Origin of the sequence: Mesorhizobium sp. M8A.F.Ca.ET.208.01.1.1 (assembly GCF_004791315.1) — a bacterium.
GTDB lineage: Bacteria > Pseudomonadota > Alphaproteobacteria > Rhizobiales > Rhizobiaceae > Mesorhizobium.
Genome location: NZ_SRUT01000001.1, coordinates 799462 through 913239, shown reverse-complemented (window position 1 = coordinate 913239; position 113778 = coordinate 799462). Strand labels below are relative to the sequence as shown.

Here is a 113778-nt window from a genome sequence, read left to right as displayed (position 1 = left end):
CCTCGACCGTGATCACGTCGTTGTCACCCTCGACGCTCAACAGCCTGTTGTCGTTGCCGTAATGGTCGGTAAATCGCACTTCCTCGCGCGCGCCTTCGACCTTCAGCGCCCAGGACAGCACTGTCTGTGTCGGCCCGCTCATGGGAAGCAGCCGCAGCCGCTGAAGTAGATATTGCACCGGCGCGTCATAGCGATATTCGGTCCGGTGAGTGATTTTCAGCCGCATGGCTTCCTCAATAAAACCTGTAGTCCTGCGCGATCTCGTCGCCGAGCCTGGTGTTGTCGCGAATGAACCCGGCCAGGAACTCGTGCAGGCCCGCGTCGAATATGTCCTTGATCGATCCCGCGCGCAGCATCGTCTGGGTCTTCTCCGCGGTCGCGTGGCAGGCATGACGCTCGCCATAGTCGTCGCCGAGGAACTTCAGATGCTCGGCCAGGAAGCGATAGCAGAAGGTCAGCGACCTCGGCATGCGCACATTGAGGATCAGGTAGTCGGCGATGTTGGTGGGCTTGTAGTCGGCATCGTAGACCCAGCGATAGGAGCGATGCGCCGACACCGAACGCAGGATCGATTCCCACTGGTAGTTGTCCAGGCTCGATCCGACCCATGAAATCGACGGCAACAGCACGTAGTATTTCACGTCGAGAATGCGCGCGGTGTTGTCGGCGCGCTCGACATAGGTGCCGAGCTGCGAGAAGTCGAAAATCTCGTTGCGCAGCATGGTGCCGTAGAACGAGCCACGGATCAGCGCTGTCTCGCGCTTGATCGCATCGAGCACATTGGGCAGGTCGCGCTCGTCGATCGGCCTCGCCAGCATCCGTTTCAGCGCCATCCAGGCTTCGTTGATGCTCTCCCAGGTCTCGCGCGTCAGCGCGGTGCGCACCATGCGCGCATTGTTGCGGGCGGTCTCGATCGACGACATCGTGCTTGAAGGGTTCGACGTGTCGCGCAGCAGGAAATCAGCGACATTCGCCGCCGAATAGTCCGAATACTTCTGCGTGAAGGCAGCGTCGGAGCCGGCGCTGAGCAGCACGGAGTTCCACTCCTCCGAGGCGCTTTGAGTGCGGGTCAGCGCCATGCGCAGGCCGGCATCGACCAACCGCGCCATGTTTTCGGCCCGCTCGATATAGCGGTTCATCCAGTAGAGCCCGTTGGCGGTGCGGCCGAGAAGCATGGAATGGCCCTTCGGGCTAGTGAGCAGGGAATAGCGAGTAGGGAATGGCAAGCGACTGAATCTCAACGGAATATGGCATTTCCCTGTCCCCTCTGCTTCCACTATTCACGACTGACTATCCCCTACTCACCCATCTCAATCATCCAGCACCCAGGTGTCCTTGGTGCCGCCGCCTTGCGAGGAATTCACCACCAGCGAGCCTTCCTTCAGCGCAACGCGCGTCAGCCCACCAGGCACGATCTGGATGCGATCGGAAACCAGCACATAAGGCCGCAAGTCGACGTGGCGCGGCGCCAGGCCCTTGTCAGTCAGGATCGGACAGGTCGAGAGCGCTAGCGTCGGTTGGGCGATGTAATTAGACGGCTTGGCCTGCAGCTTCTTGGCAAAATCCTGGCATTCCTTCTTGGTTGCAGCCGGGCCGACCAGCATGCCGTAGCCGCCGGAACCGTGCACTTCCTTGATGACGAGCTCATCAATGTGTTCGAGCACATATTTCAGGCTGTCCGGTTCCGAACAGCGCCAGGTCGGGATGTTGCCGAGGATCGCCTTGCGGCCGGTGTAGAATTCGACGATCTCCGGCATGTAGGAATAGATCGCCTTGTCGTCGGCAATGCCGGTTCCCGGCGCATTGGCGATGGTGATGTTCCCGGCGCGGTAGACATCCATGATGCCGGGTATGCCAAGAGCTGAATCCGGCCTGAAGGTCAGCGGGTCCAGGAAAGAATCATCCACGCGGCGGTAGAGAACGTCGATCTGCTTGTAGCCTTCGGTCGTACGCATCGCGACATGGCCGTCGACGACGCGCAGATCCTGTCCCTCCACAAGCTGCACCCCCATCTGGTCGGCAAGGAAGGCGTGTTCGAAATAGGCAGAATTGAAACTGCCGGGCGTCAGCACCGCGATGGTCGGGGCGCCCTTGGTGCCTTGCGGCCGCACCGCCGCCAGCGACTGGCGCAGCAGCTGCGGGTAGTTCTCCACCGGCCGCACCTTGATCTTCTGGAACAGCTCGGGGAACAGTTGCATCATCGTTTCGCGGTTCTCCAACATGTAGGAGACACCGGACGGCGTGCGTGCATTGTCTTCCAGCACGTAGAACTCGTCCTCGCTGATGCGCACGATGTCGACGCCGATAATGTGGGTGTAGACGCCGGCCGGCGGCCGCACACCGATCATTTCTGGCAGGAAAGCCTCGTTTTTGGCAATCAAGTCCCTTGGGACCCGGCCGGCGCGAAGGATTTCCTGACGATGGTAGATGTCGTCGAGGAAGGCGTTCAGCGCCTGTACGCGCTGCTCGATGCCTTGCGTCAGGCGGCGCCACTCATTGCCTGAAATGATGCGGGGAACGATGTCGAACGGGATCAATCGCTCGGATGCTTCCTGCTCGCCGTAGACGGCAAAAGTGATGCCGGTCTTGCGAAAAACGCGTTCGGCGTCCTGCATCTTTTCGGTAAGTCTGGCTGGATCTTGCTCCTTCAGCCAGCGATCGTAAGCCGAATACGGTCTTCTAAGTCCGGAGACCTCCGGAAGCATTTCATCGAACGCTGCCAATCGCATACTCCCCTGTGACGCCATTTCACTGGCGTCGCCGGAGAAAATCAAGCGCAATCGGCGATTTGGGAGAACCTGACGATGAGTATGTCGCGGCTGCCTAAAATTGAGGCAGCCGAAATATGCGCTTGATCAGGCTTTGCCTCGTGCCCGGGCAAATCCGCTTCGCGACTAGAAGGCGCGGAAGGTGACGACGGTGAAGGTGTCCTTGATGCCGGGAAGAATCTGCACCTTCTCGTTGACGAAATGGCCGACGTCTTCCTCATCATCGACATAGAATTTGGCGAGCAGATCGTAATTGCCGGCGGTGGAGTAGATTTCCGAAGCGATCTCGGCGTCGGCAAGCGCGCTGGCAACCTCGTAGGATTTGCCCAGCTCGCATTTGATCTGCACGAAAAACGCCTTCATGGCTTCGTCCCGCTAAACGTCCACGTTCAAGCGGCCCTTCTGGCAGACTGGAGGCGGGCTTTCAAGCGCTGGAATGCGCACTTAGCCGGCGCGGGCCTTGGCCACGGCCTCGCGCATCTTCGCAACCGGCATGCCGCGCTCGAGGAATCCGCCTAGCCGGGACGAATATTGGCGGCCGCTGAAACCGTGAAGCGCCGTCACCCGTATGTTAGGATGCCTCCGCAACAGCTTTTCTGGAGGCGGCTTTTCGAGGGACGGTGGAGACAGGCCATGCGCCGCGGCTTTTTCGCATTCGCGTTCGTTTCGCTCATGCTGGCTTCCCAGGCGTTTGCCGGCGATGCCGAGATCAAGGCTGGCCAAGCCGTCATCGACGGTCAATTGAAGGCCCTCATCGCCGATGACGGCGCCAAGGCCTACAGCTTCGCCGCTCCGAACGTGAAGCAGGTATTCCCGACCGTCGATGCTTTCATGAACATGGTGACCAACGGCTACCCGCCTGTGCGCAAGCCACGGTCCTACTCTTTCGGCAAGGTCGAGCAGACGGGCCCGGGTTCGATCGTCCAGCAGGTGCTGATCATTGGCCCCGACGGCAAGGACTATGAGGCGGTCTACACGCTTCAGCAGCAGCCCGACGGCACATTTCAGATCACCGGCTGCAGCCTGCGCGCCTCGAATTCGCTGAGCACCTGAACCAGTTCGCTCACTTCAATCCTGGCGCTGATAGAGCGTCCAGCCCTGCCCCGACAGTCCCCAACTCGTCGAGGCATCGACGCGATCATAGGTCAACAGGCAGCCGGACGGGGCCGCGACATGCTCCGGCTGCTGGTCCACGGCGCCCTCGAGGATCAGCCAGGACGGACGCTCGTCACATATCTTGTCGGCCGCGACGAGCAATGACTGGCGTCCCAGCCGTTTGGCAAAATAGTTGACAATCACGGCGATCCGAAAATCTTGATTGCTGGCGTAGCTCGTTGCGCCATTGCGTGTCATCTCCTCAACGATGACGGCATAGGATCCGCGTTCCTTTTCGTAGAATGGCAACAGAAACGTCATCGTGCCGGCTAGGATTGCCACCAGCCCCCCGACGGCAACAAGCCGATATATGCCAGCGGCGGCGAACCCGAGCGCAAGCAACTCGCCCGCGCAAAGCAACAGCAATGTTGCACTGACCAGAAAGTAGCGCGGGAAATCGAGGGTCGGCAGCTGTGCTGCCGCCATCAGAATAGGCAGTCCGATAATCCCGATGACATAGAGACTGGCCCGCCGATCGCGCCGAGTACCGGCAAATACGCAGACAAGGCCGCAGGCCAAGGCAATACAGGCCAAGTTGCTGATCCAAGGCGGCAAGCCGAACAGACAGCGGATCATTCCGCCGTACCCTTGGACGAAGGCCTGGAGCGTGAACGGCGAAACGCCACCAACCTTGAAGCCAAACATCTGGCTGCCGATCATTACGCAGGCGGCTAGCGGCAACAAAGCCAGGAAGGCCGGCGTGAAAATCTGCCCCAGTTCGACGTTGACGCGACCGAGACTGCCGGTGCGCCGCCAGATGAGCCAGGCGCTCCAGGCCACCAGAACCACCACCGTCTCTACCATCGTGAGGTGGGACAAAAACCCGAGGAGGACGATGGCCGCGAACGCGATGCCTGAACGGCCTGTGTCGAACCGGCGTTCCAGGAACACGACGGAGAGGAGCGTGAACAGCACCAGCCCCGCATAGCCTCTCGCCTCGGAGCCGTAATGGACCATCGGATAGCTCACCGCAAACAGCATGCTTGTGGTGACACCAGCCCATCGGCCTTGCGCAGCCACGGCTGCGGCAATGATTGTGCCGACGCCGAGGGCAATCGACAGGCCGCGCTGAAGCAATGGCGAGGTATAAGGACCGATCAGGTACAGGTAGATCGAATTGAGGAAATGATTGTTGTCGTGGTTTACGCGCCAGAATATCTGATCGATCGAGGTAAGCTGCTCGAGCAGCAAGAAACTCCAGATCTCGTCCAGCCAGAGATCGCCGCGCCCACCCAGCAGTCGCAAGACAAGGCCGATTGCCACGATCGCGGCAATCGCCAGGCCGAAACCACGATGCTTGCGCGTTGCCAAACGCAGCAGACTAGCATGCGAATTAGGCAGCGCTAATTTAGAATTGTCGACAGATGGGTCTGCTGTTGCGAACAGTTTCTTGCCCCTTGCCTGAATATAGCTCGGAACAATTACTCTTGGTTCTGTTTAGAAAGAGTGTCCTCGGATCCCAATTCAAAGTACGGGCAGGTCGCCTTTGGCCCAACCCTCGGATATCTCGCCCGAGCGCAGTTCGAAGGTGCCGCTCTCGATCGCGGCCCGGATGTCCTGCATCAGCTTCTGGTAGTAGGAAAGATTGTTCCAGGTCAGCAGCATCGCCCCGAGCGCCTCCTGCGAACGCACCAGATGGTGCAGATAAGCGCGCGAATAGTCGCGCGCAGCGGGGCAATCACTCTCTTCGTCGAGCGGGCGCGGATCGTCAGCGTGACGGGCGTTGCGCAGATTGACCTTGCCGCGCCTGGTATAGGCAAGACCATGCCGGCCGGCTCGCGTCGGCATCACGCAGTCGAACATGTCGATGCCGCGCGCCACCGATTTCAGGATATCGTCCGGCGTGCCCACGCCCATCAGATAGCGCGGCTTGTTGTCAGGCAGTTCCGGGCACGTGATGTCGAGCATGTCGAGCATCACCGCTTGCGGCTCGCCGACAGCCAGGCCGCCGACGGCATAACCCTTCAGGTTCATCGCGCTCAGCGCGTGCGCCGAGCGCATCCTGAGCGCGGCGTTGTCGCCACCTTGCACGATGCCGAACATCGCCTTGCCAGGCTGGTCGCCGAACGCTGTCTTGCAGCGCTCCGCCCAGCGCAGCGACAGTTCCATGGCGCGCTCGATCTCTTTCAACTCGGCCGGCAGCGCCGTGCATTCGTCGAGCTGCATCTGGATGTCGGAATCGAGCAGTCCCTGAATCTCGATCGAGCGCTCCGGCGACATCTCGTAGGGCGCACCGTCGATGTGGGAGCGGAAGGTGACGCCTTTCTCTGTCAGCTTCCTCAGCTTCGACAGCGACATCACCTGAAAACCGCCGCTGTCGGTCAGGATCGGGTGCGGCCAGCGGGCGAATTCGTGCAAGCCGCCAAGCCGCGCGACACGCTCGGCGCCGGGGCGAAGCATCAGGTGATAGGTGTTGCCCAGGATGATGTCGGCACCGACGCCGCGCACTTGGTCCATGTACATGGCCTTGACGGTGCCACCGGTGCCGACCGGCATGAAAGCCGGCGTGCGGATTTCGCCGCGCGGCATGTCGATCAGGCCGCGCCGCGCCTTGCCATCGGTCGCCAGCACCTTGAAGGTGAACGTCTCAGCCATTGAATTCCTTGTCGTGGACCGGCGCATCCGGCGCCTGCCTGTCGAGCGACTGGCGGTAATGGATGCAGCCGCGCATGAATTTGGGCCAGGGTGGCACGGCGATCGCCGGCTCGGTCTTTTCAGGCAGCAGATCCCACAGATCGGGGTGATGCCAGCACAGATCATGGCCTGATGTATCGCGGTGCGCGCGAATACCGGCGCGCAGCTTTTTCACTTCCGCGATCAGGTTTTCGCGATCGAAGGTTTGCAGATCATCGTCCATCGCTCATCTCCGCTCGGTAAAGCAGGCTTGCGTCGCCATAAGAGTAGAACCTGTAGCGGTTCGCGATGGCATGCGCATAGGCGGCACGCATCGTGTCGAGACCGCTGAAGGCCGAAACCAGCATGAACAGTGTCGAGCGCGGCAGATGGAAATTGGTCATCAGCATGTCGGCGGTGCGAAAGCGGTAGCCGGGCGTGATGAAGATGTCGGTCGGGCCGGACCATGGCGCCACCGTACCGTCTTCACGCGCCGCGCTCTCCAGCAGACGCAGCGAGGTCGTACCGACGGCAATGATGCGCCCACCCCTCACTTTTGCTGCGTTGAGCGCATCGACGGTCGCCGCACCGACCGAGCCGATCTCGGCATGCATCTTGTGGTCGGCGGTGTCGTCCGCCTTCACCGGCAGGAACGTACCTGCGCCGACATGCAGCGTGACGAAGCGGCGCTCGATCCCCTTGGCGTCCAGCGCCGCGAAAAGCTCCGGCGTGAAATGCAGGCCTGCGGTCGGCGCCGCCACCGCACCTTCTTCCCGGGCATAGATGGTCTGGTAATCGGCGCGGTCGCGCTCGTCGTCATCGCGCTTCGAGGCGATGTAGGGCGGCAACGGAATGTGGCCGACCGCGTGCAGCGCCTCGTCGAGGAAGGGTCCGGATAGATCAAAGCCGAGCAGCGCTTCGCCGCCCTCGCCCTTTTCGATCACCGTGGCATCGAGTTGGCCAAGGAAACAGGAATTGCCGTCATGACCGAAATGGATACGGTCGCCGGCGGCGATGCGCTTTCCCGGCCGCATGAACGCCAGCCAGCGGTCTGGAGCCATGCGCATGTGCAGCGTGGCCTCGACCTGCGCGGCCGCTTCACCGCGCCGCCTGATGCCTTTCAGTTGCGCTGGAATGACCTTGGTGTCGTTGAAGACCAGCACGTCGCCGGCGCGGAGCAACGACGGCAGATCGCCAACCGTCCGGGCCTCCAGCCGCTTGCCTGGCTCGACGACGAGCATTTTGGCGCTGTCGCGCGGCTCTGCCGGGCGAAGCGCGATGCGCTCTTCCGGCAGGTCGAAATCAAAGAGGTCGACGCGCATCGGGAATCAAAACAGCCGAACGAGCAGCGCTCCGGCCAGCAGAAGCACGGCGCCGGCCACGCGGCCGACTGATATTTCACGCACCGCGACACCGAGGAAGCCGACGCGGTCGATGAGCATGCCGGCCAGCAACTGACCGGCCACCAGGAACGCCATCAGCGCGGCGACGCCGATGCGTGGCGTCAGGATGGTGGAGAGCGTAACATAGAAGCCGCCGAGCATGCCCCCGGCGACGAACAGCCACGGCGCCGGCGCCTTCCAGTCGAGCGAAATGCCTTGCAGCTTCACCACCGTTACCGAGATGATGCCGAGCACGACCGCGCCCGACAGGAACGAAAACGCGGCCGCCGCGACCGGGAGACCCAGGCCGCGCGCCAGCTGCGAATTGATCGGCGCCTGAATCGCAATGAAGGCGCCGGACAGGATGCCGAGAAGCGACCAGACGACGCCCATCATTGTCGTTTCGCCTTACTTGACGTCTGCCGCGACCTTCAGCGACACGATCTTGTCGGGATCCTGCACCGGCTCGCCGCGCTTGATCTTGTCGACATTCTCCATGCCTTCGATGACCTGGCCCCAGACCGTGTACTGGCGGTTGAGGAACGCGGCATCGTCGAAACAGATGAAGAACTGCGAATTGGCCGAGTTCGGGTTCTGCGAACGGGCCATCGAGCAGGTGCCGCGACCGTGGTTCGCGTTGGAGAACTCTGCCTTCAGGTCAGGCTTTTCCGAGCCGCCCATGCCCGCGCGGGAAGGCGCGAACGAGGGCTTGCTCGAGTTGCCGAACTTGACGTCGCCGGTCTGCGCCATGAAGCCTTCGATGACGCGGTGGAAGACGACGCCATCATAGGCGCCTTCGCGCGCCAGTTCCTTGATGCGGGCGACATGGCCGGGGGCCAAATCGGGAAACAGTTCGATGACGACCTCGCCCTTGGTCGTTTCCATGATGAGCGCGTTCTCGCGGTCCTTGATCTCAGCCATGTCAGATATCCTTTTGTAAAATGGAACTATTTGTCGGCGGCAATGCGCACTTTGATCATCCGGTCGGGATCGGCAACCGTGCCATTGTCCGCCTCGTCGCCCTTCTTGATCTTGTCCACCAGCTCCATGCCGCTGACGACATTGCCGACGATGGTATATTGGCCATCGAGCGGCGGTGCCGGTGCGAACATGATGAAGAACTGCGAATTGGCGGAGTTCGGATCCTGCGAGCGGGCCATGCCGACCACGCCACGCTTGTAGTGCTCGGTCTGAGAGAATTCGGCCGGCAGGTCGGGCAGGTCCGAGCCGCCGGTGCCGACGGCCTGGGCGTTAAATCCCTTTTCCATGTTGCCGAACTTGACGTCGCCGGTCTGCGCCATGAAGCCGTCGATGACGCGATGGAAAGCCACATTGTCATAGGCATGATCGCGCACCAGCTTCTTGATCTGCGCGACATGCTTGGGTGCCAGATCGGGGCGCAACGCTATGGTGACGTCGCCCCCCTTCAGCGTGATGATCATGGTGTTTTCCGGGTCTGCAGCATAGGCGGAAACGGACGCGGTCAAGAGACCGGCGAGCACAACAAGGAATGAGGCGAGCCTTTTGAGCTGCATGAGGATTTTCTCCGAGCTTATTTCGCGAATTTTGCGGTGAGCGCACCGGCCACGGCCGCCGGCACGAAGGGGCGGATGTCGCCGCCCATCGAGGCTATCTGGCGCACAAGTGTGGCGGTAATGGTTCGCACCGACGGGCTGGCGGGCAGGAAAACCGTCTGCAACTCCGGCGCCATGGTTTCGTTCATGCCCGCCATCTGCATTTCGTAGTCGAGGTCGGTGCCATCGCGCAGACCGCGGATCATGATCGAGGCGCCTTCCCTTCTGGCGGCATCGATCACCAGCCCATCGAAAGCGACCACTTTGATGCGGGCGCCATCGCGGCCGAATTCGGCTTTCGTGGCGGCTTCAATCAACCGCACCCGCTCGTCGAAGGAGAACAGCGGCTTCTTGCCCGGATGAATGCCAATCGCCGCATAGACAGTGTCGGCAACCGCCAGTGACGCTTTCAGCACATCGAGATGGCCGTTGGTCAGCGGGTCGAAGGAGCCGGCGTAAAGGGCGATGCGTTCGGTCATGCCGGAGCTTCTAGCGAGCCTCTCTCACAAAGGCAAATCCGATCGGCAGGCGGCCCGTGAACCTTTTCCGGCACATGAACGACAGATGAATACGCTGATCACGAAGCCTTCACGCAGCGTTCACTAGGTTGCACCCTTAATAAGATGAAACCAAAGCCCCATATATCCGTTGTAAGGCGCAGGAGAACACGCACATGCTGATCTACATGCTCGCCACCGCAATGACCGTCGCCATGCTGATCGCCACAGTATTCGGGCTGCATCAGGAGGCGCAGCGCATTCGCGTCAAGGCAACCACCAAACGCTTCGAAGGCTTCGGCCTGCGCAAGCCGTATCGCCATTACTAAGCTATTGTCGACTTGCTGCCGCGCCGGCCACAGGCCGGCGTTACTATGCTAACCAACGACTATTCGCTGTTATCCGGACTGCCGTCAGGCGTCGAACCGGGCTCCGCGCCACCCTCGACCTCTTCCGCTTCCTCGTCCGCTTGTGGCTCCGAAATCCGTTCGACCGAAACCACCTTTTCACCTTCAGCCGTGTTGAAGATGGTCACGCCCTTGGTGGCGCGGCTAGCGAAACGGATGCCATTGACGGGCACACGAATGACGGTGCCGCCGTCCGACACCAGCATGATCTGATCGTCATTGCCGACCGGGAAAGTTGCCACCAGACGGCCGATTTCGGCCGTCTTCGACACGTCTGTGGCGCGGATGCCCTTGCCGCCGCGTCCAGTCAGGCGGAAATCATAGGACGAAGAGCGCTTACCGTAACCGTATTCGGTGACCGTCAGCACGTACTGCTCATGCGCCTTGAGGAACTCGTAGCGCTCGTCGGAAAGCTCCGTCTCCTCGCCGACCTCTTCATTGGTCAGCGCGATCTCTTCCTCTTCACCGGCGGCGATGCCCGCGGCAAGCCGCCGTTCGGCCGCGGCACGCTTAAGGTAGGCGGCGCGTTCAGCCGGCGGCGCATCGACATTCTCGATCACCGACATTGAGATGATGCGGTCGGTGTCAGCCATGGTGATGCCGCGCACGCCGACCGAGTTTCGGCTCTGGAAGACGCGCACGTCACCGACCGAGAAGCGGATGCACTGTCCCGAGCTGGCGGTCAAAAGCACGTCGTCATTGTCGGTGCAGGTCTCGACGCCGAGGATCTCGTCGCCCTCCTCCTCCAGCTTCATGGCGATCTTGCCGTTGCGGTTGACCTGGACGAAGTCGGAAAGCTTGTTGCGGCGCACGGTGCCCCGCGTGGTGGCGAACATCACATCGAGTTCGCCCCAGCTCGTCTCGTCCTCGGGCAGCGGCATGATCGTGGTGATGCGCTCGCCCTGCTCCAGCGGCAGCATATTGATCAGTGCCTTGCCGCGTGACTGCGGGTTGCCGATCGGCAGGCGCCAGACCTTTTCCTTGTAGACGATGCCGCGCGAGGAGAAGAACAGCACCGGCGTGTGCGTGTTGGCGACGAACAGCCGGGTGACGAAATCCTCTTCCTTGGTCGACATGCCGGAGCGACCCTTGCCGCCGCGGCGCTGCGCCCGGTAGAGCGAAAGCGGCACGCGCTTGATGTAGCCGGAATGGCTCACCGTCACGACCATGTCCTCGCGCTGGATCAGGTCCTCGTCTTCCATGTCCGCGCCACCGTCGGTGAGCTCGGTGCGGCGTGGCGTGCCGAACTCGTCGCGCACGGCGGCGAGTTCGTCCTTGACGATCTGCTGAATACGCGCGCGAGACGACAGGATGTCGAGGTAGTCCTTGATCTCGTCGCCGATCGTGTTCAACTCATCGGCGATTTCGTCGCGGCCCAGCGCTGTCAGGCGCTGCAGGCGCAGTTCGAGGATGGCGCGCGCCTGTTCCTCGGACAGATTGTAGGTGCCGTCCTCGTTGATGCGATGGCGTGGATCGTCGATCAGCAGGATCAGCGATTCAACGTCACCCGCAGGCCAGCGCCGCTCCATCAACTGCTCGCGCGCCGACTGCGGATCCGGCGCGGTGCGGATAAGCTTGATCACTTCGTCGATGTTGGCGACGGCGATGGCTAGACCAACCAGCACATGGGCGCGGTCGCGCGCCTTGCGGAGCAGGAACTTAGTCCGCCGGCTGATCACCTCCTCGCGGAAGGTGACGAATGCCGTCAGCATGTCGGTCAGGTTCAGCAGTTCCGGCTTGCCGCCGTTCAGAGCCACCATATTGGCGCCGAAAGACGTCTGCAGCGGCGTGAACCGGTAGAGCTGGTTGAGGACGACGTCGGCAACGGCGTCACGTTTGAGTTCGATGACGACGCGATAACCCTGACGGTCGCTTTCGTCACGAATGTCGGAAATGCCCTCGATGCGCTTGTCGCGCACCAGTTCGGCCATCTTCTCGATCATCGAGGCCTTGTTCACCTGATAGGGAACCTCGGTGATGATGATCGATTCACGGTCATTGCCGCGCTGTTCGATGTTGACCTTGCCGCGCATGACGATTGAGCCGCGGCCTGTGGAATAGGCGCTGTAGATGCCGGAGCGGCCAAGCACGATGCCGCCGGTCGGGAAATCAGGGCCCGGAATGATCTCCATCAGCGCCGGCAGGTCGATCGCCGGATTGTCGATGACGGCAATGGCGGCGTTGCAGACCTCACCGAGATTGTGCGGCGGGATGTTGGTCGCCATGCCGACGGCAATGCCGCCCGAGCCGTTGACCAGCAGATTGGGAAAGCGCGCCGGCAGAACCTTTGGCTCGGTGTCCGATGCATCATAAGTGTCCTGGAAATCGACGGTGTCCTTGTCGATATCCTCCAGAAGCTCATGCGCGACCTTGGTCAGGCGCGATTCGGTATAGCGCATCGCCGCCGGCGGATCGCCGTCGATCGAGCCGAAATTGCCTTGCCCGTCGATCAAGGGCACACGCAGCGACCAGTCCTGCGCCATGCGCACCAAGGCGTCATAGATCGAGGCATCGCCATGCGGATGGTATTTACCCATCACGTCGGCGACAGGACGCGCCGACTTCACGTATTTGCGGCTCCAGTGGTAGCCGCTCTCATGCGCCGCGTAGAGAATGCGGCGGTGCACGGGCTTCAGGCCATCGCGCACATCTGGCAACGCACGGCTGACGATCACGCTCATGGCGTAAGAGAGATAGGAACTCTGCATCTCCTCGATGATGGAGATGGGTTCGATGCCGGTGGGGCCGCCGTCGGCGCCGCGCGGTGTCTTTTGGTCGGTCAAATCGGATCACAATCTAATCAGGAATCACTGACCGCTTATATAGGAAGCACGGCCGAAACTCCAATGTTCACGGCACTTTTCCAGTGTCATTTTTAGTGGTAATTTCAAAAGGATACCGCTAATTGCGACGATATGGCCGTTACGCTTTTCGCCGCCACCAAGGCAAAAGCCTGTAATGGACCAACTCCCCAAGCAAAAGCCGCGATCACCATGAATTGGAGCTCATGGCTACCTTTGCGGGCGCTGCACGGTTGGACGCCCCGGGATTTCAATGGCGATCTGATCGCGGGCGTCACACTGGCCGCGATCGCCATTCCCGAGCAGATGGCGACAGCCAGGCTCGGCGGCTTTGCGCCCGAGGTCGGATTTTTCGCCTTTGTCGCCGGTTCGGTGGCGTTTGCGCTGTTCGGCGCCAATCGCCACCTTTCGACCGGCGCGGATTCGACCATCACGCCTTTGTTTGCCGGCAGCCTGGCGCTGCTCGCATCATCAGGCTCACCGCATTATCTGGCGCTGGCCGCCACGCTGGCGCTGATGGTCGGGCTGATCGTGATGCTGAGCGGCGTCTTTCGCCTCGGCTGGATTGCCGACCTGCTCTCGGTGCCGGTCACGACTGGCTTTCTGGCAGGCATCGCCGTCCATATCATCGTTTCACAATTGCCTGGACTGCTCGGCCTGCCGGCGGAAAGCGGCGAAACCGTGCAGCGCATCGGCGAAATCGCCAGCAGCCTCCATCTCACCAACCCCTGGAGCCTGACGCTCGGCCTTGGGGTATTCGCAATCGTGTTGTTTTCCGAGCTTATCAGCGCCCGCATCCCCGGCGCGCTGATCGGCATGGTGCTTGCCACGACAGCGGTCGCCATTTTCGGCCTCAAGGATCATGGCGTCGAGGTGCTTGGTGCCTTGCCGAATGGCTTGCCGCGGGCAGGGTTGCCACTGGCCGGTCTCGACGACGTGCAGGCGCTCGTTCCGCTGGCATTGCTGATCGCCATCGTCGTCATGGTGCAGACGGCCGCCACGTCCCGTTCCTTCGCTCCGCAGGGCGACGCGCCCGACGTCAATCGCGATTTCGTTGGTGTCGGCGCCGGCAGCATCGCGTCGAGCCTGTTCGGCGCCTTCGCCGTCAACGCCAGCCCACCACGCACGGCAATCGTCTCCCAGTCGGGCGGCCGCTCGCAACTCTCGAGCCTCATTGCCGCGGCGCTCGTTGTGGCGCTGGGCGCCTTTGGCGGCGGCCTGCTCGCCGATGTTCCGCAGGCCGCCCTCGCCGGGGTCCTGATGTTCGTCGCCCAGCACATTCTGCGCTGGAAGGTTTTCGCCAGTGTCTACCGGCAAGCGCCGGTCGAATTCGCATTGATCCTGATCACCATGGCGGCCATCGTCGTGCTGCCTATCGAGACCGGCGTGGCGGTCGGCATCGGCCTGTCGCTGCTGCACGGAATCTGGAGCGCGACCCAGACGCTGCCGATCGAACTGGAACAGGTGCCGGGAACTTCGGTCTGGTGGCCGCCGGTCAAGCCGAGCGCTGGCGAACAACTCCCCGGCGTGCTGGTCGCGGCGTTCCAGGCGCCATTGTCCTTCGTCAATGCCGACGGTTTCAAACGCGGCTTTTGTGATCTGGTCGACGCCCGCAAGGGCGATGTGAAACTCGTCGTGCTGGAGGCCAGTAACATTGTCGAGATCGACTACACCGCCGCCCAGGCATTGATCGAAACCATCACCCATTGCCGCAATGCGGGCGCAATATTCGCCATTGCTCGGATGGAATCGGTGCGTGCCCAGGCAGCCCTTGCGCGATTCGGCATCATCGATCTCGTCGGCCCGCAGCGGATCTTCCAAAGCGTCGATGCCGCCGTCAGGGCTCTGCATTCCGGGCCGCCGGAAAACCAGGAGAGTACACCATGATCGTCCTGAGAGAGCCGCTGGTGACCCCGGTCCCCGTCAAGGAACTGCGGCCAACGCAAATTACGGTCGGGATGCGCGAGGTGGATCTCAAGCGCCAGCTGATCCGCTCGCAGAGCGCCCCGAACACAGGCGCCTTTCTGGGCAAGCACATGATCCCGGTCGTGTTGGGCCCGAAAAACCGCAACTACGTCACCGATCACCATCATCTCGCCCGCGCCCTGATCGAGGAAGGCGTCAAGGATGTGCTCGTGACGGTGATCAGCGACCTGTCGGCACTGGACAAGGACGCGTTCCTTTTCATGCTCGACAACCGCGGCTGGATGCATCCATTCGATGAAAACGGCCAGCGCCGGGCTTATGCCGCCCTGCCGAAGACCATCGGCGAACTGGTCGACGACCCTTACCGGAGCATGGCTGGCGAACTGCGCCGACTGGGTGGCTACGCCAAGGACACCACGCCGTTCAGCGAATTCCTGTGGGCGGATTTCCTGCGCCGGCGCATCGACAAAGGCGCGGTGGCGAAAAATTTCGACAAGGCGATGAAGGATGCGCTCGTGCTGGCCAAGGGCAAGGACGCCGACTATCTGCCCGGCTGGTGCGGGCCGACCATGGACTGATGCCACGGGTGGTGACGCAACTTTTCAGCCGCTGCCCGCGCGCATGGCGCGATAGCGGCCCGGGGTCTCGCCCATGACCCGCCGAAACCGGCGGTTGAAGGTCGACAGATCGTTGAAGCCGGTCTCGAAAGCAATTGCCGAGATGGCATCTTTCGACGTGTGCAATCGCACTGCCGCGCGATGCAACCGGGTCCTGAGCAGGTACTGATAGGGCGTCATGCCGGCGACCTGCCGGAAGGTGCGCAGGAAATGATAGGGGCTGGTCGCGGTCTCATCCGCCAACGCCGGAAGCGAGATCGGTCCGTCGGCACCCAGTTCGATCCGCCGCACCGCCTCGGCAACCCTTTTCTGATCGCGGCGGCTTGGGCCGCACCCGGCATGCGTGGCGCCGGAGATTGTAGCCACGGCGGCACCCGCGATGCGCAAGGCGAGTTCCTCGAAGGCGTCCGCGTCGGCCAGGTCGCGTGTGGCTTCCGCCTCGGCCAGCAACGGCGCCAGGGCCGGTAACGGCGGCAGGCGTGGCGCCGCGAAGGTGAGCGTCCTGGCGCCCGGCACATCAGCCACGATCCGGTCCATATAGGCCGGCCCGAAATGGAAGGAGAGGCAACGGTCACCGCTGCCATGCTCGTGCCCGCATTCGTAGCAGGTGCCGGAATTGCCGAGCAGGAGACTGCCTGGCGCGAGCATTGCCGTGCCTTGCTGCGCGCGGTAGCGGAACGAGCCGCCGGTGACTGCCGCGACGCAAAAATCCCGATGTGCTTCCTCGAACGGCCGATCGCCGGCGCTGGCCGTGCAGATGACATCCGCCACATGCCAGTCAGGTCCGGATGCAAGGGTATTCGCGGTCGCCGTCATGACCGAAATATAGCAACTTTTCCCAAGCCCAGAACCCTGCCAGCGCCTATTCCTCGCGGTCTCCTGACAAGAAGAGGCCGCAGCCATGGTCGACCAATCCTCATTTGCCGAAGCCTTGCACAGTCCCGGACCGATCGAAGGGCTCGCTGAAAAACTGGCCCTCTACGGCCGCTTCGTCGGTGCCTGGACATTTGACGCCTCACGCCATCTCGAGGACGGCACGGTGCTGACCGGCCGCGGCGAGGTGCATTTCGGCTGGGTGCTGGAAGGCCGGGCGATCCAGGATGTCTGGATCCTGCCCGCGCGCGACGCCGGCCCCTCGCCTTCGCTCGGCAAATGGACTTTTTACGGCACGACATTGCGGGTCTATGACCCAAGCGCCGATGCCTGGCACATTTTCTGGAGCGACCCGCGCAACCAGTATTACAGCCGCCAGCTTGGCCGCGCCGAGGGCGACACCATCGTACAAGTGGGCGCCGACGGCACCGGGTCATCGGTGCGCTGGAGCTTTTCGCGGATCACCGAGAATTCCTTCCGCTGGCTCGGCGAGCGCTCGCACGATGGCGCGGACTGGCACCTCGAGGTCGAATTCCTGGCGCGGCGAGTAACTACAAGCTGAAGCAGCACATCATTGTAAGAATGGAGAAAAACATGTTCGATCATGTCTCGATCGGCATCCGCGACGCCCAATGTGCCGGATGCGAAACGGCCTCGTGACAATGGCCATTTCTTCGTTTCTCACTGCTCTCGTATCCGAGGCTCCCCCAGCCGACCGAGCGAAAGACATGGACCTCTATGGATGGTTGATCGGAAGCTGGGAAATGGACACGGTCCACCACTTTGACGACGGCACGATCCAGAAATGGACCGGAGAATGCCATTTCGGCTGGGTACTCGAAGGCCGCGCGATTCAGGACATCTGGATCAGGCCCAGGCGCCCTGCGCGGTCCACCATGTATGGCACGACTTTGCGCATCTTCGATCCTGGGATCGGTGGCTGGCACATCATCTGGAATGATCCGCTCAACCAAGATTACTCGCGCCAGATCGGGCGGGCCGAGGGTAAGGACATTGTCCAGATCGGCGATGACTCGCGCGGTCTGCAAACTCGATGGCGTTTCACCGAGATCACTGCCAACAGCTTCCATTGGATCGGCGAGGAAAGACCTTCCGAGAGCCACCCCTGGCAAATCACCTATGAACATTTAGCCCACCGGACAAAGCGCGTCGCCTGAATCCGTTTCGCCGCGACGCGCCCTACCGCATCGAAGTCTCCGGCCCCTCCGACAGTTCCCATCGACCGGGCTTTGCTCTACCAATATCGGAGTGCGGGCTCGGCCCGGCGGGAGGGGTCAGCGATGCCGAGTTTCGACAGCCTGTTCAATGCCTTCGTCACCATTCTCGTGACCATCGATCCGCCCGGGCTGGCACCGCTGTTCCTCGCCGTGACACGCGGCATGAATCGCGACGAGCGCCAGCAGGTCTCCGTACGCGCCTCGATCATCGGCTTCCTGGTGATGGCGCTGTTCGCGATCGCAGGTGCCTCGATCCTGTCGGTGTTCGGCATCACGCTGCCGGCCTTCCGCGTAGCAGGCGGTTTTCTGCTGTTCTTCATCGCCTTCGAAATGGTGTTCGAGCGCCGCCAGGACCGCAAGGAGAAGATCGGCGACGTCGCCATCACCAAGGACATGATCCACAACATCGCCGCCTTCCCGCTGGCGATCCCGCTGATCGCCGGTCCCGGTGCGATTTCGGCGACTGTGCTGCTCTCCGGCTCGTTTCAGGGCTTTGCGGCACAGGCGGCGCTGGTCGGCATCATCTTCGTCTGCCTCGCCATCACCTATCTGGTGTTCGTTCTGTCGGAGCGCATCGACCGCATCCTCGGCCAGACCGGCCGCTCGATCCTGACCCGCCTGCTCGGCGTTATTCTGGCGGCGCTGGCGGTGCAGTTCGTCGCCGACGGCATCAAGGCGCTGATGGCTAGTTGAACGGTATCCCTGCGGCCCTACTGCGCCGTCGTATCGACGATCTCGAAGTCATGCGTAAGCGTGGCCGTCTTGGCCATCATGGCGGAAGCCGAGCAATATTTGTCGATCGACAGATCGATCGCCCGCTTGACCTTGTCGCGCGACAGCGCGCGGCCCTTGACGATGAAATGCATGTGGATGCGGGTGAACACCTTCGGGTCGGTCTCGGCCCGGTCGGCGTCGAGTTCTACGACACAGTCCTCGATCGCCTCGCGTCCCTTTTCAAGGATGTGGACGACATCATAGGCCGAACAGCCGCCGGTGCCGATCAGCACCAGTTCCATCGGGCTCGGCCCCGGGGTCTTGCCGTCCGGGCTGGACGCGGTTCCCAATACGACCTTGTGGCCGCTGCCGGATTCGCCGACGAAGGTGCGCTCCTCGACCCATTTTACCCGTGCCTTCATCGCCCTGTCCTTTCAGTCTGTCGATCGCGCCGGCGTCAGCTCAAATCAACAATGCAAAACCCCGAAAGTCCATGCAGGACCCTCGGGGCATATCAAGCACAAGCATTCGCCGTTTGGTGCGGCTCCCGATCAGAACGGAATTTCGTCGTCCAGTTCGCGCGACGAACCGCCGCCACCGCCGCCCCTGGGAGCATTGCCGCCACCGCGGTTGAACCCTTCATTCGGGCTCGACTGGCCAAAATCCGACCCGCGGCTGCTGCCGCCACCGCTGTAGCCGCCGACCTGGCCGCCCTCACCCTGGCCGCGCGCGTCAAGCATCTGCAGCTCGCCACGGAATTTCTGCAGCACGACTTCGGTCGTGTATTTGTCGGCGCCGGTCTGGTCCTGCCATTTGCGGGTCTGCAACTGGCCCTCGACATAGACCTTCATGCCCTTCTTCAGATATTGCTCCGCCACCTTGGCGATGCCCTCATTGAAGATGACGACGTTATGCCACTCGGTCTTTTCCTTGCGCTCGCCGGAATTCTTGTCGCGCCAGCTTTCCGAGGTGGCGATGCGGATGTTGACGACCGGCTCGCCCGAATTCAGGCGGCGGATTTCAGGGTCCGCGCCGAGATTGCCGACCAGAATGACCTTATTGACGCTACCCGCCATGATATTTCTCCGCGCTCATCCGAAACAAATTTTTGTCGCAGCACCTTACAGGCTACGGACGTCAGCCGCCTGCCAAGGCTGGCTTTTCCCACAAGGTTTTTGTTCCCTTTTCGTTCCTATATGCATCGCCGCTGATTGTCAAGGAATGGCAGCAATGGCCAAGGCCTTCATATGGGTTGCAAAACAGCGCTTGCCAAATCAATAAGTATCGACTTATGCTTTTGCCATGATCGAAGCAGAGATTTTCCGCGCCCTGGCCGACCCGACACGCCGTGCCGTCTTCGAGCGGCTCGCGACAAGCGAGATGAGCGTGTCGGAACTGCGCTGCGGCCTGACTGTGTCGCAGCCGGCCGTGTCCCAGCACTTGGCGGTGCTGCGCGGTGCCGGTCTCGTGGTCGAGCGGCGGGCCGGCCGCAACGCCTATTACCGCGCCGATCCGCAGGGGCTTGCCCCGCTGCTCTCCTGGATTGAACGCTACCGGACGTTCTGGCCGGAGCGCATCGAAAGGCTGAAGACGGTTTTGAAGGACATGGATCAATGAAGAGCCAACGCGAAGTCGCACCGGATGCGATCGAATTCGAATATGACCTAGCCGAGCCGCCGGAAAAGGTGTGGCGGGCGCTGACCGTGCCGGAACTGCTCGCCGCCTGGATGATGCCGAATGATATCAGGCCACAGACCGGCAGCCGCTTTGCCTTCGCCGGGCCCGACGCGGCGATCGAGTGCGAGATCCTCGACGCCGAGCCTGAGCGTCTGCTGCGCTATTCCTGGCGGGAACAGTCGGACGATGCGGCGCGACAGCACCCGCTCGACAGCACCGTCACCTTCACACTCGCCCGCACCGTTTCGGGCGGCACGCATCTGCGCATCGTCCATGACGGCTTTGCTCGCAAGGCGGCCGTTACCATGACGAGCGCCGGCTGCCGGCTTTCGCTGCGCGGAGCCGGAAAGCTCATCGCCGCGAGCAACACGCCGCATCTTCTGCTGCGCGCGGCCTGAACACGGAAATTGGAGAAGAAAAATGAGCGGTGTTGCCAGTCTTGTGCCGATGGTGATCGAGCAATCGAGCCGCGGCGAACGTGCATTTGACATTTTTTCGCGGCTGCTGCGCGAGCGCATCGTCTTCATCAACGGCGAGATCAACGACGACGTCTCAGCGCTAGTCTGCGCGCAGCTTTTGTCGCTGGAGTCGGACAATCCCGAGAAGGAGATTTCGCTCTACATCAACTCGCCGGGTGGCATGGTGACCAGCGGCTTCGCCATTTACGACACGATGCAATATATCAGTTGCCCGGTGTCGACCGTGTGCATGGGCTTTGCCGCGTCGATGGGATCGTTCCTGCTGATGGCGGGCACGGCCGGGCGCCGGATCGCGCTGCCCAATGCCACCATCCTGCTGCATCAGCCGCTCGGCGGCTTCCAGGGCCAAGCTTCCGACATCCAGCGGCATGCCGAACGCATCGGCCAGACCAAGCGCCACATGACCGAACTCTACGCCCAGCATTGCGGCCGCAGCTATGAAGAGGTCGAACGCACGCTCGACCGCGACCATTTCATGACGGCCCGCGAGGCCCAGGCATGGGGCCTTGTCGACCATGTCTTCGACACCCGCAAAAAGGCGGCATGAGCCGGAGCCCAGTTCCCCCCATCTGTCGAAGATTTGACGATAACGGTCTGGTTCCGGTGGCGGCACGTCCCTATAACGGGGGAATGACCGACACTCATCGATCCAGACTATCGCACCGTGTCACAGCCGCCATGGTGCTTGCCATCGTCGGCCTTGCGTCCAGCCCGGCACTTGCCGACGACGCCTCGCCGACGGCGCGGAACGGCGCCCTGCCCGGCGTGAAAGGCGACTATCGCATCGCCAAGCCGGCCCCGGTGGCCGAGCCCGACGACGCGTTCCCCAGCAGCGGCAACGGGCAGTTCAAGATCGGCGATACCGATGTCAGGATTTCCGGCACCATCACCGTCGATGTCGGCGTGGGTGGGGTCAAGCCGCCCAGATAGGCAAGCTCGGGCCGGCACCTCAAGCCCTTGCCCAAAAAAACAGCCCCGCCGTGCCTGGGGCAAACGGACGGGGCTTTTCTGGATCTCAAATCCATTTTTTGCCGGGAGTGTACTGCCGGCGTTGGATTTCGGATGCATCGCGGCATTCAGCCGACGATCCGACTAACAGTCTCTGATTTTGGGGGATATGGCAGGTCACGGTTTGTCTGGTGGCGCTAACGCTATACCCTGGCACTTATGCCTGCCTCGGCTCCAACGAGACGTGGAGCCCTGGGGGACTGTCCGGTGGCGTCATGCTCCGCTCCTTTTGTCCGTTGCGACATTGCCATCGCGAAGCGCAAATCGCAAATGCCTGCGGCGTCTCGCAGGCCGCCTTGGGGCGGCGAGGCCATCGAAAGACGGCCGGCTTCGCTGACCTCTGGAGACTGCCCCCGTGAGCCGGTCGCGTCAACCATCAATAGCCGGTTACGGAAAAATGTGATCGCCGGGAGGTTACGTCAGGGTCAGTTTCCGCACCGCTTTGTCAGGAGCGTGTTCGGTCTTTGTTCTTTCCGCTTGCCCCTTCGCGCGAAAGACGGTTAAACGACTTCTGTCGGGAGTTGTGGCGTCTCTCGACGTGGCGGCAAAAAAACCTATATAGGGGATGGCCGGGAAAAACCCGCCAATCCCACGAATTCCAGATCTGAGGCGGCGACCGGCGATGGCCGACCATAAATTCCTTTCCATTCGCGGGGCGCGCGAACACAATCTGAAGAATGTCGATCTCGACCTGCCGCGTGACAGCCTGATCGTCATGACCGGCCTGTCGGGCTCCGGCAAATCATCGCTCGCCTTCGACACCATCTATGCCGAGGGCCAGCGCCGCTATGTCGAGAGCCTCTCGGCCTATGCACGGCAATTCCTCGAAATGATGCAGAAGCCCGACGTCGACCAGATCGACGGCCTTTCGCCGGCCATCTCCATCGAGCAGAAGACCACCTCGAAGAACCCGCGTTCGACGGTCGGCACCGTCACCGAGATCTACGACTATATGCGGCTTCTGTTTGCCCGTGTCGGCGTGCCCTATTCGCCGGCCACCGGCCTGCCGATCGAGAGCCAGACGGTCAGCCAAATGGTCGACCGGGTACTGGCGGTCGAGGAAGGCACGCGCCTGTTCCTGCTGGCGCCCATCGTGCGCGGCCGCAAGGGCGAATACCGCAAGGAACTGCTGGAGTTGCAGAAGAAGGGGTTCCAGCGCGTCAAGGTCGACGGCGTCTTCTATGAAATCGCCGACGTGCCGGCGCTGGACAAGAAATACAAGCACGACATCGACGTCGTCGTCGACCGCATCGTCGTGCGCGGCGACCTTGCCACGCGTCTCGCCGACTCCATCGAGACGGCATTGAAGCTGGCCGAGGGGCTGGCGGTGGCCGAGTTCGCCGACAAGCCGCTCGACGCCAGCCAGACCGGCGAGGATTCGGTCAACAAATCCAAGAACGAGACGCATGAGCGCATCCTGTTCTCGGAAAAATTTGCCTGTCCGGTGTCCGGCTTCACCATTCCGGAGATCGAACCCAGGCTGTTCTCCTTCAACAACCCGTTCGGCGCCTGCCCGACCTGCGACGGTCTCGGCAGCCAGCGCGCCATCGATCCCAACCTCGTCGTGCCCGACGAGAACGTGTCGCTGCGCGACGGCGCCGTCAGCCCGTGGGCGAAGTCGACCTCGCCCTATTACTCGCAGACGCTCGAGGCATTGGGCAAGGCCTACAACTTCAAGCTCGGCGACAAGTTCAAGGATCTTTCCGCCGAGGCCCAGGAGGCGATCCTGCGCGGCACCGGCGAGCGCGAAATCACCTTCCAATATGATGACGGCCTGCGCTCCTACAAGACGACCAAGACCTTCGAAGGCGTCATCCCCAATCTCGAGCGACGCTGGAAGGAAACCGAATCCGCCTGGATGCGCGAGGAGATCGAGCGCTTCATGTCGGCAACGCCCTGCCCGGCCTGCAAGGGCTATCGGCTGAAGCCTGAAGCGCTGGCGGTGAAGATCGGCGGCAAGCATATCGGCGAAGTGACGGAACAGTCGATCCGCAATGCCGATCGCTGGTTTACCGACCTGCCGGCGCAGCTCAACGACAAGCAGAATGAGATCGCTGTCCGCGTCTTGAAGGAAATCCGCGAGCGCCTGCGCTTCCTCAACGATGTCGGTCTCGACTATCTCACTTTGTCGCGCAATTCCGGCACGCTGTCGGGCGGCGAAAGCCAGCGCATCCGGCTGGCCTCGCAGATCGGCTCGGGCCTCACCGGCGTGCTCTACGTTCTGGACGAGCCGTCGATCGGCCTGCACCAGCGCGACAACACGCGTCTGCTCGACACGCTCAAGCATTTGCGCGACATCGGCAACACGGTGATCGTCGTCGAGCATGACGAGGACGCCATCCTGCATGCCGACTATGTCGTCGACATGGGTCCGGCCGCCGGCATCCATGGCGGCGAGATCATCGCCCAGGGCACGCCGCAGCAGGTGATGGCCAACCCCAATTCGATCACCGGCAAATATTTGTCGGGTGCGCTCGAAGTAGCGACGCCCGGCGTGCGTCGCGAGGCGAAGAAGAACCGGCGCCTGAAGGTTGTCGGCGCGCGCGGCAACAATCTGAAGAACGTCACCGCCGAAATCCCGCTCGGCACCTTCACCGCCGTCACCGGCGTGTCGGGCGGCGGCAAGTCGACCTTCCTGATCGAGACGCTGTTCAAGGCGGCCTCGCGCCGCATCATGGGTTCGCGCGAGCATCCGGCCGAACACGACCGCATCGAGGGGCTGGAATTCCTCGACAAGGTCATCGACATCGACCAGTCGCCCATCGGGCGGACGCCGCGTTCGAACCCCGCTACCTATACCGGCGCCTTCACGCCGATCCGCGACTGGTTCGCCGGCCTGCCGGAAGCCAAGGCGCGCGGCTACCAGCCGGGACGTTTCTCGTTCAACGTCAAGGGCGGCCGCTGCGAGGCCTGCCAGGGCGACGGCGTCATCAAGATCGAGATGCACTTCTTGCCCGACGTCTACGTCACCTGCGATGTCTGCCACGGCAAGCGCTACAATAGGGAGACGCTCGACGTCCTGTTCAAGGGCAAGTCGATCGCCGACGTGCTCGACATGACCGTCGAGGAAGGCGTCGATTTCTTCGCCGCCGTGCCTGGCGTGCGCGACAAGCTCGACACGCTGAAGCAGGTCGGCCTCGGCTACATCCATATCGGCCAGCAGGCGACGACGCTGTCGGGCGGCGAGGCGCAACGCATCAAGCTGGCCAAGGAACTGTCGCGCAAGGCGACGGGCAAGACGCTCTACATCCTCGACGAGCCGACCACTGGCCTGCATTTCCACGACGTCGCCAAGCTGTTGGAAGTGCTGCACGAATTGGTCGACCAGGGCAACACGGTGGTGGTCATCGAGCACAATCTCGAAGTGATCAAGACCGCCGACTGGGTGCTCGACCTCGGTCCCGAAGGCGGTGATGGCGGCGGCGAGCTGGTCGCGTCTGGAACGCCGGAAGCAATCGTGCGGGAGAAGCGCAGCTACACCGGCCAGTTCCTCAAGGAGCTTCTGGAACGGCGCCCGGGGGGCAAGCGCGAAGCGGCGGAGTGATGGGTAGGGATGGTCGCATCACGGTCCAGAGCAGCTTTGGCGTGAGGCTTGCCCGCCCAGAAGATCTCGCCGCGATCGTCGCGCTGACTCAAGCGGCCTATGCCCCCTACAACGCGATACTCGACGCGCCACCGATCCCGGTTACCGAGGACTACGCACCGCGCGTCGCCCAGGGCGAGGTCTGGCTGCTGGAGAGGGACGCCACGCTTGCCGGGCTAATCACGCTGGAGCGCCATCCCGACCACGTCATGATCTTCTCCGTCGCGGTCGCCCCCGGCTCCCAAGGCAAGGGATTTGGCATCGCGTTACTCAATCACGCGTATGAACAGGCAAGTCTGTGGGGCCTGCCGGAGGTGCGGCTCTACACCAACGCCAAGATGGAACGGAACATCGCGCTCTATCTCGCCTATGGTTTTCACGAAACGGGTCGCCGACCCAATCCCTATCGGCCAGGGTGGGTACTGGTCGACATGGCCAAACCCGTCGACAGGCCCACCGCGGCTTGATCGCTTTTGAAATCTGGGAGGACGACGATGAGCAAATCGGGAACAATCCGCGCCGGCATGGGCGGCTGGACCTTCGAGCCTTGGGACACGTCCTTCTATCCGGACAAGTTGTCGAAGGCCAAGCAACTGAACTACGCCAGCCGGCAAGTGCCGAGCATCGAGGTCAACGGCACCTATTATTCGAGCTTCAAGGAGCCGACCTTCGTCAAATGGGCCAACGAGGCGCCAGACGGTTTCGTCTATTCGCTGAAAGGCAACCGCTTCGTCACCAATCGGCGTGTGCTGGGCGAAGCCGGCGAGTCGATGATGCGTTTCCTCGGTTCCGGCGTGGCCGCGCTCGGTGAAAAGCTCGGACCGATCCTGTGGCAGTTCGCGCCGACCAAGAAATTCGACCCTGACGATTTCGAGGCGTTTCTGAAACTGCTGCCGGAAAAGCAGGACGGCGTCGCGCTGCGCCACGCGCTCGAAGTGCGCAACGACAGCTTCATCGTGCCGGAGTTCGCCGCACTCGCGCGCAAATACAAGGCGGCGATCGTCTATGCCGACCATGCCAAATATCCTGACATCGCCGATATCACCGGCGATTTCGTCTATGCGCGGTTGCAGACCGGCAGCGACGACAATCCCGACTGCTACACGCCAAAGGGCATCGACGAATGGGCGGCGCGCGCAAAAATCTGGGCGGAAGGCAAGCAGCCGGCCGATCTGCGGCGCGCCGACCCCGCTACCGACGCCCCGGTCCAGCCGCGCGACGTCTTCGTCTACTTCATTACCGAGGGCAAGGTGCGCGCGCCGTTCGGGGCAATGGCGCTGATGAAGCGCGTAACCGACTGAAAAAGAATCAGTCGGTTTCCAGCACCCGCTATAAGTGCGTCGCCTATGCGTTTTGGGCGTAGCAAAGCGCCTATTCCTGGGCATCTTCGCCGTGATCGTAACCTTATCGACACTTCCTTGCCGCATGAATACTCCGACGCCAAGCTGCAGAGCTGGAGCCGTCGCCGGCAGGGAAAGAGGGGCATGTCGCTCGACTACACTTCACTTCTGCTCGCTGTCGGTTTCTCCGCCGCTTGCCTCAGCCTGACGCTGTTCGGCATGTGGCTGACCGCCCGCTCGGAAAAGTTCCTGCTGACATGGGCGATCAGCCTGGTGTTCGTGGTTGGCGATATTTTCATCTATGACGCCTATATCGACATGCCCGGGCGCCTGCTCGGCATCGCCACCTCGGCGTTCCTGCTGATCGGCTTTTCGGCCATGCTGGGTGCCGCCTATCAGTTCCGCACCGGCGGCTCGCCGCTGCCGCGGGCGCTGTGGGGTTGCGTTTCCCTGGCGATAGCGCTGCCTCCCATGGCTTTGGGCTATGACGGCCTCGGCTTCATGTTCGAGAACATGTTCGCCGCCTTGCTCCTGTTCGCCACGGCGTTCGAATATTGGAGAGGCCGCGATGAGGCGCCCGCCTTGACGATCGGCATCACCACGCTCTATTCGGCCACGGCCACGTCCTTCTCGCTCTGCGCCATGGTTCTCGCCTGGGACGGAAAACTAGTGCTCGGCCACGCGCCAAGCAATTGGGCGGAAGAGCTCAGCCTGATCGTGGTGATCGCCAGCATGACGGGTATTGGGGCACTTTCGCTTGCCCTCAACCAGGGGCGTCTGGCGCGGCACCACCACCGCAACGCCCTGACGGATCCCCTGACCGGCCTGCTCAACCGGCGCGCCCTGTTCGACATGCATGGCCATATTCCGGTCGGCGCCTTTACCGCCGTGGTCGTCTTCGACCTCGACAATTTCAAAGCCATCAACGACGAATTCGGCCACGCGGCGGGCGACGAGGTGCTGAAGGTGTTCGCCAGAGAGTTGGCAGCCAACCTTCGATCGGCCGACGTCGCCGCGCGCATGGGCGGCGAGGAATTCGCACTGGTGCTGAGGCGCACTCTGCCGGAGACGGTCGAGGAATCAGCTGAGCGCATCCGGGCGGCTTTCGCGATGCGGTTGATAGAAACCGAAACCGGCTCGCTCACCTGCACGGTCAGCGCCGGATTTGCGTTTGGCAGCAAGGAGGGCCTCAGCTTGGACAAGGTGCTCAGCGCCGCCGACAAGGCGCTCTACGACGCCAAGCGCGGAGGCCGCAACCGCGTCATCGCCTCGCCATTCCGGCGCGCGAGCTAATCACTCGCATCATGGCGAGTCTGTGATCGAAGACTGCCCCTAGGCGGCCATGACGATTTCATTGAAGGCATCGAGGTCGACGTAGAAGACCTTGGTGATCTCCTCGATCAGATCATCGTAGTCGCAGCCCTGTGACCTCAAGATATTGATGGCGGCAATGATGTCGACACGTTCGGTAAGCCGCCGCTTCTGGTAGTCCTCGACGTAACGTTCCATGGCTGTCCCTTAGCCTGTGTGCCCAAACGCGTTTGAACGACAGAGATCGGGAAGCTAGGAAGCCTTGCTTGCGTGGAACTTGCAGAACCTTCGCCGCGCCTCGATCTGCGATAACCAGACTGATACGGAAGCGGCCGACTCACAAAGCCTGGAAAAGACTAGCATGCGACATCGCGTGTGCCAGAGACGCGGATGATGGATGGAAGAAATATTGGACTTGCCAAGAACTTCAAATCTTCAACTGAAGTCCAGTGCCGATTCTAGACCGTGAGGAATTTGCGAACATCAGCCCGGTCTAAATCTTGCGCCGGGCCGGTGTGGACGATCTGGCCGCGATCCATGATGTTGACCTCGTCGGCAAGCTCTCGGCAGAAGTCGAGATACTGTTCGACCAGCAACACAGCGATGCCGGCCTGGTCGCGCAGATAACGTATGGCGCGGCCGATGTCCTTGATAACGGAGGGCTGGATGCCTTCGGTCGGCTCGTCGAGCACCAGCAGCTTCGGCCGCATTACCAGCGCCCTGCCGATGGCCAACTGCTGCTGTTGACCGCCGGAAAGATCGCCGCCACGGCGGCCAAGCATCTGCCTCAGCACCGGAAACAGCTCGAAGACGTGCGCCGGCACGTCGCGGTCGGCGCGCCTCAAGGGCGCGAAGCCGGATTCGAGGTTTTCGCGCACGCTGAGCAGCGGAAAGATCTCCCTGCCCTGCGGCACGAATGCGATGCCCGACCGGGCGCGGTCATACGCCGCGCTCCGGTCGAGCGCCTTCCCCTCGAAGGCAACGCTTCCGCTCGTCAGCCGGTGATGGCCGACGATCGATCTCATCAAACTTGTCTTGCCGACGCCGTTGCGGCCGAGCACGCAGGTGATCTGGCCGGCAGCCGCCTTCAGCGACACGCCACGCAGCGCCTGGGCGGCGCCGTAATGGAGCGTGGCATTGGAAACTTCGAGCATGTCAGCGCCTTCTCCAGAACCGAAGAAACGACATGTCGAAGTGATGGAATTGCACCCGCCAGACCATGCTCATCTCCCCAGATAGACTTCGACGACGCGCTCGTCGGCCGATACGAAATCGAGCGTCCCTTCGGAGAGCACCGAGCCCTCATGCAGGCAGGTGACCTTGACGCCGAGTTCGCGCACGAAATGCATGTCGTGCTCGACGACGATGACCGAATGGTCACGGGCGATGTCCCTGAGCAGCCGCGCGGTTTCCTCGGTCTCGGCATCGGTCATGCCGGCGACCGGCTCGTCGACCAGAAGCAACTTCGGATCCTGGGCCAAGAGCATGCCGATCTCAAGCCACTGCTTCTGGCCGTGGCTAAGATTGGCCGCCAGGTCATGACGCTTGTCGCCCAACCGGATGATGCCAAGAATCTCGTCGATCCGTCGCGTCTCGGCGGGCGATTGGCGGTGGAACAGCGCCGGGAAGATCGAGCGCGGCCCCTTCAGCGCCAGCATCAGGTTTTCCTCGATCGTGTGGCTTTCGAAGACGGTCGGCTTCTGGAATTTGCGGCCGATGCCCATCATGGCGATCTCGGCTTCGTCATGCCTGGTGAGGTCCACCTGGCCGTCGAAGAACACTTCGCCTTCGTCGGGTCGCGTCTTGCCGGTGACGATGTCCATCATCGTCGTCTTGCCGGCGCCGTTGGGGCCGATAATGGCGCGCATCTCGCCTTTGTCGAGCACCAGCGACAGATTGTTGATGGCGCGAAAGCCGTCGAAGGATACCGAGACGCCGTCGAGATAGAGGATTGTGTTGGACTTGCTCATGGCCGCTTACTCCGCAGCCTGCGGTTCGGGATCAGACCAGGACCATTCGCCTGGATTTCTCGCCGGCGATCGAGCAGGCTTCGAGGTGGCGGATGCGACTCTCACCTCGGTGCCGGCTTCGTCAGCGAGGGAAGCTACGCGCAATGCCCTGGCATTGCCGCGCCAACTGTCCCACATGCCGATTATGCCCTTCGGCAGGAGCAAGGTGACGGCGACGAACAGGCCGCCCAGCGCGAACAGCCAGAATTCCGGCAGCACACCGGTGAACCAGGATTTGCCGGCATTGACGAGCAGCGCGCCGATGATCGGCCCGACGATGGTGCCGCGTCCGCCCACCGCCGCCCAGATCACCACCTCGATCGAATTGGACGGTTCGAATTCGCCGGGATTGATGATGCCGACCTGCGGCACGTAGAGCGCGCCGGCAATGCCTGCCATGACGGCCGAAACGGTGAAGGCGAACAGTTTCACGTTCTCCGCCCGCCAGCCGAGGAACCGCGTGCGGCTCTCCGCGTCGCGCACGGCCATCAGCAGCTTGCCGTATTTGGAGCCGACGATCGCCCAGGTGATGAAAACGGCGAGCGCGAGCATTACCGCGCTGGCCGCGAACAGCGCCGAACGGGTCGCGTCGGCCTGCACGTTAAAGCCCAGAATATCCTTGAAATCGGTGAGCCCGTTGTTGCCGCCGAAGCCCATGTCATTGCGGAAGAAGGCGAGCAGCAGCGCATAGGTCATCGCCTGGGTGATGATCGAGAGATAGACGCCGGTGACGCGGCTGCGGAAGGCGAACCAGCCGAAGACGAAGGCAAGCAGGCCGGGCACCGCCAGCACCATGATTGCCGCGAACCAGAAATGGTCGAACCCGGTCCAGAACCACGGCAATTGCTTGTAGTTCAGGAACACCATGAAATCAGGCAGGATCGGATTGCCATAGACGCCGCGCGAACCGATCTGGCGCATCAGATACATGCCCATCGCATAGCCGCCGAGCGCGAAGAAGGCGCCGTGGCCAAGCGAAAGGATGCCGCAATAGCCCCAGACCAGATCGAGCGACAGCGCCAGCAGCGCGTAGCAGAGATACTTGCCGGTCAGCGCGACTATGTAGGACGGCACGTAGAAGGCGCTGGTTGGCGAAACAGCCAGGTTGAGCAGCGGCACGATGACGGCCACCGCCAGCAGGGCGAAAATGGTGATGGCGATGCGGCGGTTGGCACCCGCGGCGAAGAAGCGTCCTGACATCATGCTTCCACCGCCCTGCCCTTGAGCGCGAACAGGCCGCGCGGGCGCTTCTGGATGAAAAGGATGATCAGCACCAGCACGACGATCTTGCCGAGCACGGCGCCGGCATAGGGTTCGAGAACCTTGTTGACAATGCCGAGCGAGAAGGCGCCGACCAGCGTGCCCCAGAGATTGCCGACACCGCCGAAGACGACGACCATGAAACTGTCGATGATGTAGCCGCGGCCGAGATTGGGCGAAACATTGTCGATCTGGCTGAGCGCGACGCCTGCAATACCGGCAATGCCGGACCCCAGCGCGAAAGTCAGCGCGTCGACCCACGGCGTCCTGATGCCCATCGAGGCGGCCATGCGCCGATTGGCGGTGACTGCGCGCATCTGCAGGCCCCAGGGCGTGCGCTTCATCACGTAGAGCAACATGCCGAACACCGTGAGCGCGAACACCAGTATCCACAGCCGGTTCCAGGTGATGGCCAGTTGTCCGACGTCGAATGAGCCGGACATCCAGGACGGATTGCCGACCTCCTGGTTGGTCGGTCCGAAGATCGAGCGCACCGCCTGCTGCAGGATCAGCGATACGCCCCAGGTCGCCAGCAGCGTCTCCAGCGGCCGGCCGTAAAGAAAGCGGATGACGCCGCGCTCGATGATGAGACCGACGAATGCCGCAACCAGGAAGGCAAGCGGCAGCGCGATCACCAGCGACCAGTCAAAGAGGCCGGGAAAGGACGTGCGGATCACCTGCTGGACGACGAAAGTCGTGTAGGCGCCGAGCATCACCATCTCGCCATGTGCCATGTTGATGACGCCCATGACGCCGAACGTGATCGCAAGCCCGATCGCTGCCAGCAGCAGCACCGAACCCAGCGATATCCCATACCAGATGTTCTGGCCGGCATCCCACAAGGCCAGCGTCGAATTGATGTTTGCGATCGCAGCCGTCGCCGCGTCCTTGACCGCTCCAGAGGCGTTGGCCTCGACCGAGGTGAGCAGCGAAACAGCATCGCGGTCGCCGCGCGCACCGATCAGGGCGATTGCGGCGAGCTTGTCTGCGTCGGGCTTGTCTGAAACCAGAATGGAAGCGGCACGCGCCTGTTCCAGCAAAGCCTTGACGCTTGCCACGCTTTCACTGGCGATGGCTGCGTCGAGCGGGCCGATATTGGCGGCGTCCGGTGTCTTGAACATGGTGTCCGCGGCGGCGATGCGGACCGTCGGATCCTTGGAACCAAGCGTCAACGTGCCCAATGCATCGCGGATCGTGCGGCGCAACGTGTTGTTGACGCTGATCTTGGTTATGTCGTCCTCGGAGGCCTCGCCTGCTGGCTCGCCGCTCAGCGGGTCGAAAAGCTGGACGTTTTCGTCGCCTTCCTTGCCGACAAACACCATCGAGTCGGCCGTACGAACGTAAAGATTGCCGTCCGCCAATGCAGCAAGCGGCCGTTCGACAGCCGGATCGCCTGTGGCCGTCAACTCTTGAACGACAGCTCCTGTTTCGGAAAAGTCCGTTACTGTCGCGAATTTGGCGATGATGGCACGCAGATCGGCTTCCGCAGCGCCCGAAGACGACAGCGTCGTCAGCAGGAACAGAAGCGTCAGGCCAATCGCGTGGAGAATCTTCATCGGCTTTCGGTGACCATTGAAGGTTGAAGTTGGCGTCCGGACAGTGGAGGAACTGTCCGGACGCGCGCGGTCTTGGGCGTGGACCCGAAGGTCCAGCCCGGGGAGGATCAGTTCGTGCCCTTGCCGCCGCACTTGCCGGTTTTGACGTTGAAGTTGCCGCAGCTGAGCGGCGCGCGCCAATCGGAAATCAGGTCCTTGGAGTCGGGCAGGTAGTCGGACCATTCGTCGCCCATCACCAGGCCCGGTGTCTTCGAAACCGTTTCGAATTGGCCATTGGCCTGGATTTCACCGATCAGCACCGGCTTGGTGATGTGATGGTTCGGCATCATCGTCGAATAGCCGCCGGTCAGGTTCGGCACCGAAACGCCGACCATGGCATCGATGACCTTGTCCGGATCGGTGGTGCCGGCCTTTTGAACCGCCTTCACCCACATGTTGAAGCCGATATAGTGGGCTTCCATCGGGTCGTTGGTGGTGCGCTTGTTGTTCTTGATGAACTTGTGCCAGTCGGCAATGAACTTCTTGTTCTCGGGCGTGCTGACGCTCTCGAAATAATTCCAGGCCGCAAGATGGCCGACCAGCGGCTTGGTGTCGAGACCGGCAAGTTCTTCCTCACCCACCGAGAAGGCCATGACCGGGATGTCTTCGGCCTTGATGCCCTGGTTGCCGAGTTCCTTGTAGAACGGAACATTGGCGTCGCCATTGACGGTCGAGACGACGGCGGTCTTCTTGCCGGCCGAACCGAACTTCTTGATCGCCGAAACTTCGGTCTGCCAGTCGGAAAAACCGAACGGCGTGTAGTTGGTCATGATGTCTTCGGCCGCGACGCCCTTGGACTTCAGATAGGCTTCGAGGATCTTGTTGGTGGTACGCGGATAGACGTAGTCGGTGCCTTCCAGCACCCAGCGCTTCACCGAGCCGCCGTCCTTGCTCATCAGATAGTCGACGGCCGGAATGGCCTGCTGGTTTGGAGCCGCACCGGTGTAGAACACGTTGCGCTCGCTTTCCTCGCCCTCATACTGGACGGGATAGAACAGGATGTTGTCGAGCTCGGAGAACACCGGCAACACCGATTTGCGCGACACCGAGGTCCAGCAGCCGAACACCGCCGCGACCTTGTCCTTGGAGATCAGTTCGCGCGCCTTTTCGGCGAACAGCGGCCAGTTGGAAGCCGGATCGACGACGACGGCTTCAAGCTTCTTGCCGAGCAGGCCGCCCTTGGCGTTCTGCTCGTCGATGAGCATCAGCATGGCGTCCTTCAGCGTCGTCTCCGAAATCGCCATTGTGCCCGACAGCGAATGGAGAATGCCGACCTTGATCGTGTCGTCGGCAGCCCTGGCCGGAGCGGATATCATCAAACCGGCGGCGACCACGCCCGCCGAGACCATTTTTGTTATTGTCGAGAAATTACCCCTCATACCGAAGACTCCCAAGCTGGTTGATTGCACCGCAACACTACGATGCAACCCCCGTGCCAACCGCTGCCGGCTTGCTGAAAATAGCAAACTAACCGAACGTTATCAGTTAGTTGATACATTAGAATGAACAGAGATAAGAGAGCCGGTTAAAAAATGATTGAGGGAAATTTGCGCAGCGCACGAGGCGTATGCCTAATTTTAGCTCATTTTTGACACGTGCCTATATTTTGACCTTGGCGCACGTGTCGCGGACGACAAATGTTGCGGCGCGGCACGAAAATAGGGCAAGCTTGTCGTTCAAACGGACGACGTCATGACATCAGGCATTTCACGCATATTCATCGGCATTTTGTCTGTGGCGGCGGCAACCGGAGCGGCACGAGCCGATTTCAGCGATGGCAAGATGCCCGATGGCACTTATCACTGCGAAGTCTATCTGCTCGGCCTGTTCCTCAACCTCGGCGACATCACCATCAAGGGAAACGCCTACACAGGCCCCGTCACCTTCGGTACCGCCCAACAGGCTTACAACTATCAGATGGATGCAAACGGTGTGATTTCGTGGCTGGGCCCGCTCGGCGGCTATACCGCCGGCGGCAACGCGCTCTCGATGACCCAGGCAACCCTGGACGGCCAGAACCCGCCCTCCTTCGACATCATCATGAAGCAACCCGACGGGGCCTTCACCGCCTCGACCTGCACCAAGGGAGGCAATCAGTAGGCCTTCGCCTCCCATCGGGGCTGCCTTGGGAGTCTGCACGTCTGCCGTGTCATCTGGATGTTGCCGAAACTGGATAGGCAGCGGTGCGCCGTCACATCCACCTCGAGAGGCAGACACCATGGCCAATTCCCCGTCTTCATCCTCCCCCTTCATTCGCGACGCTTCAACTCGGGAAAGCCGAGTGTCGAAAGAGCGGCGACCGCATGTGTTTCGCCGGCAAACAACGAGCCGACAAAGCTGCCGCCGGCGATCAATGCGCTGGATGCAAGGCTGCCTTTCAGGAGCGTGCGGCGCGAAACGCGCTCGGCGATGACGCGTCTACGACAAGACCCACGCCGCCGCCGATGGCTATGAAACAACGATCGTTGCGCGACGCCGCCTAGCGCGCTTCCGTGGCAATTTCGAGCGCCAGGCGGCTCATGTCGGTGAAAAGCTCCTGGCGTTCGGAATAGTCGGTCTGTTCGCCGGTGAGCAGATTGTCGACCACGGTCAGCAGCGATAATGCCCTCGCGCCGAAATGCGCCGAGATGCGATAGAGAGCGCTGGTTTCCATGTCTACGGCCAGCGCTCCGAGCGCCCTGGCGTCGGCATAGCGGGCACGTGGGTCGGGATGGTAGAATATGTCGGTGCAGGCTGTCAGGCCGGCGTGGTGGTCGATGCCGAGTTCGGTTGCCTTGGCCAATGCGCAAGCGAGCAGTGCCGGATCCGGGCCGACGTCAGCCTCGTAAAGGCCAAAGACCCGGCCGTTCTCAGTGTCTTCAGGCCGTGCCGATTGCGAGATCACAAGGCTGCGCAGCTTTGCCTCGGCGCTCAGGCCACCGCAGGTACCGGTGCGGATCAGTGTCCGGGCGCCATAATAATCAAGCAATTCATGCGCATAGATCAGGAACGATGAAACACCGATACCCGTCGCCTGAATGCTGATGGGCCTGCCTCGAAACGAGCCGGTAAAGCCAAGCGCACCGCGACGACGATTGACACAACGCGGCGTGTCGAGAAACGTGCCGGCCATCCACTCCGCGCGCTGCGGGTCGCCCGGCAACAAAATCGTGTCGGCGTAGTCGCCCTTGCTTGCCTCGATGTGTGGCGTCAACAGCTGCTCCCCCAAGCCCGCCTGCTATATTGCCAATAATCATGGCGTTGTTACCGCGTTATGCAAGGGGCGCGGCATTGGAAATACCTAAGATTCAAGCACATCCTTGACGATCGTAGCCAGTTGCTTGAGCGAGAACGGTTTTGGCAGGAAGCCGAAATGCGCCTCCGCCGGCAGGTTTCTGGCGAATGCGTCCTCGGCATAGCCGGAGACGAAGACGAACTTGATGTCCGGCTGGCGTTTGCGCAATTCACCGAGCAGCGTCGGCCCGTCCATTTCCGGCATCACTACGTCGGAAACGACGATGTCGACCTTGCCGCCGAGCGCTTCGAACACTTCCAGCGCCTCGACGCCGGAGGACGCCTCGTGGACGGTGTAACCGCGCGAGGTCAGTGCCCGCATGCCGCCCATGCGCACGGCGTCCTCATCCTCGACCAGCAGTACCGTCGCCGACCCGGACAGGTCCTTGGTGCTATCGGCCAATTTGACTGCCGCGGCGGCCGGTGCTTCACCGGGTTCGGCCGCCTTTTTCGCTTCCGCGATGTGACGTGGCAGGAAAATGCGGAAAGTCGATCCCTTGCCGACTTCGGAATCGCAGAAAATGAAACCGCCGGTCTGCTTGATGATGCCGTAGACCATGGACAGACCGAGGCCCGTGCCCTTGCCGACCTCCTTGGTGGTGAAGAACGGCTCGAAGATCTTCTTCAGCACGTCGGGCGCGATGCCTGAGCCGGTGTCCTCGACCTCGACCACCACATAGTCGGCGGCCGCGAGTTCGCGATACGGGAAGGTCTTGGACTCCTCGGCGGTCACGTTGCGTGTGCGCACGGTGAGATCGCCTCCCGCCGGCATCGCGTCGCGCGCGTTGACCGCCAGGTTGACCACCACCTGCTCGAACTGGCCGATATCGACCTTGACCGGCCACAGGTCGCGGCCGTGGTCGACCTTGAGCTTGATGTCGTTGCCGACCAGCCGGGCAAGCAGCATCCTGAGATCGGCGAGCACGTCGGTGAGGTTCAGCACTTCCGGCCGCAGCGTCTGCTTGCGCGAGAAGGCCAGCAACTGCCTGACCAGCGAGGCGGCTCGGTTGGCGTTCTGCTTGATGTTCATGATGTCGGGGAAGGACGGATCCGACGGCCGGTGATTGGTCAAAAGCAGGTCCGACGCCATGATGATGGCGGTCAGCACATTGTTGAAGTCGTGCGCGATGCCACCGGCGAGCTGGCCGACGGCCTGCATCTTCTGGCTTTGCGCCATCTGCCCTTCGAGCGCCTTTTGCTCGGTCGTCTCGACGGCGTAGACGATGGCCGATTCCTCGGCCCCTTCGCCGCCGGTACCGTCGGCGACGGCATTGACGTAGAAGCGGATGTGCCGTTCTTCGTTGCCGGGCAGCACGGTGTCGATCGGTTCGATATCGGCCTGCCGCTGCCGGGCTTTCTCGAACGCTGCGGCAAAGGCCGGCCGGTCGCGGTCATGGATCACCGTGTCGAGCCGTACGCGGCGATCCACGGCATCGCGGTCGACGACCGAGGAAAACAGCGACAGAAAAGGTGCGTTGGTGCGCAGGATGCGTCCGCTGGCATCGACACCGGCGATCGCCATCGGCGTCGAATTGAAGAAGCGGGTGAAGCGCACTTCCGAAGCGCGCAGATCGGCCGAGGCATCCTCGCCTTGCGTACGGTTGAGCACGATGGTGCGCGTCGGGCCGCCGACGCCCTCGCGGCTTGCCGAAACGCGGTGCATGAAGCGCACTGGCAGCGCCTCGCCGGTCATCGTCGTCAAGTCGAGATCGATGACCGCATTGCGCGTCGTGCCGGGATCCGCCTTGACGGAGCGCACCAGCGCCATGCCGTCGCCGGCAACGATATCGGGCAAGGTGACGGCGCCGGGCGTGAAGCTGGCAAGGTCGATGCCCAGCCATCCGGCGAGCGTGGCGTTGATGTAGGTGACGCGGCCGTCCTGATCGGCCGAAAAGAAACCGGCCGGCGCGTGGTCGAGGTGATCGATGGCCTTCTGCAGATCGAGGAAGAAACGCTCCTGCTCGGCCCGCTCCTGCGAAATATCGGCGAGCTGCCAGGCCAGCATCGGCAACCGCTGGCCCGGAACGCTGAACGCGCGGGCGCGCGCCCGGTACCAGCGGGCGCCCGGTTCAGCGCCGGGCCGGATCGATTGCGCGAGCCTGAACTCGCCATCGCCCGGCTGCCCGTCACGCAAGCCGGACGCCAGCCGGTAAATGGTCACCGAGGCCTCGGGGACATCCGAGAGCAATCCTTCGACGGTCTTCAGATCGGCGGCCGAGGTGGCCCCGGTCATATCGGCATAAGCCCGGTTGGCGTAGACGACGCGACCCTTGGTGTCCGTGACCAGCAGGCCTTGGCTCATCGAATCGACGAAAGCCTTGGACAGTTCGTCGCCCGTCGAGCGCGGTGTGATCTGCACGAAGCCGATCGCGGTCGCGAACAGGAAGCCGACACCGATCATCGCCAGCACGCCGAGCATGCCGAGCAGGAAGGGATCGCCGAGGCGCTCGCGGAAAAGGCCGAAGACGATGGCCGCGCCCGTCAGAACGACGATGAAGATGATAAGCCGGGTGACCGCGCCCGGTCGCGTATTCTGGTCGACGATCGGTACCGGATAGAAATCGCCGCGCGCTTCCTTGGCCATATGCCCCCTGCTCGTGAAATCCGAGGTTCCGACACCCGCCCCTAATGCATGTCGCCCAAAAGTGACTTCGGTTTTGGGAAAACGTCACGCATGAAAAACAAGGACCTGAAACGCGTCGCATGAATCCGTTTCAGCGCGACGCGCTTTAGCCGGTTGAATCATATTCTCCTAGTCCGGAAAAGGCCCGGGCGGCAAATGTCAGATAAAAATGATGTCGACCGGCCTTCCCTGTGTTTCAAGTTGTTCACGATGCGTGAAAGGCAACTTGCGGTGGCCAGTCGCAACGGTCTAGTGTCGCGTCACTTTCCAAAACCGATCAGGGGAAACCAATGCAGTGGCTGGATAGCGTGGCGGGTCCCGGTTATGCGGCGGCACTCCTGTGGACCTTCGCGGCGCTGATCCTGCTGGTCATCGTTCTCATCATCGTCAGGCTCGTGCGCAACCTGACCTTCGGGACGTTTGTCGCCGGCGGCCGCAACCGCAAGACGCGGCTCGCCGTCATGGACGCCACCGCCGTCGACAGCCATCGCCGACTGGTGCTGGTGCGACGCGACGACATCGAACATCTGCTCCTGATCGGCGGTCCGACCGACGTCGTTGTCGAACGCGACATCCGCCTCGCCGCGCCGCGCCGTCCGGCCTTGACCGGGGATGGCGGCCCGCAGCCTGTCCCGGCGGCCGGGACCCCGGTCGCGAAGCCGCGGCCGCCGCAGCCCGCTCCCGCGCCTCCCAGACAAGCACCCGCTCCGCAGCCGGTGGCAGGGCCCGCCCGCCAGCGCCCGGCGGCACCGCCACCGGCTCCCGCAGCGAAACCGGCGGCGCAAATCTATCAGTCGACCAATGTCACGCCGCTGCCCGCCTACGGCTCCGCCAATGCCAATGCCGTCAGGCACGCGCCACCGCCGCCGCAGGACAGCATCGACGACACGCTGATGAAGGAACTCGAGGTTTCGCTCGACCAACCACGGTCCGGCGGCCCGGCGGCCAAACCGGCACCCAAGGCGCCGCCGTCGCTCGATGATGAAATGACGAGGCTTTTGGGCGAACTCTCAAGCCAGAAGAGATGATTTGCGCCCCGGGTGGCCTGCCGGTGAATTGAACCGGTCGACGGTCAAGCGCGCCTTGGCATGCAAAAATGGCCGGAAACCGGCCATTTGGAAATCAATGCAGCGCTATCTGTCAGTCGTCGCGATAGACTTTTTCACGGCGCTCATGGCGCTCCTGCGCTTCGATCGACAAGGTAGCGATCGGGCGGGCGTCGAGCCGCTTCAACGCGATCGGCTCACCGGTCTCCTCGCAATAGCCATAAGTGCCTTCGTCGATGCGCTGTAGTGCCGAATCGATCTTCGAGATGAGCTTCCGCTGACGGTCGCGGGCCCTGAGCTCGATGGCGCGGTCGGTTTCCGAAGAGGCGCGGTCGGCGAGGTCGGGATGGTTGGCGTTTTCCTGCTGCAGGATTTCGAGGGTTTCGCGCGCTTCGCGCAAAATGTCATTTTTCCAGGTGACGAGCTTTAGGCGGAAGTAGGATTTCTGCCGTTCGTTCATGAACGGCTCGTCTTCGGAGGGTACGTAATCGGCGGTAACGATGTCGTTCATTCGACTCACCCAAACAGCCCCAAATTTGGCGCCTATATATTCGCCGCCAGACGCCTGCACAAGCGCAATCAGCCACCGGCTCACGCAATTGTTAAAGTGCGCCCGCAGCCTTCCCCGGAGCGGGATAGATCTGTTTCGATGGCGAAAGTAGGACGATCTTCGCCGCTTGCCCCCGCAAGTGATTCGCCGCGCCGAAGAACGTGCACCATTGTGCGCGATGCTTTTCTCGTGGCTAATCGCGGCAGGACTTCGGCTTTCGGGCGTCATTGGAGGTTGAGTGAGCAGGCTTTATCTGTTGCGACACGCCAAGGCCGGCTGGGCCTTGCCGGGCATGCGTGATTTCGATCGTCCGCTCGATGCATCCGGCCGCGCCGATGCCGAAAAGATGGGGGCCGCGATGCGATCCCGTTCCTATGTGCCGGACCTGACGCTGTGCTCCAACGCCAAACGCGCCAAGGAAACGCTCGAGGGACTGGCCGGTCAGACGGACACAGGCAAGGTGCTGTTTTTCGACACGCTCTACAGCGAAGACGCGGCCGGCTATCTCCGGCTCGTCCGGGATCATGGCGGATCAGGCTCCTTGCTGGTCATAGGCCACAACCCGATGACGGAGGATCTCGCCATGGCGGTGTCGGGCGATGGTGGCGAGACGGAGCGGGCAATGCTCAATCATGGCTTTCCGACCTCGGGCCTCGCCGTCGTCCGTTTCCCCGGCAATCTGGCGAAAGCGGCCCAGGGAGCGGGCTATCTCGAAGCCTTCCTGACACCGGCCGATCTCTGATGCCGATGTCCAGCGCCATTTCAAAGCCGGGTTCCACCGCCTATATCGGGCGGACGCAAGTCCGAGAGAGCATATTTTGGCATCATCGCTGACCACCTTCACCGACGAGGCAAGAATTGCCCTCGACACATTGTCGGGACGTGCCACCGGACTTTTTTCTCCATCGCTGCGCTTGGGTGTCACGGGTCTATCCCGCGCGGGCAAGACCGTCTTCATCTCGGCCTTCGTCCACAATCTGATCCACGGCGGACGCCTGCCGCTGTTCGAGGCGCAGAAATCGGGGCGTATCGCGCGCGCCTTCCTCGAACAGCAGCCCGACGACGCCGTGCCGCGTTTTCAGTACGAGGACCACATCGCCGCTCTGGTCAACGATCGCGTCTGGCCGGACTCGACCCGCGCCATCTCTGAACTGCGGCTGACGATCGAATATGAATCGGCCTCCGGCTGGAACCGTATGTTCTCGTCGGGCAAGCTGTCGGTCGACATCGTCGATTACCCCGGCGAATGGCTGCTCGACCTGCCGCTGCTCGGCAAATCCTTCGCCGATTTTTCGCGCGAAGCCCTTGAAATGGCCACGCTGCCGGTACGCGAGGACCTGTCGCGGGCCTGGCGGGCGATCTCGGCGGAAATCGACCCGAATGCCGACGCCGACGAAATGACGGCACGCCGGCTGGCCGAGAGCTTCGCCGCCTACCTCAAGGCATGCAAGCTCGACGAGCGAGCGCTTTCGACCTTGCCGCCCGGACGTTTCCTGATGCCGGGCGACCTCGAAGGCTCGCCCGCGCTGACTTTCGCGCCGCTGGCCGGCCTCGGCGACAGGCGCGCGCGCAACGGTTCGCTGCACGCCATGATGGAACGGCGCTACGCGGCCTACAAGACACATGTCGTCAAACCGTTCTTCCGCGAACATATCACGCGTCTGGACCGCCAGATCGTACTCATCGACGCCATGCAGGCGCTGAACGCCGGGCCTGGCGCCATGGCCGACCTGGAGCGCGCCGTCACCGAGATCCTCAGCTGCTTCCGCCCCGGCCGGGGCAGCTTCCTCACCGACCTCTTCTCCCGGCGTATCGACCGCATCCTGGTTGCCGCGACCAAAGCCGATCATCTGCACCACGAAAGCCATGACCGGTTGCAGGCGATCGTGCGGCGCCTGGCCGACCGCGCCGTGGCGCGGGCGAATTTCACCGGCGCCGATGTCGACGTGGTCGCGATGGCGGCCGTGCGCGCGACCCGCGAAGGCACCGTCAAGCAGGGCCGGGAAACATTGCCCGTTATCATCGGCACGCCGATCGCCGGCGAGAAGATCAATGGCGAAACCTTCGACGGAAAGACGGAAACAGCTATATTTCCTGGTGATTTACCGGAAAAAATTGATGCTGTTTTCGATCTTTCGGGACCGGACCACAGGCAGGACTCCACAGACCCGGCAATCCGCTTCGTCCGGTTCCGTCCGCCCAAACTCGAACGCACGGCCGAAGGCGTCACGCTGTCGCTGCCGCATATCCGGCTCGACCGTGCCCTGCAGTTCCTGATCGGAGACCATCTGGCATGACAGCGCCCCGCAAACCGGCGGCATTCCGTATCGAGCCGGAAGCCACGCCGAAACAAGACGCGCCTCGACCACGCCAGGCCGAACCGCCGCGCAAACCGCGCCCGATGAAGGCCGATGTGGCGCTGGTCATCCCGGCGGAGGTCGACGTCTTCGACGAACCGGACATTATTGCCGCCGAGCCGTCGCCGTCGGTCGCCCCCCGAAAACGCTCGGTTCTCGGCAGCATCTTCTTCGGCGCCTTCGGCGTGCTGGTTTCGCTGGCTGTCGGCCTGTGGACCGACCAGTTGATACGCGATCTCTTTGCCCGCGCCGAATGGCTGGGCTGGCTCGCCGCCGGCATGGCGGCGACAGCGTTGCTGGCGCTTCTGGTGATCCTGATTCGCGAATTCCTGGCGATCGCCCGCCTCGCCGAGGTCGAAAAGCTGCAGAGGCGGGCCCTCGACGCCATCGCGCGCGACGATCCGAAAGCGGCGCGATCTGTGGTCGATGAACTGTCGGCCTTTGTCGCGGCCAAACCCGAGACCGCGGCCGGCCGGCGCGCGCTGGCCGAATTGCGCGGCGAGATCATCGACGGCGCCAATCTGGTGCGCCTGGCGGAAGCGGAAATCCTCGGCCCCCTCGATGCCAGGGCCAAGGTGATGGTCCTCGAGGCTGCAAAGCGCGTCTCGCTGGTGACGGCGGTCAGCCCGCGCGCGCTCGTCGACGTCGCCTATGTCGTCTTTGAGGCCGGGCGCCTCATCCGCCGGCTGTCGGAACTCTATGGCGGACGGCCCGGAACGCTGGGTTTCTTCCGCCTGGCGCGCAGCGTGCTGGCGCATCTGGCGGTCACCGGCTCGATTGCCGTCGGCGACAGCTTTGTCCAACAGATCGTCGGCCACGGCCTGGCGGCGCGCCTCTCGGCCAAGCTCGGCGAAGGCGTCGTCAACGGCATGATGACGGCGCGCATCGGCATCGCCGCCATGGAGACGGCGCGCCCCCTGCCCTTCAGCGCCGCCAAGCGCCCGGGACTGGGCGATTTCCTCGCCGCGCTGATGTCGTTCGCGACAAGGAAAGACACCGAAACAAACGCACCCGACAAATGACGAGCGCCTCTTTCGCGGCACGATGGGATTGCGCTTTCGAGGCCCTGAGGTGACGAAGCATTAACCAATCTTCTTCATGGTCAAACCGGTTTCAAACAGCCTCGTTGTTACCGGGTGTCGTCGATGAAAAGCGTAATTCTGTCCAGCATCTTGCCCCTGGCGGCGGCGATCACAGCAGTCGCCGGTATTGCCTCCGGGGCTTGCGCCGGAGAGCCGGACAAGCAGTTTTTCCAGTCGGCCGAAGGCAAGTGGGTCGGCCCCGGCGAAATCGTCGCCGGCAAGTACAAGGGCACGAAATTCAACTGCAGCTTCACCGGCTCCACCCCCGACGGCAAGACGGGCATGACTCTTGACGGCGGCTGCCGGGTCGGCATGTTCACCCAGCCGATGTCGGCCAAGATCGAGCGCAACGGCCGCGACTACAAGGGTTCCTTCATGGGCGGCTCGGCCGGTGCCGGGCTCGATATCATCGGCGGCAATGTCGTCGACGCCCGCAAGGTGGTCTTCACCATCAACCGCAACCAGCTGCGCGGCGTCATGCAGGCACGCATTCCCGACGACAATTCGATGACGGTGACGGTCGCCGTGCGCGTTCAGGACCAACTGGTGCCGGTGATCGGCATGAGCCTTAAGCGAGTCGATGCCGTCGAAGTCGGCTCCATCACGCCGAACTGAGGCGCACCCCGCCTCCATTTCTTTACGCAATTCCGGATGGTTCTTGGCATTGCTGGGATACCCCCAAACAAAAGAGGCGGCAGCCCATCGCCACCGCCTCCTTTGAAACAAACGAACCGGGCGTCAGCCCTTGATCGCGGCGGTCACCTCGTCATAGGCCTTGCAGGCGTCGGCCAAGGTCGTGGAACCCTGATACTTGGTCGTCACCGCCTGGACCTTGGCGGTCAGGTCAGCCGCCTTGGACGGGTCCTTGGTGATCGCCTCCTGCAGCGCGGCGGCCATGTCCTGCGCTTTCTTGGTTGCGATCTCGGTCGTGCATTCCGGCGCCTTTGAACAGGCCGAACCGGCAAGCACCGCCAGCCCGACGGCAACGAGCAAAAACTTCTTCATGTCAGTCATCTCCTCAAAAGGGCGCGACTTGATCGCCGCTCACCCCCAATGGCCGAAGCCGAGCGTGCTTAGCCTTCGATTGTGGCAAGATGCAACGCGTTACCGACGTTAACTTGTGTAACGCGCCTGCAATATCGCCAACGGCCGGATTCAGGCTGCTGTGTCGGCGGCGGCAAAGTTCAGCTACGCGGTTGTAGCAGCGCCAAGACGGCCGTCGATGCGGCAAGGATGGCCGTCACGGTCAAAGGCGCTGTAGGGCCATAGGTGTCCACAACATAACCGCCGACAACCGCACCGGTGGTGATGGCGACCTGAAAGGAGGCGACCATCAGGCTGCCGGCTGCTTCCAGCGCGTCAGGCGCCGCGCGAGACAGATTTGTCGGCAGCACCACAGGCGCCATGCCGAAGGCGAAACCCCACAGGGTGGCGAACCCAAAGGCAACGCCGATGTGCACGCCCCAAAGCACCAATGCCAGCGCCGCGAACGCCATCAATGCGGCCGTAACCACGAGAGCCACGTGGATATTGGCGTCGGCCATGCGGCCACCGGCAATATTGCCGATCACAGCCGCGATGCCAAATCCGAGCAATGCCAGGGCAATTGGCCCGGTTGCAAGGAGCGTCACGTGTTCGAGAAAGGGACGCACATAGACCGAGCCGGCAAAATGCCCCGTCATCAGCAAAAGGATGGCGAGCATACCGAGTTGAATGCCACGCCGCCGTGTCAGCCGAAAGACGTCTGCAAGACTATTGCTTGCCGTTGCAGGCAAGGTCGGCAGGCTGAGCAACTGCAGCAGCATGGCAAGCAAGGCCAACCCCGCCGTCATGGCCATGGCGCTCCGCCAACCCAGCCAATCGCTGATCAACGCGCCCATCGACGGTGCGGCAATTGTTGCGAGCGAGACGCCGAGGGTGACGATCGCCATGCCCCGCCCCGTCGCATTGGCGCCAACCAGCCTCGCCACGACGGCGACCGAAAGTGCCCAGAAAGCGCTGAGAGCGATCCCCAGTCCGGCCCGGCCCAACAATAACAGCCAGAAATTGGGCGCCAGCGCCGCAAGAATGTTGGAACCGACCGCCAGTGCCATGAGGCCGACAAGCACCGTCTTGCGGTTCAATCGGCCGATGAGGACATTGCTCAACATGGCCGTCACGGCGCCGACGGAAGCGGTGGCGGTGACCACCTGCCCGGCCGTCCCCTCGCTGATGCCGAGATCGCGCGCCATCGGCGTCAACAGACCTGCCGGCAGGAATTCGGCGGACACCAGCGCAAAGCTGGTTGCCGCCAACGAAAGGACCGCGAACCATGTGGTTGCGCTCCACGTCCCCGGCGCGGCGGCATCAAGGTCTATCGCCGCGTCTTCAAGCTGTAATGTTGTGTCAGTCACGGAAGGATCTCCAAAGTTTGGAGATCTTTCATAAACGAGTCTTTTCGGATGATATGTATCTCAAAATCCGAAATTCATGTCTATTCGTCCAGGAATTGTGCGACGCACAACGCCCGGCGAGACATTGGTGATGCGCTTGAAGGCGCGAGCGAAGGATGCCTCGGAATCATAGCCCAAGCGGGTAGCAACCTCGGCCACCGACAAGCCGTTTTGTCCCAACAACTCGCGGGCAAGCTGCATGCGCAGACGGGCGAGATAGCGTGCCGCGCCTTCTCCCAATACGGCGCTGAAGCGCTCCGCGAAAATCGAGCGCGATTGGCCTGCCAGGCCGGCGAGGCTTTCGAGCGTCCAGTTATGGCCGGGGTCTCGGTGCATGGCTGCCAGAGCGCGGCCGATATGAGGGTCGCGGATGGCCGCGAGCCAACCGGTGGTCGAAGTTCCCGTGCAATTGACCCAGCAACGAATGAGCCGGGCTGTCAGCAAGTCCGCCATACGCGACAAGATGGTGGCGCTGCCCATCTGCGGTTGCGCGGCCTCCGCGGTCATTGCCGCCAGCAAAGGACCAACGACCGGGTCATTGCCTGCAACGTCGCAACCCTTGATGATAGGTGGCATCAACGCGATCAATGGGTTAAGCGCACAGGCGCCCAAGGTCATGGAGCCGCAGAACAAGGTGCTTGTCGCGCCCGTGCCTTCCCGCACGACTTCGCAGACGTTGCCCCCCAACTTGGTCACCTGGCAATCATCGAGCGAGCCGCCTGCAACGTCCGGCGCGCTAGCCAGCCGATGGGCGATGCCTTGCGGCAGCAGCACCAAATCGCCATTGCGCAACTCATGCCATCCCTGCGCTTCGGTATGGATCCAGCATGGACCCTGACTTACAAAGTGAAAACGAAGGAGCGGTTGCTCTGGAAAGGCGATGCTCCACGGATGTCGGAGCTCGCATCGGCCATAGTTGACGCCACTCAAGCGAAAGTCTTGCAGGACTTCGCTGAGCGCATCCATCGGAATATGTGGCGCCGAAGACGGCCGGGACGAATGGTCAGGCATTGGGCAGATATAGACACCAATCGTCCGACAGGCAAGCGGAGACCGTTGTTCCACCAGGGGAATCGCTTCGACGGCACCCCTACCGGCCCTGGCAGGCTCCCCGCCCTTGCCTCCCGCTCCAACTGCATGCAAGGAGTGATGTCGGACACAGGGACAAGAGGCATGGCAGCGGAAGCATCAGGCAGCGATCTCATTCAGGTGGTGGCGCTGCTTGCCGCAGGGGTCGTCGCCGTCCCCATCTTCAAGCGCATGGGTCTCGGCTCGATTCTCGGATATCTCGCCGCAGGCGTGGTGATCGGCCCGTTCGGCATCGGTGTCTTTTCCGAATCGGGAGCCATCCTGCATGTCGCCGAACTCGGCGTCGTCATGTTCCTGTTCATCATCGGCCTGGAAATGCAGCCATCGCGGCTCTGGGGCCTGCGCCGCGAGATCTTCGGGCTTGGCGCGCTTCAAGTCGGGGTCTGCGCGGTGCTGCTGACTGGTGTCGGCATGGCCGGAGGGTTTCCGATCGCGCAATCCTTCGTCGCCGGGGCTGGTTTCGTGCTGACCTCGACGGCCATCGTCATGCAGCTTCTGGAGGAGCGCGGCGAAATCGCCTCTCCCAAGGGCCAGCGCATCGTCTCCATCCTGCTGCTGGAGGATCTGGCCATCGTGCCGCTGCTCGCCCTGATCGCTTTCCTGGCGCCCGGCGGTGCCGATACCAGCCTGTCGGAGCGGCTGACCGAGGTCGGTATCGGCCTCGCCGCGATCGTCGGACTGGTGGTGGCGGGACGCTACCTGCTCAATCCCTTCTTCCGCATCCTGGCGGATGCCCGTGCGCGCGAGGTGATGACGGCCGCGGCTCTGCTGGTCGTGCTCGGGTCGGCGCTCGCCATGCAGCTCAGCGGCCTGTCGATGGCGATGGGCGCCTTCCTGGCCGGGGTGCTGCTTTCGGAATCGACCTTCCGCCATCAGCTCGAAGCCGACATCGAACCGTTCCGCGGCATCCTGCTCGGCCTGTTCTTCCTTGCGGTCGGCATGTCGCTCGACCTGCATGTGGTGGCCGCGAACTGGAAGCTGATCGCCATCTATGTCGTCGCCTACATGGTGATGAAGGCTTTCGGCATCTACATCGTCGCCCGCATCCTGAAATCAGGCCACCGCGAGGCACTGGAGCGCGCGGTCTTCATGGCGCAAGGCGGTGAATTCGCCTTCGTACTCTATTCCGCGGCCGCCGCCGTCGGCATCATCGACGGCCAGGCAAACGCGACGCTGACGGCGATCGTCATCATCTCCATGGTGCTGACGCCGCTGGCGATCATCGCCTTGCGCTATTTGACGCCGCGCGACGAGCAGTCGCTGGACGGCGTCGAAGTCGCCGACGGCCTGACCGGCAGCGTGCTGATCATCGGCTTCGGCCGCTTCGGCCAGATCGCCAGCCAACCACTGCTCTTGCGCGGTATCGACGTCTCGATCATCGACAACGATGTCGAGATGATCCAGGCGGCCGCCGATTTCGGCTTCAAGGTCTACTATGGCGATGGCACGCGGTTGGACATCCTGCACGCGGCCGGGGCCGGCCGGGCGCGGGCCGTGCTGATCTGTGTCGACAAGCCCGACGCCGCCATCCGCATCGCCGAACTCGTCAAGGCGGAGTTTCCCTTGCTTACGGTGTTGGCACGTGCGTTCGACCGCGGCACGGCGCTGCAGCTCATCCGCGCCGGCGTCGATTATCAGCTGCGCGAAACCTTCGAATCGGCACTCGTCTTTGGTGGCTCGACCCTCGAGGCGCTGGGCGTCGATCCCGAAGACGTCGCCGAAACGATCGAGGACGTCAGGCGCCGCGACACGGCCCGCTTCGAGACCCAGCTCGCCGAAGGCATCCGCTCGGGACAGCGTTTCCTGAAAGGCAATATCGGCACGCCGATCCCGACCCCGCTTTCCACGCCCCGCCGTCCTGGCCAGGCGCTCAACGAGGAAACGGCCGGCGTCCTGCATAAATCCGAACCGGCGGATTGAACGGGGAAATCAACGATGGAACTGAACAGCAGAGCCCTCTCGGTCACCAAGTTCTGGCGCGACGCCGGCGAGGATGCCTGGTTCGAGAAGAACGACGCATTCGATGCCGATTTCCGCGCCCGCTTCCTCGACCTCCATTACGCCGCCGCGCGGCGCGAATGCGACGACTGGTCAGGACATGCCGAAGGCTCGCTGGCGCTGATGATCCTGCTGGACCAGTTTCCGCGCAATTGCTTTCGCGGCACCGGCCATATGTTTGCGACCGACCCCCTGGCAAAGCATTTCGCGCAAAAGGCGGTCGCTGCCGGCCACGATTTGGCGCTGGAACCGGAGGTCCGCGTGTTCCTCTATTTGCCGTTCGAGCATTCGGAAAATCTTGCCGACCAGGACCGGTCGGTTGAACTTCACACAGCCAGGGCCGAGTTCAATCTGAAATACGCCCTGGAACATCGTGACATCATCCAGCGCTTCGGCCGTTTCCCGCACCGCAACAAGATGCTTGGGCGCGAAACGACCGCTGAGGAAAAAGCATTCCTGGATGACGGTGGTTTCTCCGGCTGATACCAGCGGTCTAGCGCAGCCACCAATCCTGGCCTGACGGCAGGCGTTCGATGCCCGCGGCATCGACCGAGCCCAGGCGATCGACAACGCGTTTGCCGCCAATGGTGAGGTCCGGCGCGATCTCGGCCAGCGGTGCCAGCACGAAGGCGCGCTCCAGCATGCGCGGGTGTGGCACCTCCAGGCCCGTTTCATGGATGATGCGGTCGCCGAACACCAGGATGTCGATGTCGATCAGGCGCGGCCCCCACCTCTCCTCGCGCACGCGCTTGAGCTTTCGCTCGGCATCGAGGCAGAGGTCGAGCAATGCCCGCGGCGACAGCCGCGTCGACAGTGCTGCGGCCGCGTTGAGGAAATCCGGCTGGTCGAGCTTGCCCCAGGGCGGCGTCCGGTAGAGCGAGGAAACGGCGGCCATGTCAGTGTCGGCATCGGCGTCGAGCAGGCGCAACGCAGCCCCCATCGACTTGGCCGGATCACCGAGATTGCCGCCGAGGCTCAGATAGACGGTGTTACTCGGGCCAGACAACGGTCACCTCGACGTAATCGAGCACGCCAGGCACCGGCGCATTCGGCTTGCGAACGGTGACCTCGGCTTTGCGAATCTGGGGAAAGCGCCCGGTGAGGGCCTTTGCGACTTCCAGGGCCAGGGCCTCGATCAGGAAGCGCCTGTGTCCGGTAATGATCTCCTCGATGACGGTGAAGGCAACGCCGTAATTGACGGTTTCCCCGATGGCGTCATCGACGAGCGCACGTCCGGGCTCGACGGTGAGCGAGGCATCGACATAGAAGCGCTGCCCGAGCGCTTCTTCCTCGTCCAGCACGCCGTGCCGGGCAAAGAAGGCGCAATTCTTCATGCGGATGACATACATGGCTCAGCGTTCCGATCCGGTGTCCCGCGCCAGCATAGCATCCGCCACGGCCAGCGCGTCCACGTTGATTGCGACATCATGGACGCGAAACAGATGCGCGCCCTTGAGCCTGAGTATGACGCTGGTCGCCGCCGTACCGGCCGCCCGGTCGGCTGCGTCGCGGCCGGTGACGGTGCCGATAAAGCGTTTTCGCGACGTACCGGCCATCAGCGGGAAGCCGAGCGCGCCAAGCTCGGAAAACCGCGCCATCAGATCGAGGTTTTCCGCCGCCGTCTCCTTGGCGAAACCAAAGCCGGGGTCGAGCACGACATGGTCGTCGGCGACACCCTGCCCGCGCCCGATCTCCAGCGATTTTCCCAGGAACGCCAACTGGTCGGCGATCACGTCGGGCAGCTTTTCGCGGTCGCGGCCGGTATGCATGATGACGAGCCCGGCGCCGGTTTCGGCCGCCACCCGCGCAATGCCTGGCTCGCGCTGCAGACCCCAGACATCATTGACGATGTGCGCGCCGGCTGCCACCGCGAGCCGTGCTGTCTCCGCACGATAGGTGTCGACCGAGATCAGCACGTCGCCTGCACGCGCCAGCGCCTCGATCACCGGCAGGATACGGGCCTGCTCCTCGCTGGCCGAGATCGCCGCCGCGCCGGGCCGGGTCGATTCGCCGCCGATATCAATGACCGCGGCGCCTTCCCCGATCATGCGGCGCGCATGGACCAGCGCGGTTTCGGGAGCATCAAACAGGCCGCCGTCGGAAAAGCTGTCGGGCGTGACATTGAGGATGCCAACTACCACGGCCTTGCCGCCAAGCTCGAGATGACGCCCATGCGCCAGCTGCCATCGCCTCGCCGTCATTGCGCATCAACCATGGGCTCATCAACCAAGGGGGTCATCAACGATGTGTGATCCGCATCGGATCAGTTCCGTTGCGCCGGCAAAGGCCGTAAAGCAAGGTGACCGAAGAGGCAACATGATGACACGATCCCTGCTCTGCGCACTGCTGCTTACCGTCGCCGTTCCGGCGGATGCGGCCAATCTGGTGAAGACATACAGCTATTTCGCCATTGGCGGCAGAACGCTGGAGGATATCGAGCAGCAACTCGCCAAACACGGGCCGCAGGTCAAAAGCACGGGGTCGCGCCACCCGGGCGCCACCCAGATGGCCTTCACGACACGCATCAGCTACGCCAGCCAGTCCGGCTCCTGCCGGATCGCCGACGCGGTCGTGACCGTCAAGGTCAAGGTGATCCTTCCCGAATGGCGCCGCCCACGCAAAGCCGATGCCGATGTACGGCTGTTCTGGGATACATTGTCCGCCGACATCAAGCGCCATGAAGACCGCCATGTCGAGATCGCCAAGAACCACGGCCGCGCACTGGAAGACGCGCTGAAGGCAACCCATCCGCAGAAGGATTGCAATGCTGCAAAGGCCAAGGCCGCCGAGATAACGGCGGCCGAGCTTGCCAGACACGACCAGGACCAGTTGCGGTTCGACCGTGTCGAAGGCGTCAATTTCGAAAGCCGCATCCTGCGGCTGATGCGCTACCGGATGCAACGCATCGAGAGTGGCCAATTGCCGCCGCCAACCTGAGTTTCCTCGCCGGCTCCGTTCGCCTGGATGCAAGCCAACCGGGCGGAAGCGTAGTGCCAGCTTCGAATTTTTTTCGAGCGGCGTTCGAAATCGGTCTATAGGGAACGACATATCCAGGGTTGCCTCGGGCACAAGCTGGAAGCACGACCATCACGATCGATCGCGCCGCGAATGCACCACAAAGACCCGATGGTGATGCGGCAGCGCAAGGCGCATGGACGAGAAATATGGACCAGGCAGTCGACAAGCAGGCCGTGGCGGCCGCGAGCGCGCCGCTGACCGAAAGCGAAAAGAACGCCATTATCGGCGGCGTCCTTCTGTCGATGCTGCTGGCGGCCCTCGACCAGACCATCGTCGCGCCCGCCATGCCGACCATCGGGCGCTCGCTCGGCCATGCCGAATACCTGCCCTGGATTGTCACCGGCTACCTCTTGACCGCAACCGCCGTGGCACCGCTCTACGGCAAGATTTCCGACGTCTATGGGCGTCGGCCGACCGTCTATGCGGCAATTCTCATCTTTCTTGTCGGATCGCTGGTCAGCGCACTGGCTCCCAACATGTTCGTCCTTATCCTGGGGCGCGCGATCCAGGGGGCCGGTGGCGGCGGCCTTTTCGCGCTGACGCAGACCGTGGTCGGCGACCTTGTCCCGCCGCGCGAGCGGGCGCGCTATGCGGCGTGGTTTTCCGGCACATGGGCCGTCGCCAGCGTCGCCGGGCCGCTGCTGGGCGGCACTTTTGCCGAACATCTGCATTGGTCCCTCATCTTCTGGATCAATATCCCTCTGGGCTTTGTTGCGATGGCGATCATCAACACGCCGCTCAAGAAGCTGCCGATCGCGGCCAAGAATCACAGCATCGATGGTCTTGGCGCATTGCTGCTCATCGTGGCCACGGCGCTGTTGCTGCTGGCGCTGAACTGGGGCGGCAGCGCTTACCTGTGGATGTCGCCGGAAGTCGTCGGCGTCCTGGCCGGCTCCGCGCTTTTCTGGGGAGCCTTTGCCCTGCGGCTGATGCGGGCGGCCGAACCGCTCATTTCGCTGGAAGTGCTGGGCAACCCGATCGTCCTGGCCGGCACTCTGTCGATGTTCCTGCTCCAGGCCTCCAGCGTGGGCCTTGCCGTCTATCTGCCGGTCTATCTGCAATCGATACTTGGCCTGACGGCCAGCGAGTCGGGCATTGCAATGCTCGGCCTTCTGCTTGGAACCGTGGGCGGCGCCGCTTCCAGCGGCCGCCTGATACCGCGCTTCACCCACTACAAGCGCATCGCCATGGTCGGCGTCCTCTTCGCCATCCTGTGCATGGGCCTGCTGGCCTTTGTCGCCGGCCATGCATCGTTGCTGGTCGTCGAAGTCCTGACCATCTGTATCGGGCTGGGGACCGGGACGACATTTCCGGTAACCACCGTCTCCGTGCAGAATGCCGTCGACCGCATGCATCTTGGTGTGGCGACGGGGGTGCTTACCTTTCTGCGGTCGCTGGGCAGTGCATTGGGGGTCGCGATGCTCGGGGCCATCGCTCTGGGCTTTGGGTTGCCGCTGGCCGGTGAAGGCGTTGCGGTGGCTGGACATGTCGCATCGGCCCAGCCCTTCGTGATGATCTTTCTCGTCGCGGCCGGCACTCTGGGACTGGGCCTCATCACGCTTACGCTGATGCCCGAGAAAGAACTTCGAGGCCACGTCGACGATCCGGCGCCCATCCTGGCGGAATAGCTAGCCGGAGACGCCGAGCTTCTTCTGCAGGCTGGTGGACGAAGTCGTATACTGGAACACGATTCGTTCGCCGGGGCTGACGACGCGCTTGGCGGCCTGCGCCATCAGCGCCACCTCGTGGAAACCCGACAGGATCAGCTTCAGCTTGCCCGGGTACCAGTTGATGTCGCCCACCGCGAAGATGCCGGGCACCGATGTCTGGAATTTCTCCGTATCGACCGGGATCAGGTTCTCATGGAGATTGAGCCCCCATTCCGCGATCGGGCCGAGCTTCATGGTCAGGCCGAAAAACGGCAGCATGCGGGTGCAAGGCACCTCGATGTCGCCATCCGGGCCTCCCTTGATGGTGGCCGATGCCAGCTGGCCATCGGCTCCGGTGAGCCCGGTCACCTGGCCGACCCGAAATTCCAGCTGCTTCATCTCCTGCATGGCGTACATCTTGTTGACGCTGTCGGGCGCTGCGCGAAACTCGGGCCGCCGGTGAACGAGTGTCACGCTCTTTGCCACCGGCTGCAGGTTCAGCGTCCAGTCCAGCGCCGAGTCGCCGCCGCCGACGATGACCAGGTCATGGTCGCGAAAATCCTCCATCCGGCGAACCGAATAGAAGACGCTCGTGCCTTCATAGGCCTCGATGCCGGGAATTGGCGGGCGCTTCGGCTGGAATGAGCCGCCGCCGGCGGCGATCACCACCACCTTGGCTTCGAACACCTCGTTCTCGTCCGTGGTCACGCGAAAGCCGCCGTCGTCCAACTTTTCGAGACTGGAGACCATGCGGTTGTAGGTGAAGTCAGGCTTGAACGGCTCAACCTGCTCAAGCAACTTGTCGACGAGCCCTTGCGCCGAAATCGAGGGCCAGCCGGGGATGTCGTAGATCGGTTTTTCCGGATAGAGTTCCGCGCATTGGCCGCCCGGTTTGTCGAGAATGTCGATCAGGTGGCACTTGAGGTCCAGCAGGCCGAGTTCGAACACGGCGAACAGGCCGACCGGCCCTGCCCCGACAATGAGGACGTCTGTGCTGATGATGCCGGTCATGATGCGCCTCGCTGCGAAAGTCCCGGCGAGACTGCATGACCATTGCCCCGCTGCCAAGCGTCAGCGGCAAAAATCGCCGATGCAGGCTTTCAGCCCTGACGTTCTGGCACCCGCACGATCAGACCGTCGAGTGCGTCGCGCACCTTGATCTGGCAAGACAGGCGCGAGTTCGGCTGGACCTCATAGGCGAAGTCCAGCATGTCTTCTTCCATCGCCTCGGGCTCGCCGACTTCGGCCGTCCAGGCCTTGTCGACATAGACATGGCAGGTCGCGCAGGCGCAGGCGCCACCGCACTCCGCTTCGATGCCCGGAACGGCGTTGCGAATGGCGTTTTCCATGACCGTCGAGCCGTTTTCGGCATCCACGTCGAAATGTGTGCCGTCATGGGCGATGAAGGTCAGTTTGGTCATTTGTCACCTGAAGGGAGTTTCGCCCGGGACGAAGAGCCTTTCGCCTGGGACGAAAGAGAGTTTCGCCCGAGATAATCACTCCGGCAAACAAGTCAACTGCCGCGCGAAAGCGGCGCTCCGTGACGTTTTTGTCGCAAACCGGAATCAGCGATTGATGGCGGCGATGAAGTCGCGCATTTCGTCGATCAGCCGGCCGAGCCGCTTGAGGGTCTGGACGTCCTCCGGACGGCGCTCGATATCGGTGGCGCAATCGGCGATGGCGAAGGCGCCTACGCCGCGGGCCGATCCTTTCAAACCATGGGCCAGCAGCAGCCGGTCCTTGATGTCGGCATCGACTATTTTGTCGCGCACCGCCAATGCCTGCTGTACAAACAGCGCCAGCACCTCCTGCTCAAGGGCGCGGTCGCCCATCGTTTGCCGGGCAAGGTGTGCCAAATCGACCGGCCGGGACTGCCTCGTTCCCGATACGTCGCCCCCGGGCATTGAGAAGGCAATGCCGCTTTCGCCACGCATGAACTCGAACTCCATTTTCTTCGGCCGCCTGAAAAACTAGGCGATTCCAGTGGACAACGGGTTAATGAATGGCCGGGAAAAATGTTGCGAAAACGGCGCCCAAATCACGGTTCCGTTAACCTTATATTTAAAGTTTTACGTATCCCGCGGAATGCATGTTTTCTTTACCCCCCTGTGTCATTACGATACGAGGGTCCATTTTCAGCCTCCTGCGCGGGGGTAAGATAACCAGAATTAATAAGCCCCCGCGGCAGCTAGTACAGGGTAGCGAAGGCATGGCGAAGAAACCAACAACGACCAGAACTCTCGACAGCGACGTAGCCAGGGAACTCGAAAAAGCGCTCGATCTCGACCTGAGCAGCGATACCGACAGCGGCGACCTCGATATCGCGGCTTCGATGGAAGATCTGGAAGCGCAGATATCGCAGGCCGCCGACGAGTTGGCACGCGAGGGACGCAATCAGCAGCCGGCGCCCGTCGTCAATCAGGCTCAGGCCGCGAAGCCCGCGCCGAAGGCCAAGCCGGCCGAACTTCGCCCGGTGGAGACGCGCAATGGTGGCCAGCCCGCTGGTTTCGCGCCAGCCAACGACGATCGCCAGAAAGATTACAAGACCCTTCTGCACAGCCTGAACAGGCGCGCCTCCAACACCATCTACTGGGTCATCGCCTTTGTCTCGCTCGCCTGGATAGCGGGCGCCGGCGGACTGGCCAACCTGCTTTTTGGACCGGGCATCTGGCGGATACGCACGCTGGACCAGTTTTTCGCCCGCCCCGAACTGATCGGCCTCGCGGTCGCGGCAATCGTGCCCGTCATCCTGTTCTGGGCCTTCGCGGCGATGATCCGCCGCGCCCAGGACATGCGCATCGCCGCGCAATCGATGACGGAAGTGGCCTTCCGCCTGACCGAGCCGGAAAACATGGCCCAGGATCGCGTCATGATGATCGGCCAGGCCGTCCGCCGCGAGGTGGCCGCCATGGGCGAGGGCATCGAACGCACGCTTGCCCGTGCCGTGGAGCTGGAAACGCTGGTCCACAGCGAGGTCAACCAGATCGAACGCTCCTATTCGGAAAACGAAACCCGGATTCGGTCGCTGGTCGATGGGCTGGGCAGTGAACGCGAAGCCGTGGTTTCCCATGCCGAACGTGTCCGCGCCTCGATCTCCGGCGCGCACGAGACCTTGCGCGATGAAATCGGCGCGGCAAGCGACATCATCCGCGACAGCATCCTCAATGCGTCGACCAAGCTGTCGATGACGATCACCAATTCCGGCGACACGCTGATCGACCGCATCAATGAAAGCTCGATGTCGATCTTCGACTCGGTCGAAGGCCGGCTCGACAACATCACCGACCGGCTTTCGACCTCCGGCGAGGCGTTCGCCAGCCTGCTCGATACCCGCATCGCCAAGCTGACGGACACCACGGACGGCTTGACCCGCTCGTTGACCGACCTGCTCGACGACCGCACCACCGGCATGGTGTCGCTGCTCGGCGGCGCCGCGCGCACCCTCAATTCCGAGTTCGAAGCCAGCCTCAACGGCATCGAGCGCACCTTGGCCGAACGCGGTCAGGCGCTGATCAGCGAATTCCAGACCCGCGCCGAAGCGCTGGATACCGGCACGCAGAAGCTCAATGCAGCGCTGGAAGCCCGCGCCCGCCAGATCAACGAAACGCTGGTCGAGCGTGCCCGTGAAATCGCTCACACCTTCGCCGAGAGCAAGGACACGCTGTCGGCCATGATCGATCAGGGCAAGACCCAGATCGGCGCCGACATGGCCGACATCGTCACCTCGACCTCGTCCATGCTCGAAGCGCGCGCCAGCGATTTCGCCGGCCGCATGGAGGCAGCCCGCCACGTCGTGTCGCGCTCCTTCGACGCCGACATCCAGAGACTTGCCGACGCCCGCGTCGGTATTGAGGAAGCCGTCGAAAACCACAGCCGCAAGCTTTCCGAGAGCCGCGAGCGCATGGCGGAAGCCATGCAGGCGGACCTGGCGAAATTCGCCGAGGGCCGCGCCGGCATCGATGCCGCGGTGACCAACCAGGTGCAGAAGCTGGCCGAAGGCCGCAGCCTGATAGCGCGTGCGCTCGAAGAAGACCTGCGCAAGGTCAACGAATCGCGCGCCGCCATCGATGCGTCGCTCGGCAGCCACCTCGAAAGGCTGGAAGAAGGCCGCAACCGGCTCTCTCTGGCCCTCAACGAAGACTCTGGTAAATTGGTGCAAGCTCGTACGATCATTGATGAAATGGTCGCCGGACATGTCGGAAAACTGGCTGAAGGCCGCAACATCCTGTCGCGCGCTTTGGAAGCTGATCTCGGCAAATTGTCCGACAGCCGCGCCGACATAGACGGCCTTGTCGCCGGCCAGGTCGAGAAAATCGCCGAGGGCCGCGCGGTGCTCGCCAAGGCGCTGGAAAACGACATTGCCGGTATCAAGAACCTGATCGAGGCGCATTCGGCGAAACTGGCCGAAGACCGCACGCAGCTCGGCCGTTCGCTCGAAAGCGACTTGTCGGGCATACGCGGCCTGATCGACAGCCATTCGGGACGCCTGGCGGAAGACCGCGGGCTGCTGTCGCAGACGCTTGAAGCCGACCTCGCCAAGCTGGCCGAAAGCCGCGCCAGCATCGACGGGCTGGTCGCCGGCCAGGTCGAGAAGCTCGCTGAAGGCCGCGACATTCTCAAGCGTGCGCTGGAATCCGACCTCAACACCATCAAGAACGTCATATCGAGCCAGTCGGACAAACTTGCCGAGGATCGCGGGCAGCTCTCGCGCGTTCTGGAAGCCGATCTGCAGAACGTGAACAGCGTCATCGCCGACCACATGAACAGGCTGGTTCAGGATCGCTCGACCTTGTCGAAAGCGCTGGAGGACGATCTCGCGAAACTGGCCGAAAGCCGCTCCAGCATCGACGGGCTGGTCGCCGGCCAGGTCGAGAAGCTCGCCGAAGGTCGCGACATCCTGCGCCGCGCATTGGAGGCCGACCTCAACACGGTCAGGAACACCGTTACCGACCAGTCCCAGAAACTGGTCGACGACCGCGCCCAGTTCGCCCGCGCGCTGGAGGCCGATCTCGAAACCGTCAACAGCCTTGTCAACAGCCACTCGGACCGACTTGCCCAGGAGCGTTCGACACTGTCGAAGGCGCTTGAGGCCGACCTCGAAACTGTCGGCAGCCACGTCAACAGCCACACCGAGCGGCTCGCCCAGGATCGTTCGACCTTGTCGAGAGCGCTCGAGGCGGACCTGCTGACCGTTAGCGGCCACGTCAACAATCACGCGGAACGGCTTGTCCAGGAGCGTTCGACCTTGTCGAAGGCGCTCGAAGACGATCTTGCCAAGCTAGCCGAGAGCCGCTCCAGCATCGACGGGCTGGTCGCCGGTCAGGTCGAGAAGCTCGCCGAAGGCCGTGATGTCCTCAAGCGTGCGCTGGAGGCCGATCTCGCCAAGCTGGCCGAGAGCCGCTCCAGCATCGACGGCTTGGTGGCCGGCCAGGTCGAGAAGCTCGCCGAGGGCCGCGACATTCTCAAGCGCGCTCTCGAAGCCGACCTGCAGAGGCTGACCGAAAGCCGCGGCGATATCGACGACATCATCGCCGGGCATGTCGGCAAGTTGTCCGAAGGCCGCAATATGCTCAGCCGGGCGCTGGAAGATGATCTCGGCAAGCTCGCCGAGACCCGCAAGGACGTCGATCGCTCGCTGTCCGGCCATATCGACCAGATTGCGGCCCGGAGCACGGACATTTCCGCCGCCATCGCCGCCGATGTCGACAAGATCGAGCAGGCGTTCAGCCGCCAGACCGGCATCATCGAGGAACGCGCAGGCACCATGGAGCGCGCCCTGTCGACTGGTGTCGACAACGTCCGCAGCGTGCTCGAGAAGAGCGCGGTCTTCGTCGCCGGCGCCTTGCGCGAAAAGGTCCTGGAAGTCACCAGCACGCTGCACGAGCAGGCCGGTGCGGCCTTCAGCGACGCCGATCGCAAGATCGCCGAGCGCGCCGAACAGACGTCCGCCGCCCTGCTGGCACGGGCCGAAGACATTGCCCGCACCTTCGAGGAGGCCGATCGTCGCCTCCACGCCCGCGCGGAAGATACGTCGAACGCCTTGCTCGCCCGCGCCGACGACACGTCCAGCTCGCTGCTGGCCCGCGCCCATGAAACCGCCGATCAGCTCGCCGCTCGCGCTGGCGAGATCGCCGGCACCTTCGACATGACGGACCAAAAGCTCGCCGCCCGTGCCCAGGAGACTGCGGATCAGCTGGCCGCCCGCGCAAGCGAGATTGCCGGCACATTCGACGCGGCCGACCAGAAGCTCGTCGCCCGGGCCGTGGAAACGGCGCAATCGCTGGCCGCCCGCGCCGGCGACATCCTGCGCAACTTCGAAAGCGCCGACCAGCGGCTCGGCATGCGCATCGGCGAATCCGCCGAGGCGCTCGCCGCCCGCGCGTCGGACCTTGGCCGCATTTTCGACGCCGCCGACCAGCATTTGGTCTCGCGCATCGCCGAGGGTTCGGATGCGCTGTCCAGCCGGGCGTCCGAAATCGCCCGCATCTTCGACGACGCCGACCAGCGCCTGGTTTCGCGCATCGCCGACAGCACCTCGACGATCGGCGAGCATGCGCAGACCATTGTCGGCGCCTTCGCCAGCACCGAGCAGAGGGTCGCCGATCGTGCCCGCCAGACCGGTCAGGAACTGGCCGTGCATGCGCGCGAAATCGAGCAGGCGCTTGCCGGCGCCGACGAGCGTCTTGCATCGAGCGCGGCGGCCGCGGCCGCCCGTGTCGAAGAGCAGATCGCCGGCGTCGAAAACCGGCTCGCCTACACGGCCGAGACGATGGGCCAGAAGCTCAACGAGCAGATATCGACCGCCGAGGCGCAACTCGTAACGCGTGCCAATGTGATCGCGGAGACCTTCACCGCGGTCGGCCAGCATATCGGCCAGAGCACCAACGATGCCGCCAAGACGATCGGCGCCAACACCCGCGAGCTCAACACCATGCTCGCGGCGCGGTCCGCCGAGATGTCGAAGATCCTCGACGAAACCGCGCGGCCTTTGGTCGAGCGCTTCGCCCAGGGCGGCTCGGACCTGCAGAAGAGCATGGAAGAGGTCACCGAACGCGCGGCCGAGAAGCTGCGCAGCGAGAATGCGACGCTGGTCAACGCGCTGGCCAGCCGCACCGCCGAAACCTTGTCGGCGGTCGAAGGCGCCCGTTCGTCGCTGTCCGACAGCGTCGCCGATCTCATCGGCCGGATGACCAAGTCCAGCTCGCAGCTCGGTCAGTTGATCGAGCAGGCCGCGGTCAACCTCGGCGAGGTCGACCAACGTCTGACCGGCAGCACGCAAAGCTTCGCGGCAACCACCGAAAAGGCGGCGCAGACCTTTGCCAGCTCGGCGCGTCTGGTCGATTCGAACACGACAAGGCTGACGGAACTGTCGTCGTCGACCTTGCGTGAGGTCGCCTCGATCGCCACCAAGTTCGACGAACACAGCCGCCTGCTCGCCGGCGCCTCGGACCTCCTGAGCTCGGCCCAGAGCAACCTCGAACACACGCTGGAAAGACAGTCGTCGCTCGAGGATCTCGCCGTTGGCCTGGTCAAGAAGTCGGAAGATCTCGAAAGGGTCATGCGTTCTTTCGAAAACCTCGTCGGCCAGACGCTGCAGAACGCCGAAGGCAAGACGCTGGAATCGGCCGACAAGATCCGCAACGCCATCACCGAGGTCGTCGAGTCGGCAACCAAGCGCTTCGCCGATGCCACCGAGGAGATGCGGCGCACGGCGGGCTCGATCAAGAGCGAGCTCGACCTCACCCGCGCCGAGCTCAAGAAAGGCGTCATCGAGATGCCGGAAGAGGCCAAGGAATCGACCTCGGCCATCCGCCGCGCCGTTTCCGAGCAGATCAACGCCTTGAAGGAACTTTCGGATATCGTTGCGAAATCCGGTCGTGGCGGCGACTCCTCGGAACCGCGTCCCTTGCGTCCGGCGCCGCAGGCACCGGCGGCACGCGCCACCGAGCCGCCCCGTCGCGCTCCGGCACCGCAGCAGGCGGATCTGCGCCCGCCGCAGGCACCGCTGGGCGGCGCGGGACTGCGCGGCACGCTCGATCTGGAGCGTCCGGCGGAGGCAGCACCACGCCAGCGTGCCGCTGACGCCGGTGCCCGCGCGCCGCAAGGCGGCTGGGTGCGTGATCTGCTGACCGCCGCGTCGAACGATGCCGACCTCAGGCCGGCGGCCCCCCAAGCGCCCGCGGAAGCACCGCGCCCGGCCCCTGCCCAGCGTTCCCCGCTGCATGTCGTGGAATCGCTGAACTCGCTGTCCGTCGATATCGCGCGGGCCATCGATCACGATGCCTCGATCGAGCTGTGGAACCGCTACCGTCGTGGCGAGCGTGACGTGTTCACGCGCAGGCTCTACACGCTGAAAGGCCAGCAGACGTTCGACGAAATCCGCCGCAAGTACCAGGCGGAGGCCGAATTCCGCGCCGCCGTCGACCGCTATTGCGACGATTTCGAGAAGCTGCTCAAGGATGTCTCGCGCAACGACCGCAACAACATCATGGCGCAGACCTATCTCACGTCGGACACCGGCAAGGTCTACACCATGCTGGCCCATGCCAGCGGCCGCCTGCACTAAGCGGTCGCCAAGCCAAAACGAAAAAGGCGGGGGATTTGTCTCCCGCCTTTTTTCTTGAAGGGACTGATCTCGCCACCTGGAAGACGCATCCGGGTTTGGTCTCGCTTTTCCGGAACCGGATACTGACTTGTGAAGACGGCAATCATCTTCGACTGCGAGTTTCTCTGCCTTGAGGGCTCACAACGCAGATACTGGTGCGCGGCCCATGACCCGGATCCGGTCATCGCCCAGATCGGGGCTGCAAGGCTCGGCCTCGAAGGCGACTTCCCCGTGCTGGGCACGCACAAGGCCTACATCCCGCCGATAGACCGATTCGGCGAGAGATACGCGCTCGATCCGTTCTTCACCGGGCTGACCGGCATCACCGAAGAAATCATCGAGGCCGAAGGCGTCGGGCTGGAAGAAGCCCTTGCCGGCGTCGATCGGTTTTCCGATGGAGCTCGGTTCTGGTCCTGGGGCAAGGACGAACTGAACATGATCGCCATCAGTTGCTATGTCGCGGGCATCAAGCCGCCCATCCCGGCCACCCGGTTCGACAACGCCGTGAAACTGCTGATCGCGGCCGGCATGCCGATCGAGGACCTGGCAAGGACACCGAGCAACAAGCTTGCGCAATATTACGGCGTCGAACACCCGCCATTGCAGGGGCATGACGCGCTAGACGATGCGCTGTCCGTCACCTACACCCTGCAGCACCTGATGAAGACTGGAAAGCTGCGGCCGGACGTCTTCGACCGTCCGTAGCCCGAAAGATGGAACTCCTGCGCGTCTGGCGCTCAGATCACCGAATCGGTCCAGCGGACGATCTGCTTGGCCGCATCGCCGAAGGCCGCGTCGAGCGCGCCGACATAGGCCGGGTTGCCGCTGCCTGATACGGGTGCGGATGCGGTGAAGTTCTTGGAAGCCTTCACTTCGCCGTTGCGGTCGTTGAGCAGGCGCACGAACAGGTCGACCTCGGCATGTTCGCCGCCATTGACGCGGACCTCGAAGGACCTGACCTCGACGATCACCTGATAGTCGATCGCCAGGCCCTCGCCCGGCTTGCCGACGCCGGCAAAGCTGCCCGAGCGCTGGAACGTCTCGGCCAGCCGCGCCTGCACGATCAGCGGCAGGCGGTCGGCCCATTGCGCGCCCTTCAGATACTGGATCGAGCGGTCGGAGGGTTTGATGACGATGTTCTGGCTGTCCAGCGCCTTCAACGCCGAAGGCTGGGCGATCAGGATTTGCTTGCGGCTATGGCCATGCGCGTCGACCGACGGCGCAGACAGTTCGAACGTGTCGAGCGGTGTCGGCTTGCCGCCGAGCGCCGCGCAACCGGCAACCGCCAGGACAAGCAGCACCGCAGCTGATTTCAACCCGCTTGTTCCAAGCCTACTCAACCTCACGCGTGATCCCCGTTGTCCCCGGATCGTAAGATCAAACCCGCATTCACGAGCACTGTTCTTGCGGCGGGGCGGCGCCGAAGTCAACGCCGCGCCCTGCCGTCGAACTGACGAACCTCGCCGTCGCCACCAGAAAGGATGCGCTGCGGATTGCGGCTGAGATCCGTCACCGCCTCCTCGATGCGGTTGATCGAGCGGCGGCTGTCCTGCACCAGCGCCTCGACATTCTGCAGCCCCTGGCCCGAGAAGCGCGCCAGATTGTCGGTGATGATCCCAAGGCGGGCGTTCAGCGTATCGGCGACCTGCTTGAAGGATTTCAGCGTATCCCTGGCGTCGGCCATCAAGCCGTCGGCCTGGCCCGAGCCGAGCAGCTTGTCGACCTTGGCGAGGATGCCGTCGACCCGCACCGAGGCGTCGTTGAGCCGTTGCGCCAATTGCCTGGCGTCCTTGATTGTCTGGTCGATGTCGTCGGCCCGATTGGCGATCTTGCCGGTCACCTCCGCGATATCGGCGGCTGCCTTGTTGGCGTTGTCGCTGGCCTTCTGGATGTTGGCGAGCGCCTGGCGAACTTGCGCCGGGTCGATGCCGTCGAGTACGCCATCGACCTTGGCCAGCGTGCCTTGCGTCTGCTTGGCGAAGTCGTTGACCGATCCCACGGCCGTATCGACGTTCTTGATCACGCCATCCAGTTGCCGCGAGGTTTCCTTGAGGTTCCCCGTCACCGTATCGACATTGGCGACGATGCTCTTGATCTTGTCTTTGTCGACCGCATTGAGCAGGCCCTCCGCCGCCTTCAACGTGCCGTCGAGCTTGCCTGACACGCCTTTCAGCTCATCGGACAGCGCGCTGACGGCGGACAAGAACTTGTCGACGCCGTCGGAATTCCTGGCGAGTGCATCGGAAAACGTCTGTACGTTCTGCACGGTCTGCGTCAGCGGCCCGCGGACATCCTTGGTGAAGCCCTCCAGCTCCGTCAGCACCTTGTCGGCGCGGGTGAAGATGTTCTGCGCCGTCTGCAGCAGATTGGTCACGGCCGAAGGATTGGCGATGATCTCGGCGACCTTGCCCTCCTTTTCGGCTTGGTCGAGCAGCTTCACCTCTTTGGGGTCGGCACCCTTGAGCTCGATATTGGCCTGCCCGGTAAGGCCGGCAAGGCCGATATCGGCCTGCGTCGACTTGGTGATCGGCGTCATCCGGTCAATCTCGGTGTCGGCGATGGCGACAGTCGGATTGTCGACGTCGATATAGACACGCTTGACGTCGCCAACCTTGACGCCGTTGAACAGCACGAAGCTGCCGCGGCCGAGACCAGAGGCCGAGCCCGGAATGCGCACCCGCAGCAGCGTCGTCTCGCCCCTGTCGCCGATCGCGGCCGTCCAATAGACGAAGCCAAAAGCCGCCAGGATCGCAACCAGCGTGAAAATGCCGACAATGACGTAGTTGGCTCTGGTTTCCATTGCTTCACTTATGGCTATGCACGAGCGGCAAGATCAAGTTGCCGTGCGCGTTTTCCGCGGAAATAGGATTTCACCCACGGTTCCTCGCTCTTCAGCATGTCGTCGATAGTGCCTTCGACCAGGACCTTTTTCTTGCCCAGCACCGCCACGTGGTCGCAGGCTGTAAACAGCGTATCGAGGTCGTGGGTCACCATGTAGACGGTCAGATCCATGGTGTCGCGCAGCTTGACGACGAGTTCGTCGAACTCGGCCGCGCTGATCGGGTCGAGGCCCGACGTCGGCTCGTCGAGAAAGACGATGTCGGGGTCGAGCGCCAGCGCCCTGGCAAGCGCGGCGCGCTTGATCATGCCGCCGGAGAGTTCGGAGGGAAACTTCTGCGCCGCATCCGGCGGCAGCCCGACCAGCTCGATCTTGAGCAGCGCCAGCTCGTCCATCAGCTTCCTTGGCAGGTCGAGATATTCGCGCATCGGCACCTGCACGTTCTCCATCACGGTCAGCGCCGAAAACAGCGCACCATGCTGGAACAACACGCCAAGACGCATGTCGATGCGCAGCCGCTCGATGTCGCTTGCCTTGTCGACGTCGACGCCGAACAGTTTGATTGTTCCCGATTGCTTGGGCATCAAGCCCAGAATGGTGCGCAACAGCACGGACTTGCCGGCGCCCGAGGCCCCGACGAACCCCAGTATTTCGCCGCGCGTGATGTCGAGCGACAGCTTGTCGAGGATCAGTTTGTCGTCAATGGCAACGGTGACGTCGTGCACCGAAAGGACGATTTCGCTGTCGACCTCGTCCTTCACCTCGACCCCATTGCCCTTCGCCATCTTGTCAGAACTCGATCGCTGCGTAGAACATGGCGAAAAGCCCGTCGAGGATGATGACGACGAAGATCGACTTCACCACCGAAGCGGTCACGTGCTGGCCGAGCGATTCGGCGCTGCCGCCAACCTTCATGCCCTCGACGGAGGCGATCGTGCCGATGATCATGGCCATGAACGGCGCCTTGATCAGGCCGGCGAAAATCGTGCTGAGATCGATTGCGACACGCAACCGGTCGATGAAGGCAGCGGGCGGGATATCGGAGTAAAGCCAGGCGGCGACAATGCCGCCGCCAAGTGCGGCAAAATTCGCGATGATCGTCAGGCAGGGCAAGGCGATCACCAGGGCAACCAGCCGCGGAAAGACCAGGACGCCGATCGGATTGAGGCCGATGACCTTCAGCGCATCAACCTCCTCGCGCATCTTCATGGAGCCGATTTCGGCAGTGATCGCGCTGCCGGAGCGGCCGGCGATCATGATTGCCGTCATCAGCACGCCGAGTTCACGCAGGATCAGCACGCCGACGAGATCGACGACGAAGATGTCGGCGCCGAAATAACTGAGCTGATAGGCGCCCTGCTGGGCGACGATGGCCCCGACGATCGCCGACATCAGCACCACCACGGGGATAGCGCCGACGCCCATGCGATCGATCTGGTTGAAGATCGCTGCCGGGTTGACCGCATGGCCGCGGCCGAGCTTCATCTGCGCGCCGCGGATGGTGGCGCCCAATATGTTCATCGAGGCGAGGAAATCGTCGCGCATCTCGTAGACGCGCCGGCCAACCGCCTCAAGCGCCCGAATGACAATGTTGGGCGGCCGCGCCGGTCCGGATTCGGGCTCGCGCCGGACGGCTTCGCCGACTGCTTCGAGCAATATGGAAGCGACGTCACTTTGGCCTTGCAGCCGGACCTCGACATTCTTCTTCTCGAAGACGCTGACCAGCCGGTCGATCAGCCAGGCGCCGGCGGTATCGATCTTCTCGATTTTCGAAAGATCGAGCGCCAACGTCTTGAAACCGCTTCGCTTCTCGATCTTGCGCATCTCGGCGTCGATCAGCGCCACGGTCCGTGTCGTCCAGACTCCGGAAAACGCGCAGCCGAGGACGCCACCCTCCTCGCCGACCGCCACGCGCGGGTCGTGATCAGCCCCCGAGGCGGTCGTGCCGCTTGCGTCGCGTTTACCGATGGTCAACATGGCGTCCTGTTTAGCCTGATGGGTCCGACCTTGTCGATTTGCCGACAACCCTTCTCGCATAGCCGGAGCAGAAAAATATGGCGCGTGTCATTTCGGTCGAGGCCGAGCGTTTTCCGATCGCCGGGACCTTCACCATTTCGCGCGGCTCCAAGACCGAGGCCGAGGTCATCACCTGCACGATCAGCCAAGGTGGCCATAGCGGGCGTGGCGAATGCGTTCCCTACAGGCGCTATGGCGAGACCATGGCTGGTGTCCATGACGCGATCCAGGCGATGAGTGACCGGATCGCCGGCGGGATGGACCGCATCGCCCTGCTCGACGCAATGCCTGCCGGGGCGGCGCGCAACGCTGTAGACTGTGCCCTTTGGGATCTTGAAGCCAAGATCAGCGGCAATCCGGTGGCGAACGCAATCTGGCCGGACCCGTTGCATCGGCTCCAAACCGCTTACACGCTGTCGCTCGGAGAACCCGAGGCGATGGCGGCGCAGGCCCGCGCCAACGCCGGCCGGCCGCTGCTCAAGGTCAAGATCGGCGGCGACAACGACATCGCCCGCATCCGGGCGGTGAGACAGGCCGCGCCCGAGAGCCGGTTGATCCTCGATGCCAATGAAGGCTGGACCGACGACAACATCGTCGCGAACCTCGCCTTTGCCGCCGAGCAGGGCATCGCCCTGATCGAGCAGCCGCTGCCGGCGGGCCGTGACGGCATTCTGCGCCACATCGCGCATCCAGTGCCGATCTGCGCCGACGAGAGCATTCATGAAGCAGGGAACCTCGAAGCGCTTGTCGGGCTCTACGATGCCGTCAACATCAAGCTCGACAAGTCCGGCGGGCTGACGGCGGCGCTCACCTTGCGCGACCGCGCTCGTGAGCTGGGTTTCGGCGTCATGGTCGGCTGCATGGTCGGCACCTCGCTGGCAATGGCGCCGGCCGTTCTGCTCGCGCAAGGAGCCGATTTCGTCGACCTCGACGGCCCGCTGCTGCTTGCCCGGGATCGTGTGCCGGGTCTCGTTTACCAGGGATCGCTCGTCTCACCCCCGGACCGGGCGCTGTGGGGCTGAGCGCGCCGCAAGTCCGATCAGCACGAGGCCAATGATCGCGATCGGGATCATCGCCAGGAAGCCATCGACGCCGAGGCGGTCATAGAGCGGACCGGAGGCAAGCGTGACGGCGGCCATGAAGAACCCATTGAAGAAATAGGCGATGCCTTGCGCGGCGCCCGTGCGTTCTTCTGAGACGGTTTCGGCGATCATCTTCTGCAGGCCGATCAGCACCATTGCGACAGACACCGAATGCAGCGACTGCACTGCGAAAAAGCCGCCGACGCCAAGGCCGAGCGGCCACACCAGCGGAAAGGCGATCCAACGCACGATCGAGCCGATGCCGGCAATGAGCATAACCCGGGCGACGGGTACGGAGGCGAATATTCGATTGAAAAACAGGAACATGCAGACCTCGGACACCACCCCCCATGCCCATAGCAGGCCGACGACGGAATCGCTGATGCCGATCGATTTCCAATAGATCGAGACGAAGCCATAAAGGAAGGCGTGGCTGGCGGTGATGATGCCGACGCCAAGCGTGAAATAGAGGAAATAGGCATTGAACAGGCCCGGCGCCGCGTGCTGGATTTCCGTCGCCGACAGCGGCGAGGCCTTGCGCGGCTTCCCCAGGCGCGGCGCCATCAGGCCTGCGGCGAGTGCCGCGCCAAGGGCAAGGAATATGATCACCGGAACGGCCCGGGGACCAGTAGCCGCCAGAATGAAGCCGCCCGCGACATTGGCCAGGAGATAGCAGATCGATCCCCATTTGCGCATGCCCGCATAGTTTGACCCGAAGCGGCGCACGCCCGAAAGCGCCAGCGAATCGGCGATCGGCGAATGCGGGGTCCAGACAATGGTCAGCAGCAACGACACCGCCAGCACCGTCGCGTAGGTCGGCGTCAGGAAATACCCCGCGGACAACAGCAGCGAGGCCGCGACGAGCACGACATAGACATCGGCGCGGTCCCTGGCTCGATCGGCAAGCGTGGTCAGCAGCGGTGTCGTCACCACGCGCAGGAACATGGGCGCCGCAAGGATGACGGCGATCTGTTCGGCGTGAAACCCCTTAGCCTGCAGCCAAAGCGGGAAATAGGGCAAATGGGTGCCAAGCGATATGAACAGCGTGCCGAAGATGAGGCTCATGCGCAGCTCAAAACGGCTCGGCTTCACGAGTTGTTCGGGCGAAAGCGGCGGCAGCGGCATGAATCGATCCAATGACGCTGCGCTCAACGACCGGCGAGCAGCGCAAGCCGATCCTTAACATGAGGAAAAACCGGGCGAAACCGGCTGGACCAGTCGATTAACACCAGAAAGTATGGGGCCGGCTTCCGCCTCAGGCGGCCTGCACCACCCTATCCTCGATGAGCATCGGGATGAAGGGCTCGTCAGGCGCTTCAGGCAGCACATGCGCCCAGGTCAGGATCTCCATGCGGCCGTCGAAATGCTCGACCACGGCGGTGCAGCTCTCCACCCAGTCACCGGTGTTGATATATTGCACGTCGCCATAGCTTTCGATGGCGGCATGGTGGATGTGCCCGCAGATGACGCCGTCGACATGCGAGCGTCGCGCTTCCTCGCTGAGCACCGTCTGGAACGAGCCGATGAAGTTCACGGCCTTCTTGACCTTGACCTTGGCCCAGGACGAAAACGACCAGTAAGGCAGGCCGAGCAGCTGACGCAGCCGCGTGATCACCCGGTTGACCTGCATGGCGGCGTCATAGGCATGGTCGCCGAGATAAGCGAGCCAACGCTGGTTGTGGACGACGGTATCGAACTGGTCGCCATGAATGACCAGCAGTCGCCGGCCATCGGCGGTTTCGTGGATGGCGCGGTCGGCCACGACGATGCCGCCGAAATGCACGCCCTGGAACTGGCGCGCGAATTCGTCGTGATTGCCGGCGATATAGGTGATCGAGGCGCCCTTGCGCGCCTTGCGCAGCAGTTTTTGCACGACGTCATTGTGACTTTGCGGCCAGTGCCAGCTGCGCCTCAGGCGCCAGCCGTCGACGATATCGCCGACCAGATAGATGATGTCGGCATCGTGGTAGCGCAGGAAATCGATCAGGAAATCGGCCTTCGCCGCTTTCGAGCCCAAATGGACATCGGAAATGAACATGCTGCGGAAAGTGCGGGGCTCTTGGCCTGACATTGCGGATTCACCCTTGCTTTCGACCAGCCTATGCTCCGATTCATGCAACAACCGTATGACGGTTGCGATTGGTCCAGCGCTGGCGCTAGCCTGCCGGGCAAATCAAAGGAGAAATCGTCATGGATCTTGGTATCCGCGGAAAGAAGGCCATCGTCTGCGCTTCGAGCAAGGGGCTCGGGCGTGGCTGCGCCATGGCGCTGGCCGAGGCAGGCTGTGACATCGTCGTCAATGGGCGCAATGCGGAGCTGGTCGCCAAAACCGCCGCGGAGCTGCGCCAACGCCATGGCGTGACGGTGACGGAAGTCGTCGGCGACGTTTCGAAGCCGGAGGTACAAAAGGCGTTGCTCGCTGCCTGTCCGGAACCCGACATCCTCGTCAACAACAATGGCGGGCCGCCGCTTCGCGATTTCCGCGAACTCGATCGTGGAAAAATCCTCGAAGGCGTTACTCAGAACATGGTGACACCGATCGAACTGGTGCAGGCGGTCATCGACGGCATGGCGGCGCGCGGCTTCGGGCGCATCGTCAACATCACCTCGCTGTCGGTCTACGTCCCGATCCCCGGCCTCGACCTCTCATCGGGTGCGCGCGCCGGCCTGACGTCGTTCCTTGCCGGCGTGGCGCGCACGGTGATCGAGCGCAACGTGACCATCAACAGCCTGCTGCCGGGCAAGCTCGACACCGACCGGCTGCGCGGCCCGCACGAGGCCGGCACGCCGGAGGATCCCAAGGCGGCCGCGGCGCGCAAGACCCGCATCAGCGCCGACGTACCGGCCAAGCGGCTCGGCACGCCGGAGGAATTCGGCCAGATCTGCGCCTTCCTGTGCTCTGTCCATGCCGGCTATCTGACCGGACAGAATATACCCGTCGACGGAGGCCTCTACGTTAGCGCGTTTTGACCGGCGAGCCTGCGAAGCAGCGCAACCTGATTTCGCATGAAACATCCGTAACAAACTGATAAATAATGGATTTTGACGCGCCGGCATTTAAAGCTGCCGGCGCGTCAATTAGCGTCGCGAAAAACCTTGGCCTCATGCTAAAAGGACTCCGAAGCAGGTTTCGAGGAGCGGCCGCATGGAAGGCGAGAACAAGAAAACGGCACGTTCGGACCTCGACGAAGCCGCCCTCTATTTTCACAAGCACCCGACGCCGGGAAAGCTCGAGATTCAGGCCACCAAGCCGCTCGGCAACCAGCGCGACCTGGCGCTCGCCTATTCGCCCGGCGTCGCTGCTCCTTGCCTGGAGATCCGCGACAACCCGGCGACCGCCGCCGACTACACGGCGCGCGCCAACCTGGTCGGCGTCGTGTCGAACGGCTCGGCCGTGCTCGGTCTCGGCAATATTGGGCCGCTTGCCTCCAAGCCGGTGATGGAGGGCAAGGCGGTCCTGTTCAAGAAGTTCGCCGGCATCGACGTCTTCGACATCGAGATCGACGCGCCTGAAATCGAGCGCATGGTGGAAACGGTCGCCGCGCTGGAGCCGACCTTTGGCGGCATCAACCTCGAGGACATCAAGGCGCCGGAGTGTTTTGAGGTCGAGGAACGCCTGAAGGCCCGCATGAGCATACCGGTGTTCCATGACGACCAGCACGGCACCGCCATCATCGTCGCCGCCGCCGTGCTCAACGGGCTGGAATTCGCCGGCAAGACCATTTCGGAGATCAAGGTCGTTACCTCAGGCGCCGGCGCCGCCGCCCTCGCCTGCCTCAATCTGCTGGTTTCGCTCGGCGTGCGCGTCGAGAACATCTGGGTCACCGACCGTTTCGGCGTCGCCTATAAGGGCCGTGTCGACGAGATGGACCGCTGGAAAGACCCCTATGTAAAGGACACCGAGGCGCGCACGCTGGCCGACGTCATACCGGGCGCAGATGTTTTCCTCGGCCTCTCCGCCGCCGGCGTGCTGAAGCCGGAACTGCTCCAGCACATGGCGTCGAAGCCGTTGATCCTGGCGCTGGCCAATCCCAATCCGGAGATCATGCCGGAAGTGGCGCGGGCGGCGCGTCCCGACGCCATGATCTGCACGGGCCGATCCGATTTTCCCAATCAGGTCAACAACGTGCTTTGCTTCCCCTACATCTTCAGGGGCGCGCTCGACTGCGGCGCCAGCGCCATCAATGAGGAGATGAAGATGGCGGCGGTGCGGGCGATCGCCGCCCTTGCCCGCGAAGAACCGTCCGATGTCGCCGCGCGCGCCTATTCCGGCGAGACGCCGGTCTTCGGCCCGGAGTTCCTGATCCCCTCGCCCTTCGACCCGCGCCTCATCCTGCGCATCGCGCCGGCCGTCGCCAAGGCAGCCTGTGACACCGGTGTGGCGACACGGCCGATCACCGACTTCGCCGCCTATATCGACAAGCTCAACCGCTTCGTCTTCCGCTCCGGCCTGGTGATGAAGCCGGTATTCTCCTCCGCCAAGGCTTCCAGCGCCAAACGCGTCATCTACGCCGACGGCGAGGACGAGCGTGTCCTGCGTGCCGCCCAGGTTGTGCTCGAGGAAGGCATCGCCGAACCGATCCTGATCGGCCGCCCGCATGTCATCGAGGTCAGGCTGAAGCGTTACGGCCTGCGCATCAAGCCCGGTGTCGATTTCGGCCTGATCAACCCGGAGGACGATCCGCGCTACCGCCACTATGTCGACCTCCTGATCGAACTCGCTGGCCGCCGTGGCGTGACGACGGAGGCCGCGCGCACCATGGTGCGCACCGACAACACGGTGATCGCGGCGCTGGCGCTCAAGCGCGGCGACGCCGACGCCATGATCTGCGGCCTCGAAGGCCGTTTCGAGCGGCATCTGCGCAATGTGACGCTGATCATTGGGCCGCGCACCGGCATCAAGGACCGGGACCTGTCGACCCTTTCCATGCTGATCTCGCAGCGCGGCATCATCTTCCTCACCGACACTCACGTCTCCGTCGACCCCACGGCCGACGAAATCGCCGAGATGACCGTGCTGGCGGCCGAGGAAATCCAGCGCTTCGGCATCGAGCCGAAGGCGGCGCTGCTGTCGCATTCGGATTTCGGCTCGCGCGATTCGCCGAGCGCCCTGAAGATGCGTCAGGCCGCGGCCATTCTGGCGCGCATCGCACCGGAACTGCAGTGCGATGGCGAAATGCACGCCGATTCCGCTTTGTCGGAGCATCTGCGCCAGCGCGTCTACCCGCATTCACGCCTGAAGGGCGAAGCCAATCTCCTGGTGTTCCCGAACCTCGATTCGGCCAACATCACGCTAACGGCACTGCGCGCCATGATGGATGCCCTGCATGTCGGCCCCATCCTTCTCGGCACCGACAAGCCGGCGCACATATTGACGCCCTCGGTGACCTCGCGCGGCGTCGTCAACATGACCGCACTGGCGGTGGTCGAAGCGGCGCACAAGGCGCAAGCGATCGCCAATCTGGACTGAACTGGCTCTCGCGACCCGATTGATCCAGCCCCGCGTTGGGCGGATCAAGTGTTGCGAGCCCACAACTCTTGATCGAGAAATCCCGCATTGAACGAATGCGGATTTCACGGCACGGATCAATTTGATATGGTCAGGCCGTCTGACTAGGCCGTGAGAATGTCATGAGAGCCCTGTTGCTCGCTTCGGCAATGCTGATTGTGACTGGCGCAGAGGCGTTCGCCGCCGACGCCATCGGGTCCGAGCCGACCGTGCATGACTGGTCCGGCGTCTATGTCGGCGGGCATCTCGGCTATGGTTTTGGCAGCACAGACGCGACCTACAACCTGCCAAACACGCCAACGATCCGGGGCACGCAGGATTATGACACCGACGGCTTTCTGGGCGGTGTCCAGATCGGCTACAATTACCAGGTCAATTCCGCGGTTCTTGGAATCGAGGCCGATATTTCGGGCGCCGATATCAAGGGACATTCCGACGAGATCAATGTCGGCGGAGGTGATGTCTACGACACCAAGGTGGATTGGTTCGGAACGATCCGCGCCAGGGCGGGCTATGCTTTCGACAGCACCCTTGTCTACGGGACTGGCGGCCTTGCTTTCGGAGGCGTCGAAAACCAATATCTCGACGGACCCGCCAACAGCTATTCCGAAAAGAACACCAAGGTTGGCTGGACGATTGGCGCAGGGCTGGAGCAGGCAATCACCGATCATTGGTCGGCAAATGCCGAATATCGATATGTCGACCTGCGGGACCAGACGATCAACTACGCGCCCAACTCCAATACGACCTTCGACAATACGTTCAGTACCGTCAGGATCGGGATGAACTACAAGTTCTGACGGCCGGCCATGCCCATTGCCGCGGCTGACGGGCACCATCGAATGCGCGCCGCTTTTCAGCCGACACAAGATGACTTCCGAAATGGACGATTAACCGCGAACGGCGTAGCCTTGGCCATTACTGGCAAGCGGGATCGAGGCGGATGGCAAGCGGAGGTTTGAAGCAGGCGCATGCTGCCGTGCTGCTCGGCCTCCTGCTGTCCGGCGCGGCGGTCAGCGAGCCGCAGGCCGCTTCGCGGGTCTGCCGTCAACTGGAGGCTGACCTCGCCGCGACCTCACGCGGCGGTGGCGGAGGCCCGGCATTGGTGCGGAAATACGACGCCGCGATCGAAAGGCAGCGCGACCAGATCTCGAAGGCTCGCGGTCAGGCGAGCAGCGCCGGTTGCGGGTTCTCGCTGTTTTCACGCAACATCAACCAGTGTGCCGGGCTGAACGCCACCATCGAGCGCATGAACGCCAATCTCGACAGTCTACAGGCCAAGCGTGCCCAGCTCGCCGGCGGCGGCTCACGCCGCGACCGCGGCCGCATCCTGGCGGCGCTCGATGCCAATGACTGCCGTGACGATGCGGTGGGGCCCCGTCGCGCGCCTCCGCAGGAAGCCAATCGTGAAGATGGGGACAATGCCAACCTCTTCGACCAGCTTTTCGGCGCCGACAACCGGCGGATCGATACCTTGGACCAGCCTGACGATTCGGGCGAGGAAAGCGATGTCAGCCGCGTCCTGAACCAGCCCGGCATTCCGGACGTTGCGGGCAGCGGCGGCGAATTCCACACCAGTTGCGTGCGCACTTGCGACGGCTATTTCTTCCCCATGTCGAACGCCGCCTCGGCCGGCGATTTCGAGCGCGACCAGAAGAATTGCGAATCGGCCTGCCCCGGTACCGAGATGCAGGTCTTCTATTCGCGCGGCATGGACGACGATTCGGCATCGATGACGTCATCGGTCACCGGCAGGCCCTACGGCGAGTTGCCGACCGCCTATCTCTACAAACAGCCCAACATGTCGCGGCCACCCGCTTGCGGCTGCAATGCCGCGCAGAATTTCCAGATCATTGGCGGCAACTCGCCAAGCCAGCAACAATCACAGCCCGAACCGGACGCGGCGCCGTCTGTTCCGGTACCGGCCTCGAAGCCCGATCCGGGTGCCGACCCCGAGACCCTGGCCAACATGCAAGGCGGGCTCGACCGTGAAGCCATCAAACGTCTTTCGGCCAGGCCGGTGACATCGCCCGTTTCGGCCCTGCCCCCGGAACAGCGCAAGGTCAGGGTCGTCGGGCCAACGTTCCTTCCCGACCCATCAGCGGCAATAGATCTGCAAGCTCCGGCCCCGAAGACCGTCCAGTAAGGGCAAGCCTGAGCGGCATGAACAGCGCCTTGCCCTTGCGGCCGGTCGCTTCCCTGATCTTGCCGGTCCAATCCTTCCAGACCGTCCCGTTCCACGGCTCCTCAGGCAGGAGATCGAGTGCCTGGTGGAGAAAATCGCGGTCGTCATCGGAAAATTCGGGCATCTCCTGCGGCCCTTCGCGCAGGACACGCCACCAGGCAATCGCATCAGCCAGCCGGTCGAGATTGCCGCGCACCGCCAGCCAGAACGGCTCGGCGTGTTCGCCGGAAATACCCAGCACCATCAACCGGTCCCGCGCCTCGGCGAACGGCATACGGTGCAACAGCACCCGGTTGAGCACGAACAGCTCGGCCGGATCGAACTTGGACGACGATTTCGAGGTCGCGGCCGGGTCGAAATGGCCGGCGAGTTCGGTCAGGTCATGCGCGGCCGCGACATTCTCCGATGTGCCGACCAGCACGGCCAGCGAAGCGACGGCCATCGGCTCGATGCCATCCTCGCGCAGGCTCTCGATGGAAAGCGCGCCGGTGCGCTTCGAGAGTCCCTCGCCCGAGACGGTGGTCAGGAGATTGTGGTGGCCGAAAACGGGCGGCTCGGCGCCCAGCGCCTTGAACAGGGCGATCTGCACTCCGGTGTTCGTGACATGATCGTCGCCGCGGATGACGTGGCTGATGCCCATCTCGATATCGTCGACGACGGAGGGCAGCGTGTAGAGATAGGTGCCGTCCTCGCGCACCAGCACCGGATCGGACAGCGAAGCCAGATCCACCGTCTCCTCGCCACGCACCAGATCGTCCCAGTGGATCTCGGTGCGCTCCGGCTGCAGCGGATCGCTGGAGAAATTGGGCAGCAGGAAGCGCCAGTGGGGCCTGCGCCCGTCGGCCTGATATTCGGCCACCTGCTCCGTCGTCAACGCCAGTGCTTCGCGGCCATAGACTGGCGGCAAGCCTCGCGTGCGGCGCACCTTGCGCCTGAGGTCGAGTTCTTCCGGCGTTTCGTAGCAGGCGTAAAGGACACCCGCAGCCTTCAGCCGCTCGACCGCCGCGTCATAGATTTCGAAGCGTCGCGACTGATACTCGGTGGCATCCGGGAAAATGCCCAGCCAGTGCAAGTCGTAAAGGATGGCGTCGGCGAATTCCTGCTTCGAGCGGGCGACGTCGGTGTCGTCGAAGCGCTGGATGAAACGGCCCTTGTTGTTGAGGGCAAACAACCAGTTGAACAGAGCGGTGCGCGCATTGCCGATATGGATGCGGCCGGTCGGTGACGGGGCGAAACGAACGGTAACTGTCATGAGCGGGGCGTACCGGATGCCTTTGTGATTGACAAGATGCGCCCCCGCGCCGTGCCGCAGACATAGAACATGGCGGCTGGAATGAAAAGACCGGGCCGGGCGTGCCTCAGGCCGCGCATGGCCGGCAGCGCCCCGAAGAGGTAAGTCGAAGGCGATCAGCGGCCGAAGTCGTCGGAACTGAGGCGGGTCCAGCGGTCGCCCATCAAGCCGCCGATAGCGATGTCGCCGGAGCGGACCGCCTCCGTGACCTCGGCGATTCGCGAGCGGACCATCGTCCCCCCGGCATAGCGGAAGATGAGATTCCTATAACCGAAGAGGTGGGAAATGAACGTGCCCTGGGTCTGCCCGCTGATGCCCACGCAGCCCATATCCCGCGCTGCGGCGACAAGGCCATCCAGCGTCGCGCCCCAGTGAGGTGCGGACGCCTGGATTTGCAACAGGTTCGCCATGTCGCCGGCTTGGCCGTAGAAGGCATAGCAGCCGACCATTCTGCCCGTCTCGTCGTAAGTCCCGCCAAAATGAAGCGGGCCGTCGGCCCGCTTCTCGGCCGCCAATGCGAGCAGCCGCGGCAGCTCGCCATCCCTCCAACTCGGCCGAAGAGCGTAATCCGACAGGAGGGCCGGCAGCCGCTCGGCAAATTGCGCGGCATTGATCGGCTCGGCATGGACCCGATGCGACGATGAAGGCTGGACGGGCGCTTCGAACCTTCGCTTCGTGAGAGCATCGAACGCCCTCGCGCAGGGTTCGAGTGCAAGGCGAGGCAGGCGGGGCCATTTACGGTGCAGTGCGGCGGCCGCCATCGCGGCTGGCCGGAAGATATAGGTCCATCCCAGACAATGGACCGGCAGGAGCTGGTATTTCATCGGACGCGCGAAGGCCAGGGATACCCGGTTGGCCGAATCCGTCAGCTGCAGATCGAATTCGCCTTGATGCAAGGCGCGCAGCAATTGCGGTCCGGCCGAGCCGTGATCGGCGCCAGGGTCGGCCATGAACGGACCGATGATCGCCGCATTCAATGCCGCTCCGTTGAGTTCGTAACGGGCTTTCAGGACGCCAAGGAACCCACCCAGATCGCCCTGTGGGTTGAACTGGACAAGGGCACTGCTCTCACCGGACTGGCCGGCGGGGTCAAGATAGATCTTTTTCATATACTCGGCCGTCTCCGCGATCGCGCGATCGAGGAGACGACCGCGACGCCGGCGAAACTTCGTCAGGAAGAGTGCGGCGACGCGTTCGAGATCTTCGGCGGCGAGCGGCCGAACCGAGCCATGCTGAGATTCCAGCACCGATGGCGCAGCCACCTTTTCCACGCCAGTAGTTCCGGAAGCAAGATGCATTGCGAAGACCGTTTAGGTTGCTTGTGCACCATACAACAACCAAAAGTAGAGGCAACGAATCTCGGTCGGTAACGTAAACAGACATCGCAAACCCGATATCTGAAAAAACGGCTTCACAGGCGGATTTGCTCAGCCCGCGCAAGCCGGGTGACAGGGCTCGGAAGTCTCGCAGCGCGTGATGGAGATGGCCTCCAGCCTAAGCCGGAGGCCATCTCGGGTCAGACCATGAGGCCCTTGGTCAGTTCCAGCGCCTGGCGCTCGAACAGGCGGCGGTAGATGCCGCCCTTCAGGCGGATCAACTCGTCATGCGAGCCTTCCTCGACGATCTTGCCGCGATCGAACACCAGCAGCCTGTCGAGCGCCCTCACCGTCGAAGCCGGTGCGCGATGACCAGCGTCGTGCGGCCGACCATCAGCCGTTCCATCGCCTGCTGGATCAGCACCTCCGATTCCGAATCGAGGCTCGATGTCGCCTCGTCCAGGATCAGGATGCGCGCGTCGGCCAGGAAAGCGCGGGCGATCGCCACGCGCTGACGCTCGCCGCCCGACAGTTTCACGCCACGCTCGCCGACCAGCGTGCCATAGCCTTTCGGCAGGTTGGCGATGAAATCGTGCGCGCTCGCCAGTCTCGCGGCATGCTCGATCTCCTCTTGGCTGGCGCCTGGCCTGCTATAGGCGATGTTTTCGGCCAGCGAACGGTGGAACAGGATCGGTTCCTGCTGGACGATGGCGATCTGGCCGCGCAGCGACGCCTGGGCGACCTGCGAGATACCTGGCCGTCGATCACTATCTTTCCCGCGTTCACGTCATAGAGCCGCTGGATGAGCTTGACGAAGGTGGTCTTGCCCGAGCCCGAGTGACCGACGAGCCCGACACGTTCACCCGGTGCGATATCCACCGAAAAGTCGCGATAGAGCGGCGACCGGTGATTGCCGTAGTGAAAGGTGACGTTGTCGAAGGCGATGTGGCCCTGCGTGATGGCAATAGGTCCGGCGCCGGGCCGATCTTCAATGCCGAGCGGTTCGGACTGAAAATCGACCAGTTCCTCCATATCGTTGATCGAACGCTGCAAATTGCGGATATGCGTGCCGATATCGCGCAAATAGCCTTGCAGCACGAAGAACGAGGTCAGCACGAAAGCGACATCGCCGGCGCTCGCCTGCCCCCACGACCACAGCATCAGCGCCAGGCCGATCACCGCGGCCCGCATGACCAGCAGCAGCACCCCTTGCGTTGTGCCGTTAATGGTGCCGCGCACCCAGGTGCGCCGTGTGCGCGCACGCCATTTGGCAACCACCCTGGCGAGGCGGCGCTCCTCGCGCTCCTCGGCGCCAAAGCCCTTGACCACGGCGTTGCAGCTCACCGCGTCGGCCAGCGAGCCACCGAGGCGCGTGTCCCATGTATTGGCAAGTCTTGCCGCCGGCGCCACATAGCCAAGCGACAGCATCGCCGTCACCATGATGAACAGCACGGAGCCAGCCGCGACCACCGCGCCCATCAGCGGCCAGAACCAGCCGAGCAGCAGCGTCGAGCCGAGGAGCATGACCACCGACGGCAGCAGCGCGATCAGGATGGTGTCGTTGAGCAGGTCGAGCGCCCACATGCCGCGCGTCACCTTGCGCACGGTCGAGCCGGCAAACGAGTTGGCATGCCAGTCGGTGGAAAAGCGCTGGACGCGGTGGAAGGCGTCGGCCGCGATGTCGGCCATCATCTTCAGCGTCAGTTCGACGATCGCCATGAAGGCAAGGTTGCGCAGCACGACGCCGGTGAGCGCCAGCGCCATCAGAATCAGGAATGCCGTCATCGCGGCATTCCAGGCAATCGCGTCCGCGCCGGCGCTGCTGGCGACGGCATCGACCAGCCGGCCGGAATAGAGCGGTGTCAGCACGTCGGCCAGCGTCGACAGCAGGAAACCGCCCATGATCAGCGAAAGCCGCCAGGGCTGGCGCCGCCAATGGATGAGCGTGAACCCAAGAACACTGCGAAAGGCGCTCGCGCGCAAATCGATCTTAAAGCGAGCCATGATGTCATTCGGGCGCAAACGAGCCCGATCCCAGTAAGGTCGAAAATTGATAAACCGCGCCGGGCAATTGCCCATGAATGCGGAGGTTCGGCTATGGTTGGTCGCCCGCCCAATGGGCGGCGACCGGCAGCGGCAAATGCCTTTTCTGCGTCCGGAATGGTTCCGATAGTTCGGAACACCGGCTCAGACCTAGGCTTCGCGGCCTCGCATAACGATGTCAAATCCTGGCATTCGGTCCTCCCTGAAGGGAATCGCGGAGAGGTCGTTATAGGGACGCTTCGATCGTTCGCCAAGGCAAGCCATGGCCAAAAGCAGTGCTGGACCAGCCGATGAGGCGATTTTGCAACAGTCGCGACTGGTGCCTGTCGTCGTCGCGCGTTGCTTACCCGGCAGACACCGCACGATCGAGGCGCATGTATCGTCCATCCGTCGATGCCTTGAAGCCCAGTCTTTCATAGACCCCATGCGCGTCGCTGGTCGACAGGCTCCAGTGCGAGACGGTGCTGAGTTCAGGATGATCGATGAGTGCCCGCACCAGCCGCAAGCCAATGCCTTGCCCGCGATGTTCGGGCCAGATGATGATGTCGGCGAGATAGGCGAATACCGTGCGGTCGGTGATCGCCCGGCCGAAACCGACCTGCTTGCCAGCGATGTAAGCGGCGGCGCAGAACGAGTTGGCAAAGGCTCGGCGATGAAACGCATCGCTGCGTCCAGCTCCCCAGTAGCTCGCCATCAACAGGTCGGAGGTCGCGCGGAAATCGATGCGTGACAGGTCGAAGCTGATCTCACAGTCCGGCATGATGGCACTCTCGCCGCGGTCTCGCGCACTCTCGCTCAGCAGGCGAAAGGACGCCTATCCACGATCCCTGAAACGGTTGGTGATGGGATAGCGGCGGTCGCGGCCAAAATTCTTCCTGGTGATTTTTACACCCGGCGCCGCCTGCCGGCGCTTGTATTCGGCGATGTAGAGCAGATGTTCGATGCGTGTCACCGTCGCCCGGTCATGGCCGCGCGCGACGATGTCGTCGACGCCCATCTCGTTCTCGACCAGGCATTCCAGAATATCGTCCAGCACCGGATAGGGCGGCAGCGAATCCTGGTCGGTCTGGTTCTCACGCAATTCGGCCGACGGCGCCTTGTCGATGATGTTCTTCGGGATCACCTCGCCCGAAGGCCCGAGCGCGCCCGGCGGCACATGGCTGTTGCGCCAGCGCGACAGCGCATAGACCTGCATCTTGTAGAGGTCCTTGATCGGATTGAAGCCACCGTTCATGTCGCCATAGAGCGTGGCGTAGCCGACCGACATCTCACTCTTGTTGCCTGTGGTGACGACCATCGAGCCGAACTTGTTGGAGATCGCCATCAGGATGGTGCCGCGCGCGCGGCTCTGCAAATTCTCCTCGGTGATGCCTTCCTTGGTGCCTTCGAACAACTGCGTCAGCGTGTGCAAAAATCCTTCGACCGGCTCGAAGATCGGCACGATGTCATACCGGCAGCCAAGTGCGCGGGCGCAGTCCTCGGCATCCTTGAGCGAGTCCTTCGAGGTGTAGCGGTAAGGCATCATGACGGCGCGCAGCCGCTCCTCGCCGAGCGCGTCGACCGCAAGGGCCGCACAGATCGCCGAATCGATGCCGCCGGACAGGCCGAGCACCACATTCTTGAAGCCGTTCTTGTTGACGTAGTCGCGCAAGCCAAGCATGCAGGCGCGGTAGTCGGCCTCCTCCTTGTCCGGGATTTTCGACATCGGTCCTTCCGAGCAGACCCAGCCATTGTCCGCACGTTTCCAGGTGGTGACGTCGACCGCGTCCTCGAACTGGCTCATCTGGAAGGCGAGCGTCTTGTCCGCGCCGATGGCGAAGGAGGCGCCGTCGAAGATCAGCTCGTCCTGGCCGCCGAGCTGGTTGGCATAGATCATCGGCAAGCCGCATTCGATGACTTGCTTGATGACGACCTGGTGGCGAACGTCGATCTTGGCGCGATAATAGGGCGAGCCGTTCGGCACCAGCAGGATTTCCGCGCCGCTTTCGGCCAGCGTCTCGCAGATGCCGACCTCGCCCCAGATGTCTTCGCAGATCGGGACACCGATGCGCACGCCACGGAAGTTGACCGGCCCCTGGATCTCGGGCCCGGCCTGGAAAACGCGCTTCTCGTCGAACTCGCCGTAATTGGGCAGGTCGAGCTTGTAGCGTTCGGCGATGATCTTGCCGCCATCGGCGAAGACGATGGAATTATGCGTGCCGCTCTTGCGCTTCAGCGGCGTGCCGATGATGACGCCCGGACCACCGTCGGCGGTATCGGCGGCAAAATCCTGTGCCGCCCGCTCGCATGCCCTGAGGAAGGCCGGCTTCAGCACCAGGTCCTCCGGCGGATAGCCGGCGAGGAAAAGCTCGGTGTAGAGCACGAGATCGGCGCCCTGGCGGGCAGCATCCGCCCTCGCCTCTCGCGCCTTGGCAAGATTGCCAGCGACATCGCCGACCGTCGGGTTGAGCTGGGCAATGGCGATACGCAGTATGTCGAGTTTTTTGGTCATGCCTGCTGACTTAGCGCGGCGGAATTCGCCCCGCAATGGCGTTCGCTTGGACCAATTCAGACCGTCAATCGTCGCCCATATACTCGCGCAGCGATTGCGGCGAATGGTTCTCTCCGATCGACATCGCCAGGATGCGCGAAATGTGCCGGCGCGGCAGGCCCGTCTCCTTCACCCATCGATTGATCTGGGCCTGGATCTTGTCGAGATCCTTCTTCGATGTCGGGTTCTCGGCGATGTCGAGGCCCGCGTCGCGAAGGGCGGCGGCCATATCGGCCGAAATGACGAAAGCGTCCCAGCCCAGCCAGCGCAGGAAATACTGGCCGGTGTTGCCGCCGAGCCGGCTGCCATGCTTGCCGAGATAGGCCATCAGCCCGACCTGGTCGTCGGCGGGCCAGTCGGCGAGGAACCGGCCGAAACCGCGATGCTCCCTGGACACGCGCTCGACGAAGGCGGCGTTGTCGCGAACGGATTTGATCTTCTGCGGATTGCGCACGATGCGTTGATCCGAAGCCAGGTCGTGCCAGAAATCGTCAGGCTGGAACAGCAACCGCTTGGGTTCGAAGCGCAGGAACGCCTCTTCGAATCCAGGCCATTTCTGCTCGATGACCCGCCAGACGAAACCGGCTGCGAAGACGCGCTCGGCCATCGTCGAGAGGATGCGGTCATCGGTGATGTCGGCCACCGCCGCATTGTCGGGCATCGGCCCCAACAGGGAGGTCAGTTCCGCCTCGCCGCCCTTGCGATTTGCCGCGCGAGCGCGAATTTTCTTGAAGTCGGCCATCGGTCCCTCTCGGTTCGCCTCAATCTAGCACTTCCCGCCTGGGCCGGCAGCCTCTACCTCTAGCGCAGCAAAGCGCTTGGAGACAGCCATGAACAAGACGATCGACGATCTGGCGAACCGCTGGCTGAAGCGTAAGCCGGATGGACTGAGCCAGCTGGAAAGCCGGGTGCTGCAAAGCACCATCGAGCGTACCACCATCACCAGGGACACCAACAAGGCCGTCGCCTTCCATCAGACCTTTGGCGACCGCCTTGCCGATACGATTGCCCGCATCGGCGGCTCCTGGTCCTTCATCCTGACCTTCATCGCCTTCCTGGTCGTCTGGACATCAGGCAATGTCTGGCTGTTGTCACGCGATGCGTTCGACCCCTACCCCTTCATCTTCCTCAACCTCGTGCTGTCGATGATCGCCGCCCTGCAGGCGCCGGTGATCATGATGGCGCAGAACCGCCAGACCGAACGCGACCGCATCGATGCCGCCCACGACTACGAGGTCAATCTGAAGGCCGAGATCGAGATCATGGCGCTGCATGAGAAACTGGACGAATTGCGCCACAGCCAGATCATCGGCATGCGCGACGAGATCGTGCGGCTGGCGGAAGTGGTCAAGCGGATCGATGAAAGACTGTCACAGCAGTCGGCGTCATGACCGAGGCGATCCACCATTTCATCGAACAATACGGGTTGCTGGCGGTTTTTCTCGGCTGCGTGGCCGAAGGCGAAAGTGCCGCGATCCTGGGTGGCTTCTTCGCACACCAACATGTTTTCGTGCTGTGGCATGCCTTTGCCGCGGCAGCGCTGGGCGCCTTCGCCGGCGATACCTTCTTCTTCATCCTCGGCAGGAGTTTCGCCGATAATCGCCATGTCGTCAGGCTGCGTCGGCGGCCCGGCTTTCGCCGCGCCTACCGTCTGCTCAACACCCATCCCAACATATTCGTGCTGTCGAACCGCTACATTTACGGCATGCGCCTGGTCGGCGGCGTCGCGGCCGGCCTTTCGACCATAGCGGCGCCCCGCTTCGTCATCCTCAACGCTATCTCATCGGTGATCTGGGCAGTGCTGTTCAGCACGATCGGCTATGTCTTCGGATTGGGAGCCGAACAGTTGATCGGCCAGGCGCTGATGCGCCACGAGCGGCTGTTCGTCGGGCTTGGCATCGGCCTTGCCGTGGCCGTGCTTGCCTGGCTTGCCGCCCGCCACATCGCCAAGCGGGAGCGCGCCAAGGAGGTTTGACCGGTTAGTCGATGCCGAGCGCCCGATCACCCCGATCGAGAATGAGCGGGATGATCAGGTCCTCCTCATCGGCGAGATGCCGGGTCAGCATCGCGATCAGCCGGCTGTTTTCGTCGGCGTAGGCATCGGCGGCGAAGCGCTGCTTGTCCTCACTCTCCTGAAGTGTGCGGATGAAGGCATTCGCCGCCTCGGCGTTGCGCTCCAGTCCTTCGTGGATCGTGTGGTGATCGGCATCGAGAATGTCGAAGCCGCGTTTCAGACGGGGCTCCGCCTTGGCGAAGGCCGGGAAATACTGGTAGTCCTCGACATTGTGGTGGCCATCGAGATCCCGAGAAAATGGTTGAGGCGCGGTGCGAACCAGCGCGCGAAATCGGGAGCAGCCAGTCTGCCTTCGCGATAGTTGCCAATGCCGTGGCTGCAGCGGCACGACATGTTCCGCGAACTCGGCGGCATGCTCACCGGCGTTCGAGAAGCGAGGAATTCGTGACCTCTGCCATGACGGTCTCCTTTGGTGACTGTCATATAGGGATCAAAGTCTCAGATCGGCACCCCGGTAATGCGTTCGATCAGGGCAATGCCCCAGACGCCGCCAGCGATCACGACCGAAATCAGCACCGCCAGCGAGCCACAATCCTTGGCCAGCTGGATGTCGACATTGAACTCGCGGCTGAACGCGTCGCATGCCGCCTCGATGCCGGTGTTCAGAACCTCGACCATGATCAGCAGCAGCACCGCGCCGATCAGCAAGGCATAACCACGCCAGGAGACCGAAATGAACCATCCGGCCGGCAAGGCGAGCGCCAGCAGCATCAGCTCCTGCTGGAATGCCTTCTCATGAGCGGCCAGCTTGCGAAACGCCCGCACCGAATTGATAAAAGCATCGATCAGCCGTTGCATGCCAAGGCCCCTCTCGGAATCACCGGCCCGGGATAAAGCAATGCTCCGATCAATGGAATAAGGCGGATCGTCCAAATTTCATTCGGCGACCGGTATGGATGGCGTCGACTTTTCAAACTGCGGCAGCCCGTCGTCTATCGAATAATAGTCGCCCTTGTCGCCGACGAAGATATGACATTCGCCCTTGAGCGCGGTCGGCTTGTCGAACGATCCCGCCATGACCGAAATATAGTCCTGATCCATTGCCTTCCAGAACAGCACCGATCCGCATGCCTTGCAGAAGCCGCGCCTGGCAAAGGCGGATGCTTCATACCAGGTGATGCTTTCCGCCCCTTCGATCGCGATGTCGGCATCGGCGACATTGGTCGCGGCATAGAAATGCCCACTCTGTTTGCGACATTGCGAACAATGGCAGTAGACAACGCCACGCAGCGCCCCGCTTGTCCGGAAGCGGACCGCTCCGCACAGGCATGATCCCTGGTGGTTGTTGCTCATTTCGGCACTCCTCGAAGAAACCTCGTCTCCAGCATCCTTGTCAGGATTCCAGCTTCGCGGTGGTTACGCGCAAGCAAATACGACATCGATTGGCGCGCCGAATTCGAAATTCAGTTTCATTTGCGGCGACACACCGCGGAATTCCGAATTCAAGACCACCAAACAGGGGCGTCGTCCCGGGATGGCGGTGCAAAAATTCATGCGTTTACAGCCACAGGTAGAGGAAACCTGTGGAAGTCGGGCGGATTAAGGAAACTTTAGCGCCGACGCAAGTATGATCTTCACAAGCGAAGGGCGCAGGTGGGGACGCGCCTCTTCGCAAGATGTTCTGGCGCACCGGGTAGCGCTCCCCAGGTCGGCGATCAATGGACCCGCGAATTCTGGCCGGGATCCGAGGGGAAGAGTGAATCAGACATGCAGCCGGCAGCAGCCTCGACCGAACGAAACACCGATATCGCAACCACCGTTGTCGCCACCATGCGCCAGCTTGGCATCCTCGGCCTGCCACGCAACTATGAGATTTTCTATGAGGCCTTGAGCGGCACCAACCGCGAACTCAGCCTCGCCGTCGTATCGCTGAGCAACCGGCCGACGCAGGACGAGCTGGATCAGATCGGACGCACCTTCTTCGCCCATAACCATGGCCCCGGCATCGTCGAGCATGCCAGGGACGTCATCGCCCGCGAGCTCGAAGAGGTCGCGTCGCTCCTGCGCAGCGAACGCAGCCACATCGAAAAATACGGCAGAATCCTCGATGAGACATCGAGCGGCCTGACCAACCGCAGCCTGCTCTCCCAGGATCTTCTGCAAAAAATCGCCAATGCAATGACCATCGCGACCAATTCGACGATCGATCACGGCCGGCAGATCGCCTCGACGCTGAGCGACAAGACGGCCGAACTCGAGAGCGTCAAGTCGAAGCTCGAGGAATACAAGCGGCTGGCCGACACGGATCCGTTGACCCAGATCTGGAATCGCCGCGCCTTCGACAAGGAAATCACCAGGATCTACAACAGCAACAAGGGTATCCTGTTCAATGCCCTGGTGCTTGTCGACATCGATCGGTTCAAGGACATCAATGACCGCTACGGCCATCCCGTCGGCGACAAGATCATCCAGATCATCGCCGAGATTTTCCGGACCAGCATTCGCGGCGACATGTTCGTCGCCCGCACCGGCGGCGAGGAGTTCGCGCTGATCATCGAGGGCGCCAGCGAGGACGCGACCTACGAGATCGCGGAACGCATCCGCACGCTGATCGAGCAGACCCCCTTCACCAGCAGCCAGACCGGCATGAATTACGGCACCGTGACGGTATCGATGGGTATCTGCATGGCATCCGAGGCCGAAGGCCCCGAAGACCTCTACACCAAGGCGGATCGGGCGCTCTATCGCTCGAAAGTCAGTGGCCGCAACCGCGTCACCAGGCATTCGGCCATGGCCGGCCGCGCCGGCAAGAGCTGGCTGCTCTACAAGCAAGACTGAAGCCTGCGCTTTTCGCCGGCCGCGCCAGCACGGTCGGAGGCACAAACAAAAAAGCCGAAAATGGAAAAGGCGCCGGGTTTCCCAGGCGCCTTTTGCTTCATCGGTCCAATTGCCAGGCTCAGCCGTTCGCGACTTGCTTGTGCTGCACCGGATGGCTCTTCTTCAACAGATCCGAGACCAGGAAGGCCAGTTCGATCGCCTGGTCGGCATTGAGGCGCGGATCGCAATGGGTGTGGTAGCGGTCCTGCAACTCCTCGGCCGTGATGGCGCGCGCGCCACCGGTGCATTCGGTGACGTTCTTGCCGGTCATCTCGACATGGATGCCGCCCGGATGGGTACCTTCGGCGCGGTGCACCTCGAAGAAGGTCTGCACCTCCTTCAGGATGCGATCGAAGGGCCGCGTCTTGTAGCCGGCGGCTTCGATGGTGTTGCCGTGCATCGGATCCGACGACCAGACCACGCTGCGGCCTTCCTTCTGCACCGCGCGCACCAGCTTCGGCAGATGGTCGGCAACCTTGTCGGAACCGAAGCGGGCGATCAGCGTCAGCCGCCCCGGCTCGTTCTCGGGGTTCAGCAGGTCGATCAGTTCCAGCAGGCCGTCCGGCGTCAGCGACGGACCGCATTTCAGCCCGAGCGGATTCTTGATGCCGCGGCAATATTCGACATGCGCATGGTCGGGCTGGCGCGTGCGGTCGCCGATCCAGATCATGTGGCCCGACGTGGCGTACCAGTCGCCGGAGGTCGAATCGACACGGGTCAGCGCTTCCTCGTAGCCGAGCAGCAGCGCCTCGTGGCTGGTGTAGAAGTCGGTTTCGCGCAGCGCGAAATTGGTTTCGGACGTAATGCCGACCGCGCGCATGAAATCCATCGTCTCGGTGATGCGGTTGGCAAGCGACTCGTATTTCTCGCCTTGCGGGCTGTCGGAGACGAAGCCGAGCATCCAGCGATGCACGTTCTCCAGGCTGGCATAGCCTCCCTGCGCGAACGCACGCAGAAGATTAAGGGTCGCCGCCGACTGGCGGTACGCCATTTCCTGGCGGGCAGGATCAGGGATGCGGGACTTGGCGTCGAATTCGATGCCGTTGATGATGTCGCCGCGATAGCTCGGCAGCGTCACCTCGCCCTTGGTCTCGTTGTCGGACGAGCGCGGCTTGGCGAACTGGCCGGCGACGCGGCCGACCTTCACCACCGGCTGCGCGCCGGCGAAGGTCAGCACGACCGACATTTGCAGGAAGACGCGGAAGAAGTCGCGGATGTTGTCCGCGCCATGTTCGGCAAAACTCTCGGCGCAGTCGCCGCCCTGGAGCAGGAAGGCCTCACCGGCGGCGACGGTAGCCAATTGCTTCTTCAGCTTGCGCGCCTCGCCGGCAAAGACCAGCGGCGGAAAGGTGGCGAGTTGGGCTTCCGTGTTCTTCAGCGCTGCAAGGTCCGGATAGGCGGGAACCTGCTTGATCGGCTTTGCTCTCCACGAATTCGGCGACCATTTCGTCATCGCTGCACCCAACGCTCTTTCCGGCGAACACCCTTGCCCGCCATTTCCAGCCCCTAAATGGGGTGGCGGCTCCATACACGAAGCCGATTTCCTATTCTAGACCGGAATTTCGGTGCTGGCGAATGGCTTGACGCCCCCAGGACGGGCCGGAAGGCGAGATCAGGCCGCCTTCTCCGCCAACTTCGCCAATTGCGTCATGACCACAGCCGAGCCCGCCAGGCGCTTTTCGGCATTTGGCCAATCGCGCGCGAAGACCACGCTATGGTCCGGCCTGATCTTGGCCAGCGAACCCTGCTCGCCAATATACTTGACCAGTCCGACGGGATTGGGGAATTCGCGCTTGCGGAAATGGATGACGACACCTTTCGGCCCGGCGTCGAGCTTCTCGACATTGGCCTTGCGGCAGAGCGCCTTGATGAAGACGATCTTCAAGAGATGCTTCACCTCGTCCGGCAGCGGGCCGAAACGGTCGATCAACTCGGCGCCGAAGGCGTCGATTTCCTCGGTGGTTTCGAGATCGCCGAGACGACGATAAAGCGCCAGCCTGAGCTGCAGGTCCGGCACGTAGCCTTCCGGGATCATCACCGCCGTACCGACGGCGATCTGCGGCGACCAGCCGCCGTCCTGGACCTCGCCGGAATCCTTCACCTCGGCGACCGCCTCCTCCAGCATCTGCTGGTAGAGCTCGAAGCCGACCTCCTTGATGTGCCCGGACTGTTCTTCGCCCAGAAGATTGCCAGCGCCCCTGATGTCGAGATCATGGCTGGCGAGTTGGAAACCGGCGCCCAGCGTGTCGAGCGATTGCAGCACCTTCAGTCGGCGCTCGGCCGTGTCGGTCAGCTTGCGGTTGGCCGGCAGGGTGAACAGCGCATAGGCGCGCACCTTCGAGCGCCCGACGCGGCCGCGCAACTGGTAGAGCTGCGACAGGCCGAACATGTCGGCGCGATGGATGATCAGCGTGTTGGCGGTCGGGATGTCTAGGCCCGATTCGACGATGGTGGTCGACAGAAGCACGTCGTACTGCCCGTCATAGAAGGCGTTCATGATGTCATCGAGTTCGCCAGGCGGCATCTGCCCATGGGCCACCGCCACCTTCAGCTCGGAAACGGATTCCTTAAGGAAATCATGGGTTTCAGCGAGATCGCTGATCCGCGGAACCACATAGAAGGAATGGCCACCGCGGTAGCGCTCGCGCAGCAGCGTCTCGCGGATGACCAGCGGATCGAAGGGCGAGATGAAGGTGCGCACCGCCATGCGGTCGACCGGCGGCGTGGCGATCAGCGACAGTTCCCGTACGCCGGTCAGGGCCAGTTGCAGAGTGCGCGGAATCGGCGTCGCCGACAGCGTCAGGACGTGCACGTCGCTCTTCAGATCCTTCAGCCGTTCCTTGTGCTTGACGCCAAAATGCTGCTCCTCGTCGATGATCAGCAGGCCGAGATTCTTGAACGAGATCGACGACCCGAGCAGCGCATGGGTGCCGACGACGATGTCGACCTGCCCCTCGGCCAGGGCCTTCTTCGTTTCGGCGAGTTCCTTGGCGCCGACCAGCCGCGAGGCCTGGGCGACGCGGATAGGGAGCCCCGAGAAACGCTGCGAGAATGTCTTGAAATGCTGGCGCGACAACAGAGTTGTCGGCACCACCACCGCGACCTGAAACCCTTCCATCGCCGCGATGAAGGCGGCGCGCAGCGCCACCTCGGTCTTGCCGAAGCCGACGTCACCGCAGATCAGCCGGTCCATCGGCTTGCCCGCGCCAAGGTCGTCGCGCACCGAATCGATCGCGGTCTGCTGGTCGTCGGTTTCCTCGTAGGGGAAACGAGCGGCAAACTCGTCATAGAGGCCTTCGGCCGGCACCAGCGCCGGCGCGGCGCGCATCTGCCGTTCGGCGGCGATGCGGATCAGCTGCCCGGCCATATCGAGCAGCCGCCGCTTCAGCTTGGCCTTGCGCGACTGCCAGGCGCCGCCGCCGAGCTTGTCCAGTGTTGCCTCGGCTGTGTCGGAGCCGTAGCGCGACAAAAGCTCGATGTTTTCCACCGGCAGGAAAAGCCGGTCGTCGCCGGCATAGTGGATTTCCAGGCAGTCATGCGGCGCGCCGACCGCTTCGATCGTGCGCAGGCCGATGAAGCGGCCAATGCCGTGGTCGGCATGGACGACAATGTCGCCGGCCGACAGGGCCGAGGCCTCGGCAATGAAGTCGGACGCGCGCTTCTTGCGCTTCGAACGCCGGATCAGCCGATCACCCAGAATGTCCTGTTCGGCGACAACGACCAGCTTGTCGGTCTCAAAGCCGGATTCCAGCGGCAACACGGCCAATGCAGCCTGTCCCGGCTCGAGCTGTTCGGCCTCGGCCAGCGTCTCGACCTGTTTGAGATTGCCGAGATGGTGCTCGGCCAGGATCTGGCCAAGCCGGTCGAGCGAGCCTTCGGTCCAGCCGGCGATGACGACCCGGCGGCGCGCCGCGCGCTCGTCGGCTATGTGCCGGACGACGACATCAAAGACATTGACGTTCGGATCGGCTCGCTCCTCGACGAAGCTGCGGCCATGCCGCGAACCGGCGTGGAAGACTTTCTTACCCCCTACGTCGGGCGCATCGAACACGGTAAAGTCGATGTCCTCGCGCTCGCCAAGCGAAGCCTTGAGATTCTCCGGCGAGAGGTAGAGCAGGTCCGGCGCAACCGGCTTGTAGGGCACCGCGTCCTTGAGCGCCCCGTCAGCCTGCTTTTTGCGCGCCTCGTAGTGGTCGAGGATCAGCGTATGACGTTCGGCAAGCGCCTCATGCGCCAGATGGTCGAAAACCACGGGTGCGTCGGGCAGGTAATCGAACACCGTCTCCAGCCGTTCGTAGAAGAACGGCAGCCAATGCTCCATGCCCGCGAAGCGCCGCCCCTCGCTGACCGCGGCGTAGAGCCCGTCGTCACGCGATGGCGCGCCGAAGGCCTCGATATAGGCGCGGCGGAAGCGGCTGATGGTTTCGGGCGTCAGCGCCACTTCGCTCATCGCCTGCAGCGCCATCGATTTGCGCTGGCCAGTGGTGCGCTGCGTGGCGGCGTCGAAGACGCGGATCGATTCCAGCGTGTCGCCGAAGAAATCAAGTCGCAGCGCCTCGGTCCAGCCGGGCGCGAAGAGGTCGAGAATGCCGCCGCGCACCGCGAATTCGCCAATGCCTCGCACGGTCGGCACGCGTTCGAATCCCGACGTCTCCAGCCGCGCGATCAGCGCATTCATGTCGATCTGGTTGCCGGGTCTGGCGTGGAAGGTCTGCGCCTCGACAAGCTCCGCGGGCGGGATACGCTGCAGCAACGCATTGGCGGTGGTGAGAATGACGGCACGATGCGGTTTCTTCGCCAGCGCGATCATGGCGGTCAGCGCATCGAGGCGCTTGGCGGCGGCATCGGAACCCGGCGACACACGGTCGTATGGCAGGCAGTCCCAGGCAGGCAGCTCCAGCACGGGCAGGCCGGGTGCGACGAAGGACAGCGCCTCGATGATGGAAGGCAGGCGCTGGCCGTCGCGGGCCACGAACAGCACCGGCTTGTCGGGTGCGATCTCGAGCGCCGTCTGGACCAGCGCGAAGGCCTCGTAGCCATCGGCGACACCGTCGACGATGAACTGGCCGGTGCGGCCCTTCGGCAAGCCAATGGTAGGAATGAGAGCCATCAAATCACGGTCTTGGTTGTCGCAATTCCCATGGGAAAACCGCTTCACTTTTCCTGGAATTGCTTGTGTTTAGAAAGTCTTGTGTTCAGAAAGTCATGGTCCGGCGGGACGCCAGGATCTTTTGCAGGACGGCACAGTCGATCTCCGCCGGCACCGGGCGTTCGCCAGTGACCAGCGGCAGGAATTCGGTGTCGGAAATGTCGAGGAGCCTCTCATATTGGTCGATTTCCTCGGCGGTCAAGGTGCCTATCTCGGCATCGGCGAAGGTGCCGAGGATGAGGTCCATCTCGCGCATGCCGCGATGCCAGGAGCGGAACAACAGCTTGCGGCGATGGGCGTCCAGACCCTCGCTTGATCGTTTCGTTCCGGTCATTGTGCCGCATCCTCGCTTCAAGCGGCGCATATAGCGTGGATAGTGGGCGGTGTCAGCCTTGCGCTGCGGCCGTCGCGACATAAGCTGACATCATGCGTCCTTCCATCCTCGATCCCCTGTTTGTCCCGATCACTTCGCTTGCCGGCATCGGACCGAAGGTCGGTGCGTTGATCGAGAAGGTCGTGGCGGCCGACCTCGGCGATCGCGCAGCGCGTGCCGGCGATCTCTTGTTCGTGCTGCCGCACACCGTCATCGACCGCCGCAACCGGCCGGGCATCGCACTCGCGGCCGAAGGCGCCATCGTGACGCTCGAGCTGCGCATAGACCGCCACCAGCCGCCGCCGCGCGGCAACAAATCGGTGCCCTACCGGGTCTACGCCCATGATGATACCGGCGAAATCGGTCTGACGTTCTTCCATGCCCATGCCGCCTATCTCGAAAAGGCAATGCCGGTGGGCGAGAATGTCGTGGTGTCAGGCCGCATGGAATGGTTCAACGGACGCCCGACCATGGTCCACCCCGACCATATCGCACTCGCCAATGAAGCCGAGAACCTGCCGCTGGTCGAGCCGGTCTATCCGCTGACCGCGGGGCTGTCGGGCAAGGTTTTGCGCCGTGCCATCGGCCAGGCGCTCGGCCGCCTGCCGGACCTGCCGGAATGGCAGGACGATGCCTTCATGCGCCGCCAGGGCTTCGCGTCCTTCGGCGACGCGCTGACCCGCATCCATTATCCCGCCGACCCGATCGATGTCGCGGTCGAAGGGGCTGCATGGCGCCGCCTCGCCTATGATGAATTGCTCGCCGGCCAGGTTTCGCTGGCCCTGGTGCGGGCAAAGGTGCGACGCCTGTCAGGCCGACCGCTCGTCGGCGATGGCCGCATCGTCGAGAAGCTGCGTGCGGCCCTGCCCTATTCGCTTACCCCCTCGCAGGAATTCGCGCTCGCCGAAATCAACGCCGATCTCGCCGACCCCGAGCGCATGCTGCGGCTGCTGCAAGGCGATGTCGGCTCGGGCAAGACGGTCGTGGCGCTCCTGGCCATGGCACGCGCCGTCGAGGCCGGCGGCCAGGGAGCGCTGATGGCGCCGACCGAAATCCTGGCGCGCCAGCATCTGGCGACGATCACTCCGCTTGCCGCCAAGGTCGGATTGCGCATCGCCATCCTGACCGGCCGCGAAAAGGGCCGCGAGCGAGTCGAAACACTGGCGGGTCTCGCCAGCGGCGAAATCGACATCGTCGTCGGCACCCATGCGCTGTTTCAGGAAACGGTCAGCTTCCACGATCTGGTCCTGGCCGTCATCGACGAGCAGCATCGCTTCGGCGTCCACCAGCGGCTTGCCATCACCGCCAAGGGCGACGCGCCAGACATGCTGGTGATGACCGCGACCCCCATCCCGCGCACGCTGGTGCTGACCGCTTTCGGCGACATGGATGTGTCGAAGCTGACGGAAAAACCAGCCGGCCGCCAGCCGATCCGCACCGTCACGCTGCCGCTCGAACGGCTCGACGAACTGGTCGGCCGCATGCTCGATGCCGTCGCGGATGGCCAGAAAATCTATTGGATCTGTCCCCTGGTCGAGGAGTCCGAAGAGATAAAACTGATGTCGGCCGAGGATCGTTTCGCCTCGCTGAAGCCGCTGTTCGGCGACCGCATCGGCCTTGTCCATGGCCGCATGAAGGGTGCCGAGAAGGACGAGGCGATGCGCGCCTTCAAGCAGGGCGAGACGCGCCTCCTGATCGCCACCACTGTCATCGAGGTCGGCGTCGACGTGCCTGACGCCACGATCATGGTCATTGAGCATGCCGAGCGATTCGGTCTCGCCCAATTGCACCAGCTGCGCGGCCGGGTCGGGCGCGGCGATATCAAGTCATCCTGCGTGCTGCTCTACAAGGACCCGCTCAGCGAAACCGCCAAACGCCGGCTGTCGGTGATGCGTGAGACGGAGGACGGCTTCCTGATCGCCGAGGAGGACCTGAAATTGCGCGGCGAAGGCGAATTGCTCGGCACGCGCCAGTCCGGCACGCCGGGTTTCCAGGTGGCGCGGATCGAGGCGCATGCCGACCTTCTCGAAGCCGCGCGAGACGATGCCAGGCTGATCCTGTCGCGCGACCCCGAACTGCAATCGGATCGCGGCGAGGCGCTGCGGCTCCTGCTCTACTTGTTTGGCCGCGACGAGGCCGTGCGGCTCCTGCGCGCCGGATGAGGGCTTAGCGGCGGATTGGCCAGGGTTCCGTTGATCGGCTTACCGTTCAGCGTCACCAATTTCGTCTTTACCTCAGGGGCCACCAACCCGGCCGACACGATCAGCTTGGCGCCGTCCTCGATCGTCATGTCGAGCGGCACGATGTCGGATTTGGGCACATACATCAGGAAACCGGTCGTCGGGTTCGGCGTGCACGGCATGAACACGGCGATCAGCGGATCGCCTTCCTGGTCGAGCTTCTGATTGATCTCGGTTTCCTTCTCGCTGGCGACAAACACCAGCGACCACACACCCTTGCGTGGATATTCGACCAGCCCAACCTGACGGAACATGTCGCCCTTGTTCGACAGCACGGTCTCGAAAATCTGCTTCAGCGAGCCATAGATGCCGCGCACCAGCGGCATGCGGCCAAGCAGGCGCTCGCCAAATCCGACGATGGCGCGGCCGACAATGTTGGCGGCGAGAAAACCGATCAGCGTTATCAGGATCAGCGCGACGATCAGCCCGAACCCCGGAACCGGGAACGGCAGGTAGGTATCGGGGCTGTAACGCGCCGGGATATAGGGTTTGACCCAGGAATCGACCCAGCCGATGAACGACCATGCGATATAGGCGGTGATCGCCAGTGGGGCGCAGACGACGAAGCCCGTGAGGAAATAGTTCCTCAACCGGGTCATGCCGGAGGTCTTCGGAGCATCGGACATGGTTCACCGGGCGCGCGGGTTGCGGCGCAACATTAGTGAACCGGAAGACGGTTTGGAACTGCGAAGTTTTTAAAGGTCCTTTTATGCGGCTGCTTCCAGCGGCGCGATCTTCTCAAGTTCAGGCGCCAGCTTTTTCGCCTCGGTCTCAAGTTCGTAAGCCTGCTGAAAATTCATCCAAAATTCAGGCGTGGTGTTGAAAAACCTGGCGAGGCGAAGGGCCGTGTCGGGAGTTAAGCCGATCTCCTCTTTGGCAATGCGTTCAATACGGGTGCGCGGAAGATTGAGCTTTTTCGCCAGCGCGCCCGCACTCATACCGAGCGGCACGAGATATTCTTCGCGCAGGAATTCTCCAGGATGAACTGGACGTGCGAACTTGAGCATAGTTCAGGACTCCTCAAAGTTCAGGGCAAGTGCCCGCTCAATGGTAATCGACGATCTCCACGTCTTCAGCGCCGGCAACAGTCCATCTGAAGCAGATGCGCCACTGGTCGTTGATGCGAATTGAATGTTGCCCAACGCGACTCCCTTTCAGGGCTTCCAGATGATTTCCGGGTGGCGATCGAAGGTCGCTCAGTTGGGCAGCGTTGGCGATCGCGCGAAGACGACGTTCGCCACGAGCAACCAAATCCGGCGGAAAGCCTTTTGGCGCCTTCCCTTCGGCAACCGCTTCGACCGCCTTGCCTTTGAACGAAACGATCAACCAAGCGCCCTCGCGGTTGTATCATATATTGATACAGAACGGCGCGCAAGCAATGTATCATCGATCGATACAAAATTCACCGGCGGCGCATTGAGAGTTGCCGATAGCTATTCCACCGTCACCGATTTCGCCAGATTGCGCGGCTGATCGACGTCGGTGCCCATGAACACGGCGGCGAAATAGGCGAGCATCTGGATCGGCAGCGCATAGATGATCGGCGAGATGATTTCCGGCACATCCGGCAGCACGATCGTCTCCATCGTCTTGACGCTCACCTGTGCCGCGCCCTTGCTGTCCGTGATCAGGATGATCTTGCCGCCGCGCGCCGCCACTTCCTGCATGTTGGACACGGTCTTTTCGAAGATGCGGTCATGTGGCGCAATCACGATCACCGGCATGTTCTCGTCGATCAGCGCGATAGGCCCGTGCTTCAGCTCGCCCGCCGCATAGCCTTCGGCATGGATGTAGGAGATTTCCTTGAGCTTCAGCGCGCCTTCCATGGCCAGCGGGAAATTGGTGTCGCGCCCGAGATAGAGCACGTCCTTGTAGCGCGACAGCTCGCGCGCGATCCGTTCGATCTGCTCTTCGAGCTTCAGCACCTGGTTGGCATAGCGCGGTGCTTCCGAAAGCGCTCGCACCAGCGTCTTCTCTTGCTCCGTCGAGATCGCCCCGCGCGCCACGCCGGCGCGTACGGCAAGCGACGCGAGCACCGACAATTGACAGGTGAAAGCCTTGGTCGAAGCGACGCCGATCTCCGGCCCCGCGAGCGTCGGCAGCACCACGTCGGATTCGCGCGCCATGGTCGATTCCCGCACGTTGACGACGGCGCCGATCTTCATGCCGGCCTTGCGGCAATAGCGCAGCGAGGCCAGCGTATCGGCGGTCTCACCGGACTGCGAGATGAAGAAGGCCGCATCGTTCGCCGACAGCGGCATCTCGCGGTAACGGAATTCCGATGCGACATCGATATCGACCGGGAGTCTCGCATAGCGCTCGAACCAGTATTTACCGATAAGGCCGGCGAGATAGGCAGTGCCACAGGCGGAGATGGCCAAGCGGCCGATCTTGGCGAAATCGAATGGCAGGTCGAGCGGCTTGGACACGCCGGAGACAAAATCGACATAATGCGCCAGCGTGTGCGAGATCACCTCGGGCTGCTCATGGATTTCCTTCTCCATGAAATGGCGGCGATTGCCCTTGTCGACCATGAAGCTGGTCGACAGCGACTGCTGGCGCCTGCGGTCGACTTGTCTGCCGTCGATGTCGAAGATGGCGACGCTGTCGCGGCGCACCACCGCCCAGTCGCCGTCTTCGAGATAGGTGATCGAGTTGGTGAACGGAGCGAGCGCGATGGCGTCGGACCCCAAGAACATCTCGCCATCGCCATGGCCGACCGCCAGTGGCGGGCCGTTGCGGGCGCCGACGATCAGGTCCTCGTCGCCCTTGAACATGATGGCCAACGCAAAAGCGCCTTCCAGCCGCTTCAGCGCCTTGTGCGCGGCCTCGACCGGCTTCAGCCCCTTGGCGAGCTCCCGCGCCACCAGATGGGCAACGACCTCCGTGTCGGTCTGCGACGAGAAGGAATAGCCGTCGCGGATCAGCTCGTCGCGCAATTCGGCAAAATTCTCGATGATGCCGTTGTGGACGATGGCGACGCCGTCGGAAAAATGCGGGTGCGCGTTGGTCTCGTTGGGCACGCCGTGGGTCGCCCAGCGCGTGTGGCCGATACCGATCGTGCCGTCGAGCGGCTCGTCCTTGAGCCGGCGTTCGAGGTTGACCAGCTTGCCTTCGGCGCGGCGGCGGCCGAGCACGCCCTTTTCGATGGTGGCGACGCCTGCCGAGTCATAGCCGCGATATTCGAGCCGCTTCAGCGCATCGACGATAAGCGGCGCAACCTGGGAGTGGCCGACGATTCCAACGATACCGCACATGCAGACAGTCCCCGATTGCCCATGGAAAACCAGCGCTATTTAGGGGTGGCCGGCCTGCCGCGAAAGTCACATTGCATTTCGTCCCGTGTAACGGACGCTTCTGCAGGCATGCACCATGACAGCCCGCCCTTGCAATCCGGTTACTGCAATCGCTCGGTTTTTCGATTGCTTCGGCGAGAAAGCAGCCCCGTCGACCAATCGCTAATGGTCGGCGCCAGCCGCCTTTTTCTTCGCCGCCGCTGCGGAAGCAAACCGTTCGCGCAATTCCTTGGCCTTGCCGGGAATCGTCTTCTGGCGGGCGCGGCCGAAGGCCAGCGCATCGTCGGGCACGCTCTCTGTGATGACGCTGCCCGAGGCGATATAGCCGCCCTTGCCGATGGTGACCGGCGCCACCAGTGAGGAATTCGAGCCGATGAAGGCGCCCTCGCCGATGTCGGTGAAGAATTTCGAATAGCCGTCATAGTTGCAGGTGATGGTGCCGGCGCCGATATTGGCCCCGGCGCCGACGCGGGCATCGCCGATATAGGTCAAATGGTTGACCTTGGCGCCCTCCTCGATAACGGCCTGCTTGACCTCGCAAAAATTGCCGACCTTGGACTTCTGCTTGAGATCGGCGCCCGGCCGCAGCCGTGCGAATGGCCCGACATCGCAATTGGAAGCAATGGTGGCGCCCTCGATATGGCTGAAGGCATGGATCTTGGCGCCCGAGGCAACCCTGACACCCGGTCCAAACCAGACATTGGGTTCGACGATCGTGTCGGCGCCAATTTCGGTATCGTGCGAGAAATAGACGGTTTCCGGAGCAATCAGCGTCACGCCCGACAGCATCGCCTCATGGCGCCGACGCGCCTGCCAGATGGCTTCGGCTTGCGCCAGTTCGGCGCGGTTGTTGATGCCCAGCGCACTTTCGAAGCTGGCTTCGGTGGCAACGACATCAAGGCCCTGTGCACTGGCGATCTCGACGATATCGGTGAGATAATACTCGCCCTTGGCATTCTTGTTCCCGACGGCGTCGAGCAGTTTGAGCGCGTGCGCGCCGGCCACCGCCATCATGCCGGCATTGCAGAAGCCGATCTTCTTCTCTTCTTCGGAGCAATCCTTTTCCTCGCGGATCGCTATCAGCTTGCCTCCCTTTTCGATCAGCCGGCCATAGCCGGTCGGGCTGGGCGGTCGGAAACCGATGACCACGACAGCGGCACCTTCAGCCAGTTTCAGTCGCGCCACCGTCAGGGCATCCGCATCGATCAGCGGCGTATCACCGAACATGACGAGGACATCGTCATAACCCTTTGATATCGCTTCGCGAGCGGCGAGGACGGCATGCGCCGTGCCAAGTCGTTTGTCCTGAACGAAGGTCTCCGCCTTCGGTGCAAATTTCGCCGCCGCCTTACGCATCTCATCCGCGCCATGCCCGATGACCAGCGCCTGGCCGCTGGCGCCAGCGGCCTCGGCCGCCTTCACCACATGAGCTACCATCGGCAACCCCGCGATCTGGTGCAGCACCTTCGGCAGCGCGCTCTTCATGCGCGTGCCTTCGCCGGCGGCGAGGATGACGGACAGGCAGGTTCTCTGGCTCATGAATGCAACCATATGAAAAGGGTTGGGAATCAAATCATGCTAGCAGTGGCGCGATGCTGCACCAATGCGGTTAAATTCCGGTGAGATGCAGACGGAAGAGCAACTGACTTCTAATCAGTAGGCTTACCCCAGCCGCCCCAGTACCGGGAAATTCTCCAGCAGCCAGTAGGATACCGCCTGCACGCCGCCGGTGAGGAAAAACACGCCGGCGACCACCAGCAGCGCGCCGATCGCCTTTTCGACGCGGCCGAGATGGACGCGGAATTTGCCGAGGAAGCGCATGAAGGCGCCGGAGAACAGCGCGGCGATCAGGAACGGGATGCCGAGGCCGAGCGAATAGGCGGCGAGCAGCAGCGCGCCCTCGCCCACGGTTTCACGGCCGCCGGCCAGGGTCAGGATCGGTCCCAGCACCGGGCCGATGCAGGGCGTCCAGCCGAAGGCGAAGGCAAGCCCCATGACATAGGCGGCGACGGCGCTGGCCGGCTTGCCCTGCGACTGGAAGCGCGCCTCGCGCGACAACAAGGGGATGCGCAGTATGCCCAGAAAATTCAGGCCCATCAGGATGATCAGCACCCCGGCGCCCATCGCCAGCGGCTCCTGCCAGACGCGCAGCAGCCGGCCGATGGTCGAGGCGCCCGCGCCCAGCGCGACGAACACGGTCGAAAAGCCGAGCACGAAGGCGATCGAGGAGTAGAGCAGCGCGCCGCGTGCGCCCTGGCTTGCGGTCGCGCCCGCATTGCCGCGGAAATCGTCGACCGATATGCCGGCCATGTAGCAGAGATAGGGCGGCACCAGCGGCAGCACGCATGGCGACAGGAACGAGATGGCCCCCGCCCCGACCGCGCTGACATAGCCGATGTCCAATGCCATTCCAAAGCTCCGATTGTTCCGGCGCCGATATAGCGACGCGCTGACCTGTGCGCCAATCACCAATGTGTGGCAACCGGTCGCTGTCGGGCAATCGCACTGGCTCCGAATTCAACTGCGCCACCCATCCAAGTACGACCGAACCGAGAGAATTGTTACGGGCAACTAGGCCCGCCAGCTGCCAGTGTCCTCAAGCCTCTCGGGAAGAAAACCCGACCGGCAGGCGTTGACACGACGAGGCCGCGATTTCCCGCGCACCTCCACATATTAGCCAGGGAGATTTCCATGAAGACCATAACTGTAGGGCTAGCCGCGCTTTTGCTCAGCACCGTCGCATCCCTCGCCGCCGATGCGTGGAAGGAAGCCGATGTCGGAGGCACCAAGATCTACACCAACGCCAAGGGCATGACGCTTTATACCTACGACAAGGATGAGAAGGGCAAGTCGAACTGCGACGACAAATGCGCCGCCAACTGGCCACCGTTGAAGGCCGAAGCCGGCGCAAAGGCCTCCGAAGGATGGACGACCGTCAAGCGCACCGACGGCACCAAGATGTGGGCCTATGACGGCAAGCCGGTCTACACCTTCATCAAGGACAAGAAAGCCGGAGATGTGAGCGGCGATGGCGTCGCCGGCGTCTGGCACATCGCCAAAGCCGACTGAACCCCTCAACGCCATATCCTGCCCGCTGGGGGACATGGGTTGGTCGCCGGCATCCTTGCCCGATCCGGCGATTGGCTTTTTTGTGAACCATGGCGCGCCCCGGTCCGGCATTCCGGCGGATCTTTCCTCGACTCACCGAAAAATGAACCGGGTCATCTTTCGAGACTGGTGACGATCATCCAGCCTGACCGAAATTCTGTGATTTCTCCATACACTCTTAGAGTGTATTGCTGCCGACACCCCCTGCAATTTGCCCCCTTCCCCTTGACCGGATGCAAAAGCGCGGCCATGTGAGCGACGAACAGAACCGAGATTTCGTCGCGCGCAGCGGAATTCTTCTGCCGCATCACAGCTGATATGAGACCTCATGGACGTCGTCGTCGTCGAATCGCCGGCCAAGGCGAAGACAATCAACAAATACCTCGGCAGGAACTACAAGGTTCTTGCCTCGTTCGGCCACGTCCGCGATTTGCCGGCCAAGGATGGCTCGGTGCGCCCGGATGAGGATTTCGCCATGTCCTGGGCGGTCGACACCGCCTCGGGCAAGCGCCTTACCGACATCGCCAATGCGGTCAAGGATGCCGACGGCCTGATCCTCGCCACCGACCCGGATCGCGAAGGCGAGGCTATCTCCTGGCATGTGCTGGAGGTGCTCAAGCAGAAGCGCGCGCTGAAGGACAAGCCCGTCAGCCGCGTCGTCTTCAACGCCATCACCAAGGCGTCGGTGCTGGAGGCGATGGCCAATCCGCGCCAGATCGATGCGCCTCTCGTCGATGCCTATCTCGCCCGCCGGGCGCTGGACTATCTCGTCGGCTTCACGCTGTCGCCGGTGCTGTGGCGCAAATTGCCGGGCGCCCGCTCCGCCGGCCGCGTCCAGTCGGTGGCGCTGCGCCTGGTCTGCGACCGCGAATCCGAAATCGAACGCTTCATCCGCGAGGAATATTGGCAGATCGCTGCCATCCTCGGCACACCGCGCAACGAGACCTTCGAAGCCCGCCTGACCGCATTCGAGCGCAAGAAGCTGCAAAAGCTCGACATTGCCAACAAGGCGCAGGCCGACGACATCAAGGCGATGCTCGAGGGGGCTACCTTCAAGGCGCTGTCCGTCGAAGCCAAGCCGACGAAGCGCAACCCCGGCCCGCCCTTCACCACCTCGACGCTGCAGCAGGCCGCCTCGTCGGGGCTCGGCTTCTCGGCCACGCGTACCATGCAGGTGGCGCAGCGGCTCTATGAAGGCATGGACATTGGCGGCGAGACCGCCGGCCTCATCACCTATATGCGAACCGACGGCGTGCAGATGGCCCCCGAGGCGATCGACGCCGCTCGCGACGCCATCGCCAAGGAATTCGGCCCGAAATACCTGCCGGAAAAGCCGCGCCAATACACCGCCAAGGCCAAGAACGCCCAGGAAGCGCACGAAGCGATCCGGCCGACGGATTTCATGCGCACCCCGGCGTCGGTCCGGCAATATCTCGATGCCGACCAGGCACGGCTCTATGAACTCATCTGGAAGCGCGCCATCGCCAGCCAGATGCAGTCGGCCGAGATCGAGCGCACCACCGTCGAAATCGAGGCGCTGAACGGCGCCCGCACCGCCGAGCTTCGCGCCGTCGGTTCGGTCGTCCGCTTCGATGGCTTCATCGCCGCTTACACGGACCAGAAGGACGACGACGCGGAGGACGAGGAAAACCGCCGTCTGCCCGAAATCCGGGCCGGCGAGCAGCTTGCCCGCCGCGCAATCAATGCCACCCAGCACACCACCGAGCCGCCGCCGCGCTACTCCGAGGCGTCGCTGATCAAGAAGCTGGAAGAACTCGGCATCGGCCGTCCCTCTACCTACACGGCGATCCTGAAGACGCTCGAGGACCGTGACTATGTCACGATCGACAAGCGCCGGCTGGTGCCGCAGGCCAAGGGCCGCCTGTTGTCGGCCTTCCTCGAAAGTTTCTTCGAGCGCTATGTCGAGTACGACTTCACCGCCTCGCTGGAGGAAAAGCTCGACGAGATTTCCGACGGCAAGCTCGCCTGGAAGGACGTGCTGCGGGACTTCTGGAAGGATTTTTCCGGAGCCGTCGCCGACATCAAGGAGCTGCGCGTCACCGACGTGCTCGACGCGCTGAACGAGGAATTGGCGCCGCTGGTTTTCCCCGCCCGCGAGGACGGCTCCAATCCGCGTATCTGCCCCAAATGCGGCACCGGCAATCTGTCGCTGAAGCTCGGCAAGTTCGGCGCTTTCGTCGGCTGCTCGAACTATCCCGAATGCTCCTTCACCCGCCAGCTCGGCGACGCCGCCAATCCCAATGGGGAGAACGGCGGTGGCGAGGACGGCACCAAGCTGCTTGGCAAGGATCCTTATACGGCCGAGGAAATCACGCTGCGCTCGGGCCGCTTCGGCCCCTACATCCAGCGCGGTGACGGCAAGGAAGCCAAGCGATCGAGCCTGCCCAAGGGCTGGACGCCTGAATCCATAGATCACGAGAAGGCGCTCGCCTTGCTGGCGCTGCCGCGCGACGTGGGGCAGCATCCGGAAAGCGGCAAGATGATCTCGGCCGGTCTTGGCCGCTACGGCCCATTCGTGCTGCACGATGGCACCTACGCCAATCTCGACAGCATCGAGGACGTGTTCTCGATCGGCCTCAACCGCGCGGTCACCGTGATTGCCGAGAAGCAGTCGAAGGGCAAGGGCGGCCGCAACGGCGGCACGCCGGCAGCCCTGAAGGAGCTTGGCGACCATCCGGACGGCGGCGGCAAGATCGTCGTGCGCGACGGCAAATACGGCCCTTATGTCAATTTCGGCAAGGTCAACGCCACGCTGCCCAAGGGCAAGGATCCGCAATCGGTGACCGTCGAGGATGCGCTGGCGCTGATTGCCGAGAAGGAAGCCAAGGGCGGCGGTGGCAAGAAGCCGTTCCGCAAGGCGGCCGCGGCCAAGGCCCCCACAGCCAAGAAAACCACGACCAAGAAGGCAGCAGCCAAGAAGCCGGCCGCGAAGAAAAAAGGATAGGACGGCGTGGCGCGCAGGATCACCGGAAGAAGCCATGGCGATCCGCGCACCGCCGACACCAGGGCCAAGGTCAAGGACGATTACCGGCCCTCGCGCGATGAAATCCTGCGCTACATCGCCGAAAACCCCGATCGTGCCGGAAAGCGCGATATCGCGAAGGCGTTCGCGCTGCGCGGCGACGACCGAATCTGGCTAAAGGATCTCCTGCGCGACCTGCAGGACGAAGGCGTTCTGACCAAGGAACGCAAGCGGCTGGCCCGCGTCGGCGCCCTGCCCCATGTCGCAGTGCTCGACATCTTTGGCCGCGATGGCGACGGGGTCTTGCTGGCGCATCCGGCCGAGGCGGTCGGCCCGGGCGAACCTCCCGTGGTCTCGATCCGTGTTTCGCGCGGGGGGAACGGACCGGCGCCGGGCATCGGCGACCGTGTGCTGGCCAAGACCTTCCCGACCGACGATCCGTCAGGGCCTGCCTATACCGGCCGGGTGATGAAGATCTTCGAGAAGCGCACGGATGCCGTCCTCGGTGTCTTTCGCGTGCTTCAGGACGGCAGCTTCCGCATCGAGCCGGTGGAACGGCGCCAGCCCGAGCTGATCGTCGACAAGGAATTCCAGAACGGCGCCAAAAACGGCGACCTTGTCGAGGTCGAGCCCGCGCGAGCCTCGCGTTATGGGCTGCCGAGAGCCAAGGTGCTCAACGTGCTGGGTTCGCTGACGAGCGAAAAGGCGGTCTCGATGATCGCCATCCACGCGCACGACATTCCGCATATCTTCCCGGCCGAGGTGATAGCCGAATCCGAGGCGGTGAAGCCGGCGACGCTTGCCCATCGCGAGGACTGGCGCGACCTGCCCCTGGTGACCATCGATCCGGCTGATGCCAAGGACCATGACGACGCCGTCTTCGCCACCCCTGACCTCGACGAGAGAAATCTCGGCGGCTTTATCGCCACCGTCGCGATCGCCGATGTCGCCGCCTATGTCCGCTACGGCACGGCGCTCGACCGCGAGGCCCTGAAGCGTGGCAATTCGGTTTATTTCCCGGATCGCGTCGTGCCGATGCTGCCCGAGCGCATCTCCAACGATCTCTGCTCGCTGCGCGAGGGCCAGGATCGCCCGGCGCTAGCGGTGCGCATGACCTTCTCCGCCGATGGCCGCAAGATCAGGCATTCCTTTCACCGCGTCATGATGAAGTCGGCGGCCAAGCTCGCCTACAGCCAAGCCCAGGCGGCGATCGACGGCGTGCCGGACGACAAGACCGGCCCGATCCTCGACACGGTGCTGAGGCCGTTGTGGGACGCCTACGCGATCCTCAAGCGCGGCCGCGACAGCCGCCAGCCGCTCGAACTCGACCTGCCGGAGCGCAAGATCCTGCTCAAACCGGATGGCACGGTCGACCGCGTCATCGTGCCGGAGCGGCTCGACGCCCACAAGCTGATCGAAGAGTTCATGATCCAGGCCAATGTCGCCGCGGCCGAAACGCTGGAGGGCAAAAAGCAGGCGCTGGTCTACCGCATTCACGACGCGCCGTCGCTGGCCAAGCAGGAATCGCTGCGCGAATTCCTGCAGACGCTTAGCCTGTCGCTGGCACGCGGCGCCCAGATGCGGCCCAGCCAGTTCAACGGCATCCTGGACCGCGTACGCGGCGCCGACAATGAGGCGCTGGTCAACGAAGTGGTGCTGCGCTCGCAGAGCCAGGCCGAATATTCACCCAAGAACATCGGCCATTTCGGCCTCAACCTCAGGCGCTACGCGCATTTCACCTCGCCGATCCGCCGCTACGCCGACCTGATCGTCCATCGTGGGCTTATTGCCGCACTCGGTCTTGGACCCGGAGGACTGACGCAAGACGAGGAGGCGCGCCTCGAAGACGTTGCGGTGCTGATCTCCGGCACGGAACGGCGCGCAATGGCTGCCGAGCGCGACACGGTCGACCGGCTGATCTCCGCCTACCTCGCGGAGCGCATCGACGACCGCTTCGACGCCCGCATCTCCGGCGTCACCAAATCAGGACTTTTTGTCCAATTGCCGCAGTATGGCGCCGATGGTTTCATCCCGGTGTCAACTCTGGGCGGCGATTACTATATATACGACGAAACGGCCCGCTCCCTGTTCGGAGAACGCTCGGGCAAAGGCTACCAACTGGCGGACCGCGTCGAGGTCCGGCTCGTCGAGGTGGCGCCAATGGCCGGCGCGATGCGCTTCGAGATGTTGACCGACCCAAAGCCCCTGCCAGGCTCCAGCAGGTCGTTTCACAAGGCTAAGGGCCGCGCCCGTGCGTCGCAATCGCGACCGGGGTCGCGCGGCAGGAGACGATGATGGAACAACAGGTTTTTGGCGGCGAACATCACTCGGGCCGGATTGCCCGCCCATTGTGGACGGCGATGAAGCGAGGGCTCTTGGGCCGCTGCCCGAATTGCGGCGAAGGCAAGCTCTTCCGCGGCTTCACCAAGACCGTCGAAACCTGCAGCGTCTGCGGCGAGGAGATTCATCACCATCGCGCCGACGATTTGCCCGCCTATCTCGTCATCGTCATCGTCGGCCACATCGTGCTCGGCGCCTTCATGGGTGTCGAGGCGACCTCGACGCTCTCCACCTGGCAACACATCCTCATCTGGGTGCCCTTGACCATCCTTCTCTCGATCGCGTTGCTGCAGCCTGTCAAAGGCGCCGTCATCGGATTGCAATGGGCGTTCTATATGCACGGATTTGGTGGCGAAAAGGATGTGATCGAGCCGCATCCCGGGGCCTGAGGTGTTGGCTGGCGCAACATGCCAATCGTTAAGGCCACTTTCGCATGCAAGAAGTTTCCGCTAGGTCCCGCGCATGGAAGCTATGACCAAGGCGGACGTCGACAAGATCGACAAGGGCCTGGCCGTGCATGACGGCCGGCCCCTGCGTCCGCGTGATGCCGCGACGCTCATCCTGCTCGACCGCAAAGGCGACGACGTCCTGGTGCTGATGGGACGCCGCCACGCCGCGCACGCCTTCATGCCAGGGAAATTCGTTTTCCCGGGCGGCCGCACAGACCCTGCCGACAGCCGCATCCCGACGGCGACCGCCCTTAACCAGCACGAAGAAGCCAAGCTGACGGCCGGCCCCGGCCGCACCAGCCACGCCCGAGCCCGTGCCATCGCTTTGTCGGCGGTCCGCGAAACCTATGAGGAAGCCGGCCTGCTGATCGGCCGCAAGGGCGCCTTTGCGTCGACCAGGCGCGACTGGCAGGGTTTCGTCGAACATGGCGTGGCACCGTCGCTGGAGGCGTTGCGCTTCGTCGCGCGCGCCATCACGCCGCCGAACCGGGTGCGCCGATTCGACACCCGCTTCTTCAGCGCCTGGCGTGGCGACGTCGCCATCGAATTGCCCGATGGCGGCCCGACCAACGAGCTGGAGGAACTGGTCTGGCTGCCGCTCGCCAAGGCCAAGCAGGCTGATATACCCGACATCACCCGAATGATCCTGGACGAGTTGGAAAGGCGGCTCGCCCACGATCCGCTGCTGCGTCCGGGTGGCCCCGTCCCCTTCTACCGGCTTGTCCGCAACCGCTTCACCCGCGAACTTCTCTAGAGCACTTCCAGGAAAAGTGTGACCCGGTTTTCCCGGGACAAGAGCGAAGCACTTGCCCTTGGGAATTGCGTAAGATCAAACAGACAGAGTATTCAGCATCTCATGACGGTCGATACCCAACCACAGGGCGACGAACGCGTACACTGGCTGCCGATGGTGGCGGCGATCTCGTCGATCAGCGTCGTCGGCATTGCCATCGGCCTCGGCATGCCGCTGCTCAGCGTCATCCTGGAAACACGCGGCCATTCGGCCTCGATGATCGGCCTCAACACGGCCGTAGCCGGCCTGGCCTCGATCGCCGGGGCGCCGCTCGCCACGCCGCTCGCCATGCGCTTCGGCGTCGCCTGGACGATGATCGCCATGATTGCTACCGGCGCGCTGGCTTTCGTCGGTTTCCATTTCGCGCCTGATTTCTGGATGTGGTTTCCGCTGCGCGTCGTGCTGCACATCGCGCTGACGGTGCTGTTCATCCTGTCGGAATTCTGGATCAGCACATCAGCACCGCCGCACCGGCGCGGCCTTGTGCTTGGCATCTACGCCACCGTCCTGTCGCTCGGCTTTGCCGCAGGGCCGTGGCTGTTCGCCCATCTCGGCAGTTCCGGCTTCAGGCCGTTTGGCGTCATCATCGCCCTGGTGACGCTCGCCGCCATACCGGTTCTGGCCGCCCGCAACGAAAGCCCTACCATCGTGGCGGAGAGCGAGACCAGCCACTTCCTGCGCTACATCTGGCTGGTGCCGACCGCGACTTTCGCCGTGCTGGTGTTCGGCGCGGTCGAGACCGGCGGCTTCGCGCTGTTCCCGGTCTATGGCAACCGCATCGGATATTCCGAGGCCGACGCGGCGTTGCTGCTGACCATGATCGGCCTTGGCAATGTGCTGTTGCAGATCCCGATCGGCATGATCAGCGACCGCGTCTCGGACCGGCGCTATCTGCTGCTCGCTTGTGCCACGGTTGGTCTCGTCGGCACGATATTCATGCCGTTCTTTGCCGCGAACTGGCATTTGATGGCAGCGCTTCTCTTCGTCTGGGGCGGTGTCGTTGCTGCCATGTACACGATCGGTCTTGCCCATCTCGGATCGCAGCTCTCCGGCCACGAACTGGCGTCGGCCAATGCTGCTTTCGTGCTGTGCTATGGCGTCGGGATGGTGCTTGGGCCGCAAGCGATCGGCATCGGCATGGACAGTTTCGGGCCTTCCGGCTTCGGCTGGTCGCTCGGCCTTTTCTTCGCCGCCTACATCGCCCTGGTCTGCTTCAGGCTCGTTCGCAAGATCCTTCTGTAGAACCCAACCCGTCGCTTATCGGCACCGCGCAGCGACAGGCTGCTGACAGAACCGTGTCAGCAGCCACCGGTTAAAAGGGTGTCCTAAAACACCTGAACCGAGGACACTCCGATGATCGACAGCGGCTTTGAAACCACTTCGCTGCGAATGACGCTCCTGTTGCTCGTCAGCTTCCAGGCTCCGGCTGCCGACGTCGACCGCATCATGGACGCGGTTGTGGCGATCGCACCGCTTGCCATGGGCAAGTATGACCGCAATGCCTATCAGTCGGCGCACGGCATCGAGCGCTACAGGCCCCTTGAAGGGGCAGCGGCCGGCGCCGAAACCGAATTGCGCCGCCGCCCGGGCACGGTCGAGGTTTCCTTCGAATTACCCGACGACCAGGCGCTGGCGGCCCGCGTCGTCGAGGCGATTTTCCAGGCCCATTCCTATCAGGAGCCGGTGATCCGCATCCAGCCGATCCTTGCCAGCCGCTCCAAGGGGCTGGACGACCGCGCCAATCCGAATCGCTGGTGGAACACGACCGGAGACTGGAAGAAGGTCGCGGTATCAGAGGCGCAAACCGTCTGATTTATGCATACCGGGCAGCTTGAGCGGGCCACATCGGGTCCGCCGGGCTTGACTTTCCAGGCACGTTCTTTATGTGTCGCGCCAAGTTTCCCGCGTCCGGGTGTTTTCCCCGTGCTCCAGCGGCCAAAACTCCACGAACATAACGGACTGAGATCATGGCCAAAGCCGCAAACATCAAGATCAAGCTTCTGTCGACCGCCGACACCGGTTTCTTCTACGTCACCAGCAAGAACAGCCGTACCAAGACCGACAAGCTGTCGTTCCGCAAGTACGACCCGGTCGCCAAGAAGCACGTCGAATTCAAGGAAACCAAGATCAAGTAATCTGGGTTTTCCCTCTGGAATGCAAAAACGCCGCCCGATGGGCGGCGTTTTTGTTTGCAAGGCGGAAGGCTACGGCTGGGTGCGCTCAGCCCGGCTGAATTCATTCAGCCGATGCGATCGCCGCTTTCCCTGTCAAACAGATGCAGCGACGCCGGATCGGCCGACAGCCGCACAATGTCGCCGGGCTTCACGCCGACGCGACCCATGGCAAAGACGCAGAGCTGCTGGCCGGCCAGCTTGACATAGAACTGCGTCGACAGGCCGAGCGGCTCCACCACCCCCACTTCGCCTTGCAGCGCACCGTCATCGGCCAGCCTTATATGCTCGGGCCGCAGGCCGATGGTGATGACATCGCCATCCCTGAGCGGCAGGCCGTCCGGCAGCCGAAGCTTCTGGCCATCGGACAGAACGGCGTCCAGCTTGCCGCCCTTCTCCACCACCGCCGGCAGGAAATTCATGCCCGGCGAGCCGATGAAGCCGGCGACGAACATGTTGGCCGGCCGGTCATAGAGATCGAGCGGCGCGCCGACCTGCTGGATCAGCCCGTCATGCATGACGACGATGCGGTCGGCCATGGTCATCGCCTCGATCTGGTCGTGGGTGACGTAGACCGAAGTGGTCTTCAATTGCTGGTGCAGGGCCTTGATCTCGGCGCGCATGTGGACGCGCAGCTTAGCGTCGAGGTTCGACAGCGGCTCGTCGAAGAGAAAAACCTTGGGATCGCGCACGATGGCGCGGCCCATGGCGACACGCTGCCGCTGGCCACCTGACAATTGCCTGGGCAGGCGTTGCAGGAACGTATCCAGCCCCAGCCGCTTGGCAGCACCATCGACGCGAGCATCGATCGCCGGCTTCTCGGCCTTTCGCAACATCAGGCTGAAGCCCATGTTCTTCGATACGTCCATATGCGGATAGAGCGCATAGGACTGGAACACCATGGCGATGTCGCGATCCTTCGGCGCGACATCGTTGACCAGCCGCTCGCCGATGCGGATTTCGCCGCCGGAGGCCTCCTCCAGCCCGGCGATCATGCGCAAAAGCGTGGACTTGCCGCAGCCGGACGGTCCGACCAGCACGACGAACTCGCCATCGGCGATCTCGAGATCGACCGCGTGCAGGACGCGCACGGCTCCATAATCCTTGCGAACCTTTTCGAGCGTGACAGAGGCCATCGATCATCCTTTGACGGCGCCGGCGGTCAGGCCGGTGACGAGATAGCGTTGCAGGAAGGCGAAGAAGATGCAGACCGGGATCAGCGCCAGGATCGACGCCGCCATCATCTGTCCCCAGTCGACGGCGAACTTGCCGATGAAGGTGAGCAGGCCGACGGCGAAGGTCTTCTGGTCGTCGCTGGAAATCAGCATCAGCGCGAACAGAAGCTCGCTCCATGCCGCGGTGAAGACGAAGCCCAGTGTCGCGCCCATGCCTGGCAGGGTCAGGGGCACGATCACCCGGCGCATTGCCTGCGCACGCGTGCAGCCGTCGATCATCGCTGCCTCTTCCAAATCCTTCGGGATGCCGTCGAAGAAGGACTGCATCAGGAAGGTGGCGAAGGCGGTGTTGAAGGCGGTGTAGATGATGATCAGCCCGGTCAGGCTGTTGATCAGGCCGATCTGGCCCATCACGCGGTAGATCGGCGGAATGACCATCACCAGCGGAAAGGTCTGGGTCAAAAGCAGCATCAGCGCCAGTGCCGCCTTGCCGCGAAAGGTGAAGCGCGACATGGCGTAGCCGGCAAGCGTGGCGATCACCGTCACCAGGGCAGCCGTCGACACCGAGACGATGACGCTGTTGAGGAAATAGCGCGGGAAATCGGTGGCTTCGAGCACGGTGATGAAGTTCTGTAGCGTCATGTGCGACGGCCAGAAGGTGATGCCTTCGGAATAGAGAAGCCGCTCCGGCGTGACCGAGATCTTCAGCGTCCAGTAGATCGGGAACAGTGCGAAGACCACATAGGCCGCGATTGCCGCGTAGAGACCGACGCCGCCGAAAAACCGTTGTGAAGCAGAGCGTCCCGCGATCATCAGACGTGCCTCACAAGCGAGCGGCGGATGGCGATCAGCGCAATCGCATAGGCGATGAGCAGGACGAGCAGCAGCACGGCCACAGCCGAGGCATAGCCCTTGTCCAGCGACTTGAAGGCGCTGACATAGATGTAGACCGGCACCGTGTTGGTCGAGCCGGCCGGTCCGCCCTCGGTCATGACGAAGATCAGGTCGGCGAAGGTGGCGATCCAGATCGTGCGCAGCATCACCGTGATGGCTATGGTCGGCGCCAGGAACGGCAGCGTCACCTTGGTGAAGCGTTGCCAGGGCGAAGCGCCGTCGATCGCCGCCGCCTCATGCAGCTCCGAGGGAATCGACTTCAGCGCCGCCAGCAGCGTGATGGCGAAGAACGGAATGCCGAACCAGACATTGGCGACGATCGGCCCCCATATGGCGGTGGCCGGATCGGAAAGCACGTTGGTCGGCTCGGCTTTCAGCCCCAAGGCGAACAGCCAGTGCGGCAGCGGACCGATGATCGGGTTGAACAGCCAGGCCCAGGTCAGGCCCGACAGGAAGGACGGCACCGCCCAGGGCAGGAAGACCAGCGCCTGCACCGCCTTGCGGCCTGGGAACGGCTTGTCGAGCAGCAGCGCCAGGCCAAGGCCGAGGAAGAATT

104 protein-coding genes and 1 pseudogene (2 of these 105 cut by a window edge) are annotated in these 113778 nt (G+C 62.9%); 44 read left to right on the top strand and 61 right to left on the bottom strand.

What is annotated here, in order from left to right; genetic code table 11:
* The 4 genes from EN851_RS04470 to EN851_RS04455 all read right to left on the bottom strand — a co-directional run.
* Window positions 1-226 carry the beginning of a transglutaminase family protein gene (locus EN851_RS04470; RefSeq protein WP_127872522.1) on the bottom strand. Its footprint begins 569 nt before the window's first position, so the window shows 226 of its 795 coding nt (coding positions 1-226); it begins with the start codon at window positions 224-226; the stop codon falls past the left edge of the window.
* Window positions 227-233: 7 nt separating this feature from the next.
* A complete protein-coding gene (locus EN851_RS04465) occupies window positions 234-1175 on the bottom strand; it encodes an alpha-E domain-containing protein (protein ID WP_127280446.1) in 942 nt (313 codons plus the stop codon).
* A 135-nt stretch (window positions 1176-1310) separates the two neighbouring features.
* Window positions 1311-2723, bottom strand: coding sequence for a circularly permuted type 2 ATP-grasp protein (locus EN851_RS04460; RefSeq protein ID WP_167531426.1), 1413 nt, complete (start codon window positions 2721-2723; stop codon window positions 1311-1313).
* A gap of 171 nt (window positions 2724-2894) precedes the next feature.
* The gene (locus EN851_RS04455; protein WP_010909609.1) at window positions 2895-3131 is read right to left on the bottom strand and encodes an Lrp/AsnC family transcriptional regulator; all 237 of its coding nucleotides are present in this window, start codon (window positions 3129-3131) and stop codon (window positions 2895-2897) included.
* 270 nt (window positions 3132-3401) lie between these two features.
* Between EN851_RS04455 and EN851_RS04450 the strand changes: the two genes are divergently transcribed.
* Complete coding sequence (locus EN851_RS04450; protein ID WP_127279995.1) at window positions 3402-3821, top strand: DUF4864 domain-containing protein; 420 nt, start codon at window positions 3402-3404, stop codon at window positions 3819-3821.
* A 15-nt stretch (window positions 3822-3836) separates the two neighbouring features.
* Here EN851_RS04450 and EN851_RS04445 read toward each other — a convergent pair whose 3' ends face one another.
* The 8 genes from EN851_RS04445 to coaD all read right to left on the bottom strand — a co-directional run bounded on the left by EN851_RS04445 (window position 3837) and on the right by coaD (window position 9971).
* Window positions 3837-5234: a hypothetical protein gene (locus EN851_RS04445; RefSeq protein WP_135928655.1), complete on the bottom strand. Its 1398-nt coding sequence runs from the start codon at window positions 5232-5234 to the stop codon at window positions 3837-3839.
* Window positions 5235-5387: 153 nt separating this feature from the next.
* A complete protein-coding gene (gene tgt / locus EN851_RS04440) occupies window positions 5388-6518 on the bottom strand; it encodes a tRNA guanosine(34) transglycosylase Tgt (protein WP_135918447.1) in 1131 nt (376 codons plus the stop codon).
* Entirely contained in the window at window positions 6511-6780 is a 270-nt protein-coding gene (locus tag EN851_RS04435; protein WP_135918446.1) for a hypothetical protein, read from the bottom strand. Before EN851_RS04435 ends, tgt begins: the two co-directional genes overlap by 8 nt.
* Window positions 6770-7858: a tRNA preQ1(34) S-adenosylmethionine ribosyltransferase-isomerase QueA gene (gene queA, locus EN851_RS04430; RefSeq protein WP_135928654.1), complete on the bottom strand. Its 1089-nt coding sequence runs from the start codon at window positions 7856-7858 to the stop codon at window positions 6770-6772. The genes EN851_RS04435 and queA overlap by 11 nt, the downstream gene beginning before the upstream one ends.
* A gap of 6 nt (window positions 7859-7864) precedes the next feature.
* Window positions 7865-8314 (bottom strand): DMT family transporter, encoded by a 450-nt coding sequence (locus EN851_RS04425; protein ID WP_135928653.1) that lies wholly within the window; start codon window positions 8312-8314, stop codon window positions 7865-7867.
* A 12-nt stretch (window positions 8315-8326) separates the two neighbouring features.
* Complete coding sequence (locus EN851_RS04420) at window positions 8327-8839, bottom strand: peptidylprolyl isomerase (RefSeq protein ID WP_135864486.1); 513 nt, start codon at window positions 8837-8839, stop codon at window positions 8327-8329.
* Between the two features lie 26 nt (window positions 8840-8865).
* Entirely contained in the window at window positions 8866-9453 is a 588-nt protein-coding gene (locus tag EN851_RS04415) for a peptidylprolyl isomerase (RefSeq protein ID WP_127281065.1), read from the bottom strand.
* A gap of 17 nt (window positions 9454-9470) precedes the next feature.
* Window positions 9471-9971: a pantetheine-phosphate adenylyltransferase gene (coaD, locus tag EN851_RS04410; RefSeq protein ID WP_127872530.1), complete on the bottom strand. Its 501-nt coding sequence runs from the start codon at window positions 9969-9971 to the stop codon at window positions 9471-9473.
* Between the two features lie 194 nt (window positions 9972-10165).
* Here coaD and EN851_RS04405 point away from each other — a divergent pair, with 194 nt between their 5' ends.
* Window positions 10166-10318, top strand: coding sequence for a hypothetical protein (locus EN851_RS04405; protein ID WP_015317717.1), 153 nt, complete (start codon window positions 10166-10168; stop codon window positions 10316-10318).
* 59 nt (window positions 10319-10377) lie between these two features.
* On the opposite strand, the gene gyrA is transcribed toward EN851_RS04405, so the two are convergent.
* On the bottom strand, window positions 10378-13179 hold the full coding sequence (gene gyrA, locus EN851_RS04400) for a DNA gyrase subunit A (RefSeq protein ID WP_135928652.1): 2802 nt from the start codon (window positions 13177-13179) through the stop codon (window positions 10378-10380).
* Window positions 13180-13389: 210 nt separating this feature from the next.
* On the opposite strand from gyrA, the gene EN851_RS04395 reads away from it, so the two are divergent.
* Together EN851_RS04395 and EN851_RS04390 are read left to right on the top strand one after the other, a co-directional pair.
* A complete protein-coding gene (locus EN851_RS04395; RefSeq protein ID WP_245520685.1) occupies window positions 13390-15084 on the top strand; it encodes a SulP family inorganic anion transporter in 1695 nt (564 codons plus the stop codon).
* The gene (locus tag EN851_RS04390; RefSeq protein WP_135928650.1) at window positions 15081-15701 is read left to right on the top strand and encodes a ParB-like protein; all 621 of its coding nucleotides are present in this window, start codon (window positions 15081-15083) and stop codon (window positions 15699-15701) included. Before EN851_RS04395 ends, EN851_RS04390 begins: the two co-directional genes overlap by 4 nt.
* A 24-nt stretch (window positions 15702-15725) precedes the next feature.
* Here EN851_RS04390 and EN851_RS04385 read toward each other — a convergent pair whose 3' ends face one another.
* Complete coding sequence (locus EN851_RS04385; RefSeq protein ID WP_135928649.1) at window positions 15726-16556, bottom strand: AraC family transcriptional regulator; 831 nt, start codon at window positions 16554-16556, stop codon at window positions 15726-15728.
* Window positions 16557-16641: 85 nt separating this feature from the next.
* On the opposite strand from EN851_RS04385, the gene EN851_RS04380 reads away from it, so the two are divergent.
* The 3 genes from EN851_RS04380 to EN851_RS04370 all read left to right on the top strand — a co-directional run bounded on the left by EN851_RS04380 (window position 16642) and on the right by EN851_RS04370 (window position 18544).
* Window positions 16642-17175, top strand: a complete 534-nt coding sequence (locus EN851_RS04380; RefSeq protein WP_135928648.1) for a hypothetical protein — start codon at window positions 16642-16644, stop codon at window positions 17173-17175.
* 166 nt (window positions 17176-17341) lie between these two features.
* Window positions 17342-17791, top strand: coding sequence for a hypothetical protein (locus EN851_RS04375; protein WP_135864470.1), 450 nt, complete (start codon window positions 17342-17344; stop codon window positions 17789-17791).
* A 123-nt stretch (window positions 17792-17914) separates the two neighbouring features.
* Window positions 17915-18544, top strand: a complete 630-nt coding sequence (locus EN851_RS04370; protein WP_127280359.1) for a MarC family protein — start codon at window positions 17915-17917, stop codon at window positions 18542-18544.
* A 17-nt stretch (window positions 18545-18561) separates the two neighbouring features.
* On the opposite strand, the gene EN851_RS04365 is transcribed toward EN851_RS04370, so the two are convergent.
* Complete coding sequence (locus tag EN851_RS04365) at window positions 18562-18987, bottom strand: OsmC family protein (protein ID WP_135864468.1); 426 nt, start codon at window positions 18985-18987, stop codon at window positions 18562-18564.
* Between the two features lie 129 nt (window positions 18988-19116).
* On the bottom strand, window positions 19117-19641 hold the full coding sequence (locus EN851_RS04360) for a single-stranded DNA-binding protein (protein WP_023773877.1): 525 nt from the start codon (window positions 19639-19641) through the stop codon (window positions 19117-19119).
* Window positions 19642-19867: 226 nt separating this feature from the next.
* Here EN851_RS04360 and EN851_RS04355 point away from each other — a divergent pair, with 226 nt between their 5' ends.
* The 8 genes from EN851_RS04355 (at window position 19868) to EN851_RS04320 (ending at window position 27945) form a co-directional block, all read left to right on the top strand.
* Window positions 19868-20182 carry a metalloregulator ArsR/SmtB family transcription factor gene (locus EN851_RS04355; RefSeq protein ID WP_135864466.1) on the top strand — a complete coding sequence of 105 codons (315 nt, stop codon included), beginning with the start codon at window positions 19868-19870 and terminating at the stop codon, window positions 20180-20182.
* Window positions 20179-20640, top strand: a complete 462-nt coding sequence (locus EN851_RS04350) for an SRPBCC domain-containing protein (RefSeq protein WP_135864464.1) — start codon at window positions 20179-20181, stop codon at window positions 20638-20640. The genes EN851_RS04355 and EN851_RS04350 overlap by 4 nt, the downstream gene beginning before the upstream one ends.
* A gap of 22 nt (window positions 20641-20662) precedes the next feature.
* Window positions 20663-21268 carry an ATP-dependent Clp protease proteolytic subunit gene (locus EN851_RS04345; protein ID WP_127280361.1) on the top strand — a complete coding sequence of 202 codons (606 nt, stop codon included), beginning with the start codon at window positions 20663-20665 and terminating at the stop codon, window positions 21266-21268.
* A gap of 83 nt (window positions 21269-21351) precedes the next feature.
* Window positions 21352-21651: a hypothetical protein gene (locus EN851_RS04340; protein WP_135928647.1), complete on the top strand. Its 300-nt coding sequence runs from the start codon at window positions 21352-21354 to the stop codon at window positions 21649-21651.
* A gap of 700 nt (window positions 21652-22351) precedes the next feature.
* Window positions 22352-25273, top strand: coding sequence for an excinuclease ABC subunit UvrA (gene uvrA / locus EN851_RS04335; RefSeq protein ID WP_127872539.1), 2922 nt, complete (start codon window positions 22352-22354; stop codon window positions 25271-25273).
* On the top strand, window positions 25273-25779 hold the full coding sequence (locus EN851_RS04330; protein WP_127872540.1) for a GNAT family N-acetyltransferase: 507 nt from the start codon (window positions 25273-25275) through the stop codon (window positions 25777-25779). Before uvrA ends, EN851_RS04330 begins: the two co-directional genes overlap by 1 nt.
* Before the next feature lie 27 nt (window positions 25780-25806).
* Entirely contained in the window at window positions 25807-26613 is an 807-nt protein-coding gene (locus tag EN851_RS04325; protein WP_135928646.1) for a DUF72 domain-containing protein, read from the top strand.
* Window positions 26614-26796: 183 nt separating this feature from the next.
* Window positions 26797-27945, top strand: a complete 1149-nt coding sequence (locus EN851_RS04320; RefSeq protein WP_127278251.1) for a GGDEF domain-containing protein — start codon at window positions 26797-26799, stop codon at window positions 27943-27945.
* A 39-nt stretch (window positions 27946-27984) separates the two neighbouring features.
* On the opposite strand, the gene EN851_RS04315 is transcribed toward EN851_RS04320, so the two are convergent.
* The 6 genes from EN851_RS04315 to urtA form a co-directional block, all read right to left on the bottom strand.
* Window positions 27985-28161, bottom strand: a complete 177-nt coding sequence (locus EN851_RS04315; protein WP_084636783.1) for a hypothetical protein — start codon at window positions 28159-28161, stop codon at window positions 27985-27987.
* Window positions 28162-28421: 260 nt separating this feature from the next.
* Window positions 28422-29117: an urea ABC transporter ATP-binding subunit UrtE gene (gene urtE / locus EN851_RS04310; RefSeq protein WP_127278250.1), complete on the bottom strand. Its 696-nt coding sequence runs from the start codon at window positions 29115-29117 to the stop codon at window positions 28422-28424.
* Window positions 29118-29186: 69 nt separating this feature from the next.
* Window positions 29187-29933 (bottom strand): urea ABC transporter ATP-binding protein UrtD, encoded by a 747-nt coding sequence (gene urtD / locus EN851_RS04305; RefSeq protein ID WP_135864454.1) that lies wholly within the window; start codon window positions 29931-29933, stop codon window positions 29187-29189.
* Window positions 29934-29939: 6 nt separating this feature from the next.
* Window positions 29940-31175, bottom strand: a complete 1236-nt coding sequence (gene urtC, locus EN851_RS04300; protein ID WP_135864451.1) for an urea ABC transporter permease subunit UrtC — start codon at window positions 31173-31175, stop codon at window positions 29940-29942.
* Entirely contained in the window at window positions 31172-32788 is a 1617-nt protein-coding gene (gene urtB / locus EN851_RS04295; RefSeq protein ID WP_127278247.1) for an urea ABC transporter permease subunit UrtB, read from the bottom strand. The genes urtC and urtB overlap by 4 nt, the downstream gene beginning before the upstream one ends.
* Before the next feature lie 107 nt (window positions 32789-32895).
* Window positions 32896-34176 carry an urea ABC transporter substrate-binding protein gene (gene urtA / locus EN851_RS04290; RefSeq protein WP_245464357.1) on the bottom strand — a complete coding sequence of 427 codons (1281 nt, stop codon included), beginning with the start codon at window positions 34174-34176 and terminating at the stop codon, window positions 32896-32898.
* Between the two features lie 343 nt (window positions 34177-34519).
* Between urtA and EN851_RS04285 the strand changes: the two genes are divergently transcribed.
* The gene (locus EN851_RS04285; RefSeq protein ID WP_127278245.1) at window positions 34520-34927 is read left to right on the top strand and encodes a hypothetical protein; all 408 of its coding nucleotides are present in this window, start codon (window positions 34520-34522) and stop codon (window positions 34925-34927) included.
* A gap of 379 nt (window positions 34928-35306) precedes the next feature.
* On the opposite strand, the gene EN851_RS04275 is transcribed toward EN851_RS04285, so the two are convergent.
* Window positions 35307-36020 carry a DeoD-type purine-nucleoside phosphorylase gene (locus EN851_RS04275; protein ID WP_127278244.1) on the bottom strand — a complete coding sequence of 238 codons (714 nt, stop codon included), beginning with the start codon at window positions 36018-36020 and terminating at the stop codon, window positions 35307-35309.
* A gap of 87 nt (window positions 36021-36107) precedes the next feature.
* Window positions 36108-38684 (bottom strand): ATP-binding protein, encoded by a 2577-nt coding sequence (locus EN851_RS04270; protein WP_135928645.1) that lies wholly within the window; start codon window positions 38682-38684, stop codon window positions 36108-36110.
* A gap of 329 nt (window positions 38685-39013) precedes the next feature.
* Between EN851_RS04270 and EN851_RS04265 the strand changes: the two genes are divergently transcribed.
* Window positions 39014-39751 carry a flagellar biosynthetic protein FliO gene (locus tag EN851_RS04265; protein WP_135880454.1) on the top strand — a complete coding sequence of 246 codons (738 nt, stop codon included), beginning with the start codon at window positions 39014-39016 and terminating at the stop codon, window positions 39749-39751.
* Window positions 39752-39863: 112 nt separating this feature from the next.
* Here EN851_RS04265 and dksA read toward each other — a convergent pair whose 3' ends face one another.
* Complete coding sequence (gene dksA, locus EN851_RS04260; protein ID WP_006202025.1) at window positions 39864-40280, bottom strand: RNA polymerase-binding protein DksA; 417 nt, start codon at window positions 40278-40280, stop codon at window positions 39864-39866.
* A 277-nt stretch (window positions 40281-40557) separates the two neighbouring features.
* Here dksA and EN851_RS04255 point away from each other — a divergent pair, with 277 nt between their 5' ends.
* The 4 genes from EN851_RS04255 to EN851_RS04240 all read left to right on the top strand — a co-directional run bounded on the left by EN851_RS04255 (window position 40558) and on the right by EN851_RS04240 (window position 44373).
* A complete protein-coding gene (locus EN851_RS04255) occupies window positions 40558-41061 on the top strand; it encodes a histidine phosphatase family protein (RefSeq protein ID WP_127872549.1) in 504 nt (167 codons plus the stop codon).
* 76 nt (window positions 41062-41137) lie between these two features.
* Window positions 41138-42616: a YcjX family protein gene (locus EN851_RS04250; protein ID WP_135928644.1), complete on the top strand. Its 1479-nt coding sequence runs from the start codon at window positions 41138-41140 to the stop codon at window positions 42614-42616.
* A complete protein-coding gene (locus EN851_RS04245; protein WP_127872551.1) occupies window positions 42613-43698 on the top strand; it encodes a TIGR01620 family protein in 1086 nt (361 codons plus the stop codon). The genes EN851_RS04250 and EN851_RS04245 overlap by 4 nt, the downstream gene beginning before the upstream one ends.
* 123 nt (window positions 43699-43821) lie before the next feature.
* Window positions 43822-44373, top strand: a complete 552-nt coding sequence (locus EN851_RS04240) for a hypothetical protein (RefSeq protein ID WP_127279123.1) — start codon at window positions 43822-43824, stop codon at window positions 44371-44373.
* Between the two features lie 123 nt (window positions 44374-44496).
* Here the strand turns inward: EN851_RS04240 and EN851_RS04235 are convergent, their stop codons facing one another.
* From EN851_RS04235 to EN851_RS04225, 3 genes are all read right to left on the bottom strand, one after another.
* Window positions 44497-44763 (bottom strand): hypothetical protein, encoded by a 267-nt coding sequence (locus tag EN851_RS04235; RefSeq protein WP_027029131.1) that lies wholly within the window; start codon window positions 44761-44763, stop codon window positions 44497-44499.
* Between the two features lie 179 nt (window positions 44764-44942).
* Window positions 44943-46151 (bottom strand): MFS transporter, encoded by a 1209-nt coding sequence (locus EN851_RS04230; RefSeq protein WP_127872552.1) that lies wholly within the window; start codon window positions 46149-46151, stop codon window positions 44943-44945.
* Between the two features lie 60 nt (window positions 46152-46211).
* A complete protein-coding gene (locus tag EN851_RS04225; protein WP_189521762.1) occupies window positions 46212-47201 on the bottom strand; it encodes an AraC family transcriptional regulator in 990 nt (329 codons plus the stop codon).
* A 162-nt stretch (window positions 47202-47363) separates the two neighbouring features.
* Here EN851_RS04225 and EN851_RS04220 point away from each other — a divergent pair, with 162 nt between their 5' ends.
* Together EN851_RS04220 and EN851_RS04215 are read left to right on the top strand one after the other, a co-directional pair.
* Window positions 47364-49199, top strand: a complete 1836-nt coding sequence (locus EN851_RS04220; protein ID WP_127872553.1) for a monovalent cation:proton antiporter-2 (CPA2) family protein — start codon at window positions 47364-47366, stop codon at window positions 49197-49199.
* 15 nt (window positions 49200-49214) lie between these two features.
* Window positions 49215-49760, top strand: coding sequence for a DUF924 family protein (locus tag EN851_RS04215; RefSeq protein ID WP_127872554.1), 546 nt, complete (start codon window positions 49215-49217; stop codon window positions 49758-49760).
* Window positions 49761-49770: 10 nt separating this feature from the next.
* Here EN851_RS04215 and folK read toward each other — a convergent pair whose 3' ends face one another.
* The 3 genes from folK to folP are packed head-to-tail and all read right to left on the bottom strand — an operon-like array spanning window position 49771 to window position 51478.
* Window positions 49771-50283 carry a 2-amino-4-hydroxy-6-hydroxymethyldihydropteridine diphosphokinase gene (gene folK / locus EN851_RS04210; protein ID WP_127281141.1) on the bottom strand — a complete coding sequence of 171 codons (513 nt, stop codon included), beginning with the start codon at window positions 50281-50283 and terminating at the stop codon, window positions 49771-49773.
* Window positions 50267-50626 carry a dihydroneopterin aldolase gene (folB, locus tag EN851_RS04205; protein ID WP_023773903.1) on the bottom strand — a complete coding sequence of 120 codons (360 nt, stop codon included), beginning with the start codon at window positions 50624-50626 and terminating at the stop codon, window positions 50267-50269. Before folB ends, folK begins: the two co-directional genes overlap by 17 nt.
* 3 nt (window positions 50627-50629) lie before the next feature.
* A complete protein-coding gene (folP, locus tag EN851_RS04200; RefSeq protein ID WP_127872555.1) occupies window positions 50630-51478 on the bottom strand; it encodes a dihydropteroate synthase in 849 nt (282 codons plus the stop codon).
* A 115-nt stretch (window positions 51479-51593) separates the two neighbouring features.
* On the opposite strand from folP, the gene EN851_RS04195 reads away from it, so the two are divergent.
* Both EN851_RS04195 and EN851_RS04190 read left to right on the top strand, forming a co-directional pair.
* Window positions 51594-52214 (top strand): DUF922 domain-containing protein, encoded by a 621-nt coding sequence (locus EN851_RS04195; RefSeq protein WP_167531424.1) that lies wholly within the window; start codon window positions 51594-51596, stop codon window positions 52212-52214.
* Window positions 52215-52441: 227 nt separating this feature from the next.
* A complete protein-coding gene (locus EN851_RS04190; RefSeq protein ID WP_135864439.1) occupies window positions 52442-53923 on the top strand; it encodes an MDR family MFS transporter in 1482 nt (493 codons plus the stop codon).
* Here EN851_RS04190 and EN851_RS04185 read toward each other — a convergent pair whose 3' ends face one another.
* From EN851_RS04185 to EN851_RS04175, 3 genes are all read right to left on the bottom strand, one after another.
* Window positions 53924-54955 (bottom strand): NAD(P)/FAD-dependent oxidoreductase, encoded by a 1032-nt coding sequence (locus EN851_RS04185; RefSeq protein WP_127280422.1) that lies wholly within the window; start codon window positions 54953-54955, stop codon window positions 53924-53926.
* 89 nt (window positions 54956-55044) lie between these two features.
* Entirely contained in the window at window positions 55045-55365 is a 321-nt protein-coding gene (locus EN851_RS04180; protein WP_135928643.1) for a 2Fe-2S iron-sulfur cluster-binding protein, read from the bottom strand.
* 144 nt (window positions 55366-55509) lie between these two features.
* On the bottom strand, window positions 55510-55878 hold the full coding sequence (locus EN851_RS04175; protein ID WP_127280424.1) for an Hpt domain-containing protein: 369 nt from the start codon (window positions 55876-55878) through the stop codon (window positions 55510-55512).
* 275 nt (window positions 55879-56153) lie between these two features.
* On the opposite strand from EN851_RS04175, the gene EN851_RS04170 reads away from it, so the two are divergent.
* A complete protein-coding gene (locus EN851_RS04170; RefSeq protein WP_135928642.1) occupies window positions 56154-62510 on the top strand; it encodes a kinesin in 6357 nt (2118 codons plus the stop codon).
* Window positions 62511-62639: 129 nt separating this feature from the next.
* Window positions 62640-63254, top strand: coding sequence for a 3'-5' exonuclease (locus EN851_RS04165; protein WP_135915832.1), 615 nt, complete (start codon window positions 62640-62642; stop codon window positions 63252-63254).
* Between the two features lie 32 nt (window positions 63255-63286).
* Here the strand turns inward: EN851_RS04165 and EN851_RS04160 are convergent, their stop codons facing one another.
* The 4 genes from EN851_RS04160 to EN851_RS04145 form a co-directional block, all read right to left on the bottom strand.
* Entirely contained in the window at window positions 63287-63865 is a 579-nt protein-coding gene (locus tag EN851_RS04160) for an ABC-type transport auxiliary lipoprotein family protein (protein WP_245520684.1), read from the bottom strand.
* 110 nt (window positions 63866-63975) lie between these two features.
* Window positions 63976-65349 carry an MlaD family protein gene (locus tag EN851_RS04155; protein ID WP_135928641.1) on the bottom strand — a complete coding sequence of 458 codons (1374 nt, stop codon included), beginning with the start codon at window positions 65347-65349 and terminating at the stop codon, window positions 63976-63978.
* Window positions 65350-65363: 14 nt separating this feature from the next.
* Window positions 65364-66173 (bottom strand): ABC transporter ATP-binding protein, encoded by an 810-nt coding sequence (locus tag EN851_RS04150; protein ID WP_127872567.1) that lies wholly within the window; start codon window positions 66171-66173, stop codon window positions 65364-65366.
* Window positions 66174-66177: 4 nt separating this feature from the next.
* Window positions 66178-67365 (bottom strand): ABC transporter permease, encoded by a 1188-nt coding sequence (locus tag EN851_RS04145; protein WP_127872568.1) that lies wholly within the window; start codon window positions 67363-67365, stop codon window positions 66178-66180.
* Between the two features lie 77 nt (window positions 67366-67442).
* On the opposite strand from EN851_RS04145, the gene dgcA reads away from it, so the two are divergent.
* Window positions 67443-68426, top strand: a complete 984-nt coding sequence (gene dgcA, locus EN851_RS04140; protein ID WP_135928640.1) for an N-acetyl-D-Glu racemase DgcA — start codon at window positions 67443-67445, stop codon at window positions 68424-68426.
* On the opposite strand, the gene EN851_RS04135 is transcribed toward dgcA, so the two are convergent.
* Window positions 68397-69611, bottom strand: coding sequence for an MFS transporter (locus EN851_RS04135; protein WP_135928639.1), 1215 nt, complete (start codon window positions 69609-69611; stop codon window positions 68397-68399). The genes dgcA and EN851_RS04135 overlap by 30 nt on opposite strands.
* A gap of 130 nt (window positions 69612-69741) precedes the next feature.
* Complete coding sequence (locus tag EN851_RS04130; protein WP_135928638.1) at window positions 69742-70557, bottom strand: UDP-2,3-diacylglucosamine diphosphatase; 816 nt, start codon at window positions 70555-70557, stop codon at window positions 69742-69744.
* A gap of 119 nt (window positions 70558-70676) precedes the next feature.
* Here EN851_RS04130 and EN851_RS04125 point away from each other — a divergent pair, with 119 nt between their 5' ends.
* From EN851_RS04125 to EN851_RS04110, 4 genes are all read left to right on the top strand, one after another.
* On the top strand, window positions 70677-71456 hold the full coding sequence (locus tag EN851_RS04125) for an SDR family oxidoreductase (protein ID WP_027146364.1): 780 nt from the start codon (window positions 70677-70679) through the stop codon (window positions 71454-71456).
* A 175-nt stretch (window positions 71457-71631) separates the two neighbouring features.
* Window positions 71632-73956, top strand: a complete 2325-nt coding sequence (locus EN851_RS04120; protein WP_135880472.1) for an NADP-dependent malic enzyme — start codon at window positions 71632-71634, stop codon at window positions 73954-73956.
* Between the two features lie 161 nt (window positions 73957-74117).
* Window positions 74118-74795: an outer membrane protein gene (locus tag EN851_RS04115; RefSeq protein WP_127280094.1), complete on the top strand. Its 678-nt coding sequence runs from the start codon at window positions 74118-74120 to the stop codon at window positions 74793-74795.
* 143 nt (window positions 74796-74938) lie between these two features.
* Window positions 74939-76141 carry a DUF2865 domain-containing protein gene (locus EN851_RS04110; RefSeq protein ID WP_135921509.1) on the top strand — a complete coding sequence of 401 codons (1203 nt, stop codon included), beginning with the start codon at window positions 74939-74941 and terminating at the stop codon, window positions 76139-76141.
* Here the strand turns inward: EN851_RS04110 and gltX are convergent.
* The 6 genes and pseudogenes from gltX to EN851_RS04080 all read right to left on the bottom strand — a co-directional run bounded on the left by gltX (window position 76059) and on the right by EN851_RS04080 (window position 84102).
* On the bottom strand, window positions 76059-77432 hold the full coding sequence (gene gltX, locus EN851_RS04105; protein WP_127281196.1) for a glutamate--tRNA ligase: 1374 nt from the start codon (window positions 77430-77432) through the stop codon (window positions 76059-76061). The genes EN851_RS04110 and gltX overlap by 83 nt on opposite strands.
* A gap of 155 nt (window positions 77433-77587) precedes the next feature.
* Window positions 77588-78742, bottom strand: a complete 1155-nt coding sequence (locus EN851_RS04100; protein WP_245520683.1) for a hypothetical protein — start codon at window positions 78740-78742, stop codon at window positions 77588-77590.
* Window positions 78743-78987: 245 nt separating this feature from the next.
* Window positions 78988-80791, bottom strand: a pseudogene (locus EN851_RS04095) (ABC transporter ATP-binding protein).
* A 382-nt stretch (window positions 80792-81173) separates the two neighbouring features.
* Entirely contained in the window at window positions 81174-81590 is a 417-nt protein-coding gene (locus tag EN851_RS04090; protein ID WP_127872578.1) for a GNAT family N-acetyltransferase, read from the bottom strand.
* Window positions 81591-81644: 54 nt separating this feature from the next.
* The gene (locus tag EN851_RS04085; protein ID WP_127278682.1) at window positions 81645-83321 is read right to left on the bottom strand and encodes an NAD+ synthase; all 1677 of its coding nucleotides are present in this window, start codon (window positions 83319-83321) and stop codon (window positions 81645-81647) included.
* A 64-nt stretch (window positions 83322-83385) separates the two neighbouring features.
* The gene (locus EN851_RS04080) at window positions 83386-84102 is read right to left on the bottom strand and encodes a DNA-3-methyladenine glycosylase I (protein ID WP_135928636.1); all 717 of its coding nucleotides are present in this window, start codon (window positions 84100-84102) and stop codon (window positions 83386-83388) included.
* Window positions 84103-84190: 88 nt separating this feature from the next.
* Between EN851_RS04080 and EN851_RS04075 the strand changes: the two genes are divergently transcribed.
* Together EN851_RS04075 and EN851_RS04070 are read left to right on the top strand one after the other, a co-directional pair.
* A complete protein-coding gene (locus tag EN851_RS04075) occupies window positions 84191-84751 on the top strand; it encodes a DUF1003 domain-containing protein (RefSeq protein WP_127872581.1) in 561 nt (186 codons plus the stop codon).
* Window positions 84748-85335, top strand: coding sequence for a DedA family protein (locus EN851_RS04070; protein ID WP_127278685.1), 588 nt, complete (start codon window positions 84748-84750; stop codon window positions 85333-85335). Before EN851_RS04075 ends, EN851_RS04070 begins: the two co-directional genes overlap by 4 nt.
* A 4-nt stretch (window positions 85336-85339) precedes the next feature.
* Here the strand turns inward: EN851_RS04070 and EN851_RS04065 are convergent, their stop codons facing one another.
* The 3 genes from EN851_RS04065 to EN851_RS04055 all read right to left on the bottom strand — a co-directional run bounded on the left by EN851_RS04065 (window position 85340) and on the right by EN851_RS04055 (window position 86727).
* Complete coding sequence (locus tag EN851_RS04065; RefSeq protein ID WP_348630710.1) at window positions 85340-85762, bottom strand: hemerythrin domain-containing protein; 423 nt, start codon at window positions 85760-85762, stop codon at window positions 85340-85342.
* A gap of 110 nt (window positions 85763-85872) precedes the next feature.
* Window positions 85873-86232, bottom strand: coding sequence for a diacylglycerol kinase (locus EN851_RS04060; protein ID WP_127278686.1), 360 nt, complete (start codon window positions 86230-86232; stop codon window positions 85873-85875).
* A gap of 78 nt (window positions 86233-86310) precedes the next feature.
* On the bottom strand, window positions 86311-86727 hold the full coding sequence (locus EN851_RS04055) for a GFA family protein (RefSeq protein ID WP_135928635.1): 417 nt from the start codon (window positions 86725-86727) through the stop codon (window positions 86311-86313).
* Between the two features lie 414 nt (window positions 86728-87141).
* Between EN851_RS04055 and EN851_RS04050 the strand changes: the two genes are divergently transcribed.
* Entirely contained in the window at window positions 87142-88212 is a 1071-nt protein-coding gene (locus EN851_RS04050) for a diguanylate cyclase (RefSeq protein WP_135928634.1), read from the top strand.
* 118 nt (window positions 88213-88330) lie between these two features.
* On the opposite strand, the gene EN851_RS04045 is transcribed toward EN851_RS04050, so the two are convergent.
* From EN851_RS04045 to EN851_RS04035, 3 genes are all read right to left on the bottom strand, one after another.
* Entirely contained in the window at window positions 88331-89704 is a 1374-nt protein-coding gene (locus EN851_RS04045; protein ID WP_127872585.1) for a 3-deoxy-7-phosphoheptulonate synthase class II, read from the bottom strand.
* Window positions 89705-89863: 159 nt separating this feature from the next.
* Window positions 89864-93361 carry a transcription-repair coupling factor gene (gene mfd, locus EN851_RS04040; RefSeq protein ID WP_135928633.1) on the bottom strand — a complete coding sequence of 1166 codons (3498 nt, stop codon included), beginning with the start codon at window positions 93359-93361 and terminating at the stop codon, window positions 89864-89866.
* 85 nt (window positions 93362-93446) lie between these two features.
* A complete protein-coding gene (locus EN851_RS04035) occupies window positions 93447-93734 on the bottom strand; it encodes a succinate dehydrogenase assembly factor 2 (protein ID WP_135864415.1) in 288 nt (95 codons plus the stop codon).
* Window positions 93735-93826: 92 nt separating this feature from the next.
* Between EN851_RS04035 and recG the strand changes: the two genes are divergently transcribed.
* Window positions 93827-95935: an ATP-dependent DNA helicase RecG gene (recG, locus tag EN851_RS04030; protein ID WP_135928632.1), complete on the top strand. Its 2109-nt coding sequence runs from the start codon at window positions 93827-93829 to the stop codon at window positions 95933-95935.
* Here the strand turns inward: recG and EN851_RS04025 are convergent.
* The 6 genes from EN851_RS04025 to EN851_RS04000 form a co-directional block, all read right to left on the bottom strand.
* On the bottom strand, window positions 95887-96639 hold the full coding sequence (locus EN851_RS04025; RefSeq protein ID WP_135928631.1) for a DUF502 domain-containing protein: 753 nt from the start codon (window positions 96637-96639) through the stop codon (window positions 95887-95889). The two genes, recG and EN851_RS04025, sit on opposite strands and share 49 nt — an antisense overlap.
* An 81-nt stretch (window positions 96640-96720) precedes the next feature.
* The gene (locus tag EN851_RS04020) at window positions 96721-97020 is read right to left on the bottom strand and encodes a HigA family addiction module antitoxin (protein WP_135915815.1); all 300 of its coding nucleotides are present in this window, start codon (window positions 97018-97020) and stop codon (window positions 96721-96723) included.
* A gap of 37 nt (window positions 97021-97057) precedes the next feature.
* The gene (locus EN851_RS04015; protein WP_135928630.1) at window positions 97058-97339 is read right to left on the bottom strand and encodes a type II toxin-antitoxin system RelE/ParE family toxin; all 282 of its coding nucleotides are present in this window, start codon (window positions 97337-97339) and stop codon (window positions 97058-97060) included.
* Between the two features lie 107 nt (window positions 97340-97446).
* Window positions 97447-99270, bottom strand: a complete 1824-nt coding sequence (gene glmS, locus EN851_RS04010; RefSeq protein WP_135928629.1) for a glutamine--fructose-6-phosphate transaminase (isomerizing) — start codon at window positions 99268-99270, stop codon at window positions 97447-97449.
* A gap of 201 nt (window positions 99271-99471) precedes the next feature.
* On the bottom strand, window positions 99472-100848 hold the full coding sequence (glmU, locus tag EN851_RS04005) for a bifunctional UDP-N-acetylglucosamine diphosphorylase/glucosamine-1-phosphate N-acetyltransferase GlmU (RefSeq protein ID WP_135864406.1): 1377 nt from the start codon (window positions 100846-100848) through the stop codon (window positions 99472-99474).
* A 123-nt stretch (window positions 100849-100971) separates the two neighbouring features.
* A complete protein-coding gene (locus EN851_RS04000; protein ID WP_135928628.1) occupies window positions 100972-101718 on the bottom strand; it encodes a cytochrome c biogenesis CcdA family protein in 747 nt (248 codons plus the stop codon).
* A 282-nt stretch (window positions 101719-102000) separates the two neighbouring features.
* Between EN851_RS04000 and EN851_RS03995 the strand changes: the two genes are divergently transcribed.
* From EN851_RS03995 to rpmG, 8 genes are all read left to right on the top strand, one after another.
* Window positions 102001-102378, top strand: a complete 378-nt coding sequence (locus EN851_RS03995) for a hypothetical protein (RefSeq protein ID WP_135921503.1) — start codon at window positions 102001-102003, stop codon at window positions 102376-102378.
* 367 nt (window positions 102379-102745) lie between these two features.
* Window positions 102746-105382 carry a type I DNA topoisomerase gene (gene topA, locus EN851_RS03990; protein WP_135915810.1) on the top strand — a complete coding sequence of 879 codons (2637 nt, stop codon included), beginning with the start codon at window positions 102746-102748 and terminating at the stop codon, window positions 105380-105382.
* A gap of 6 nt (window positions 105383-105388) precedes the next feature.
* The gene (gene rnr / locus EN851_RS03985) at window positions 105389-107695 is read left to right on the top strand and encodes a ribonuclease R (RefSeq protein WP_135864399.1); all 2307 of its coding nucleotides are present in this window, start codon (window positions 105389-105391) and stop codon (window positions 107693-107695) included.
* Entirely contained in the window at window positions 107695-108129 is a 435-nt protein-coding gene (locus EN851_RS03980) for a DUF983 domain-containing protein (protein WP_135864396.1), read from the top strand. The genes rnr and EN851_RS03980 overlap by 1 nt, the downstream gene beginning before the upstream one ends.
* A 73-nt stretch (window positions 108130-108202) precedes the next feature.
* On the top strand, window positions 108203-108943 hold the full coding sequence (locus EN851_RS03975; RefSeq protein ID WP_127280874.1) for an NUDIX hydrolase: 741 nt from the start codon (window positions 108203-108205) through the stop codon (window positions 108941-108943).
* Between the two features lie 102 nt (window positions 108944-109045).
* On the top strand, window positions 109046-110224 hold the full coding sequence (locus EN851_RS03970) for an MFS transporter (protein ID WP_135928627.1): 1179 nt from the start codon (window positions 109046-109048) through the stop codon (window positions 110222-110224).
* Window positions 110225-110335: 111 nt separating this feature from the next.
* Entirely contained in the window at window positions 110336-110794 is a 459-nt protein-coding gene (locus tag EN851_RS03965; RefSeq protein ID WP_135928626.1) for a hypothetical protein, read from the top strand.
* Between the two features lie 155 nt (window positions 110795-110949).
* Entirely contained in the window at window positions 110950-111117 is a 168-nt protein-coding gene (gene rpmG / locus EN851_RS03960) for a 50S ribosomal protein L33 (protein WP_006201775.1), read from the top strand.
* A 104-nt stretch (window positions 111118-111221) separates the two neighbouring features.
* Here rpmG and ugpC read toward each other — a convergent pair whose 3' ends face one another.
* The 3 genes in view from ugpC to EN851_RS03945 are tightly spaced (at most 3 nt apart) and all read right to left on the bottom strand, a layout consistent with a single transcriptional unit that may run on beyond the window.
* Window positions 111222-112289 (bottom strand): sn-glycerol-3-phosphate ABC transporter ATP-binding protein UgpC, encoded by a 1068-nt coding sequence (gene ugpC, locus EN851_RS03955; protein ID WP_135928625.1) that lies wholly within the window; start codon window positions 112287-112289, stop codon window positions 111222-111224.
* Between the two features lie 3 nt (window positions 112290-112292).
* Entirely contained in the window at window positions 112293-113141 is an 849-nt protein-coding gene (locus tag EN851_RS03950; protein ID WP_127872593.1) for a carbohydrate ABC transporter permease, read from the bottom strand.
* Window positions 113141-113778 carry the 3' portion of a sugar ABC transporter permease gene (locus EN851_RS03945; RefSeq protein WP_135928624.1) on the bottom strand. 286 nt of this gene lie beyond the right edge of the window, so only the last 638 of its 924 coding nucleotides appear in the window; the start codon falls outside the window, past its right edge — the gene reads right to left on this strand; its stop codon occupies window positions 113141-113143. Before EN851_RS03945 ends, EN851_RS03950 begins: the two co-directional genes overlap by 1 nt.

Excerpts from the sequence above, each read along its gene's own strand:
- EN851_RS04465 (WP_127280446.1), bottom strand. The coding sequence starts at position 1,175 with ATGCTTCTCGGCCGCACCGCCAACGGGCTCTACTGGATGAACCGCTAT.
- EN851_RS04455 (WP_010909609.1), bottom strand. The coding sequence starts at position 3,131 with ATGAAGGCGTTTTTCGTGCAGATCAAATGCGAGCTGGGCAAATCCTAC.
- EN851_RS04450 (WP_127279995.1), top strand. The coding sequence starts at position 3,402 with ATGCGCCGCGGCTTTTTCGCATTCGCGTTCGTTTCGCTCATGCTGGCT.
- tgt (WP_135918447.1), bottom strand. The coding sequence starts at position 6,518 with ATGGCTGAGACGTTCACCTTCAAGGTGCTGGCGACCGATGGCAAGGCG.
- EN851_RS04435 (WP_135918446.1), bottom strand. The coding sequence starts at position 6,780 with ATGGACGATGATCTGCAAACCTTCGATCGCGAAAACCTGATCGCGGAA.
- queA (WP_135928654.1), bottom strand. The coding sequence starts at position 7,858 with ATGCGCGTCGACCTCTTTGATTTCGACCTGCCGGAAGAGCGCATCGCG.
- EN851_RS04425 (WP_135928653.1), bottom strand. The coding sequence starts at position 8,314 with ATGATGGGCGTCGTCTGGTCGCTTCTCGGCATCCTGTCCGGCGCCTTC.
- EN851_RS04420 (WP_135864486.1), bottom strand. The coding sequence starts at position 8,839 with ATGGCTGAGATCAAGGACCGCGAGAACGCGCTCATCATGGAAACGACC.
- EN851_RS04415 (WP_127281065.1), bottom strand. The coding sequence starts at position 9,453 with ATGCAGCTCAAAAGGCTCGCCTCATTCCTTGTTGTGCTCGCCGGTCTC.
- coaD (WP_127872530.1), bottom strand. The coding sequence starts at position 9,971 with ATGACCGAACGCATCGCCCTTTACGCCGGCTCCTTCGACCCGCTGACC.
- EN851_RS04405 (WP_015317717.1), top strand. The coding sequence starts at position 10,166 with ATGCTGATCTACATGCTCGCCACCGCAATGACCGTCGCCATGCTGATC.
- EN851_RS04395 (WP_245520685.1), top strand. The coding sequence starts at position 13,390 with ATGAATTGGAGCTCATGGCTACCTTTGCGGGCGCTGCACGGTTGGACG.
- EN851_RS04390 (WP_135928650.1), top strand. The coding sequence starts at position 15,081 with ATGATCGTCCTGAGAGAGCCGCTGGTGACCCCGGTCCCCGTCAAGGAA.
- EN851_RS04385 (WP_135928649.1), bottom strand. The coding sequence starts at position 16,556 with ATGACGGCGACCGCGAATACCCTTGCATCCGGACCTGACTGGCATGTG.
- EN851_RS04380 (WP_135928648.1), top strand. The coding sequence starts at position 16,642 with ATGGTCGACCAATCCTCATTTGCCGAAGCCTTGCACAGTCCCGGACCG.
- EN851_RS04375 (WP_135864470.1), top strand. The coding sequence starts at position 17,342 with ATGGACCTCTATGGATGGTTGATCGGAAGCTGGGAAATGGACACGGTC.
- EN851_RS04370 (WP_127280359.1), top strand. The coding sequence starts at position 17,915 with ATGCCGAGTTTCGACAGCCTGTTCAATGCCTTCGTCACCATTCTCGTG.
- EN851_RS04365 (WP_135864468.1), bottom strand. The coding sequence starts at position 18,987 with ATGAAGGCACGGGTAAAATGGGTCGAGGAGCGCACCTTCGTCGGCGAA.
- EN851_RS04360 (WP_023773877.1), bottom strand. The coding sequence starts at position 19,641 with ATGGCGGGTAGCGTCAATAAGGTCATTCTGGTCGGCAATCTCGGCGCG.
- EN851_RS04355 (WP_135864466.1), top strand. The coding sequence starts at position 19,868 with ATGATCGAAGCAGAGATTTTCCGCGCCCTGGCCGACCCGACACGCCGT.
- EN851_RS04350 (WP_135864464.1), top strand. The coding sequence starts at position 20,179 with ATGAAGAGCCAACGCGAAGTCGCACCGGATGCGATCGAATTCGAATAT.
- EN851_RS04345 (WP_127280361.1), top strand. The coding sequence starts at position 20,663 with ATGAGCGGTGTTGCCAGTCTTGTGCCGATGGTGATCGAGCAATCGAGC.
- EN851_RS04340 (WP_135928647.1), top strand. The coding sequence starts at position 21,352 with ATGACCGACACTCATCGATCCAGACTATCGCACCGTGTCACAGCCGCC.
- uvrA (WP_127872539.1), top strand. The coding sequence starts at position 22,352 with ATGGCCGACCATAAATTCCTTTCCATTCGCGGGGCGCGCGAACACAAT.
- EN851_RS04330 (WP_127872540.1), top strand. The coding sequence starts at position 25,273 with ATGGGTAGGGATGGTCGCATCACGGTCCAGAGCAGCTTTGGCGTGAGG.
- EN851_RS04325 (WP_135928646.1), top strand. The coding sequence starts at position 25,807 with ATGAGCAAATCGGGAACAATCCGCGCCGGCATGGGCGGCTGGACCTTC.
- EN851_RS04320 (WP_127278251.1), top strand. The coding sequence starts at position 26,797 with ATGTCGCTCGACTACACTTCACTTCTGCTCGCTGTCGGTTTCTCCGCC.
- EN851_RS04315 (WP_084636783.1), bottom strand. The coding sequence starts at position 28,161 with ATGGAACGTTACGTCGAGGACTACCAGAAGCGGCGGCTTACCGAACGT.
- urtE (WP_127278250.1), bottom strand. The coding sequence starts at position 29,117 with ATGCTCGAAGTTTCCAATGCCACGCTCCATTACGGCGCCGCCCAGGCG.
- urtD (WP_135864454.1), bottom strand. The coding sequence starts at position 29,933 with ATGAGCAAGTCCAACACAATCCTCTATCTCGACGGCGTCTCGGTATCC.
- urtC (WP_135864451.1), bottom strand. The coding sequence starts at position 31,175 with ATGATGTCAGGACGCTTCTTCGCCGCGGGTGCCAACCGCCGCATCGCC.
- urtB (WP_127278247.1), bottom strand. The coding sequence starts at position 32,788 with ATGAAGATTCTCCACGCGATTGGCCTGACGCTTCTGTTCCTGCTGACG.
- urtA (WP_245464357.1), bottom strand. The coding sequence starts at position 34,176 with ATGGTCTCGGCGGGCGTGGTCGCCGCCGGTTTGATGATATCCGCTCCG.
- EN851_RS04285 (WP_127278245.1), top strand. The coding sequence starts at position 34,520 with ATGACATCAGGCATTTCACGCATATTCATCGGCATTTTGTCTGTGGCG.
- EN851_RS04270 (WP_135928645.1), bottom strand. The coding sequence starts at position 38,684 with ATGGCCAAGGAAGCGCGCGGCGATTTCTATCCGGTACCGATCGTCGAC.
- EN851_RS04265 (WP_135880454.1), top strand. The coding sequence starts at position 39,014 with ATGCAGTGGCTGGATAGCGTGGCGGGTCCCGGTTATGCGGCGGCACTC.
- dksA (WP_006202025.1), bottom strand. The coding sequence starts at position 40,280 with ATGAACGACATCGTTACCGCCGATTACGTACCCTCCGAAGACGAGCCG.
- EN851_RS04245 (WP_127872551.1), top strand. The coding sequence starts at position 42,613 with ATGACAGCGCCCCGCAAACCGGCGGCATTCCGTATCGAGCCGGAAGCC.
- EN851_RS04240 (WP_127279123.1), top strand. The coding sequence starts at position 43,822 with ATGAAAAGCGTAATTCTGTCCAGCATCTTGCCCCTGGCGGCGGCGATC.
- EN851_RS04235 (WP_027029131.1), bottom strand. The coding sequence starts at position 44,763 with ATGAAGAAGTTTTTGCTCGTTGCCGTCGGGCTGGCGGTGCTTGCCGGT.
- EN851_RS04225 (WP_189521762.1), bottom strand. The coding sequence starts at position 47,201 with ATGCCTGACCATTCGTCCCGGCCGTCTTCGGCGCCACATATTCCGATG.
- EN851_RS04220 (WP_127872553.1), top strand. The coding sequence starts at position 47,364 with ATGGCAGCGGAAGCATCAGGCAGCGATCTCATTCAGGTGGTGGCGCTG.
- EN851_RS04215 (WP_127872554.1), top strand. The coding sequence starts at position 49,215 with ATGGAACTGAACAGCAGAGCCCTCTCGGTCACCAAGTTCTGGCGCGAC.
- folB (WP_023773903.1), bottom strand. The coding sequence starts at position 50,626 with ATGTATGTCATCCGCATGAAGAATTGCGCCTTCTTTGCCCGGCACGGC.
- folP (WP_127872555.1), bottom strand. The coding sequence starts at position 51,478 with ATGACGGCGAGGCGATGGCAGCTGGCGCATGGGCGTCATCTCGAGCTT.
- EN851_RS04195 (WP_167531424.1), top strand. The coding sequence starts at position 51,594 with ATGATGACACGATCCCTGCTCTGCGCACTGCTGCTTACCGTCGCCGTT.
- EN851_RS04190 (WP_135864439.1), top strand. The coding sequence starts at position 52,442 with ATGGACCAGGCAGTCGACAAGCAGGCCGTGGCGGCCGCGAGCGCGCCG.
- EN851_RS04185 (WP_127280422.1), bottom strand. The coding sequence starts at position 54,955 with ATGACCGGCATCATCAGCACAGACGTCCTCATTGTCGGGGCAGGGCCG.
- EN851_RS04180 (WP_135928643.1), bottom strand. The coding sequence starts at position 55,365 with ATGACCAAACTGACCTTCATCGCCCATGACGGCACACATTTCGACGTG.
- EN851_RS04175 (WP_127280424.1), bottom strand. The coding sequence starts at position 55,878 with ATGCGTGGCGAAAGCGGCATTGCCTTCTCAATGCCCGGGGGCGACGTA.
- EN851_RS04170 (WP_135928642.1), top strand. The coding sequence starts at position 56,154 with ATGGCGAAGAAACCAACAACGACCAGAACTCTCGACAGCGACGTAGCC.
- EN851_RS04155 (WP_135928641.1), bottom strand. The coding sequence starts at position 65,349 with ATGGAAACCAGAGCCAACTACGTCATTGTCGGCATTTTCACGCTGGTT.
- EN851_RS04150 (WP_127872567.1), bottom strand. The coding sequence starts at position 66,173 with ATGGCGAAGGGCAATGGGGTCGAGGTGAAGGACGAGGTCGACAGCGAA.
- EN851_RS04145 (WP_127872568.1), bottom strand. The coding sequence starts at position 67,365 with ATGTTGACCATCGGTAAACGCGACGCAAGCGGCACGACCGCCTCGGGG.
- dgcA (WP_135928640.1), top strand. The coding sequence starts at position 67,443 with ATGGCGCGTGTCATTTCGGTCGAGGCCGAGCGTTTTCCGATCGCCGGG.
- EN851_RS04135 (WP_135928639.1), bottom strand. The coding sequence starts at position 69,611 with ATGCCGCTGCCGCCGCTTTCGCCCGAACAACTCGTGAAGCCGAGCCGT.
- EN851_RS04130 (WP_135928638.1), bottom strand. The coding sequence starts at position 70,557 with ATGTCAGGCCAAGAGCCCCGCACTTTCCGCAGCATGTTCATTTCCGAT.
- EN851_RS04125 (WP_027146364.1), top strand. The coding sequence starts at position 70,677 with ATGGATCTTGGTATCCGCGGAAAGAAGGCCATCGTCTGCGCTTCGAGC.
- EN851_RS04120 (WP_135880472.1), top strand. The coding sequence starts at position 71,632 with ATGGAAGGCGAGAACAAGAAAACGGCACGTTCGGACCTCGACGAAGCC.
- EN851_RS04115 (WP_127280094.1), top strand. The coding sequence starts at position 74,118 with ATGAGAGCCCTGTTGCTCGCTTCGGCAATGCTGATTGTGACTGGCGCA.
- EN851_RS04110 (WP_135921509.1), top strand. The coding sequence starts at position 74,939 with ATGGCAAGCGGAGGTTTGAAGCAGGCGCATGCTGCCGTGCTGCTCGGC.
- gltX (WP_127281196.1), bottom strand. The coding sequence starts at position 77,432 with ATGACAGTTACCGTTCGTTTCGCCCCGTCACCGACCGGCCGCATCCAT.
- EN851_RS04090 (WP_127872578.1), bottom strand. The coding sequence starts at position 81,590 with ATGCCGGACTGTGAGATCAGCTTCGACCTGTCACGCATCGATTTCCGC.
- EN851_RS04085 (WP_127278682.1), bottom strand. The coding sequence starts at position 83,321 with ATGACCAAAAAACTCGACATACTGCGTATCGCCATTGCCCAGCTCAAC.
- EN851_RS04080 (WP_135928636.1), bottom strand. The coding sequence starts at position 84,102 with ATGGCCGACTTCAAGAAAATTCGCGCTCGCGCGGCAAATCGCAAGGGC.
- EN851_RS04075 (WP_127872581.1), top strand. The coding sequence starts at position 84,191 with ATGAACAAGACGATCGACGATCTGGCGAACCGCTGGCTGAAGCGTAAG.
- EN851_RS04070 (WP_127278685.1), top strand. The coding sequence starts at position 84,748 with ATGACCGAGGCGATCCACCATTTCATCGAACAATACGGGTTGCTGGCG.
- EN851_RS04060 (WP_127278686.1), bottom strand. The coding sequence starts at position 86,232 with ATGCAACGGCTGATCGATGCTTTTATCAATTCGGTGCGGGCGTTTCGC.
- EN851_RS04055 (WP_135928635.1), bottom strand. The coding sequence starts at position 86,727 with ATGAGCAACAACCACCAGGGATCATGCCTGTGCGGAGCGGTCCGCTTC.
- EN851_RS04050 (WP_135928634.1), top strand. The coding sequence starts at position 87,142 with ATGCAGCCGGCAGCAGCCTCGACCGAACGAAACACCGATATCGCAACC.
- EN851_RS04045 (WP_127872585.1), bottom strand. The coding sequence starts at position 89,704 with ATGACGAAATGGTCGCCGAATTCGTGGAGAGCAAAGCCGATCAAGCAG.
- mfd (WP_135928633.1), bottom strand. The coding sequence starts at position 93,361 with ATGGCTCTCATTCCTACCATTGGCTTGCCGAAGGGCCGCACCGGCCAG.
- EN851_RS04035 (WP_135864415.1), bottom strand. The coding sequence starts at position 93,734 with ATGACCGGAACGAAACGATCAAGCGAGGGTCTGGACGCCCATCGCCGC.
- recG (WP_135928632.1), top strand. The coding sequence starts at position 93,827 with ATGCGTCCTTCCATCCTCGATCCCCTGTTTGTCCCGATCACTTCGCTT.
- EN851_RS04025 (WP_135928631.1), bottom strand. The coding sequence starts at position 96,639 with ATGTCCGATGCTCCGAAGACCTCCGGCATGACCCGGTTGAGGAACTAT.
- EN851_RS04020 (WP_135915815.1), bottom strand. The coding sequence starts at position 97,020 with ATGCTCAAGTTCGCACGTCCAGTTCATCCTGGAGAATTCCTGCGCGAA.
- glmS (WP_135928629.1), bottom strand. The coding sequence starts at position 99,270 with ATGTGCGGTATCGTTGGAATCGTCGGCCACTCCCAGGTTGCGCCGCTT.
- glmU (WP_135864406.1), bottom strand. The coding sequence starts at position 100,848 with ATGAGCCAGAGAACCTGCCTGTCCGTCATCCTCGCCGCCGGCGAAGGC.
- EN851_RS04000 (WP_135928628.1), bottom strand. The coding sequence starts at position 101,718 with ATGGCATTGGACATCGGCTATGTCAGCGCGGTCGGGGCGGGGGCCATC.
- EN851_RS03995 (WP_135921503.1), top strand. The coding sequence starts at position 102,001 with ATGAAGACCATAACTGTAGGGCTAGCCGCGCTTTTGCTCAGCACCGTC.
- topA (WP_135915810.1), top strand. The coding sequence starts at position 102,746 with ATGGACGTCGTCGTCGTCGAATCGCCGGCCAAGGCGAAGACAATCAAC.
- EN851_RS03980 (WP_135864396.1), top strand. The coding sequence starts at position 107,695 with ATGGAACAACAGGTTTTTGGCGGCGAACATCACTCGGGCCGGATTGCC.
- EN851_RS03975 (WP_127280874.1), top strand. The coding sequence starts at position 108,203 with ATGGAAGCTATGACCAAGGCGGACGTCGACAAGATCGACAAGGGCCTG.
- EN851_RS03970 (WP_135928627.1), top strand. The coding sequence starts at position 109,046 with ATGACGGTCGATACCCAACCACAGGGCGACGAACGCGTACACTGGCTG.
- EN851_RS03965 (WP_135928626.1), top strand. The coding sequence starts at position 110,336 with ATGATCGACAGCGGCTTTGAAACCACTTCGCTGCGAATGACGCTCCTG.
- rpmG (WP_006201775.1), top strand. The coding sequence starts at position 110,950 with ATGGCCAAAGCCGCAAACATCAAGATCAAGCTTCTGTCGACCGCCGAC.
- ugpC (WP_135928625.1), bottom strand. The coding sequence starts at position 112,289 with ATGGCCTCTGTCACGCTCGAAAAGGTTCGCAAGGATTATGGAGCCGTG.
- EN851_RS03950 (WP_127872593.1), bottom strand. The coding sequence starts at position 113,141 with ATGATCGCGGGACGCTCTGCTTCACAACGGTTTTTCGGCGGCGTCGGT.